The organism is Nitratireductor arenosus (assembly GCF_009742725.1).
GTDB classification, from domain to species: domain Bacteria; phylum Pseudomonadota; class Alphaproteobacteria; order Rhizobiales; family Rhizobiaceae; genus Mangrovimarina; species Mangrovimarina arenosa.
In genome coordinates, this window is the sequence record NZ_WPHG01000003.1 from 620600 (window position 1) to 735942 (window position 115343).

Annotated in this window: 99 protein-coding genes, 2 tRNA genes and 3 pseudogenes (2 of these 104 running past the window's edge); 41 read left to right on the forward strand and 63 right to left on the reverse strand. The window is 65.4% G+C overall.

Translation table 11 applies throughout. The annotated features are described in order from the left end of the window. A protein-coding gene (locus tag GN330_RS14960) for a dipeptidase (RefSeq protein ID WP_156713469.1) crosses the window boundary here: on the reverse strand, nt 1-840 show its 5' portion. The gene continues 336 nt to the left of window position 1, outside the view; only the first 840 of its 1176 coding nucleotides appear in the window; it begins with the start codon at nt 838-840; the stop codon falls past the left edge of the window. Between the two features lie 49 nt (nt 841-889). Beyond that, on the reverse strand, nt 890-1678 hold the full coding sequence (locus GN330_RS14965) for an ion transporter (RefSeq protein WP_343040703.1): 789 nt from the start codon (nt 1676-1678) through the stop codon (nt 890-892). Nucleotides 1679-1877: 199 nt separating this feature from the next. Here GN330_RS14965 and GN330_RS14970 point away from each other — a divergent pair, with 199 nt between their 5' ends. Both GN330_RS14970 and GN330_RS14975 read left to right on the forward strand, forming a co-directional pair. After that, nucleotides 1878-2357 (forward strand): class I SAM-dependent methyltransferase, encoded by a 480-nt coding sequence (locus GN330_RS14970; protein WP_156713471.1) that lies wholly within the window; start codon nt 1878-1880, stop codon nt 2355-2357. 71 nt (nt 2358-2428) lie between these two features. Beyond that, nucleotides 2429-2503: transfer RNA gene (locus GN330_RS14975), tRNA-Gly, on the forward strand. 72 nt (nt 2504-2575) lie between these two features. Here GN330_RS14975 and GN330_RS14980 read toward each other — a convergent pair. From GN330_RS14980 to GN330_RS15010, 7 genes are all read right to left on the reverse strand, one after another. Then, nucleotides 2576-3673, reverse strand: coding sequence for an ABC transporter ATP-binding protein (locus GN330_RS14980; protein WP_156713472.1), 1098 nt, complete (start codon nt 3671-3673; stop codon nt 2576-2578). Between the two features lie 42 nt (nt 3674-3715). Further along, nucleotides 3716-4510, reverse strand: coding sequence for a sugar isomerase domain-containing protein (locus GN330_RS14985; RefSeq protein ID WP_156713473.1), 795 nt, complete (start codon nt 4508-4510; stop codon nt 3716-3718). A gap of 26 nt (nt 4511-4536) precedes the next feature. Next, complete coding sequence (locus GN330_RS14990; RefSeq protein ID WP_156713474.1) at nt 4537-5283, reverse strand: GntR family transcriptional regulator; 747 nt, start codon at nt 5281-5283, stop codon at nt 4537-4539. Next, the gene (locus GN330_RS14995; protein ID WP_156713475.1) at nt 5280-6155 is read right to left on the reverse strand and encodes an ROK family protein; all 876 of its coding nucleotides are present in this window, start codon (nt 6153-6155) and stop codon (nt 5280-5282) included. Before GN330_RS14995 ends, GN330_RS14990 begins: the two co-directional genes overlap by 4 nt. Then, on the reverse strand, nt 6152-7021 hold the full coding sequence (locus GN330_RS15000; protein ID WP_156713476.1) for a carbohydrate ABC transporter permease: 870 nt from the start codon (nt 7019-7021) through the stop codon (nt 6152-6154). Before GN330_RS15000 ends, GN330_RS14995 begins: the two co-directional genes overlap by 4 nt. Then, nucleotides 7018-7875 (reverse strand): carbohydrate ABC transporter permease, encoded by an 858-nt coding sequence (locus tag GN330_RS15005; RefSeq protein ID WP_246188690.1) that lies wholly within the window; start codon nt 7873-7875, stop codon nt 7018-7020. The genes GN330_RS15000 and GN330_RS15005 overlap by 4 nt, the downstream gene beginning before the upstream one ends. Nucleotides 7876-7982: 107 nt before the next feature. Next, the gene (locus GN330_RS15010) at nt 7983-9281 is read right to left on the reverse strand and encodes an ABC transporter substrate-binding protein (protein WP_156713478.1); all 1299 of its coding nucleotides are present in this window, start codon (nt 9279-9281) and stop codon (nt 7983-7985) included. Between the two features lie 321 nt (nt 9282-9602). On the opposite strand from GN330_RS15010, the gene asnB reads away from it, so the two are divergent. After that, nucleotides 9603-11120 carry an asparagine synthase (glutamine-hydrolyzing) gene (gene asnB, locus GN330_RS15015; protein ID WP_156713479.1) on the forward strand — a complete coding sequence of 506 codons (1518 nt, stop codon included), beginning with the start codon at nt 9603-9605 and terminating at the stop codon, nt 11118-11120. Between the two features lie 12 nt (nt 11121-11132). Here the strand turns inward: asnB and GN330_RS15020 are convergent, their stop codons facing one another. Genes GN330_RS15020 through GN330_RS15055 form a run of 8 tightly spaced genes read right to left on the reverse strand, consistent with a single transcriptional unit; the run spans nt 11133 to nt 18044 of the window. Beyond that, on the reverse strand, nt 11133-12158 hold the full coding sequence (locus GN330_RS15020) for an SMP-30/gluconolactonase/LRE family protein (RefSeq protein WP_156713480.1): 1026 nt from the start codon (nt 12156-12158) through the stop codon (nt 11133-11135). A 1-nt stretch (nt 12159) separates the two neighbouring features. Next, the gene (locus GN330_RS15025) at nt 12160-12639 is read right to left on the reverse strand and encodes an OsmC family protein (RefSeq protein WP_197435179.1); all 480 of its coding nucleotides are present in this window, start codon (nt 12637-12639) and stop codon (nt 12160-12162) included. Nucleotides 12640-12650: 11 nt separating this feature from the next. Then, on the reverse strand, nt 12651-13589 hold the full coding sequence (kce, locus tag GN330_RS15030; protein WP_156713482.1) for a 3,5-dioxohexanoate:acetyl-CoA acetone transferase: 939 nt from the start codon (nt 13587-13589) through the stop codon (nt 12651-12653). A gap of 11 nt (nt 13590-13600) precedes the next feature. Next, entirely contained in the window at nt 13601-14377 is a 777-nt protein-coding gene (locus GN330_RS15035) for a cyclase family protein (protein ID WP_156713483.1), read from the reverse strand. 9 nt (nt 14378-14386) lie between these two features. Next, a complete protein-coding gene (locus GN330_RS15040; RefSeq protein ID WP_156713484.1) occupies nt 14387-15700 on the reverse strand; it encodes a TRAP transporter large permease in 1314 nt (437 codons plus the stop codon). Next, nucleotides 15697-16281 carry a TRAP transporter small permease subunit gene (locus GN330_RS15045; protein ID WP_156713485.1) on the reverse strand — a complete coding sequence of 195 codons (585 nt, stop codon included), beginning with the start codon at nt 16279-16281 and terminating at the stop codon, nt 15697-15699. Before GN330_RS15045 ends, GN330_RS15040 begins: the two co-directional genes overlap by 4 nt. 22 nt (nt 16282-16303) lie before the next feature. Continuing rightward, nucleotides 16304-17368, reverse strand: a complete 1065-nt coding sequence (locus tag GN330_RS15050) for a C4-dicarboxylate TRAP transporter substrate-binding protein (protein WP_156713486.1) — start codon at nt 17366-17368, stop codon at nt 16304-16306. Nucleotides 17369-17396: 28 nt separating this feature from the next. After that, the gene (locus GN330_RS15055; RefSeq protein WP_156713487.1) at nt 17397-18044 is read right to left on the reverse strand and encodes a TetR family transcriptional regulator; all 648 of its coding nucleotides are present in this window, start codon (nt 18042-18044) and stop codon (nt 17397-17399) included. 285 nt (nt 18045-18329) lie between these two features. On the opposite strand from GN330_RS15055, the gene GN330_RS15060 reads away from it, so the two are divergent. The 3 genes from GN330_RS15060 (at nt 18330) to GN330_RS15070 (ending at nt 22455) form a co-directional block, all read left to right on the forward strand. Continuing rightward, nucleotides 18330-19298: a TAXI family TRAP transporter solute-binding subunit gene (locus GN330_RS15060; protein WP_156713488.1), complete on the forward strand. Its 969-nt coding sequence runs from the start codon at nt 18330-18332 to the stop codon at nt 19296-19298. Nucleotides 19299-19382: 84 nt separating this feature from the next. Beyond that, nucleotides 19383-22010: a TRAP transporter permease gene (locus GN330_RS15065; protein ID WP_156713489.1), complete on the forward strand. Its 2628-nt coding sequence runs from the start codon at nt 19383-19385 to the stop codon at nt 22008-22010. Between the two features lie 10 nt (nt 22011-22020). Next, a complete protein-coding gene (locus GN330_RS15070; RefSeq protein ID WP_156713490.1) occupies nt 22021-22455 on the forward strand; it encodes a universal stress protein in 435 nt (144 codons plus the stop codon). Nucleotides 22456-22513: 58 nt separating this feature from the next. Here GN330_RS15070 and GN330_RS15075 read toward each other — a convergent pair whose 3' ends face one another. After that, entirely contained in the window at nt 22514-23749 is a 1236-nt protein-coding gene (locus tag GN330_RS15075) for an MFS transporter (RefSeq protein ID WP_156713491.1), read from the reverse strand. Between the two features lie 69 nt (nt 23750-23818). Here GN330_RS15075 and GN330_RS15080 point away from each other — a divergent pair, with 69 nt between their 5' ends. Next, a complete protein-coding gene (locus GN330_RS15080; RefSeq protein WP_156713492.1) occupies nt 23819-24256 on the forward strand; it encodes a helix-turn-helix domain-containing protein in 438 nt (145 codons plus the stop codon). Between the two features lie 73 nt (nt 24257-24329). On the opposite strand, the gene GN330_RS15085 is transcribed toward GN330_RS15080, so the two are convergent. Then, nucleotides 24330-25661 carry an aspartate aminotransferase family protein gene (locus GN330_RS15085; RefSeq protein WP_156713493.1) on the reverse strand — a complete coding sequence of 444 codons (1332 nt, stop codon included), beginning with the start codon at nt 25659-25661 and terminating at the stop codon, nt 24330-24332. Continuing rightward, complete coding sequence (locus GN330_RS15090; RefSeq protein WP_156713494.1) at nt 25658-26548, reverse strand: MurR/RpiR family transcriptional regulator; 891 nt, start codon at nt 26546-26548, stop codon at nt 25658-25660. The genes GN330_RS15085 and GN330_RS15090 overlap by 4 nt, the downstream gene beginning before the upstream one ends. A gap of 80 nt (nt 26549-26628) precedes the next feature. Here GN330_RS15090 and GN330_RS15095 point away from each other — a divergent pair, with 80 nt between their 5' ends. Then, on the forward strand, nt 26629-27486 hold the full coding sequence (locus GN330_RS15095) for a beta-keto acid cleavage family enzyme (protein WP_156713495.1): 858 nt from the start codon (nt 26629-26631) through the stop codon (nt 27484-27486). A 37-nt stretch (nt 27487-27523) separates the two neighbouring features. Here GN330_RS15095 and GN330_RS15100 read toward each other — a convergent pair whose 3' ends face one another. The 6 genes from GN330_RS15100 to GN330_RS15125 all read right to left on the reverse strand — a co-directional run bounded on the left by GN330_RS15100 (nt 27524) and on the right by GN330_RS15125 (nt 35892). After that, nucleotides 27524-29173 (reverse strand): sulfatase-like hydrolase/transferase, encoded by a 1650-nt coding sequence (locus GN330_RS15100; protein ID WP_156713496.1) that lies wholly within the window; start codon nt 29171-29173, stop codon nt 27524-27526. A gap of 141 nt (nt 29174-29314) precedes the next feature. Then, the gene (locus tag GN330_RS15105) at nt 29315-30037 is read right to left on the reverse strand and encodes an ABC transporter ATP-binding protein (RefSeq protein WP_343040707.1); all 723 of its coding nucleotides are present in this window, start codon (nt 30035-30037) and stop codon (nt 29315-29317) included. Beyond that, nucleotides 30034-31758 (reverse strand): branched-chain amino acid ABC transporter ATP-binding protein/permease, encoded by a 1725-nt coding sequence (locus tag GN330_RS15110; protein ID WP_156713784.1) that lies wholly within the window; start codon nt 31756-31758, stop codon nt 30034-30036. The genes GN330_RS15105 and GN330_RS15110 overlap by 4 nt, the downstream gene beginning before the upstream one ends. Nucleotides 31759-31807: 49 nt before the next feature. Continuing rightward, entirely contained in the window at nt 31808-32845 is a 1038-nt protein-coding gene (locus tag GN330_RS15115) for a branched-chain amino acid ABC transporter permease (protein ID WP_156713497.1), read from the reverse strand. 48 nt (nt 32846-32893) lie between these two features. Next, nucleotides 32894-34720: a feruloyl-CoA synthase gene (locus GN330_RS15120; protein WP_246188691.1), complete on the reverse strand. Its 1827-nt coding sequence runs from the start codon at nt 34718-34720 to the stop codon at nt 32894-32896. Nucleotides 34721-34758: 38 nt separating this feature from the next. Then, nucleotides 34759-35892, reverse strand: a complete 1134-nt coding sequence (locus tag GN330_RS15125; protein ID WP_156713499.1) for an ABC transporter substrate-binding protein — start codon at nt 35890-35892, stop codon at nt 34759-34761. A gap of 301 nt (nt 35893-36193) precedes the next feature. Here GN330_RS15125 and GN330_RS15130 point away from each other — a divergent pair, with 301 nt between their 5' ends. From GN330_RS15130 to GN330_RS15140, 4 genes are all read left to right on the forward strand, one after another. Then, a complete protein-coding gene (locus GN330_RS15130; RefSeq protein ID WP_197435180.1) occupies nt 36194-36808 on the forward strand; it encodes a TetR/AcrR family transcriptional regulator in 615 nt (204 codons plus the stop codon). Between the two features lie 66 nt (nt 36809-36874). Then, nucleotides 36875-37003, forward strand: coding sequence for a hypothetical protein (locus GN330_RS24000; protein WP_281349419.1), 129 nt, complete (start codon nt 36875-36877; stop codon nt 37001-37003). A gap of 128 nt (nt 37004-37131) precedes the next feature. Continuing rightward, nucleotides 37132-38568 (forward strand): aldehyde dehydrogenase family protein, encoded by a 1437-nt coding sequence (locus GN330_RS15135; protein WP_156713501.1) that lies wholly within the window; start codon nt 37132-37134, stop codon nt 38566-38568. Nucleotides 38569-38816: 248 nt separating this feature from the next. Beyond that, nucleotides 38817-39770 (forward strand): Gfo/Idh/MocA family protein, encoded by a 954-nt coding sequence (locus tag GN330_RS15140; protein WP_156713502.1) that lies wholly within the window; start codon nt 38817-38819, stop codon nt 39768-39770. Nucleotides 39771-39803: 33 nt separating this feature from the next. Here the strand turns inward: GN330_RS15140 and mnmA are convergent, their stop codons facing one another. After that, the gene (gene mnmA / locus GN330_RS15145) at nt 39804-40985 is read right to left on the reverse strand and encodes a tRNA 2-thiouridine(34) synthase MnmA (RefSeq protein ID WP_156713503.1); all 1182 of its coding nucleotides are present in this window, start codon (nt 40983-40985) and stop codon (nt 39804-39806) included. A 256-nt stretch (nt 40986-41241) separates the two neighbouring features. Between mnmA and sciP the strand changes: the two genes are divergently transcribed. Beyond that, complete coding sequence (gene sciP / locus GN330_RS15150; RefSeq protein ID WP_156713504.1) at nt 41242-41517, forward strand: CtrA inhibitor SciP; 276 nt, start codon at nt 41242-41244, stop codon at nt 41515-41517. 5 nt (nt 41518-41522) lie between these two features. On the opposite strand, the gene GN330_RS15155 is transcribed toward sciP, so the two are convergent. Continuing rightward, nucleotides 41523-41996 carry a paraquat-inducible protein A gene (locus GN330_RS15155; RefSeq protein WP_343040711.1) on the reverse strand — a complete coding sequence of 158 codons (474 nt, stop codon included), beginning with the start codon at nt 41994-41996 and terminating at the stop codon, nt 41523-41525. A gap of 112 nt (nt 41997-42108) precedes the next feature. After that, nucleotides 42109-42486 carry a flagellar export protein FliJ gene (locus GN330_RS15160; protein WP_156713505.1) on the reverse strand — a complete coding sequence of 126 codons (378 nt, stop codon included), beginning with the start codon at nt 42484-42486 and terminating at the stop codon, nt 42109-42111. 432 nt (nt 42487-42918) lie between these two features. Between GN330_RS15160 and ctrA the strand changes: the two genes are divergently transcribed. Next, on the forward strand, nt 42919-43614 hold the full coding sequence (ctrA, locus tag GN330_RS15165) for a response regulator transcription factor CtrA (RefSeq protein ID WP_106572178.1): 696 nt from the start codon (nt 42919-42921) through the stop codon (nt 43612-43614). 282 nt (nt 43615-43896) lie between these two features. Here the strand turns inward: ctrA and GN330_RS15170 are convergent, their stop codons facing one another. Both GN330_RS15170 and chpT read right to left on the reverse strand, forming a co-directional pair. Continuing rightward, nucleotides 43897-44265 (reverse strand): response regulator, encoded by a 369-nt coding sequence (locus GN330_RS15170; RefSeq protein WP_156713506.1) that lies wholly within the window; start codon nt 44263-44265, stop codon nt 43897-43899. A gap of 158 nt (nt 44266-44423) precedes the next feature. Further along, nucleotides 44424-45053 (reverse strand): histidine phosphotransferase ChpT, encoded by a 630-nt coding sequence (gene chpT, locus GN330_RS15175; RefSeq protein WP_156713507.1) that lies wholly within the window; start codon nt 45051-45053, stop codon nt 44424-44426. Nucleotides 45054-45501: 448 nt separating this feature from the next. Here chpT and GN330_RS15180 point away from each other — a divergent pair, with 448 nt between their 5' ends. Beyond that, nucleotides 45502-46014: a DUF1134 domain-containing protein gene (locus GN330_RS15180; RefSeq protein ID WP_156713786.1), complete on the forward strand. Its 513-nt coding sequence runs from the start codon at nt 45502-45504 to the stop codon at nt 46012-46014. A gap of 83 nt (nt 46015-46097) precedes the next feature. Here GN330_RS15180 and GN330_RS24230 read toward each other — a convergent pair. The 9 genes and pseudogenes from GN330_RS24230 to GN330_RS15220 form a co-directional block, all read right to left on the reverse strand. After that, nucleotides 46098-46277 (reverse strand): annotated as a pseudogene (locus GN330_RS24230) (hypothetical protein); the annotation flags it as partial. Between the two features lie 142 nt (nt 46278-46419). After that, complete coding sequence (locus GN330_RS15185; RefSeq protein WP_156713508.1) at nt 46420-46755, reverse strand: hypothetical protein; 336 nt, start codon at nt 46753-46755, stop codon at nt 46420-46422. Nucleotides 46756-46979: 224 nt separating this feature from the next. After that, a pseudogene (locus GN330_RS15190) lies at nt 46980-47459 on the reverse strand (dihydroorotase); the annotation flags it as partial. Continuing rightward, nucleotides 47456-48739 (reverse strand): hydantoinase/carbamoylase family amidase, encoded by a 1284-nt coding sequence (locus GN330_RS15195; RefSeq protein ID WP_156713510.1) that lies wholly within the window; start codon nt 48737-48739, stop codon nt 47456-47458. The gene GN330_RS15195 and the pseudogene GN330_RS15190, both read right to left, overlap by 4 nt. Continuing rightward, nucleotides 48736-49680 carry a dihydroorotate dehydrogenase gene (locus GN330_RS15200; protein ID WP_343040713.1) on the reverse strand — a complete coding sequence of 315 codons (945 nt, stop codon included), beginning with the start codon at nt 49678-49680 and terminating at the stop codon, nt 48736-48738. The genes GN330_RS15195 and GN330_RS15200 overlap by 4 nt, the downstream gene beginning before the upstream one ends. Then, nucleotides 49674-50522, reverse strand: coding sequence for a dihydroorotate dehydrogenase electron transfer subunit (locus GN330_RS15205; protein WP_156713788.1), 849 nt, complete (start codon nt 50520-50522; stop codon nt 49674-49676). The genes GN330_RS15200 and GN330_RS15205 overlap by 7 nt, the downstream gene beginning before the upstream one ends. Continuing rightward, nucleotides 50522-51808, reverse strand: coding sequence for a TRAP transporter large permease (locus GN330_RS15210; protein WP_156713511.1), 1287 nt, complete (start codon nt 51806-51808; stop codon nt 50522-50524). The genes GN330_RS15205 and GN330_RS15210 overlap by 1 nt, the downstream gene beginning before the upstream one ends. Then, complete coding sequence (locus GN330_RS15215) at nt 51805-52308, reverse strand: TRAP transporter small permease (RefSeq protein ID WP_156713512.1); 504 nt, start codon at nt 52306-52308, stop codon at nt 51805-51807. The genes GN330_RS15210 and GN330_RS15215 overlap by 4 nt, the downstream gene beginning before the upstream one ends. Before the next feature lie 86 nt (nt 52309-52394). Continuing rightward, the gene (locus GN330_RS15220) at nt 52395-53405 is read right to left on the reverse strand and encodes a TRAP transporter substrate-binding protein (RefSeq protein ID WP_343040714.1); all 1011 of its coding nucleotides are present in this window, start codon (nt 53403-53405) and stop codon (nt 52395-52397) included. 204 nt (nt 53406-53609) lie between these two features. Here GN330_RS15220 and GN330_RS15225 point away from each other — a divergent pair, with 204 nt between their 5' ends. Both GN330_RS15225 and GN330_RS15230 read left to right on the forward strand, forming a co-directional pair. Then, nucleotides 53610-54518 (forward strand): helix-turn-helix domain-containing protein, encoded by a 909-nt coding sequence (locus GN330_RS15225; protein WP_156713513.1) that lies wholly within the window; start codon nt 53610-53612, stop codon nt 54516-54518. Between the two features lie 251 nt (nt 54519-54769). Next, nucleotides 54770-57451 (forward strand): bifunctional acetate--CoA ligase family protein/GNAT family N-acetyltransferase, encoded by a 2682-nt coding sequence (locus GN330_RS15230; protein ID WP_343040715.1) that lies wholly within the window; start codon nt 54770-54772, stop codon nt 57449-57451. Between the two features lie 196 nt (nt 57452-57647). On the opposite strand, the gene GN330_RS15235 is transcribed toward GN330_RS15230, so the two are convergent. Further along, complete coding sequence (locus tag GN330_RS15235; RefSeq protein WP_156713514.1) at nt 57648-59240, reverse strand: bifunctional aminoglycoside phosphotransferase/ATP-binding protein; 1593 nt, start codon at nt 59238-59240, stop codon at nt 57648-57650. 222 nt (nt 59241-59462) lie between these two features. On the opposite strand from GN330_RS15235, the gene GN330_RS15240 reads away from it, so the two are divergent. After that, nucleotides 59463-60299 carry a universal stress protein gene (locus tag GN330_RS15240; protein ID WP_156713515.1) on the forward strand — a complete coding sequence of 279 codons (837 nt, stop codon included), beginning with the start codon at nt 59463-59465 and terminating at the stop codon, nt 60297-60299. Nucleotides 60300-60329: 30 nt separating this feature from the next. Here the strand turns inward: GN330_RS15240 and metC are convergent, their stop codons facing one another. From metC to GN330_RS15265, 5 genes are read right to left on the reverse strand one after another with little or no spacing between them, the layout of a single operon-like run. Beyond that, a complete protein-coding gene (gene metC, locus GN330_RS15245; RefSeq protein WP_156713516.1) occupies nt 60330-61514 on the reverse strand; it encodes a cystathionine beta-lyase in 1185 nt (394 codons plus the stop codon). Then, nucleotides 61511-63847 (reverse strand): molybdopterin guanine dinucleotide-containing S/N-oxide reductase, encoded by a 2337-nt coding sequence (locus GN330_RS15250; protein ID WP_156713517.1) that lies wholly within the window; start codon nt 63845-63847, stop codon nt 61511-61513. Before GN330_RS15250 ends, metC begins: the two co-directional genes overlap by 4 nt. Continuing rightward, entirely contained in the window at nt 63844-65079 is a 1236-nt protein-coding gene (locus GN330_RS15255; RefSeq protein WP_156713518.1) for a CaiB/BaiF CoA transferase family protein, read from the reverse strand. The genes GN330_RS15250 and GN330_RS15255 overlap by 4 nt, the downstream gene beginning before the upstream one ends. 12 nt (nt 65080-65091) lie before the next feature. Next, nucleotides 65092-65424: a monooxygenase gene (locus GN330_RS15260; protein WP_156713519.1), complete on the reverse strand. Its 333-nt coding sequence runs from the start codon at nt 65422-65424 to the stop codon at nt 65092-65094. Beyond that, the gene (locus GN330_RS15265; RefSeq protein WP_156713520.1) at nt 65421-66254 is read right to left on the reverse strand and encodes a DUF169 domain-containing protein; all 834 of its coding nucleotides are present in this window, start codon (nt 66252-66254) and stop codon (nt 65421-65423) included. The genes GN330_RS15260 and GN330_RS15265 overlap by 4 nt, the downstream gene beginning before the upstream one ends. 266 nt (nt 66255-66520) lie before the next feature. On the opposite strand from GN330_RS15265, the gene GN330_RS15270 reads away from it, so the two are divergent. From GN330_RS15270 to GN330_RS15295, 6 genes are all read left to right on the forward strand, one after another. Continuing rightward, nucleotides 66521-67687: a TAXI family TRAP transporter solute-binding subunit gene (locus GN330_RS15270; protein WP_156713521.1), complete on the forward strand. Its 1167-nt coding sequence runs from the start codon at nt 66521-66523 to the stop codon at nt 67685-67687. Nucleotides 67688-67798: 111 nt separating this feature from the next. Beyond that, a complete protein-coding gene (locus tag GN330_RS15275) occupies nt 67799-68632 on the forward strand; it encodes a helix-turn-helix domain-containing protein (RefSeq protein WP_156713522.1) in 834 nt (277 codons plus the stop codon). A 78-nt stretch (nt 68633-68710) separates the two neighbouring features. Then, nucleotides 68711-70783: a hydantoinase/oxoprolinase family protein gene (locus GN330_RS15280; RefSeq protein ID WP_197435181.1), complete on the forward strand. Its 2073-nt coding sequence runs from the start codon at nt 68711-68713 to the stop codon at nt 70781-70783. Between the two features lie 12 nt (nt 70784-70795). Next, complete coding sequence (locus tag GN330_RS15285) at nt 70796-72517, forward strand: hydantoinase B/oxoprolinase family protein (RefSeq protein WP_156713524.1); 1722 nt, start codon at nt 70796-70798, stop codon at nt 72515-72517. A gap of 38 nt (nt 72518-72555) precedes the next feature. Next, nucleotides 72556-74538, forward strand: a complete 1983-nt coding sequence (locus tag GN330_RS15290) for a TRAP transporter fused permease subunit (protein ID WP_197435182.1) — start codon at nt 72556-72558, stop codon at nt 74536-74538. Continuing rightward, on the forward strand, nt 74535-75896 hold the full coding sequence (locus GN330_RS15295; RefSeq protein WP_156713526.1) for a phenylacetate--CoA ligase family protein: 1362 nt from the start codon (nt 74535-74537) through the stop codon (nt 75894-75896). The genes GN330_RS15290 and GN330_RS15295 overlap by 4 nt, the downstream gene beginning before the upstream one ends. Before the next feature lie 20 nt (nt 75897-75916). On the opposite strand, the gene GN330_RS15300 is transcribed toward GN330_RS15295, so the two are convergent. From GN330_RS15300 to GN330_RS15320, 5 genes are read right to left on the reverse strand one after another with little or no spacing between them, the layout of a single operon-like run. Continuing rightward, on the reverse strand, nt 75917-76696 hold the full coding sequence (locus GN330_RS15300) for an ABC transporter permease (protein WP_156713527.1): 780 nt from the start codon (nt 76694-76696) through the stop codon (nt 75917-75919). Next, nucleotides 76693-77550, reverse strand: a complete 858-nt coding sequence (locus tag GN330_RS15305; RefSeq protein ID WP_156713528.1) for an ABC transporter permease — start codon at nt 77548-77550, stop codon at nt 76693-76695. The genes GN330_RS15300 and GN330_RS15305 overlap by 4 nt, the downstream gene beginning before the upstream one ends. Beyond that, nucleotides 77547-78623: an ABC transporter ATP-binding protein gene (locus GN330_RS15310; RefSeq protein WP_156713529.1), complete on the reverse strand. Its 1077-nt coding sequence runs from the start codon at nt 78621-78623 to the stop codon at nt 77547-77549. The genes GN330_RS15305 and GN330_RS15310 overlap by 4 nt, the downstream gene beginning before the upstream one ends. A gap of 3 nt (nt 78624-78626) precedes the next feature. Further along, a complete protein-coding gene (locus GN330_RS15315; protein WP_156713530.1) occupies nt 78627-79742 on the reverse strand; it encodes an ABC transporter substrate-binding protein in 1116 nt (371 codons plus the stop codon). After that, nucleotides 79732-80355 (reverse strand): TetR/AcrR family transcriptional regulator, encoded by a 624-nt coding sequence (locus GN330_RS15320; protein ID WP_156713531.1) that lies wholly within the window; start codon nt 80353-80355, stop codon nt 79732-79734. The genes GN330_RS15315 and GN330_RS15320 overlap by 11 nt, the downstream gene beginning before the upstream one ends. Nucleotides 80356-80437: 82 nt before the next feature. Here GN330_RS15320 and GN330_RS15325 point away from each other — a divergent pair, with 82 nt between their 5' ends. Together GN330_RS15325 and GN330_RS15330 are read left to right on the forward strand one after the other, a co-directional pair. After that, entirely contained in the window at nt 80438-81298 is an 861-nt protein-coding gene (locus GN330_RS15325; RefSeq protein ID WP_156713532.1) for a cupin domain-containing protein, read from the forward strand. Between the two features lie 11 nt (nt 81299-81309). Further along, nucleotides 81310-82209, forward strand: coding sequence for an ROK family protein (locus tag GN330_RS15330; protein WP_156713533.1), 900 nt, complete (start codon nt 81310-81312; stop codon nt 82207-82209). Between the two features lie 77 nt (nt 82210-82286). Here GN330_RS15330 and GN330_RS15335 read toward each other — a convergent pair whose 3' ends face one another. The 5 genes from GN330_RS15335 to GN330_RS15355 form a co-directional block, all read right to left on the reverse strand. Further along, nucleotides 82287-83258: an ABC transporter permease gene (locus GN330_RS15335; RefSeq protein ID WP_156713534.1), complete on the reverse strand. Its 972-nt coding sequence runs from the start codon at nt 83256-83258 to the stop codon at nt 82287-82289. Then, nucleotides 83255-84826: a sugar ABC transporter ATP-binding protein gene (locus GN330_RS15340; RefSeq protein WP_197435183.1), complete on the reverse strand. Its 1572-nt coding sequence runs from the start codon at nt 84824-84826 to the stop codon at nt 83255-83257. The genes GN330_RS15335 and GN330_RS15340 overlap by 4 nt, the downstream gene beginning before the upstream one ends. Nucleotides 84827-84854: 28 nt before the next feature. Next, nucleotides 84855-86576 (reverse strand): hydantoinase B/oxoprolinase family protein, encoded by a 1722-nt coding sequence (locus GN330_RS15345; protein WP_156713536.1) that lies wholly within the window; start codon nt 86574-86576, stop codon nt 84855-84857. A 19-nt stretch (nt 86577-86595) separates the two neighbouring features. Then, nucleotides 86596-88617 (reverse strand): hydantoinase/oxoprolinase family protein, encoded by a 2022-nt coding sequence (locus tag GN330_RS24010; RefSeq protein ID WP_197435184.1) that lies wholly within the window; start codon nt 88615-88617, stop codon nt 86596-86598. A gap of 67 nt (nt 88618-88684) precedes the next feature. Then, nucleotides 88685-89680 carry a sugar ABC transporter substrate-binding protein gene (locus GN330_RS15355; protein ID WP_197435185.1) on the reverse strand — a complete coding sequence of 332 codons (996 nt, stop codon included), beginning with the start codon at nt 89678-89680 and terminating at the stop codon, nt 88685-88687. 175 nt (nt 89681-89855) lie between these two features. On the opposite strand from GN330_RS15355, the gene GN330_RS24130 reads away from it, so the two are divergent. Genes GN330_RS24130 through GN330_RS15370 form a run of 3 tightly spaced genes read left to right on the forward strand, consistent with a single transcriptional unit; the run spans nt 89856 to nt 92225 of the window. Next, nucleotides 89856-90623, forward strand: coding sequence for an FCD domain-containing protein (locus tag GN330_RS24130; protein ID WP_197435186.1), 768 nt, complete (start codon nt 89856-89858; stop codon nt 90621-90623). Beyond that, nucleotides 90620-91735, forward strand: coding sequence for a M24 family metallopeptidase (locus tag GN330_RS15365; protein WP_156713539.1), 1116 nt, complete (start codon nt 90620-90622; stop codon nt 91733-91735). Before GN330_RS24130 ends, GN330_RS15365 begins: the two co-directional genes overlap by 4 nt. A gap of 1 nt (nt 91736) precedes the next feature. Continuing rightward, a complete protein-coding gene (locus GN330_RS15370; protein ID WP_156713540.1) occupies nt 91737-92225 on the forward strand; it encodes a GAF domain-containing protein in 489 nt (162 codons plus the stop codon). Nucleotides 92226-92454: 229 nt separating this feature from the next. Here the strand turns inward: GN330_RS15370 and GN330_RS15375 are convergent. Beyond that, a tRNA-Gln gene (locus tag GN330_RS15375) sits at nt 92455-92528 on the reverse strand. 279 nt (nt 92529-92807) lie between these two features. Between GN330_RS15375 and GN330_RS15380 the strand changes: the two genes are divergently transcribed. After that, nucleotides 92808-94184 carry a Ppx/GppA phosphatase family protein gene (locus GN330_RS15380; protein ID WP_343040718.1) on the forward strand — a complete coding sequence of 459 codons (1377 nt, stop codon included), beginning with the start codon at nt 92808-92810 and terminating at the stop codon, nt 94182-94184. After that, nucleotides 94181-94885 carry an RlmE family RNA methyltransferase gene (locus GN330_RS15385; RefSeq protein ID WP_343040719.1) on the forward strand — a complete coding sequence of 235 codons (705 nt, stop codon included), beginning with the start codon at nt 94181-94183 and terminating at the stop codon, nt 94883-94885. Before GN330_RS15380 ends, GN330_RS15385 begins: the two co-directional genes overlap by 4 nt. Here GN330_RS15385 and GN330_RS15390 read toward each other — a convergent pair whose 3' ends face one another. The 3 genes from GN330_RS15390 to GN330_RS15400 form a co-directional block, all read right to left on the reverse strand. After that, a complete protein-coding gene (locus GN330_RS15390; protein ID WP_156713542.1) occupies nt 94886-96301 on the reverse strand; it encodes an MFS transporter in 1416 nt (471 codons plus the stop codon). Nucleotides 96302-96431: 130 nt separating this feature from the next. Further along, complete coding sequence (locus GN330_RS15395; RefSeq protein WP_246188693.1) at nt 96432-97508, reverse strand: M48 family metallopeptidase; 1077 nt, start codon at nt 97506-97508, stop codon at nt 96432-96434. Then, the gene (locus GN330_RS15400; protein WP_156713544.1) at nt 97498-98607 is read right to left on the reverse strand and encodes a YjgN family protein; all 1110 of its coding nucleotides are present in this window, start codon (nt 98605-98607) and stop codon (nt 97498-97500) included. Before GN330_RS15400 ends, GN330_RS15395 begins: the two co-directional genes overlap by 11 nt. Nucleotides 98608-98844: 237 nt before the next feature. On the opposite strand from GN330_RS15400, the gene guaB reads away from it, so the two are divergent. Next, nucleotides 98845-100347, forward strand: coding sequence for an IMP dehydrogenase (gene guaB / locus GN330_RS15405; protein ID WP_156713545.1), 1503 nt, complete (start codon nt 98845-98847; stop codon nt 100345-100347). A gap of 16 nt (nt 100348-100363) precedes the next feature. Here guaB and GN330_RS15410 read toward each other — a convergent pair whose 3' ends face one another. After that, on the reverse strand, nt 100364-101278 hold the full coding sequence (locus GN330_RS15410) for an NAD(P)/FAD-dependent oxidoreductase (RefSeq protein ID WP_156713546.1): 915 nt from the start codon (nt 101276-101278) through the stop codon (nt 100364-100366). Beyond that, nucleotides 101271-101723, reverse strand: coding sequence for an Rrf2 family transcriptional regulator (locus tag GN330_RS15415; protein ID WP_156713547.1), 453 nt, complete (start codon nt 101721-101723; stop codon nt 101271-101273). Before GN330_RS15415 ends, GN330_RS15410 begins: the two co-directional genes overlap by 8 nt. 178 nt (nt 101724-101901) lie before the next feature. Here GN330_RS15415 and GN330_RS15420 point away from each other — a divergent pair, with 178 nt between their 5' ends. Beyond that, nucleotides 101902-102321, forward strand: a complete 420-nt coding sequence (locus GN330_RS15420) for an MAPEG family protein (protein ID WP_156713548.1) — start codon at nt 101902-101904, stop codon at nt 102319-102321. A 33-nt stretch (nt 102322-102354) separates the two neighbouring features. Here GN330_RS15420 and GN330_RS15425 read toward each other — a convergent pair. Further along, nucleotides 102355-103239 (reverse strand): annotated as a pseudogene (locus GN330_RS15425) (hydrogen peroxide-inducible genes activator); the annotation flags it as partial. 319 nt (nt 103240-103558) lie between these two features. Between GN330_RS15425 and katG the strand changes: the two are divergent. The 8 genes from katG to GN330_RS15465 form a co-directional block, all read left to right on the forward strand. Next, nucleotides 103559-105754 (forward strand): catalase/peroxidase HPI, encoded by a 2196-nt coding sequence (katG, locus tag GN330_RS15430; protein ID WP_156713549.1) that lies wholly within the window; start codon nt 103559-103561, stop codon nt 105752-105754. Nucleotides 105755-105969: 215 nt separating this feature from the next. Further along, nucleotides 105970-107256 carry an RsmB/NOP family class I SAM-dependent RNA methyltransferase gene (locus tag GN330_RS15435; RefSeq protein WP_156713550.1) on the forward strand — a complete coding sequence of 429 codons (1287 nt, stop codon included), beginning with the start codon at nt 105970-105972 and terminating at the stop codon, nt 107254-107256. Nucleotides 107257-107400: 144 nt separating this feature from the next. Beyond that, nucleotides 107401-107859: a PaaI family thioesterase gene (locus GN330_RS15440; RefSeq protein WP_156713551.1), complete on the forward strand. Its 459-nt coding sequence runs from the start codon at nt 107401-107403 to the stop codon at nt 107857-107859. Nucleotides 107860-107982: 123 nt separating this feature from the next. Beyond that, a complete protein-coding gene (gene guaA, locus GN330_RS15445; RefSeq protein WP_156713552.1) occupies nt 107983-109545 on the forward strand; it encodes a glutamine-hydrolyzing GMP synthase in 1563 nt (520 codons plus the stop codon). A gap of 567 nt (nt 109546-110112) precedes the next feature. Continuing rightward, nucleotides 110113-111492, forward strand: coding sequence for a dihydroorotase (locus GN330_RS15450; protein WP_156713553.1), 1380 nt, complete (start codon nt 110113-110115; stop codon nt 111490-111492). Beyond that, entirely contained in the window at nt 111489-112784 is a 1296-nt protein-coding gene (locus GN330_RS15455; RefSeq protein WP_156713554.1) for a Zn-dependent hydrolase, read from the forward strand. The genes GN330_RS15450 and GN330_RS15455 overlap by 4 nt, the downstream gene beginning before the upstream one ends. Continuing rightward, complete coding sequence (locus tag GN330_RS15460; RefSeq protein ID WP_156713555.1) at nt 112781-113869, forward strand: thiohydantoin desulfurase; 1089 nt, start codon at nt 112781-112783, stop codon at nt 113867-113869. The genes GN330_RS15455 and GN330_RS15460 overlap by 4 nt, the downstream gene beginning before the upstream one ends. Nucleotides 113870-113883: 14 nt before the next feature. After that, on the forward strand, nt 113884-115343 hold the 5' portion of the coding sequence (locus GN330_RS15465) for a thiourocanate hydratase (RefSeq protein WP_156713556.1). Its footprint extends 211 nt past the window's final position; the window shows 1460 of its 1671 coding nt (coding positions 1-1460); the start codon lies at nt 113884-113886; its stop codon lies beyond the right edge, outside the window.

Here is a 115343-nt window from a genome sequence, read left to right on the forward strand (position 1 = left end):
CTTGACCCCGCCATGCGACACCACGACCGGCCGGGTCGCCATGGCCAGCACCTCGTCGATCTGTTTTTGCGAGCCGTGCGCAATGTCGACGATCATGCCCAGTTCTTCCATGCGCGCGATCATCTTCCGGCCGGCCTCGGTCAGGCCGCCCTTGTCGATGCCGTGCGCCGAGCCGGCCATTTCATTGTCGAAGAAATGGGTCGGCGCCATCATCCGGTAACCGGCCGCGAACATGGCGTCGACATTGGCGGGGTCGCCCTCCAGAACCTGCGCGCCCTCGATGCCGAGAATGCCGGCGACGATCTCCGGTTCGGTTTTGCGGCGCTCGAGAAACACCGCCAGATCGGCCTTGGTCTTGACGATGACGAAACGGCCGTTCGAGGCTTGCGCCATCGCGTGCAGCCTCTCAGCCTGGTAGAGCGCGCGCTGCTTGAGGCTGAACCAGGTGCGCAGCGGCCAGCGTTGGCCGATGGCGAGCCAGGTGACGTTGTCGCTGTCGTCGGCGTTGCGCTCGATATTGAGGCCGCTCGGGGTCTTGGAAACCAGGGTGAACATCTGCACGGCGACATTGCCCTCGATCAGGCGGGGAACGTCGACATGGCCGCGTTCGCCGCGTTCGAGCAGGTCGCGGCCCCACAAAAGCGAATCCGCGTGCATGTCGGCGACCACCAGCGTCTCGTGCAGGCGCCGGGCGGCCGCCGTCGCCTCGTAGGGCGGCGCAACCAGCACCTGGTTCATCGAGCGCTCGACCATTGCAGGCGCGACGAAAAAGAAGATGCCGAGCCCGATCGCCGCGACGAGCAACGCGGCGGCGGCCGCGATTTTCAGGATTCGGCGCATCGATCGCCCCCTTCGGCGCTGGCGGTTCGCGACCCGAGGGGCCGGCGCGTCAAGTCTTGCTCGTTTCGGCGCGCTGGCGCAACTCCGCGCGCAGCGCCCGGATCTCGGCCAGGATCAGCTCCTGCTCGTTTTGCAAAGCCTGGCGCTCGGCCGTCGCCTCGGCGTCGTGCTCTTCCTGCATGGCCGAGACGATGATGCCGATGAACAGGTTGAGCACGGTGAAGGTGGTCGACACGATGAAGGGAATGAAGAACAGCCACGCCCAGGGGAAGACCGCCATCACCGGCCGCACGATGCCCATCGACCAGCTTTCCAGCGTCATGATCTGGAACAGCGAATAGGCCGACAGCGCGATGGTGCCGAACCAGTCGGGAAAGGCCGCGCCGAACAGCTTGGTCGCCATGACCGAAAACACGTAATAGACCAGCGACAGCAGCAGCATGATCGAACCCATGCCCGGCAGGGCGGCGATCAGCCCGCCGACGACGCGGCGCAGCGACGGCACCATGCCGATGATCCTCAGCACGCGCAGGATGCGCAGCGCACGCAGCACCGAGAGGCTGCCGGTCGCCGGCATCAGCGCGATCCCGACCACCACCAGGTCGAAAATGCGCCACGGATCGCGGAAAAAATCGGTCCGATAGACGATAAAGCGAGCCAGCAACTCGGCCACGAACACCGCCAGGATCGCCCGATCGAGCACCACAAGCAGCGGGCCAGCGGCGTTCATCGCGCGCTCCGACGTCTCCAGCCCCAGCGTCACCGCGTTGACGACGATCAGGACGGTGATGGCGAGATCGAAGCGGCGGGATTCGATCAGGGATTTGAGCTGGTTCACGGCGTCGGGCTCCGGCTGCGTGGCAAGGGCGGGATTGCGGTCGTGTCGGACCGTTGCCGCCAGATAGGGGCTCGCCGACGCCGTGGCCAGAGCCGCGGCGAATTATCATCGGCTTCACGTAGGCTGCCGGCCCATGCGATGCTGGCTGATGCGGGACCGGGATCGGCCCCGGCATTGCCCTGCGATCGCGAGAAAAAGCATGAGCCGCCTCGAATCCTTCATCCGCCGCATGAGCGCGCAGCGCGATCTGCTCAATGAGGCGGCGCGCCGGATCGCCGAAATCGACGGGCCGGTGGTCGAGCTCGGGCTCGGAAACGGCCGCACCTTCGACCATCTGCGCACCCTGTTCCCGCAACGCCGTATTCTCGTCTTCGACCGCAAGATGTCGGCCTTCGCCGCATCGCGGCCGGCGCCGGAGGATTTCGTCGAGGGCGAAATCCGCGAGCGCGCCACCGCCTTTGCCGGCATCGGCGCAGCACTCGTCCATTGCGACATCGCCACCGGCTATGCCGAGGCCGACGACGCCACCATCGCTTGGCTTGCCGACGTCGTCGCGCCGCTGCTGCGCCCCGGCGGCTTCGCCGTCAGCGGCATGCCGCTCGAGCATGACGAACTGGAAGCGCTCGCCCTGCCGCCCGGCGTGGCCGAGGGGCGTTATTTTTTCTACAGGCGGCGTTGACGGCGGCGGCGGCGTTGGTGTGGCGATTCCGCTTGACGCCCGCCCGCCGCTCGCCGATTAATGACGCGAATGCGGGCGTAGTTCAGAGGTAGAACGCAAGCTTCCCAAGCTTGATGTCGTGGGTTCGATTCCCATCGCCCGCTCCAAATTCACGGATTTCGAACGCGTATTACCACCTCGTCCGCACGCTTGTGTCCGCGAGCGGGGCGCGGCGATGGTTACGGTTTGCGCCTGGCGACCGCCTTGCCGTTGCGGTCGAACAGATGCGTCTTGCCGGCTGCAAGGTCGAGGGCGACCGTCGCGCCGGGCGCAAAGCGCCGCTCGGGCGGCGCCTTGGCCACAAGTGTTGCGCCCGATTGCGTCTCCATCTCTAAGAGCGTCTGATCGCCGAGCCGTTCTACCAGGCGTACCACTGCCCGCACGCCGCCGCCTTCGCCCTCAGCCGGCACGAGATGTTCGGGCCGGATGCCGAGCGTGACCGGCGCGCCCGGCGCAAGAGCCTGCATATCGCGATCCGTCACCAGCAATTCGCCGGTTTCGGGACTGCTTACGCGCAGGCCGCCCGCGTCGGGGCCGACGATCTCGGCGGCAAGGAAATTCATCTTCGGCGAGCCGATGAACCCGGCCACGAACAGGTTTTGCGGCCGTTCGTAGAGTTCGATCGGCGTGCCGATCTGCTGGACGATGCCGGCGTCGAGCACGACGATGCGGTCGGCCAGCGTCATCGCCTCGACTTGGTCGTGGGTGACGTAGATCATCGTTGCGCCAAGATCGGCGTGGAGCTTGGCGATCTCGCGCCGCGTGCTGACGCGCAGCGCGGCGTCGAGATTGGACAGCGGCTCGTCGAACAGGAAGACCTGCGGATCACGCACGATCGCCCGGCCGATCGCCACCCTTTGGCGCTGGCCGCCCGAAAGCTGGTTCGGCCGCCGGTCGAGCAGGTGTTCCATCTGCAGGATGCGCGCGGCTTCGCGCACCCTGGTCTCGATCTCCGCCTTCGGCCGGCGCGCCAGCTTCAGCCCGAAGGCCATGTTCTGGTAGACGGTCTTGTGCGGATAAAGCGCGTAGCTCTGGAACACCATGGCGATACCGCGATCCTTCGGCGCCCGTTCATTGCAGCGCTCGCCACCGATGTAGAGATCGCCGCCGGAGATATCCTCCAGCCCGGCGATCATGCGCAGCAGCGTCGATTTTCCGCAACCGGACGGACCGACGAAGACGATGAACTCGCCGTCGGCCACGTCCAGGTCGACGCCCTTGATCACCCGGACCTGGCCATAGGCCTTTTCGATACTGTCGAGCCTGACCGTCGCCATGGCGTTCCGCGCCCCTATCCAGAAGTCCGTCGCGGGGCCGGCTTACGCCGTACCCTTCATGCGGTCCTTGAAATGACCGAGATGCTTTTGCTGCGCCTCGATCATGCGCTCGCGATACTGGCCGTAGATCAGGTCGGTGTCGGCTAGCGTCACCCCGGCGATCGTCGGCGAGGCGAAGGTCGGCAGTTCGATGCCGCGATCGGCGAGCTTCTGCGCAGTGCGCGCGATCAGTTCGTGCATCAGCATCATCGCAAGTACGGTCGAGGAGCCGGAGACCGGACGCGACCAGCCGTCCACGTTCACGATCGAATCCTCGATCGGTGCGCGCGTGTCGACGATCGCGTCGGCGATGTCGCCAAGCCGCTTGCCCGACGAATGGGTGGCCGGCTTGTCGAGATTGTGGGTCGAGGTGATGGCGGCAACGAACAGGCCGCGTTTCTTGGCGTAGAGCGCCGTTTCGATACCGGAGGCGTTGCGGCCGCTATGGCCGAAAATGACGATCGAATCGCCGGGATTGAGCGGCTGGTGATCGAGGAATTTTTCGGCGTAGTTTTCGGTGCGCTCCAGCCACAGCAATTCGCGCACGCCGCCGGCGCCGAGCACGTTGTGCCACATCAGGCGCGGATCGGTGAGCGGGTTGAATCCGACATAGGAGCCGTAGCGCGGAAACGCTTCCTGGCACGGCAGCACCGAGTGGCCGGAACCGTAGAGATGGACCAGGCCGCCATCGGCGAGCGAACCGGCGAGCTTGGACGACACCGCGTCGAGGGCCTCCTGGTTGGTTTCTGCGGCCTCCTCGGCGAGTTTGATCAGGCGGCTGATGTAAAGCGTGGACATGGGTGTGATATGCCTTTCCCTTGCAGTTAAAGATGAAGACGCGAGCGGATTTCGTAGCGATCGCCGCGCATGATGGAGTGGACGAATTCGAACGGGCCGAGCGCGTCGCAGGTGATGCGCTCGACCACGAAAGCCGGGCTGCCGGGTTCGATGCCAAGCAGGGCGGCGTCCTCGGCGCAGGCCGTACCGACCCGGTAGACCTCCCGCGCCTCGCGCGGCGTGATCGAGAAATCGCGCTTCAGCGTTTCGTAGAGCGATGCGGACGGCTGGTGCAGCGCCAGAAGGCCGGGCACGCGCGCTGCCGGCAGATAGGCCGTCTGCAGGCCGATCGGCGCTTCGTTGCCCAGCCGCAGGCGGCGCAGCTTGACCACCGGCTCGCCTTCGCGGATTTCCAGCGCCGTCGCAGCCTCGGGCGATGCCGCTTCTTCGCACAGATCGAGCAGGCGTGAGCCCACTTTCAGACCGAGCCCGGCCATTTCCTGGGTGAAGCTGGTCAGGCCGCGCACGCCGGCGATCACCCGTGAGGATCGCACGAAGGTGCCGCGGCCGTGCTCGCGCCGCAGCAGGCCGGATTCTTCCATATTGCGCAGCGCGTGGCGCACGGTGATGCGGCTGACCCCGAGCAGGCCGCTCAGCCGCGCTTCGTTCGGCAGTTGCATGCCGTCGGTCCAGGTGCCGTTTGCGATCAGTTCGCGCATCGCGGTTTCGGCCTGGTGCCACAGCGGCTCGGGCCGGCGCCGGTCGGGAAGGGCGGTGTTGCCGAGTTCGCTCATGCCGTCGTCTCCCACAAAGTGCTGCCGGCTGCCGCGGCCGCCGCGCCTGCGAGCGCGGCGGTGTCGCCGAGCAGGCCCGGCCGGATCTCGATCCCGCGCAGATGCGGCGGCAATTGACGTCGCATCGCGACCGCGACACGGCGCTCGATCACGTCAAACCCGGCCGCGACGCCGCCGGCGACGATGACGATCTGCGGGTCGGTCAGCGCGACGGCGCCGGCAAGAGTGACGCCGAGTGCCGCCGCCGGCCGGTCAAGCAGCGCATTGGCGGCGGCGTCGCCGGCGCGCGCGCGGGCGATCAGCGTGCCGCCGTCGGCCATGTCGTTGTCGCGTGCGATTCCGTCGAGCGCGCGGCCGGCCGCCTGGCGTTCGAGCCAGCCGGCGCGGTCGTCGCCCGGATCGTCGGGATCGGCGCAGGCCCAGCCGAACGAGGTCGCGCCGCCATGCGCGCCCCGAAGAATGCGTCCGCCGGCCAGCACCGCCGAGCCGATGCCGGTGCCGATCGCAAGCAGAATCGCGTCTGCCATGCCGCGCGCTGCCCCGGCGCTGGCCTCGCCCAGAAGCGTCATATGGGCGTCGTTGCCGACCGCCACCGGCGTGTCGGGTACGAGCGTGGCTAGGTCCGCGCCCTCGAGCCAGGGCAGGTTGGGGATCCAGGCGCAGCGCGTGCCCGTCACCAGCCCCGGCACCGCGAGGCCGACGCGTGCCGCGTGATGCTGCTGAACCAGTGTGCCGATCAGGGCGACGAAATCCTCCAGGCAGGCGGGCGCGGCCCAGCGGCCGACCGGCTCGAGCGGGGCCGCCCGGCCCGGCCGGGCGATCGCGGCGCGCAGATTGGTGCCGCCGAGATCGATGGCGAGGATCGCACTCATCCCTTCACCCCGGAACTGACGATACTGTCGACGAAGAAGCGTTGCAGCAGGACGAACATGACCAGCGGCGGCAACACCGCCAGCGTGGCGCCGGCCATGACCAGATGCGTGTTCATGGCGCCGCGATTATAGGACAGGAGCCGGCTCAGGCTGATGACGATCGGGTAATCGTCGCTGTTGCCCTGCAGCACGGTCAGCGGCCACAGATAGGTGTTCCAGTGATAGACGAAGGCGAACAGGGTTAGCGCTGCAAGCGCCGGCACCACGCTCGGCGCGACGACGGAAAACACGATCCTGAGTTCCGAAGCGCCGTCGACGCGGGCGGCGTCGATCAAATCGTCCGGCACGCCGGCGATGAACTGGCGCATCAGGAAGATGCCGAAGGCGTTGGCCAGATGCGGCACGATCACGCCCAACAGGCTGGCGTTGAGGCCGATCGCCGTGACCAGCCGGTAGAGCGGGATCAAGGTGACGATCGGCGGCAGGAACATCGTGGCGATCAGCACGGCGAACAGCGCGTCGCGGCCGCGAAACCGGTATTTGGCGAAAGCGTAGCCGGCCATCAGGCTGGTGATCAGGATGCCGGCGGTGGTCACGGTTGCAATCACCGCCGAGTTCCAGAACGAGCGCCCGGCATTGATGACGTCGGCGACCTCGCTATAGGCGTCGAGACTGGGCGTTGCCGGCAGCCACACCGGCGGCACCTGCATGCTTTCAGCTGGGGTCTTGAAGCTCGACAGCACCATCCACACCAGCGGAAAGGCGGCGACCACCGCCACGATCACGATCGCCAGCCGCAGGCCGGCGGCGGCCGCGTCGATGCGCACGCGAGGCCGGCGCGTCGGTGAGGTGGTGCGCTGGTTCATTCCTCGTCCCTCCGGCGGGCGAAGGCAAACAGCACCACGATGACGACGATCAAAGACAACATCAGCATCACCGCCATGGCCGAGCCGAGCCCTCCCTGGGCCCGTTCGATGCCGACCCGGCGGATGTGATAGGTGAGCACGTTGGTGGAGCCGGCCGGCCCGCCCTGGGTGATCAGGGCCACCGGCTCGAACACCTGCACGGCGTTGATGACGGCGATGACGGCGCTGAACAGCAGGGTGCGCTTGAGAAGCGGCAGGGTGATGCCGAAAAACTCCTGCAGCCGGTTGGCGCCGTCGATGCGCGCCGCCTCATAGAGCGCGGTCGGAATCTGGGTCAGCCCGGCGATGACCAGAACGGTGAAATAGCCGACCTGCTGCCAGACATTCAAAAACACGATCGACAAAAGCGCGGTGTCGGGCGAGGACAGCCACGGCTGTGGGCCGAGGCCGACCCAGCCGAGCATCTGGTTGATCGGCCCCTCGCTCGGCGAATAGAGCTTCGACCAAACCAGCGCGACCGCGATCATCGGCACCATATAGGTGGAAAACAGGATGGCGCGCAGGACATTGCCGCCGGCGACGCGACGCTGGTAGACCAAAAGGCCGAGCAGCACCGACAGCGGCAGGATGATGGCGACCGACAGGGCGGTGTAGACCGCCGTGTTGGAAAAGGCGCGCTTGAAGTCGCGGCCGACCGAGATCGGTCCGAAAATATCGTGATAATTGCGCAGGCCGACGAAGCGCGCGGTGGCGAAACCGGTCTGGGTCGACCAGTCGTGGAAGGACAACCACACGGTCAGCGCCATCGGGATAACGATGAACACCCCGATCAGGCCGACAGCCGGGGCCAGCATGAGCCCGATGGGTCCTTTCGCCGTCCTGTTCATATCGTCACATCCGCTCGCGCTGTGTCGCCGGGCACGGAGCTGCGCGCCCCGTGCCCGGTGTTGGCGGTTTCAGGCTACTGGCGCGCGCGCTCCAAGATCGAGGTTGCGTCCGCCTGGGCATTGGCCTGCGCCTCGGCGGCGGTGACCTGACCATATTGCAAGGCTTCGATCACCTGCTGCAACGCTTCGGAGAACTCCTGCCCGCCCGGCACGACCGGAAAGGCTTTTGCGTTCGCCAGCACGTCGACATATCCGGCCAGGAAGTCGCGGCCGAGTTCGTCCTGATAGGCCTCCACGTCGGAGCTGCGCGAGGGCAGGATGCCCATCGACATCAGGATGCCCGACATCGCCGAAGCGCCGTTCTCGCCCGACTCCGGGCCGTTGATCCAGGCGAGGAAATCCCAGGCCGCCTCGCGCCTGGCGTCCTCGGAGCCGGCATTGACCACCGTCAGCCAGGAATAGGAAATCGAGCGCGCGGTGTCGCCGCTCGGCCCGACCGGGATCGGCGCGGTGCCGATATTGGCGAAGGCGTCGCCCATGCCGGCGCGCAACGCGCTTTCCCACCAGTTCGCCATGATGATCATGCCGGTATTGCCGGAGACGAAATTGTCGAGGAACGGCCCGGTCGTGTTGGCGTCGGCGGTGCCCATGGCCGGGTCGGTGTAACCCTCGCCGATCATCGTTTCGTAGAGGGCGAAGGTCTCGCCGGCGGCCGCGCTGTCGAGCGCCGGCTCGCCGTCAAGTACCAGATCGCCGCCATTGGAGACCAGCAGCGAGGCGAACGGATGCACCACGCCCGCCGGCCAGGAATTGATCATACCGAAGCCCTGGCGGGTGATGCGTCCGCCCTCGGTCTTGGTGATCGCCGCGGCCGCGGCCTTCAACTCGTCCCAGGTCGCCGGCGGGCTGGCGATGCCGGCCTCCTCGAACAGGGTTTTGTTGTAGTTGAGGGCGTAGACATTGATCTCGTTCGGGATGCCGTAGACGGCGCCGTCGACGCTCGCCGCCGCGGCAATGCCCGCCGGCCATGCCTTGCCGACCTCGCCGGCGACGGCCTCCGGGGCCTTTTCCACCAGCCCGTCGCGCACCAGTTCCGGCAGCCACAGATCGTAGATGCTGGCGATCGTCGGGCCGCCGGCCCCGCCGCCTTGCGAGCGGATGGTCGTCAACAAATCGCCGAACGGCACGGCCTGGACGGTGATGGTCACGTCGGGGTTGGCGCTTTGGTATTTTTCCGCCGCCGCCTCCAGGAGCGCGACCGTGTCCGGTGACCAATGCGTCAGGTAGGATATCTCGACGGGCTCGGCGAAGGCCGCGCAGGGCAGGGCCACGGCGGCGGCGAGCGTCAGCTTGATGCGTGTCAGATGTCTCATCGTCATGTTCCTCCGGAAGCCTCTTTGACAGAGTGTCTGCATGTCGGCGCAAAATTGGTTATAACAACATAATCTATTTTGCAACGCCGATATCCTCGATATGCCGAAGCAAAGCACCGGACGAACCGTGCTGCGGTGGGAATCGGCGTCGGATTCGTGTCATACGGCACGCGCGCTTCGCGCTAGACATTCCGCGTCGGACACGAGCCGGAATGTGCCGCCAGATTTTCGTTGGCGGCGTCGACCCGACCTGAGCAGCGGTCCCGTTTTGCAACATGAAGTTGCGGGCGTTACCAAAAAGCAAGCGAAGGAAGAACGACCATGTGCGGTTTTGTGTGTTTGTGGAACGTCGGCGACGAGGCGCTTGCCGCCGCGATGATCGAAAAGATCGCCCATCGCGGCCCGGACGCCGTCGCCGTTACCCGTGCGCCGCACGCACCGGTGGTGATGGCGCATTGCCGGCTGTCGATCATCGGACCGCAGGACGGCGCGCAGCCGATCCACCAGGGCGACGACATCCTGGTCGTCAATGGCGAAATCTACAATCACGTCGATCTGCGCGCGGTCCTCGGTGAAAGCGTCTTCGAAACCCAGAGCGATTCGGAGACGATCCTGCACCTGTCGCGCACCGCCAGCCGGCGCTGGGTGTCGCGGCTCGACGGCATGTTCGCCTTCGTGCTCGCCACGCGCGGGCGCATTCTCGCCGGGCGCGATCCACTCGGCATCAAGCCGCTCTACGTTGCGCGGCTTGGCGGCGGCCTGGCGTTCGCCTCCGAGTTGAAGGCGTTCGACGGGCTGGCGGTGTCCGACATCGAGGCGATCCCGCCCGGCTCATTGTTCGACAGCAATGGCGACATGCGCCGCTGGTTCCGCATGCCGCAGGGCGCGGCCGAAGCCGAGACCGGCCTGGACGAACAGGCGACATGGCGCGAATTGCGGCTGGTGCTGGAGGACGCGGTCAAGAAATGGATGGTCGCCGATGTCGAGGTCGGCGCCTTCCTGTCGGGCGGACTCGACAGTTCCATCATCGCCGCGTTGGCGGCCAGGGCCGCGCCCGCGCGGCTGAAGACCTTTTCGGTCGGACTGGAAGGCAGCCCGGATCTCGTTGCGGCGCGGCGGGTCGCGGCCCATATCGGCAGCGCGCATTTCGAGCACGCCTTCACCCCAGACGACGTCGCGCGTGTGCTGCCGCATGTGATCTACCATCTTGAAAGCGCCGATGTGGATTTGGTGCGCAGCGCCGTGCCGACCCATTTCGCCGCCGCACTGGCGCGTCGCCACGTCAAGGCGGTGCTGACCGGCGAGGGCGCGGACGAGCTGTTCGCCGGCTACACCTATCACCACGCCTATGTCGACCGGCCGCGCGCGCTCGCCGACGAGCTGACCCGCTCGCTGGCCACCATGCACAATATCAACCTGCAGCGCGTCGACCGCATCACCATGGCCGAGAGCCTGGAGGCGCGTACGCCGTTTCTGGACCGCGATCTGATCACCTTCGCCCAGTCGATTCCCGCATCGCTGAAAATGCGCCGCACCGACCCGTCCGCGGCCGAAAGCACGGGACCGACCACGGAAAAATGGATTTTGCGCAAGGCCTGCCAGGATCTGCTGCCGCACGATCTGGTCTGGCGCAAGAAGGCGCAGTTCGACGAGGGTTCGGGTACGGTCGACGCGTTGCGCGAGGCTCTGATGATCATGGAAGGGGCGAAAGAGCCGCTCGACCGGGCGGCCGAAGGCGCGGTCTACGAACGCTTGCTGCGCGCGCGCTACCGGGACCCCGAGCGCGTGCTGGCCAATGCCGGCAAATGGGAGTCCGACCGGGTCGCGCTCGCCGTTTGACGACGGACGGGCCTACGGCTGCGTGTCGTTCCAGTGCACCATCGGCAGCCCCGCGACCGGGCTGCGGAAGGATGGAATGGTGGTGCCGCGCAGCGAGCCGATATAGACGGTTTCTAGGTCCGGCCCGCCGAAGGTGACGCTGGCGAACCAGGGCGCGATCGTGCCGCCGCAGGCCAGCATCAGTTCCGGCGTCGCCTTACCTTCTTCGAACGCCTCCATCAGCCGTCGGCTCGGCCCGGGATTGTCGTCGTCGAGGATGATGCGCAGCTCGCCGTCGGGCGTGATCGCGAAGATGCGGTCGCTCATCACATGCGTGCCCCACAGATTGCCGTGAGCGTCGAAGGCGATGCCGTCGATGAACGCGCCGTGATCCTCAGGCCCGTAAGTCTGGCGCTGCGACAGCGTGCCGTCCCCGGCGACGCGGAAGCGGATGATCCTGCGCCCGGTGGTTTCCACGACGTAGAGCCATTCCTCTTTGGCGTCGAGGCGGATCTCGTTGGTGAAGGCGATGTCGCTCGCCACGGTGCGCACGCGATCGCCCTCCACCAGCAGGATCGACCCGTCGCGGATCAGGCTGCTTGCCGCGTCCATCCAGTTCCTAATCTGGGTCGAGACCGTCACCCACAGCCGGTCCCTGGAATCGCGCAGCACGAAATTGACCTTGCCGATCGGCCTGCCGTCGACCTGGTCGAGCAGCACCTTCGTATCTCCGTCGCGGGTCATCAGCTCCAGGCAATCGGTGCCGAAATTGGAGATGTAGATCGAGCCGTCGCGGGCAAAAGCGAGCCCGTTCGGCAAGGTGCCTTCGGTAAAACGTCTGGCGTCGTCGGCCGCCGTTGCGAAAGCCTGGGCATGGCTTTGCGCGATCAGCTCCTGGGAGCCGTCGGGACGGATATGCATGACGCCGGAGCGCGCGTCGGCCGCCCACAGGCTGCCGTCGCGCTCGGCCAAAATGCATTCGGGTCGTTGCAGGTCGTGGCCGACGTGACGGATGTCATTCTTGGAGACGGTGAAGCCGTCGATCGGGTTGGCCGTCATCTCAGACCTCCTTCCAGCCGTCAGCGGTCTTCATGCGGTGGCGGATGGTGTTCTGCCGCCCCAGCGTCTGCTCGATGAAGCAGCCTTTCTTCGCCGCTTCGATCAGGGCGACGACCTTGTCGTCATCGTCCGGGCTGTCGATTGAGACGTCGATCTCGAAGCTGCGCGGCGCGGTTTCATAGACCCGGCCTGCAGCCTGCCAGTCCCACTGCACGCGCGTATCGACCGACAGGTCGTTCAGGGTAACGCCGAGCCGTTTGGCGAAGGCGCGGATCTGGGTCATGATGCAGCCGGTCAGACCGCCGACGAACAGCGCCAGCGGCGGCGGCGCGCTGGCATCGCCGCCATGGAAGGAGCCTTCGTCGGTCGCCATCGTGAATGGCCCTTCCTCGAAAGGCAGCACCATTTTCACGTCGAGCTCGTTGCGCATCTTGCCGGTTGCAGTACCCCGGCAGTCGAATTGCACCGTCGCATTTTGCATTGCCTCGGCCATCAGAACTTCACCCTGTCGCCGCCCTTGAGTTCAAGGATATCCCGGGCTTCCGCCGGCGTGGCGATCGCGTGGCCGAGCTCTTCGAGGATTTTCCTGATCTTGGCGACCTGCTCGGCATTGGATTTCGCCAGCGTGCCCCGGCCGATATGCAGCGAATCCTCCAGTCCGACGCGGACATGCCCGCCCAGCATGGCGGCCTGGGTGATGAACGGCATCTGGTAGCGGCCCGCCGCCAGCACCGACCACACATAGTCGTCGCCGAACAGCCGGTCGGCGGTCTGTTTCATGAAGATGACGTTTTCCATCTCCGCGCCGATGCCGCCCAGAATGCCGAAGATCGACTGCACCAGGAAGGGCGGCTTCACCAGGCCCTGGTCGACGAAATGGGCCAGATTGTAGAGATGGCCGACATCGTAGCATTCGTGCTCGAAGCGCGTGCCGCAGCCCTCGCCGAGATGTTTGAGGATATAGGCGATGTCGCGGAACGTGTTGCGGAAGATGAAGTCGTCGCTGGCTTCCAGGAACGGCTTTTCCCAGTCGAATTTCCAGTCCTGGTATTTGCCGGCGAGCGGATGCAGGGCGAAGTTCATCGAGCCCATGTTGAGCGAGCACAGTTCCGGCTCGGCCTGCAGCGGCGCGGCCAGCCGCTGCTCGATGGTCATGCCGAGCCCGCCGCCGGTGGTGATGTTGACCACCGCGTCGGTAGCTTGCTTGATGCGCGGCAGGAATTGCATGAACACGGCCGGATCCGGCGTCGGCCTGCCGGTCTCGGGATCGCGGGCGTGCAGATGGATGATCGACGCGCCGGCCTCGGCCGCCTCGATCGACTGGCGCGCGATCTCGTCGGGCGTGATCGGCAGCGCGTCCGACATGGTCGGCGTGTGCACGCCGCCGGTAACCGCGCAGGTGATGATGACCTTGTCGTTCTTGCGGGCCATGGGTCTGATCCTCAATCGTTGAAAATGGCGACGGCGCGGGTGAAGCCTGCCGAGGCCGCCTTGATCTTGAAGGGAAAGCAGGCGATCTCGTATCCGGTCGCCGGCAGCTGATCGAGATTGGCAAGCTTTTCCAGGTGGCAGTAGCCGATCTCCATCCCGGCGCGGTGGCCTTCCCAGATGATTTTCGGGTCGTGCGTTTCGGCGAATTTTTTCGCCGTGTGCACGAACGGCGCGTCCCAGCTCCAGCCGTCGGTGCCGGTCACGCGCACGCCGCGCTCCAGGAGGTAAAGCGTCGCCTCGCGGCCCATGCCGCAGCCTTTCGCGACATAGTCGGGCTTGCCGTAATGCGCGCCGGCCGTGGTGTTGACCACGACGATGTCGAGTGGCTTGAGTTCGTGGCCGATGCGCGCGAGTTCCGCCTCGACATCGGCGGCGGTGACGACATAGCCGTCCTCGAAATGGCGGAAATCGAGCTTCACGCCGGGATTGAAGCACCATTCCAGCGGCACCTCGTCGATGGTGATGGCGCGCTCGCCATTGTTCATCGTCGAGGCGTAGTGCCAGGGCGCGTCGAGATGGGTGCCGTTGTGGGTGGAGACGCTCAACTGCTCTACGGCCCAGCCTTCACCGTTGGGCAGTTGGTCCTTGTCGAGCCCGGGAAAGAAACCGGTGATCTGGTCCGCCGTCATCCGGTGATCGAAATAATCGATCTTCGGCAGCGCCATCGGCGGGTCCGACGCGATGTCGGTTTCGAGCGGAACGGAAAGGTCGACGATTCTGCGCGGCATTTTTGCTCCTCAACGGCCTAGGGGCAGGGTTGCGAGAGAGGGGAAGACAAGCACGAGGATGAGCACGACGGTCATCATCAGCGCGAACGGGGCGGCACCGCGGAAAATGTCGCCGAGGCTGATCGTGTCGTCGTCGAGCGTCGACTTGATGACGAAGACGGAGATGCCGAAAGGCGGCGTCAACAGCCCGATCTCGACCGCGATCACGGTGACGATGCCGAACCAGACCAGGTCGACGCCCATCGGCTGCAGCACCGGCAGCATCAGCGGCACCAGGATCAGCATGATCGAGGAGGAATCGAGGATCGTGCCCATCACGATCACCAGCACCACGTAGGCGATGATCACGCCCCAAAAGCCGATATCGGCGGTCGCGACGAATATGCCGAACTCGTTCGGCACGCCCGACAGCGCCAGCATGCGCGAATACATCTGCGCCGCGATGATCAAAAAACAGACCGAGGCGGTGACCAACCCGGTGTCGGTCAGCACGTCCCAGAAATTGGAAAAGGTGAGCACGCGCCGCCACAGGCCGATCACGATCGCGCCGAGGCAGCCGACGGCGCCGGCCTCGATCGGGGTGAAGGCGCCGAGATAGATCCCGCCAAGAACGACGAGGATCAGGATCGCGATCGGCAGTCCCTTGGCCATCATTTCGCGGCTCGACAGGCTGTGAAGATGGTCGCCGGACAGGTCTTCGCCGATGAAGCGCGGCCAGAAATGGGCCATCGCGATCACCCCGCCGGCGAAGATCGCGGCCAGAAGCAGACCGGGAATGACGCCGGCGATGAACAGATCGCCCACCGACTGTTCGGTCAAAAGCCCGTACAGGATGAGAAGCAGGCTCGGCGGGATCAGCATGCCGAGCACCGAGGAGCCGGCGACGACCCCGACGGAAAACTGCTTGGTGTAGCCGTGCCGCACCATTTCCGGCACGGCGATGCGGGTGAAGACCGCGGCCGAGGCGATCGAAATGCCGGTGATGGCGGCGAAGATCGCATTGGCGGCGACGGTGGAGACGCCGAGCCCGCCCTTCAGACGCTGGAAGAGCTGGGCGGCGACGTCATAGGCGTCCCGGCCCATGCCGGTGACGGACACCAGGAAACCCATCAGCACGAAAAGCGGCACCACGCCGAAGAAGTAGGACGAGATCGTCTCGGAAGCCGCGAGCGCGAGGAGCTTGCCGGCCAGAAGCGGCGAGCCCTTGATCAGCCAGACCCCGACATAGGAGCACAGCATCAGCGCGATCGGCACCCACAGCCCGGCATAAACGAGCACGACCATGGCGCCGAGCGTGGCCAGACCGATTTCGAAAGGGCTCATCGGCCGCGCTCCCCGTCCGCGCCGTCGCCTTTTCCGGTCACAAGACCGTAGGCGGCGATCAGGCCGGCAATTGCCATCTGCATGATCAGCGCCGCGCAGCCGATCAGAATGACCAGCTTCACCGGCCAGTCCGGTGCGGTGAAATCGCCGAACGTGCCGACATAGGTGTTGCGTTCCCAGGCTTTTTGAAACAGCGGATAACTCGCCGACAACACGAACCAGATGAGCGCCAGAGCGGCGGCGGCATAGACCAGTTCGATGGCGTGGCGCAGGCGCGGGGCCCGCGCCGCGATCAGGTCCAGAAAGGCGTCCGTGCGGGTGAAGCGGCCCATGCGGAAAGCCTGCGACACTTGCAGGAAGACGATCGCCACGATCGACATCGACACGATTTCCGGCACGCCGGAGATCGGCGCGAGGAAAAGCTCGCGGCCGATCACGTCGGCATTGACCAGCACGACGAGGCCGAGAATCAGCAGCGTGCCGAGCACGTTGAGGCCGTTGGAGATGCCGTCGGCGAGCGCGCGGAGGCGCCGTCCCGTCCCGGAGCCGCGTTGCGGCTCCGGTGTTTGCTGCGCTGTCATGGCTGGTTACCCGAGAGCGAGACTATTCCTGGTCCCAGTTGCGCACCGGCTCGCCACCGGCCGCGCGGATCGCGTCGAGATAGGCTTTCAGGATCTCGGTTCCCGCCTTGCCTTCGCTGTCGACCTGGGCCGCCCATTTCTTGGCAACGTTGTCCATGCCGGCGGCCCATTTCTGGCGGAATTCCGCATCGACGTCGGAAATCGTCGCACCTTGCTCCTGCATCGCCTTGAAGCTCGCCGTCACCGCCTTGTCGAGATCGTCGAGATAGGCGGCCTTATAGGTGTCTGCGGCGTCCTTGAGGGCCTTTTGAACCGCCTCCGGCTGGCCATCATACCAGTCCTTGTTGGCCGCGATCGCACCGGCATACTGGGCGCCGAATCCGATCCGTGTGATGTGCGGCGCGACCTCGTGCAGCTTGCCCGGCAGGGCGGCGGTGGCGAACACGATCACGCCGTCGTACACGCCGGTCTTGATCTCGTTGTAGTAGGTGGTGAGATTGCCCGATACGCCGACCGCGCCGGTGCCTTCCAGCCAGTTCACCGCCGGTCCGGGCGCACCGATCTTCTTGCCCTTGAGATCCTCGATCGAGTTGACCGGGAAGGTCGTCATCAAGATATAGTCGTCGATGGCGATCGGGCCGCCGAGATATTCGAGCCCGTTCTCCTCCCAGGTCGACAGCATCGCCTCGTTGGTCTCGTGCAGCGCGTCGATCGTTTCAACGACAAGGTTAGGGTCGCTCGACACGAAAGGCGTGTAATAGGTCACGTTTTGCAGCGACAGCTTGGCGGGATCGAAAACCGACGAAATGCCGCCGATTTCGGCGAGGCCTTCCTCGACGGCCTCCAATTCGTCGCCGACCTTGGCCAGCGAGCCGCCATATTGCTCGTCCCAGTTGATCGTATGCCCGCTGCCTTCCAGCTGCTTGTTCACGGCCGGGATGAACACCTCGTTGGCCAGTCGGACCCACCGGAACACCGGCGGATGTCCGGCCACGTAGGTCACGTTGATGGTTTCGGCTTTGGCGGCCGTCGCCGCCGCCACGGCCAAGGCCGCGATCATCGTCTTGCGTAGGGTTGGTCCGAACATCATTACCTCCCGGTGTTCGTTGGTGGGTCTAGCTTTTCCGCATCAGGGTCCTGACGCCGCCGCTGGCAAAGGCGACGACGGACCGGATCAATTGTTCGGTGTCGACGCGGTCGTAACGTTCGCGCGACATCGGCCCCGCGCGTCCCTCGATGCCGATCGAGGCGATGCCGGTGCCGAGCGAAAGCAGATAGGCACGGATGGCGTCGCTTTCGCTCATTTCGGGGGCGACCTCCTGAAACGCCTCCACGAAACGGCGCGCGATGCCGTCGAAATTCTCCGCGACGATGCGCTTGGCAAGGTTGTCGACGGAATGGGTCAGCACCGCCAAAAGCTTCACGTAGGCATAGCCGCCGCGCTCGCTGTCGGTGCCGAGTTCGATCAGCGGTCGCAGGAACGCCTCGATCAATTGTTCCACGCTCGGCGTTCCCGCTGCGCGTAGCGCGGCGAGCCGGTCCTGGCGCTGCGTGTTCACGAAGGTCGAGCGCCTGCGCATGATCGCTTCGAGCAGGCCTTCCTTGGAGCCGAAATAATAGGCGATCATGGCCTGGTTGACACCGGCCTCGCGGGCGATCGCCCGCATCGAGGCGCCATTGTAGCCGAACTCGGCGAATGCCCTCTCTCCCGCGAACAGGATCGCGGTGCTGACGTCGTTATCCGCGCGCGTCTGGGTGAGCACGACGACCTTCCTTCTTCGTTGATTAAACGTTTGATGAATTCGTGGATCGAGTCAAGGCCCAATTCGCGGCCGTGCCCAGGGGCGGCCGAACGCGCGAGCCTCGCGAGGCATTGAGGTCGAGAACCCGTGATTGCGCAATTGCGGGCGCCGATGGAGCTGGCGCGCGGGAGCGCTTGGGCGGATATCGACTACAACGTGTGGCGAATATCGGCTCGGCGGTTGACGTTGGTGCCCTGATGGTGGCTGAATACGTCACCACTCAACCCCAGTCAGAGGGAGGAAAACATGAAAAAATTGGTTGTCGGCGCGTTGTCCGGCATGGCGCTCGCAGGGTTGACCGGCCAGGCAATGGCGCAAGATCAGCAGTTCATTTCCATCGGCACGGGCGGCGTGACCGGCGTTTATTATCCGACCGGTGGCGCGATCTGTCGTCTGGTCAACAAGAACCGCAAGGAACACGGCATCCGCTGTTCGGTCGAATCCACCGGCGGTTCCGTCTACAACATCAACACGGTGCGCGCCGGCGAACTTGAGTTCGGCGTCGCGCAGTCGGACTGGCAGTATCACGCCTATCACGGCACCTCGAAATTCGAGGAGCAGGGTGCTTTCGAAAAGGAGCGTGCGGTATTTTCCGTGCATGCCGAGCCGTTCACGCTCGTCGTCCGCAAGGATACCGGCATTGACGGTTTCGAAGCCCTCAAGGGCAAGAAGGTCAATGTCGGCAATCCCGGTTCTGGCCAGCGTGCCACCACCGAGATCGTCATGGAAGCCTTCGGCATGACCATGGGCGATTTCGCGCTCGCGGCCGAACTCAAGGGTTCGGAAATGGCGCAGGCGCTGTGCGACGGCAAGATCGACGCCATGATCTACACCATCGGCCATCCCGCCGCCGCCATTACCGAGGCTGCGACCACGTGCGATGTCGAACTGGTGTCGGTCGACGGCGATCCGATCAAGAAGCTGGTCGATGATAACCCGTATTACCGGATCGCGACTATTCCTGCCGGCACCTACAAGGGAACCGACAAGGATGTGACGACCTTCGGCGTCGGCGCGACCTTCATCAGCTCCGCCGACGTGTCCGACGAGGTTGTCTACACCGTGGTGAAGGCTGTCTTCGACAATTTCGACGACTTCAAGAAGCTTCACCCGGCCTTCTCCAATCTCAAGGAAGAAGAGATGATCAAGGACGGCCTGTCCGCACCGCTGCATCCCGGCGCGGAGAAATATTACAAGGAACGCGGCTGGATGTAAGACCGCACTGCGGCCCGGGCGGAACACCGCCCGGGCCTTTTTGCATCGGCGGAGGGGCCGGTGCCGGGAGGGGAGAACAACGCGATGGCGGATAATCCAGCCACGGACAAGACCGGCGTCGATGTCGACATGATGGTGGCCGAGGTCGAGAGCGGCGCGCGCAACGCGACCGGTCTCGCCGGCAGGATCATTATCGCGATCGCCTTTGTGTGGGCCCTCTTCCAAGTCTACATCGCCTCAAACATTCCCTTCACGCTGACGAGCCTGACCGGCTTCAACGTCGTCTTCAACAATCAGGAAGCGCGCCAGATCCACCTCGCTTTCGCGCTCGTCCTGGCCATGCTCGCCTATCCGCTGTTTAAGTCGAGCGCGCGCGACCGCGTGCCGGTCTACGACTGGGCGCTGGCGATCCTGGGGGCGACGTCGTGCCTCTATCTGCTGTGGTTCAAGGAAGATATCGCCGGCCGTGCCGGCCTGCCGACCACGGCCGATCTGGTGTTCTCCTCGATCGGCATGCTCGCGCTCGGCATCGCCGTCTACCGCGCACTCGGCCTGCCGCTGGTCATCGTGGCGAGCGTGTTCGTCTTCTACGTCTTTTTCGGCCATCTGTCGTGGATGCCCGACGCGATCCAGTGGAAGGGAGCCTCGTTCGGCAAGGCGATGTGGCACTACTGGATGCAGACCGAAGGCGTGTTCGGCGTCGCGCTCGGCGTCTCGGCCTCGATGATCTTCCTGTTCGTGCTGTTCGGCTCATTGCTGGAAAAAGCCGGCGCCGGCAATTTCTTCATCAAGCTCGCCTTCGCCCTGCTCGGCCATCTGCGCGGCGGGCCGGCCAAGGCTGCCGTCGTGGCCTCGGCGCTGTCGGGGCTTTATTCCGGCTCCTCGATCGCCAATGTCGTCACCACCGGCACCTTCACCATCCCGCTGATGAAACGCACCGGCTTCAAGCCGGAAAAGGCCGGCGCGGTCGAGGTCGCCTCCTCCACCAACGGCCAACTTACGCCGCCCGTCATGGGCGCGGCCGCGTTCCTGATCTCCGAGTTCACCGGCGTCGCCTATCCCGAACTGATCAAACACGCCTTCCTGCCGGCGATCATCTCCTATATCGCGCTGGTCTATATCGTTCATCTCGAGGCGCTGAAGCTCGGCCTGAAGGGCCTGGAGCGCCCGCCGGTGATCGGCACGCTCGCCCAGCGCCTGGCCGGCGTGCTGTTCGGCTTCATCGCCATGACGGTCCTCGCCGGCGTCGTCTATTACGGGCTCGGCTGGATCAAGGTCGCCTTTCCGGGCATGACGTTCTGGACCGCTGCGCTGATCTTCCTGGTGGCCTATGTCGTGCTCGTGGAGCGCGCCGCGCGCCATCCCGACCTGGCGCAGGACGATCCTAACGCACCGATGGACGTGCTACCGCGTCCGCGCGACGTCGCCATCACCGGTCTCTATTTCATCCTACCGATCATCATCCTGATCTGGTGCATCCTGGTCGAGCGCCTGTCGCCGACGCTGTCGGCCTATTGGGCGACGGTTTCGATGATCGTCATCGTGCTGACCCAGAAGCCGCTGAAGCGCATGTTCCGCGGCGAGGGCGGTTTCGGTCAGGGCTTTCGCGACGGCTGGGCTGATTTCTTCAACGGCATGATCGCCGGTTCGCGCAACATGATCGGGATCGGTGTGGCCACCGGCGCGGCCGGCGTCATCGTCGGCACAGTGTCCTTGACTGGCGCGCACCAGGTCGTCGGCGAGTTCGTCGAATTCCTGTCGGGCGGCAATCTGATCGCCATGCTGCTTCTGGTAGCGGTGATGAGCCTGATCCTCGGCATGGGCCTGCCGACCACCGCCAACTACATCGTGGTGTCGTCGCTGATGGCGCCGGTCATCGTCTCGGTCGGGGCCTCGACCGGGCTGATCGTGCCGCTGGTCGCGGTCCACCTGTTCGTGTTCTATTTCGGCATTCTGGCCGATGACACGCCGCCGGTGGGGCTCGCCGCCTTCGCGGCCGCTGCGATTTCGGGCGGCGACCCGATCCGCACAGGCATACAGGGCTTTACCTACGACATCCGCACCGCGCTGCTGCCGTTCCTGTTCATCTTCAACACCGAACTGCTTTTGATCGACGTGACGGTTTACAAGGCGGTGTTCATCTTCATCGTCGCGGTGGTGGCGATGATGCTGTTCGCGGCCGCGACCCAGGGCTATTTCCTGACCAGAAGCCGGATCTGGGAGACGGTGGCGTTGATCCTCGTCGCCTTTACCCTGTTCAGGCCGGGTTTCTGGCTCGACTACGTCCAGCCGCCCTATGAGGATCGGTCGGGGGCGGAGGTTGTCGCCATCGCCGCCGCGCAGCCCGACAACGCCAATTTGAGGCTGGTGATCACTGGCCCCGATTTCGACGACCCCGACAAGATCGGCGAACGGACGATTCTTGCCGCGCTCGGACCGGCGGGCGACGGGCTGCAAAGGCTCGAGCAGGCCGGTCTGCCGGTGCGCGAGGAGGACGGTAAAGCGATCCTCGACGAGCCGTTCGCAGGCACGCCCTTCTTCACCGATTTCACCGACACGTTTGATTTTTACGGCGACGTGCCGGTTGAGATCGCCAAGGTGCAACTCGCGGCCGAACGGATGCCCAAGGAGGTGTTTTACATTCCCGCCTTGCTGCTGCTGGTGCTGATCGTGCTGTCGCAGCGTCGCCGGCAGACCGTTCCCGCTTTTTGAGGAGCCGTTGATGTTCGAGCGTATTCTTGTCCCGGTCGATCTGGGCGAACCTGAAATCGGTGCCCGCAGCCTTGCGGTCGCCGAGGAACTGGCCGTCAAACACGATGCCCGGCTCGACGTCCTCACCGTGGTGCCGACCTATTCGATGTCGATCGTCGGCGCCGCCTTCCCGAAGAATTTCGAGGAAGCCACGCTGGAGGCGGCCCGCTCGGCGCTGAAGACGATGCTCGACGCGCGCCCGGCATCCCAGGTGACGATCAAGGGGCATGTCGCCCACGGCACGATCTATGACGAGATCATGAAGGCGGCCGACGCGCTTGGCGCCGACCTGATCGTCATGGCCTCGCACCGCCCGGCGCTGAAGGATTATCTGCTCGGGCCTAACGCCGCGCGTGTCGTGCGCCATGCGCGCCAGTCGGTCTTCGTTCTGCGCGACGCGGCGTAACGAAGCCCTGCCGCGGCGTGTGCGGAGGCGCAACGCGGTCGGATGGCGCCAGCCCTGGTCAGGACGGCTCGGTCCGCGTGCGGCGCCCAAGCGTCATCCACAGCGTGGCGACCATCAGCAGCGTGGCCAGTATGAAGGTCAGTCGCATGCCGCTGGCGATCGCTGAGCGGGACGCACTGGCCAGATCGGCCGTTCCGACGCCGAAGGCGAAGACAGCGCCCATGGCGGATGCGCCGGCTACCAGGCCGATATTGCGCGACAGGCTCGGCAATCCGGAGGCGGTGCCGCGCCGGTTGTTGGGCGTACCGGACAAGACGGCGGTGTTGTTGGCGGCCTGGAAGAGCTGGTAGCCCGGTGTCAGCACGACCATCGCCAGGATATAGCCGGTTACCCCGAACATTTCCGGCAGAACCGACAGCAGGAACGCTCCGCCCGCAAGCATGCTCAGGCCGGCCGCCAGAACCCGCTGCGCTCCCCATGCATCGACCGCGCGTCCGGAGGGAACGCCGCTGAAGACCGAGATCGCCGGGCCGGCCGCCATCACCAGGCCGACTATCGCCTGCTTCAGGCCGAGCCCCAGGCCGAGATAGAACGGACCGACCACGAGTGTCGTCATCATCACCGCGGCCACCAGAGCGTTGACCACAAGACTGGATGCCAGGCCCGGCGTCATCACCGTGCGCACGCCGGTCGGTCGCATACGATCCTTGCCCGCATCCCGCGGCAGTGAAACGAAGGCCAGGATCAAGGTCAGTAGCGCTAGCGGAATCTGGACCAGAAAGATCCCGCGCCAGTCGGTCGCCGAAAGGATCATGCCGCCGAGTGACGGGCCAATCGCGGTTCCCAACGCCGAGACCGTGCCGAGCAGGCCCATGGCCTGGCCGATGCGGGTTTCCTGCGCCGTTTCGCGCATCAACGCCAGGGTCAGGCTCATCAGGAAGGCGGCTCCCACCCCCTGAAGCGCTCGCGCTCCGATCAGCAGCCACAGGTTCGGTGCGATGCCGCAAAGCAGCGACGCCAGCAAGAACAGGCCGAGGCCGAAAAGATGCATGCGCCGCAGCCCGTAGATGTCGCCCAGTCGTCCGGCGAGGATGACCGAGACCGTCAGCGCCGCCAGATAGGCGATGACGACCCATTGGACATGATGAAAGGGCGCCGAAAACGTCTCGACGAATACCGGCAAGGCGATGTTGGCGATGCTGGTGCCGAGTGATCCGAGCAGCATCGACAATGCCAGCGTCGTCGTAACCCCGCGATTTGCACTGTTCGAAACGGGTGCCTTGATGTGCTGCATCGCCTTGTCCTCTTGCCTTGATCGTGATGAAAAGCCATCCTACGAATTCAAGTCGGCTTGAGGTCAAGTATGGAATTTCTCGATATTGGCGACGTCAGCGACAGGACGGGGATGCGTCCGTCGACGTTGCGCTACTACGAAGAAATCGGGCTGATTTCCTCGGTTTTCCGCCATGGGTTGCGGCGCCAGTTTCCCGCCGAGGTGCTGTTGCGGTTGAAGCTGATCGCAATGGGAAAATCGGCCGGCTTCTCGCTCGACGAGATTGCCGGGATCCTGGGCAAGGACGGCGCACCGGAACTGCCGCGCGCGGTCCTGCACCAAAGGGCGGACGACCTCGACCGGCAGATCAGCGAACTGGTGGCGTTGCGCGATACGTTGCGCCATGTCGCCGACTGTCCCGCCCCGACCCACATGCAGTGCCCGACATTCCGGCGGCTGGTGGATGTGGCCGGGCGACGGGCGGGCGGGCGCATCCGGTCGCGGGGGCGCGAGAAGACCGTCGGATGACAGAACCGCGCCACCGGGCGGGCGTGAGGCAGCGCAGCTCTCACCCGCAGAGGGTACCGGCCCGTTCTAAGCTTTAGCCGCGATCGGCGACAGCCTCGTCGATTGCCGTGCCGAGGCGGTCGGCGATTCGGTCCAGATCCTGGTCCTCGACGATGAAGGGCGGGGCGACGAGCACATGGTCGCCGCGCGCGCCGTCGATCGTGCCGCCGGCCGGATAAACAAGCAGCCCGCGCGCCATCGCCGCCTGTTTGATGCGGGCGTGAAGTTTCAGCGCCGGATCGAACGGCGCCTTCGTTGCCCGGTCCTCGACGATCTCCAGGCCGAGGAAAAGGCCGCGCCCGCGCAGGTCGCCGACATGCGGATGCGGGCCCAGACGCTCGGCCAGCAGGCTCCGCAGCCGTTCGCCCATCGTGCGCACGTTTTCCAGCAGGCCGTCGCGTTCGATCACGCGCTGCACGGCAAGCGCAGCCGCGCACGCCACCGGATGGCCGATATAGGTATGGCCGTGCTGGAACAGGCCCGACCCGGTGGCGAAGGCGTCGAAAATCGCCTGCGACAAGAGCACCGCCCCGATCGGCTGATAGCCGCCGCCCAGCCCCTTGGCGATCGTCATCAGGTCGGGCGCCACGCCGTCCTGCGTGCAGGCGTGCAGCGTGCCGGTGCGGCCCATGCCGCACATCACCTCGTCGAGGATCAAGAGCACGCCGTGGCGGTCGCAGATCTCGCGCACCCGTTTCAGGTAACCGGGCACGGCCGGCACCGCACCGGCGGTTGCGCCGACGACCGGCTCGGCGATAAAGGCCATCACCGTCTCCGCGCCGAGTTCCTGTATCTTGTCCTCCAGCCCCTGGGCGACGCGCAGCCCGTACTCTTCCTCGCTTTCGTCGTCGCGCCGGTGGCGATAGGCGTAGCACGGCTCGATATGTTGGGTTTCGGCCAGCAGCGGCTGGAATTGGGCCCGGCGCATTGCGTTGCCGCCGGCCGCCAGCGCGCCGAGCGTGTTGCCGTGATAGCTCTGGTGCCGGGCGATGATGGCGCGCCGCTGAGGCTCGCCCTTTTCGACGAAATATTGCCGCGCCATCTTCAGCGCCGCCTCGACCGCCTCGGAGCCGCCGGAAACGAAATAGACATGGCTGATGCCGGTCGGCGCGTTGGCGACCAGCATGTCGGCGAGCTCTTCGGCCGGCTCGCTGGTGAAGAAGCCGGTATGGGCATAGGCGAGCCGGTCGGCCTGCTCGTGCAGTGCGCCGATGACGTCGGGATGGCCGTGCCCGAGGCAGGAGACGGCGGCGCCGCCCGAGGCGTCGATATAGGCGCGGCCGTCACGGTCGAACAACTCGACCCCGCGTCCGGCCACGGCGACCGGCAGCGTGCCGTGAATCTGGCGATGCAGAATATGGGTCATGGTCCTGTCCGTGTAGCGGGGGCAAGATGATGCACGCCGAAGGCGGCGAGTTGCTGTTCGGCCCGCGCGATCGCCGCCAGCGCCTCGGCGCCGCCGCGACCGGCCACCAGCGCGGCCAGCGTTTCGGCGGCCACGAAGGCCGGCGCCATCGAATGGAAGAAGGACGGGCTTTCCGTCGAGACGAAGATCGCGTGCCGCGCAATCGCGGCGAGAGGCGAGACCGGGCTGTCGGTGATCGCGACAACGGGCACGTTTTCGCCGGCCGCCCAATGGGCGATGTCGAGCGTGGCGCGCGAATAGGGGCTCACGCTGACGGCAAGCAACGCGTCGTCGGCGCCAGCCATGCGTACGGCATCGAGACCGCCGAAACCGTCCGTGCCGAGCAGCACCGCCCGGTCGCCGAGAAAGGACATGATATAGGCGAATTGCGCCGCGATGGCGTGGCTCGACCGCAGGCCGAGGCAATAAACGCGTCGGGCCGAGGCCAGCAGTGCGGCGGCGTTGGCGAGTGCGGCCAGGCTGTCGGGCGCGCAGAGCCGGCCGATCTGTGTCGCGCCGGCGGCGACGATGTCGCGGGCGAGCGCGGTCTCGCCGCTTTCCTTCTGTCTGGCAGCCTGCCGTCCGGCCCTGCCGGCGAAGCCGAGCTCGCCCTGCCGGATTGCGTTGGCGTGCAGGGCGCGGATTGCTTCGTAGCCGTCATAACCGAGCCGTTTGGCGAGCCGGCTCATCGTCCATGGCTGGACGCCGGCGCGGCGCGCCTGTTCGCGCATCGACAGCAGCGCCACGTCGTCGGGATTGTCGACGATATAACGCGCCGCGACGCCGAGCTGCGCGGGCAGGCCGGGGAAGCTGTCGATGATCTTTCGGACAAGCGCGTCGCGATCCATGAGCGGAGCGTAGACCTGGCGGATCGGATATGCAACAAATGTTGCACTAGCTGACATGATGCAATGATTGGTGTTATCGGATGAGCGGCATCTCGCACGGTTTTCACTCCGATCCGCGGCCGGTCGCGATCGCCGTCGCGCCCAATGGCGGCCGGCGCACCAAGGCCGACCATCCGGCTCTGCCGCTGACGCCGGCCGAACTGGCCGACACGGCCATCGCCTGCCGCGAGGCCGGCGCGGCGATGATCCATCTGCACGTACGCGACCGGCAGGGCGCGCATCTGCTCGACGCGGAGGCCTATCGGGACGCGACCGATGCCGTGCGCGGCGCGGTCGGCGATGATCTCGTCGTTCAGATTACCAGCGAAGCGCTCGGGGCCTACGCGCCCGCCCAACAGATGCAGGTGGTGCGCGACACGCGGCCGGAGGCCGTTTCGCTGGCCCTGCGCGAACTGGCCGGCGAACCGGCCGACGAAACCGAGTTCCTGCGTTTTCTGGCCTGGCTCGCCCGCGAACGCATTACGCCGCAAATCATTCTTTATGCGCCCGAGGAGGCGACGCGTCTCGCCGGCCTGATGCGCCGCGGGCTGGTGCCGTTCGAAACCCTGCCGGTCCTGTTCGTCCTCGGCCGTTACGTGCCCGGCCAGCGCTCGACGCCGCGTGATCTGCTGCCTTTTCTGAACGCCGCGACCGAGCGCTTTCCGCACTGGATGCTGTGCGCCTTCGGGCCGCGTGAGACGGCCTGTGTGACCGCCGCCGCGCTGATGGGCGGTCACGCCAGGGTCGGCTTCGAGAACAATCTGCAACTGCCCGATGGCACGGTCGCCGCAGACAATGTCGCAATCGTGCGCGCGACCGCGTGGGCTTTGGAAGCCTGCGGCGTGCCGCCCGCCTCCGCCGGCCAGTTGCGCGATCTCTGGGCCGCCCTCCAGGCCTGAAAACCGTGCCGTGGCGTCGACGCGTTTCGGAACGGGCCTAATCGCGTCCGGGCCGGCCGCGATAAGCCTGTGTGAGTTCCGGGTCGATGTCGGCGTCGTCGTAGATCCCGATCAGAATACCGGTGCGGCCGCCGCCGTGGCGCATTGCCTCGATTTCTGCGTCGGAGCGCGTCGTGCGCTGCGACGGCCGCCGCGCCCAGGCCGCCAGCCGCGCGGCCATCAGCGCGGCAATATCGGCGTGTTCCGGATCGCCGCCGAGATCGCGGAATTCGTCGGGGTCGGTTTCCAGATCGAACAGCATCGGCCGAAACCCTTCGGCATGGACGTATTTCCAGCGCCGGTCCGCGACCATGAACAGACGTGCCCGGTCCGGGGCGACCCCAAGTTCGGCCGCCATCGGCGTCGGCCCGTAATCATATTCCGACACGACGAAGTCGCGCCAATCCTCGGGCGTCTCGCCGCGCACCAGGGGCAGCAGCGAGCGCCCCTCCACGATATGGTCCGGTACCGCCGCACCGGCGGCCTCGATGAAGGTGGCGGCTAGATCGATCGATTCCACCAGTTGGTCGCAGACCGTGCCGCGCGTGGCGTCGGCCTCCGGCGACGGGTCGTAGACGATCAGCGGGACCTTGACCGACTGTTCATGAAACAGATCCTTTTCGCCCAGCCAGTGGTCGCCGAGATAGTCGCCATGGTCCGAGGTGACGACGATCATCGTGTCGGCGAGCTCGCCCCGCTCCTCCAGGAAGGCGAGCAGGCGGCCGAGTTGGTCGTCGCATTGCTTGATCAGGCCCATATAGGCCGGGATCACTTTCTGGCGCACCACCTCGCGCTGGAAAGCGCGGCCGATCTCGTTGTCCATGAAGGCCCGGTAGACCGGATGCGGGTCCTGGCGTTCGCCTTCGCAGCGGATGGCGGGCTGCACATCCGCCGGCCCGTACATCGCGTGATAGGGCGCGGGCACGATATAGGGCCAGTGCGGCTTGATGTAGGACAGGTGGCACAGCCATGGCCGTTCGTGGCGGGAGGCGATGAACTCCTCGGCGCGCCGCGTCATATAGGGGGTCTCGGAATCCTCCTCGGCGATATTGGCCGGCCGGTCGGCGTTTTTCATGAACCAGCCCGAGGCCATGTCGCCGTTTTCGTCGAGCGCGGCATTGGCGAAATCGTGCCAGGGATTGTCGCCCGGATAGCCTTTGGCCTTCAGATAGTCGTTATAGGGCTGCGGCCCGCGATCGTAATAGCCGTCGGGTCCCTTGCCCCACAGCCCGTCGTCGCGCTCCCACAGGTCGAAGCCGCATTCGGCCACCCGCGCGCCGATGATCGTGTCGCGTGCCAGCCCGAGCCGCTCCATGCCGTCGGCGTCGACGCGCATATGCGTCTTGCCGACCAGCACGGCGTCCATGCCCGCCTTGCGCAGATGATCGCCCAGCGTGATTTCGCCGACCTTGAGCGGGAAGCCGTTCCAGCTCGCGCCGTGCGAATGGACGTAGCGGCCGGTGTAGAAGCTCATGCGCGAGGCGCCGCAGATCGGCGACTGCACATAAGCGCGCGAGAAGCGCACGCCCATCGCCGCGAGACGGTCGAAATGCGGCGTCTTCAAGTGCGGGTGTCCCGTGCAGCCCAGATAGTCGAACCGAAGCTGGTCATACATGATGAAGAGGATGTTCTTGCGCCGATCCGCCATCGATGCCCTTCATGGTGGCCGTGGAAACTTGCAACGCTCCGATGCGCGGCGTCGTTGTTGCGCGAGGATAACGCACGCCGCCGGTTCTGTCGTCCCGCTGGAGATGCCGAAATATCCGGTTCGGGTCTCTGCGCCCGCCGCTCAGGACATGCCTTGCGCGGCACCCAGATAGATTTCGGCCACGCGTGGGTCTGCGGCGAGCTCGGCGGCGGGGCCGCGCATCGTCGCCGCGCCGAGTTCCATCACGTAGCCGTGGTCGGCGATCCGCAGCGCTGCCCGGGCGTTTTGTTCGACAAGCAGGATCGACACCCCCTCGTCGCGCAGCTCCGACACCGTCTGCAAGATGTCGCGCACGATCAGCGGCGCCAGGCCCAGGCTCGGTTCGTCGAGCATCAACAGGCGCGGCTTGGCCATCAACGCGCGGCCCATGGCCAGCATCTGCCGCTCGCCGCCCGACAGCGTCCCGGCTTCCTGGCGGTGACGTTCCTCGAGCCGCGGAAAAAGCGCGTACACCCGTTCCAGGCGCGCCGGGATCTCGGCGCGCCCGCGCCGGAACGCGCCGAGCGCGAGATTGTCCGCCACGCTCATCGTGCCGAACAGGTCGCGCTGCTCCGGCACCAGGCTGATACCCATCGCGACCCGCTCCTCGGCTGGGACGCGGACAAGGTCCTGGCCGTCAAAGACGACGCGCCCGCGCGATGGCAACAGCCCCATGATGGCTGCAAGCAGGCTGGTCTTGCCGGCGCCGTTGGCGCCGATGACGGTGGCGATCTCGCCGCTTTGCACGGTCAGCGAGACCGCGCGCACGGCTTCCACGCGGCCGTAATTGACCGACAAATCGCCGACTTCCAGCAGCGCGCTCACGCCGGACTCCCCAGATAGGCCTCGACGACGGCCGGATTGCGCTGAATGTCGGCGGGCGCGCCGGTGGCGATCCGCGCGCCGAAGTTCAACACCACGATATGGTCGGTCAACTGCATGACGAAATCCATGTCGTGCTCGACCAGGAGCACGCTCATGCCCTCGTCGCGCAGCCGGCGGATCAAATCGGCGAGCGCCTGTTTTTCGAGATGCCGCAGCCCTGCCGCCGGTTCGTCGAGCAAAAGCAGTTTCGGGTCGAGGCACAGCGCGCGCGCGATCTCCGCCAACCGCTGCTGGCCGAGCGCCAGCGACCCCGCCGGCTGATGCATGATGTCGGCAAGCCCAACCCGCTCGATTTGGCGCGCGGCTTCGCCAAAAATGTTCTTTTCCTCCTCGCGGTCGAGCCGCAGGATACCGGAGACCATGCCGGCCCGGCCGCGCAGATGCGCGCCGATGGCGACGTTTTCCAGCACGCTCATCATCGGCGCCAGCTTGACGTGCTGGAAGGTGCGCGCGATGCGCCGGGCCGCGATCCGTTCCGGGCCGAGCCCGTCGATGCGCTCGCCTTCGAAATGAATTTCCCCGCCCGAAAGCGGCAACACGCCGGTGACCAGGTTGAAGGTGGTGCTCTTGCCGGCGCCGTTCGGCCCGATCAGACCGACGATCTCGCCGCGCCCGACCTCGAAGGAGACGTTGTCGACAGCGACCAGCCCGCCGAACAGGCGCCGCGCGTCCTGAACGCGCAGCAGGTCGCCATCGCCGGCGTCGAAGCCGCGGCCGGGCAGCGCGCCGGTTGCGTCGACGGTACGCGGCGCCGCCTTGCCGAGCCGCCCGGCGATCACCGGCCACAGCCCCTCGCGCGCGCCTTGCAACATGGCAATCAGCAGGATGCCGAACACGATGCCCTCGTAATTGCCGCCCGCCCCGAAGAATAGCGGCAGCAGATCCTGGAGAAAATTCTTCAACACCACGACGATGCCCGCGCCGAGGATCGCGCCGTAAATGTAGCCGGCACCGCCCAGAACGGCCATCAGCAGATATTCGATGCCGACGGTGAGGCTGAAGACGCCCGGCGTGACGGCGCGCTGGAAATGGGCGTAAAGCCAGCCCGATATGCCGGCGAGCAGCGCGGCATAGACGAACACGGTGAGCTTGGCGCGCCAGACATTGACGCCGACCGACTCCGCCGCCGCCGCGCCGCTGCGCAGCGCGCGGATCGAGCGCCCGACGCGCGAATCCAGAAGGTTGGCGGTCGCCAGGATCGCGGCGAGCACGAAACCCCAGACCACGAAATAGAACGAGCGGCTGTCGAGAAGCGGCATGCCGAATATGGAAAGCGGCGGCACCGAGGAAATGCCGTCATAGGCGCCCAGCGTCTTCAAATTGCCGAACAGATAATAAAAGCAGATGCCCCAGGCGATGGTGCCGAGCGGTAGAAAATGGCCCGACAGCCTGACCGTGACCAGCCCGATGACAAGCGCGGCGGCCACGGTGACGGCCAGCGATACCGGCAGGGTGAGCCAGGGCGACCAGCCATAGGCCGTCGTCAAAAGTGCTGTGGCATAAGCGCCGAAGCCGACAAAGGCGGCCTGGCCGAACGAGGTCATGCCGCCGACGCCGGTCAACATCACCAGCCCGAGCGCGACCAGGCTGGCCAGCCCGACGAAGTCGAGCAGGGTGACCCAGAAATCCGGCACGAACGGCAGAAAGGGGATCGCGGCCATGATGGCGGCGAAGATCAGAAAGCGGGTGAGCTCGCGTCGGTTCACCGGCTTAGTCCTCTTCGTCGCTATGGGTGGAGGTCAGGGAGCGCCATAAAAGCACCGGCAGGATGGAGGCGAAGACGATCACTTCCTTGAAGGCGCTGGCCCAGAACGAGGAAAACGCTTCCAGTAGGCCGACGGCGAGCGCGGCGGCGACGGCGGCCGGATAGGCACCGAGCCCGCCGATGATGGCGGCGACAAATCCCTTGAGCCCGATGATGAAACCGCTGTCGTAATAAAGCGTGGTCAGGGGAGCGACCAGCACCGCCGAGACCACACCGATCGCCGCGGCCATGGCGAACGCGATCCGCCCCGACAGCATTGTGGGGATGCCGACCAGTCGCGCGCCGCGCCGGTTGATCGCCGACGCCTTCAGTGCCTTGCCGATCAGCGTGCGCCCGAAGAACAGCGCCAGCCCCGCAAGCAGCGCCAGCGTCGCCCCGACCACCAGCAGGCTCTGGCCGGTGACGAATAGCGGCCCGATCTGGAACGAGCCCGATACGACCGGCGAGGTGCGGTAACCCTCCGCGCCGAACAGCACCAGACCGAGCGCGGTAAGCGCCAGATGCGCCCCGACGGAGGCGATCAGAAGCACCAGCACCGAGGCGTCGGCGAGTGGCTGAAAGGCGACTCGGTAGAGATAGGGCCCCATCGGCACGATCAGGGCAGCGCACAACACGACGTTGACGGCGAGCCCCAGCTTGAGTGGCACCAAAATCAACACCGCCGCGGCAATGGCGATCGCCGGCGCCAGATTCCACATGGCGAGCCGTGCCGCCTTGACGGGGCTGCGTTCGCGCAGTGCCACGCCGGCGTCCATCACCGCCGCCCCGGTCGCCAGCACGAGCAGCAGCCAGACCGCGCCAGGAACGCCGCCGGTTTCCATCGCCGCCAGCGACAGGCCGGCGAATGTGACGAATTCGCCCTGTGGGATCAGGATCACACGGGTGACCGCGAACACCAGCACCAGCGCTACCGCCAGGAGCGCGTAGATCGCGCCGTTGATGATGCCGTCTTGGATCAGGAAGAGTGCGATGGTGAAGTCCAAATCCAACCCGCCATGTCGATGCCGCCCGTCGGATGGGCGATCACAAGCTTATTCGAGGCCGATGAAATCGGCCGGTTCGTCGCCATGCAGGCGTTCTACCTCATTGGCGCGGCGGGCGAGTACGGCGCGTTGGTTGATATAGCCCTTGTCGGTGATTTCGCCCGCGTCGACGGCTGGCATCGCCTCAAGCAGGCGCGCCCGCGTCGCATGGCGCGAGGAGCCGCCGCCGAGCGTCTTGAGCTTGACCAGGCCGTCGCGCACCCGCGCACGGACCTGCTGGTGATCGAGCACCGCGCCGAGCGGCGCGTCGTCGCCGAGCCCGGCCAGCTTGCGGCAGGCCGCGATGTTGGGAAAGACGAGGAAGCCGACCTCCTCGCGATCGTGGCCGGTGACGACGATGTCCTGCGCGACCGGATCGAGCGCAGCGATGCCCTGCACGCGCAGGTCGCCGACGCTGACCCAGGTGCCCGACATCAGCTTGAAGTCCTCCGCCACCCGCCCGTCGAAGAAAAGCCCGCGCTCGGGCCGGTCGGGGTCGGCTAGCCGCACGGCGTCGCCAATCCTGTAAAATCCCTCTTCGTCGAAGGCCGCCCGCGTGAGTTCGTCGTTCTTCAGATAGCCCGGCGTCACGTTCGGACCGCGCACGCGGATCTCGAGCTTGTCGCCGGCGGGTACGAGCTTGAGCTCGGTTCCGGGAACCGGAATGCCGATATTGCCGCTGCGCTCGGCCTGGAAATGGCAGTCCGTGGCGAGCGGAGCTGTTTCCGTGGAACCCCACGAACTCACCATCGGCACCGGTGCGCCGGTGGTCTCGCGCGCCATCGTCTCCAATGCCGCCCACAGGTTCTGCGGCAGCGCCGCGCCGGCATAGAAGATGACCTTGGTGCGGGTGAAGAAGCGCCGCCGCAGGTCCGCATCCTCGCGCAGCGCGCCGATCAGCATGTCGAAGCCGCGCGGCACGTTGAAACAGATGTCGGGGCCGACGTCCTTAAGGTTGGCGACCGTGTGGTGAAACAGATGCGGGGCCGGCTTGCCGGCGTCGATGTAAAGCGTACCGCCATTGCGCAGCACCAGGTTGAAATTGTGGTTGGCGCCGAAAGTGTGGCTCCATGGCAGCCAGTCGACGATCACCGGCGGTTCGCTGGCCAGAAACGGCCAGGTCAGCGCCTTGGCTTCCTGGCTCGACGTCAGCATGCGATGGGTGTTGATTACCGCTTTGGGCGCGCCGGTCGACCCGGACGTGAACAGGTAGCGTGCGGTCGTGTCGGGGCCGACGGCCGCGAAGGCGGCGCCGACCGCGGCATCGTCGCTTTCGGCCAAAAGCGTGTCAAAATCGGTCGCCGCGCCCGCTTCGGCGCAGCGGCTCGTGACGACGAGACCGTCATGATGGTCCGCGATCGCCGCAAGTGCGGCCGAAAACAGCGTCTCGTCGCTGACATAGACCAGCCCCGGTCGTACCAGGTCGATCATTGCACGCAGTTTTCCGTGATCCTGCGACATTAGCGAATAGGCCGGCGAGACGGTGGCAACCGGAATGCCGGCGTGCATAGCGCCCAGCGCCAGCAGCGCATGGTCGATCGCGTTGTCCGACAGGATGGCGACCGGCCGCTCCGGCGAAAGGCCGCGCTTGAGAAGGAACGCGGCGATCGCGCGTGCCCTATTTAGCGTTTCGCCATACCCGATTGTTCTCCATGCAGCGGAGGAGTCGCCGCGCTCGGCGAGGAAAATCCGCTCCGGTACGTCCCGGGCCCATCGGACCAGCCATGCCCCAACGCAGCGCGCCGGCTTTGGCAGCGCGACGGGGCTCGACAGGATCATCGAGCCGTCGTCGCGCCGGGTCATGTGCACCCGCGGTTCGGCGAACAGGGCAGACATCGGGCCGGAACTCCTCGCCGTGGCGACCATGCCGACGCCTATTCCATATATTTCCAGGCGCCGTTCTCGACCGTCACCAGCACGCGGCTACGCTCGTCATGGCCGTAATGGTCGTTGGCTGAGGTGTTGAAAACGCCGTGGACGCCGACGACCTCCTTCATGTTTTCCAGCGCGTCGCGCAGCGCCACCCGGAAGTCCTCGCTGCCCGGAGCGCCCTTTTCCATGGCGACCGGCATCGTCGCCAGGATGATTTGCCCGGCGTCGTACATATGGCCGCCGAAGGACGACAGCGAGCCTTCGCCATGCGCGGCCTCGTAAGCTTTGGTGTATTCGACGCCGAGCGCTTTGGAGGGATGGGAATCGGGCAATTGCGCGGCGACCACGACCGGGCCGACCGGCAGGATGCTGCCTTCGGCCGACGTGCCGGCGACGCGGATGAAGTCGAGGCTGGCCGACCCGTGGGTATGGTAGATCTGGCCCTGGTAGCCGCGCTCGGCCAGCGCCAGGTTGGGCAGCGCCGCCGGCGTGCCCGAGGCCACCACCAGCACTGCGTCCGGCCGCGCCGCCACCAGCTTCAGTACCTGGCCGGTCACGCTTGTGTCGTTGCGCGCGAAGCGTTCGATCGGCTCCATCGCGATGCCGGTGCCTTCGAGCGCCTTGTTCATGACGTTGAGCCACAATTCGCCGTAGCCGTCGGCATAGCCGATGAAGCCGAGCGTCTTGACCCCGTTCGCAGTCATGTGCTCCACGAGCGCGCCCGCCATCTGGCTCACCGGCTGCGGGGTGCGGAACGCCCAGGCCTCGGATTCGTCAGGCAGGCCGACCGGCGCAAGCGTGAGCACCGGTGTTTTGGTCTCGGCGGCAACGCCTGCGACCGCGATCGTGGTCGGCGTCGTCGACGAGCCGATCAGAAGGTCGGCCTTCTGCTCCTCGATGCATTTGCGCACGTTCTTGACCGCAGCGGTCGGGTCGGTCGCGTCGTCGAAGGAGGTATAGTTGATCGCCTGTCCGGCTACCTCCTTGGGCAGCAGCGGGATGGTGTTGTTTTCCGGGACGCCGAGCGAGGCCGCCGGGCCGGTGGCCGAAACGGTGATGCAGACCGAGATGTCGGCAAGGGCCGGCGTCGCGGCGAAAAGGCCGCAAAGCCCGGCAAGCGCGAATTTCACTTTCATCGAAGACCTCCCTGTTGAATGGAGCGCACCCCGCCTGAATGCGGGGCGCCGCCCTATGGTCTAGGCCGGCGTCGAGGCCGGATCCGGCGTGGCATCCGTGGCATGAAGTCCAACCCGATGCACGCTGCAATGCACAAATCCGAACGTTGGAAATGTTGCATTGCGAAATATTCCTATACGGTAGCGTATGTCATTTTGTCTTTATTTTCCAAACGTTGCCGCAAAGCTGAAAACATGTCAATACGGTTGCGTATGGTCTTTGCGATCATCATCGAAAACGCCAATCGCCGCCGGTGCCTTTATGTCGATTACGTCCGACCGAAACGAGCCCAGCCTTCGAAGCTCTGCCTCGAGCGGCAGCCGGCTGACGGAGCGCGAATGGATCGACGCGGCTTTCCGGCACATCGCCAAGGCGAATTTCGACGACATCCGGGTCGAGGAACTGGCCCGCGAGATCGGCGTCACTAAGGGCAGTTTCTACTGGCATTTCCGCAACCGTCAGCATCTGGTCGAACGGGTACTGGAGCACTGGATGGACCGTGCCACCATTCAGGTGACGCGCTGGGCCCGCTCGGAGGAGGGCACAGGCAAGGAACGGCTGGCGCGACTGTTGTCGCTGCCGGCCAACACGCCGCCCGACAAGCACGGCGCCGATATCGAGCTGGCGGTACGCTCTTGGGCGCGGCGCGAGAAACTCGCGGCCGCGACAGTGAGGAAGGTCGACGAGATGCGCGCCGAGTTTTTCCTTGAGTTGATGGGCGAACTCGGGTTTTCCGGCGGCGAGGCACGCCACCGCGCCGCCATCGCCCAATCCTTCATGCTGGGAGAAGCATTGCTGAAGACGCATCCGGACCGGCAGGAACGCCTCGCCGCCGTCGAAATGTGCGTCGAGTTCCTCGGCGGCTCGGCCCGGTAGCCTGGTCGCACCGACGCGTCGCGGGAGGTCGAACCCGGCGTGGCGTTGCCGTATCGGCAGCGCGTATTGCGAAACCGGCACTTCTGGAACGAACGGCGAAAACCGGAGATCGCGGGCAAGCTTGCCGACGCGCGCGATGCGATCACCGCGCAGCCGCTGATCCCGGCTGTCAAATATCTGGTTGTCGTCCTGTAGACGATCCCGCCTTCGAACGCCCGTTGTCGCCATATCTGCCGTTGACGCGAGGGCAGAAATCCGCGCTAAAGGGCGCGCATTTGACGGCGGGCCGAGCTGGCTCGGAAAAAACAGGACAAGGACAGACCATGGCGGAATTGCATCGCAACCTCATCGACGGCGTTTGGGTCGAGGGCGAAGGGGTGGCCAACGTCAATCCCTCCGACACGAATGATGTCGTTGGCCATTACGCGCGCGCCACGGCCGACGATGCCGCCGGCGCCATCCGGGCCGCCCGGGCGGCGCTGCCGGTCTGGTCGCGTTCGGGCCTGATGGAGCGTCACGCGATCCTGAGAAAGACGGCCGACGAGATTTTCGCCCGCAAGGACGAGCTCGGCCGGCTGCTGGCCCGCGAGGAAGGCAAGACGCTGCCCGAGGGCATCGGCGAGACGGTACGCGCCGGCCAGGTTTTCGAATTCTTCGCCGGCGAAGCGCTCAGGCTTGCCGGCGAGACCGTGCCGTCGGTCAGGCCCGGCGTCGGGGTGGAGATCACCCGTGAGGCGGTCGGCGTCGTCGGTATCATCACGCCGTGGAACTTTCCGATCGCCATTCCGGCATGGAAGATCGCGCCGGCGCTCTGCTACGGCAACGCGATCGTTTTCAAGCCGGCCGAACTGGTGCCCGGTTGCGCCTGGGCGATCGTCGACATTCTCCACCGCGCTGGCCTGCCCAAGGGCGTGCTCAACCTCGTCATGGGCAAGGGCTCGGTCGTCGGCCAGGCCATGCTCGACAGCCGTGACGTCGACGCCATCACCTTCACCGGTTCGGTGGCGACCGGCAAGCGGGTCGCGGCGGCCTGCGCGGAACATATGCGCAAGGTGCAGCTCGAAATGGGTGGCAAAAACCCGCTGGTCGTGCTCGACGACGCCGATCTGGCCACCGCGGTCGACTGCGCCGTCAACGGCGCCTTCTTTTCCACCGGTCAGCGCTGCACCGCCTCCTCGCGGCTCGTGGTGACGGAAGGCATTCACGACCGCTTCGTCGAGGCCGCGACGGAAAAGCTGCGCGCGCTGGTAGTCGACAACGCGCTCAAGGACGGTTCGCAGATCGGTCCGGTGGTCGACGAGAACCAGCTGGCGCAGGATGAAAAATACATCGCCATCGGTCGCGACGAGGGCGCGAAGCTCGCCTTCGGCGGCGAACGTCTCAACCGCGAGACGCCGGGCTTTTATCTGCAGCCGGCGCTGTTCACCGAGGCCAGCAACGCAATGCGCATCTCGCGTGAGGAGATTTTCGGACCGGTGGCGTCGGTCATCCGGGTGAAGGATTACGAGGAAGCGTTGGCCGTCGCCAACGATACGCCCTTCGGGCTTTCCTCGGGTATCTGCACCACCAGCCTGAAACATGCCACCCACTTCAAGCGCAATGCCGAGGCCGGCATGGTGATGGTCAATCTGCCGACGGCCGGTGTCGACTTCCACGTGCCTTTCGGCGGGCGCAAGGGCTCCAGCTACGGGCCGCGCGAGCAGGGCCGCTACGCCGCCGAATTCTACACGACCGTCAAGACCGCCTACACGCTCGCCTGAGCACGGCGTATCGCCGCCCGCGCCGCCGCCTGTGGGCGCGGCGCGTGTGGGGCGCGGCACAAAAAACACGCCGGCCTCGCCCAGGCTACTGGTGACCATGGCGTCTCGGCGCCCGCCCGCCCGAATGAACCGAAACCTGCCGGATGGGCGCTAACGGTCGCTCGCGACGTTTTATCAAAGCCGGCGTAGGGGTTGAGTTCGCGCCGGGCGATAGATATGTCAGGCCAAACCTTTCAGGCTAGCGACATATGGCGCCACGTATTGCAGTTCTTGGATGCGGTTACTGGGGGAGCAACCACATCCGGACTCTCAAGAAGCTCGGCGTCCTTCATGCCGTCTCGGACGCCAACGGCGCGCGTGCCGAAGGGTTCGCGACCGAGCAGGAATGCCTGGCCATCGCGCCGGACGCACTCCACCGGCGCAATGATATCGACGCAGTGGTTCTGGCGCTGCCGCCGCAATACCACGCCGAGTTCGCCGAACGGCTGGTGGAGGCGGGCAAGGACGTGCTTGTTGAAAAGCCGATCGCGCTGACCGTCGCCGATGCCGAGCGCACGGTCGCCGCGGCGCGGGCGCATGACCGCGTCTTCATGGTCGGCCATGTGCTGCGTTTCCATCCCGCCTTCGAAACCCTCAAGGCGCTGATCGACAATGGCGAACTGGGCGAGGTTAGATATATCCACTCGCACCGGCTCGGCCTGGGAAAGTTCCACACCGAAAACGACGCGCTGTGGGATCTCGCTCCGCATGATTTGTCGATGATCTTGGCCATCACCGGTACCGCGCCGCTGGAAGTGCGCGGGGAAGGTGCGGCGATCCTCGACAATCTGAGCGATTTCGCTCATTTGCATATGCTTTTTCCCGGCGGCGTGCGCGGTCATTTGTTCACGTCGCGGCTCAATCCCTATCGGGAAAGGCGGCTGACGGTTGTCGGCACCAAGGCGATGGCGGTGTTCGACGATGTCGAACCCTGGGAACGTAAGCTCGCCGTCTATCGCCACGCGGTCTGGCAGGATTCCGGCCAATGGGCGTTCACGGCCAACGAGCCGGCATATGTCGAGGTACAGCAGGGCATGCCGCTCACCCGCGAGCTGGAACATTTCCTCGATTGTCTCGAAACGCGCTCCGAGCCGCGCACCACTGGCGAGGAAGCGGTCACGGTTTTGAAAATCCTGACCGCCGGAACCGTCATTCACGACTGATCACGACAGGGCGGGCGTCGCCTGCCCGCCGCTTCAGCCCAGTGCCTGCACGGTGCGCAAGCGCGCCAGGGCGGCTTCGGCGTCGTCTGCGCGGCGCGAACGCTCGATGAAACCGCCGCCGAACACCCGCGCCTCGTCGCCGGGGTCGGAATAGAGCACGCAGGCTTGGCCCGGTGCCACGCCGGTTTCGCCGTCGAGAAGCTCCACGCTCGCCGCGCCGTCGCGCCAGCGCAGGATGGCCGGTCCCGGCGGCCGCGTCGAGCGCACCCGGGCAAACACCTCCATCCCCTCGACCGGCAGGGACTGGGGCGTGCCGTCGCCTAGCCAGTTGAAATCGCGTAGCGTCACCTGGCGGGTTTCGAGCGCCTCGCGCGGCCCGACAATGACACGAGCGGCCTTCGCGTCCAGTTCGACGACGTAAAGCGGCTCGGCGGCCGCGATGCCGATGCCGCGGCGTTGTCCGATCGTGTAGTTGACGATGCCGTGGTGGCGGCCAAGCGTGCGTCCGTCGATATGGACGATGTCGCCGGGCGTGGCCGCTTCCGGCTTCAGCCGGGTGATGATGTCGGCATAACGCCCCTGCGGCACGAAGCAGATGTCCTGGCTGTCCTGCTTGCCCGACACGCTGAGCCCCATCTCGTCGGCCATCGCGCGCACCGCGTTCTTGGCCATCCCGCCGAGCGGAAATCGCAGATAGTCGATCTGCTCCTGCGTCGTGGCGAACAAAAAATAGCTCTGATCGCGGTCGGCGTCGGCTGGCCGGTACAGCGCCCTGTGTACGCCTAGGGCGCGCGAGCGGATGTAATGTCCCGTGGCGAGCGCGTCCGCGCCGAGCTCGCGCGCGGTCGCCAGAAGGTCGGCGAACTTGACCGTCTGGTTGCAGGCCACGCAGGGGATCGGCGTTTCGCCGGACAGGTAGCTGTCCGCGAAGGGTGCGATCACGGCCTCGCGAAAACGCTTCTCGTAGTTGAGCACATAGTGCGGGATGTCGAGCGTCGCCGCAACGCGGCGCGCATCCTCGATATCGCGCCCGGCGCAGCACGAGCCGGCCCGGTGCGCGGCCTCGCCATGATCGTAGAGTTGCAGAGTGATGCCGATCACGTCGTAGTCTTCGCGCTTCAAGAGCCCGGCGACGACGGAGGAATCGACGCCGCCCGACATCGCCACGACGACGCGTGTGTCCTGCGGGCGGCCCGGAAGGTCGAGGCTGTTCATGATCGGTATGGCTCGTCGTTCGAAGTCTCGGCGGTAATGCCAACACACATAAGATAGGTCAAGCGGACGGCCACCGCCAGTTGGCGGCAGGTTCGGTCGGACAATCTCGATCGCGTCCGCCGGAGGGGTCGCGATCGCTCAAGTTTTATCCAGTCTCGTTTCGCAACAAGACGGTGTGGAACGTTTAGCGCTTTTTTAAAGCTGTGGGATTAGTCTGGAAAAGATTGGTGTTTGAGTGAGTAGTTCAGAGAGTGCAATGACCGATCTGGTTAGACCTCGCGTTAAGTACGTTATTGGGCCAGACGGCAGCCCGCTCACTATTGCCGACCTGCCGCCTTCGAACACAAGGCGCTGGGTGATCCGCCGCAAGGCGGAGGTGGTGGCGGCGGTTCGCGGTGGCTTGCTCAGCCTCGACGAGGCCTGTCAGCGCTATACGCTGACCGTCGAGGAATTCCTATCCTGGCAAGCCTCGATCGACGAATACGGCCTGGCCGGCTTGCGCACCACTCGCATCCAGCAATATCGCCATTAGATCGGTTACGGCCGGCGGCGCACAAGCGCCGCTGCCGTCGCAGTCAATATTGCCGAGACAGCGAAAAACCATAGGCCGGGCTGCGCGGCGGCCGCGGCCAGGCCGCTGGTCTTGGCGGCGAAAATCACCAGGGCGACGAGCACCACATCCAGCATCGACCAATTGGACAGGGCCGACAGCCAGCGCGGCAGTGCCCGGTGCGCACCGTCGCCGGCATAGGCCGCGACATGCAGCAGCCCGAGTTTCAATGTCGGAAACGCGATCGAAAACAGTCCGACGAGCAGCGCCAGCAAGCGGTCGCCGGTGATCCACAGGCCGACAACCAAGCCGACGAGAGACGGTTCCTCGGTGAACACCAGCAGCCGTTCGACGCGCAGCAATGGCAGGGCGATCCCGAACGCAAAACTCGAGGTTGCGACAAACAGCAGGGCGGGCAGGAGATAATGCATCCCGGCCCTATAATGCAGCGATGTTCGCAAGGGGAGTCGCGTCCTGCGCCGAGACTGGACGCAATCCGACTTTTTCGCGCGATCGGGGAAAAATGTCCGCCCACCGGGCGGATAGAAAAGCGTGGCGGTTTTGGTGTAGGGATCAGCCGACGATGGCGCGGCGGAGTTCGCTCTCGGCCTCGCGCACGCGCGCGTCGCGGGTCTCGAGTTGTTCGGCCTTGGCGAGTTCGGCTTCCGCTTCCGCCAACACCGCCTCGGCATTGGCCTTTTGCTCGATCAGGTCGAGCCGCGAATTGTTGAGATTGTCCCGACGCTGGCGTGCCGCCTTGGCGAAGGTCGGATAGGCGAAATGTGACGTGTCGGTGATGCCGGACTTTTTTTCCTCATGCAGGATCTGGGCGTCCAGTTCGGCTGCCATGCGGTCGAAATCGGCGATCATCGCATCGAGCTGAGCCAATTGCCGGCGGGCCTCACTGACCTTGAATTGCTTCAGCCGGACCAGGTTTCCACGTGACTTCATTACCCACACTCCACAATACGCTACTCACGATCGCGCACACCGAACTCGCAGCGCGATCCCCCGGTCGCGGTTACCGTTACAGATATCCTCAACTTTCTCTGTCGCGGTAACCATTCGTTTACGGGCACCGTTAATCATAGTGGTGAGGGCTTAAGGCCCGGTAAAGAAACCCGGTCCGCCGGAGACGAAACCGGCAAGCTGAGTCCCGCGAATCGGTTGTGCCGGTTTCCTAAACCAGGACATTAACGAGTGTGTTTGAAGATTCATGTGTGGATTCAAGAAGGTGACAAAACGTGCTCGACGTTTGGCCTGCGCTTGCCAGACTGAATCAGATTTTGTTAACCATTTGCTGGCAGCCTCCGATTCACGTAATGGCTGCTCCCGGGACGGTCGAGCCGCGACGGCGGTCGGGCGGCAGAGAAGGGGAATGAAATGCGCGTCCTTTTGATCGAAGACGATGGTGCCACGGCGCAGAGCATCGAGTTGATGCTCAAGTCGGAGAGCTTCAATGTCTACACCACCGATCTCGGTGAAGAAGGTGTCGACCTTGGCAAACTCTACGACTACGACATCATCCTGCTCGACCTCAACCTGCCCGACATGTCCGGCTATGAGGTCTTGCGCACGCTGCGGCTTTCCAAGGTCAAGACGCCGATCCTCATCCTGTCGGGCCTAGCCGGCATCGAGGACAAGGTTCGCGGCCTCGGTTTCGGGGCCGACGACTATATGACCAAGCCGTTTCACAAGGATGAGCTCGTCGCGCGCATCCACGCCATTGTGCGGCGCTCGAAGGGACATGCCCAGTCCGTCATCACCACCGGCGACCTGATCGTCAACCTCGACGCCAAGACGGTGGAGGTCGGCGGCCAGCGTGTTCATCTGACGGGCAAGGAATATCAGATGCTGGAGCTTCTTTCCCTGCGCAAGGGCACGACGCTCACCAAGGAGATGTTCCTCAACCATCTTTACGGCGGTATGGATGAGCCGGAGTTGAAGATCATCGACGTCTTCATCTGCAAGTTACGCAAGAAGCTCGACGCCGCGTCCGGCGGCCAGAATTTCATCGAGACCGTCTGGGGCCGGGGCTACGTGTTGCGTGAGCCCGAGGAAGTTCGCGCCAGCGCCTGACCGACGGGCCTTTACGAACCGATGCGATGCCCGGCTCCGCCGGGCATTTTTCCGTCTGGGGCCGCTCGCGTTGGATGCTATCGTCCGACCTTGGACTTTCGTGGCCTCAGTGGCGTCGCGCCCGGATCGCGGGTGCCGACACCGCGTCGCGGCGCGCTCCTGGTCAGACCGCGAAATCCCGTCGGTCACAAGATTCCATTTAGCGACGAACGGCTCGAAAGCAGGTCTCCCGAAAGTGAGCCGGTTTCGGGATCGAGACCTGCTTTGGCGACCGGAGCCGGCTTATGCGGCTTCCTGCAATTCGCGAAAACGCTCGACGAGCTGGGCGCGGTTGAAGGGCTTGAACATATAGCCGTTCGCTCCGGCGCGTTTGGCACGCATGATGGTGCCGATGTCGAATTCCAGGATCGAGATCAGGATGCGCACGTTCTTGCCCGAGGGCAAAGCCTTGACATCACGAATGAAATCGCTCGAGGCCATGTCGGGCAATACGCAGTCGACGATGATCGTGTCGGGCATTTGCGCGGCGCACATGGCCAGGGCGTCGGTGCCGTTGGAGGCTTCCACGACAACGGTGTCCTGGCTTCCCAAAATTCGGTTGACGACCTTCCTGATAATGCTCGAGTCGTCGATGATCATGCAGCGTTTCATCGTCCCAATCCCTGATCGCGGCCCAAAATGCCGGCAGCCCGGCTACCCCGACTGCATCCTAGACCGGGATCGTAAAGGAATTGGCCTAGCCGAAACCTAAAATTTGAACGGCCGCCGGGATCGGGCGCGGCGGCTATCGCGGCGCGAGCGGCGGCCGGTTAGGTGACCGTCAGCGTCACGTCGTCGGCGGTGGCGTGGATAGCGATCGTCATGCCGGCCTCGCGCGCCAGCAGCAAGGTATAATACGGTTGCACGGCATGGGCGTCGATCGGTTCCTCCGGCTTCGAGCCCGAATGCATTTCGAGAAATTTGGGCGGAACGCGAACCATCGGCCCGGTCGCCTTGATTGTGAAACGGGGGCTCGTTTCGAGATCGGCCAGATCGACAGCCAGGCGTCCGCCGCGCGGGATGGCACCAGCCGCGACCATGACAAGGTTCAACAGCAGCTTGACCTTGTTTTTGGGCAGCAGCGCGCGCGCGCCGTTCCATTCGAGTTCGGGTTTTTCGCTGGCGAAAAGCGCGGCCGCGACCGAGGCCGCGTCGCCGGTGTCGATCTGCATGCCCGCCGATCCCGCCGCGCCGAAGGCGATGCGCGCATATTGCAGCCGAGCCGAGGCGGTGCGGGCGCTCTGGCGGATGAGAGCCATGGCGTCCTCGTCGGCCCCGCCTTCGTCAAGCAGTTCCAAGCCGTTATTGATGGCGCCGACCGGCGAGATGATGTCATGACAGACGCGGCTGCACAAAAGAGCGGCCAGGTCGGGAGCGGAAAGTGTGAACAGTTCGGACATTTACCGTTTCTCCTCGCGCAAACGGAACGCCGCGGCTCAACGCCTCGGCCCCGCCTGAAATAACGCCCTTTTCGGCAACCGGATGCTCGGCGCGAATCACCGGTTCCATACCGGCCAGTTTCGTTACACATGGCCGCGGTCGCTGCAACAAAGGTGGCTCGCGCTCGCGCATGTTCCGGCCTTTGAAGCGCCATCTTCGTTCGGTTAGTTGACGCTTGGAAAACGTTTGGTAACCAGGTTCCGTCAATTATGACGCTCGTCACCCCATGGTGTTTCGACCGTCCAAGCGCCAGCGTGCGGCCGGCACTTCGTCGCCCGGCATTACGTTGGCGGAAACACTCCTCCACGCCGCTCCGCAAGGGAGACCGATTTGATTTTTTTGCAAAAGCCCCGGACGACGGTCCGGCAAATCTTCGCCGCGACGTTTCTCGCCGTCGCCGCGCTGGTGATGGTGCAGTCGCCGGGCGTGGCAGCGGAGGAAGGTTATACGGCCCAGGAAATCGTTGATTCGGGTCATCGTTTCTTCGGTGCGACCTCGGGTGGCCTCGCCACCGTGATCGAGAAGATTTTTTCCGCCTACGGCACGCCCAATGGCTATATCCTCGGCGAGGAAGGCTCGGGCGCCATCGTCGGCGGGCTGACTTACGGCGAAGGAAACCTCTACACCAAGAATGCCGGCGACCATCCGGTGTTCTGGCAAGGACCCTCGATCGGCTGGGATTTCGGCGGCCAGGGCTCGCGCACCATGATGCTGGTCTACGACCTCCAGACCGTCGACGCCCTTTTCCGCCGTTTCATCGGCGTGGCCGGTTCGGCCTATGTCGTGGCGGGCGCGGGCTTCAACGTCCTCAAGCATGGCGATATGTTGCTGATCCCGGTTCGCACCGGCGTCGGCGCCAGGCTTGGCGTCAATATCGGTTATCTCAAACTCACCCAGCGTGCGACCTGGAACCCGTTCTGAGCCCGGCAGGTGCCTGCGACAGGTGGCCTGCTGCCGGTTTTTCGAACACACGGGCAAGCTAGCGTTGGAGTTGCGAGTTATATCTACGACATGGGTGACAACCTCATGCCGAACGGGTTGTCGATGGTCTGCAAGGGCCTCTGCTCCAGGTCGAAATATCCCAGATCGTGGTCCATGACGCTACCGAGCCAAATGTGGTCGTCGGTCTGTTTGATGCCGACGGTCCGTCCGGCGAACACCTGACTGAGGTTGATCCTCTGGCGCTAATAGCCAATGCGGCCGAAGCCGGCACGAGATGGGCCCAAGCGTATACGGCGGCGCTCGGGTCGATATCGACCGCTTTGCGTCGAAAACAACCCCACTCCCGCCCACCGCGGCTGTGTCATATGCGCCTCCCTGCCTGGATCAGCGGTCGGCCTTGGACTTGTGGGGTGCGGCGAGCCTAGCGGCGACGATGTTCAAGGCATCGAGTTTCTCCTCGGCCGAATTGCCGGAATAGGCCCGGTCCAGGGTTCCAATGATGTCGGTGAACTGGATGTATTCCTCGGTCGCCAACTCCACTGACAGAGGCTGGTCGTCATAGGATTCCACGAAACGCTGGGCGGCGTGGAAGATCAGCAGCAGCGCCGCCGCGTTTTCGGGTTCGTCCGCGATGCGCATGCGTGCGGCGCGGCCGCAAGCATCATAGGCCCGTACCCCTCTTCCCGCTTCGTTCAGCCCTTTTGCGAGCGATTCAAACATCGTGCACTCCTTGGAAGTCTAGCGCGGCCGTTCGCAGAGGCCGCTTTGATTGACCGACCATGCCACCGGACGGGCGAAAAACACCAGCATCTCGGTCATCGCTGCCCGCCGGACAGTTAATGGGCAGAGCTCAGGCGCGGGTCGTCCCGTCCCTGGCCTTGCATATCCCGTCACGATGAAACCCGACTTGTTTGGCCCTCGACGCTCCAGCGGATTGGAACAAACGGATCGAACACGGTATCGACGAAGACCGCCTCGCGGTCGAAAATATCCACCTCCGGCTCTGTGACCTCGCAATGAATGCAGAACGGCATCCCGATCTCGGCCATCTTTTCCAGCATCGGAAAGACTTTTTCGATGCCGCGCACGCCGCTTTGGGAATTGGTCGTCGCGTCTGCCGGGTAAAGCTTGACCGCACTGGCCGGCCCGGCGCGAAATCCGACCTCCACATCGAGAAGGTCGGTACCTTCGGTCAGATAAAGCGTCATCAGCGGCACAAAGGAGGCGTCCTCCGGCAAGGCCGCCAGAATCCGGTCCCGATATGCGCCGGCTTGCCGGGAGGTGACGATCGGGGGCACGAGGTTGGGCATAATGGTCGCTTGCCCGAAATGCGCCAAGCTTAATAGCAAGACGCTTGCCAGAATGTCGTCGTCGCGTAGGGACAGGTCCCAGTCGTCGGATCTGCGCAGTGTCAACCTGATCATCGCCGATCCTCGAGGAATCCATAGAGGATATCGGTCGCGGCGACGAAGTCGGACAGGTCCATTGCCTCGCGCGGATTGTGCGAGCCGTTGCGGTTGCGCACGAAGACCATGGCGGAGGGCACACCGGCACTCGCGAAGACTGCCGCGTCGTGTCCACCGCCGCTCGCCATGACAAACGGTTTCTGACCGGCACGTTGCATTGCGGCCTGGAGTTGGGCGACAAGCGCGGCGTCGCATTGCGCGGGGCGGGAACAAAGCTCCTCGTCCATTTCGAAACGGACCTTGCGCTCGCGCTCGACCTGGCGCATCTCCCGGTCCAGAAGTGCACGCATCTCATCCAGCGTCGCGGCGCTCTGGCTGCGAATGTCGAGGCTGAACGTGACCGTGTCGGGAATGCGCGACATGGCGTGCTTTTCCGGATCGGTGCCAACGATGCCGCTGGTGAGAACCAGGTCGTCGCCCTTTCCCAGGATGGTCGACCAGCTTTCGTCGAGCCGGCTCAGAAGATCGGCCATGGCCAGCACCGGATCGCGGCGAAAGGCGCGCGGCACGGCGCCCGAATGCCCGGCCTCGCCGACACACCGGATGGCGCGGTGACGGATATTGCCGCGAATCCCGGAAACCACAGCGGCCGGAATCTGCTTGCCGATCAGCAACGGTCCCTGCTCGATGTGAAGCTCGAGATAGGTCTCGATTTTCGACAAATCGATCAACGGCCGGCCGGCGCGGACATCCTCCATCGCGATCCCGGCGTCGCTCATATGGTCGTCGAGCGTGCGACCGTCGCGCTTGTGCCGAGCCTCAAGCTCGGCGGGCGCGAGGCGGCCGGTAAGCGCCTTGGAACCGATATAGCAAGGGCCGAACCAGGCGCTTTCCTCGCCGCGCAGCGCAAGCACGTGGACTGGGCGCAACGTCCCGGCTCCCCGGCGCCTGGCTCTCGTCAGGCAGATGAGGCCGGCGACAATACCGGCGAGCCCGTCGAAATTGCCGCCGAACGGTACGCTGTCGACGTGGGAGCCGACGATTATGAAGCGATCGGCGGCGCGGTGCTCGGGCAGGCGGAAATTGGCATTGCGGCCGGCATCGTACCAGACGTCGAGACCCTGCTTGCGCGCGAACGCCTCGAGGAATTGCAATGTCTGGGTCTCGATGTCGGAAAAAGCCGGCCGGCTGACGCCTTCGATGTCGGCCGTGCGCGCCGCGATTTCCTCGAACAGATGGCGCGCAATCCCGATGTCGTCGCTGTCGTCCTTGGCAACGATCCGCTCGACGGCGCTCATGGCGCCGCTTCCATGAAAACGACGGCGGCCTTTTGCTCGCCGTCGGCCACGGTGCCGATCAGGTCGCGGACCGACGCGATCCGCTCCACCTCGAGACGGCGCTCGAGATCGGCGATGATCGTCACCATGGCGGTGGGATTGATGAATGTCGCCGTGCCCACCTGGACGGCCGTCGCGCCGGCAATGAGGAATTCGAGCACATCGTCGCTTGTCGCGATACCGCCGCAGCCGATGACGGGGATCCGGGTCGCCTTGGCGCATTGATAGGCCATGCGAAGCGCGATCGGTTTCAGGGACGGGCCTGACAGACCACCCATCAGATTGCCGAGCTTGGGACGGCGGGTGCGCACGTCGATCGCCATTGCAAGCAGCGTATTGGCCACCACCAGGGCGTCGGCGCCGCCTTCCTCGGCCGCGCGCGCCACTTCGGAGGTTTCGCCGGTATTGGGGGTAAGTTTCGCCCACAGCGGCAGATGGGTTGCCTTCCTCAATTCGCGCATCACCGCGTAGGTCGAGGAGGGTCGGATCGCGAACGCCTTGCCGTCCTCTTCGATGTTCGGGCACGACACATTGACCTCGATCGCGTCGACGCCCTCGACAGTGACCTCACGGCACAGCGTGGCGAATTCTTCGGTGGTGTTGCCGGAAATGCTCGCGACCAGCGGCGTGTCGTAGGCTCGGTAGAACGGTACCGTCTTCTTCAGAAAATCCGCCACGCCCTTGCTTGGAATCCCGATCGAGTTGAGCATCGAGCCGTCGACCTCGCACACGCGCGGGGTCGGATTGCCGTCGCGGCGGCCGCGCGTGATCGTCTTGGTGACATGGGCGCCAAGGCATTCGATGTCGAAGAGTTCGGCGAGATCCTCCGAAAACGTCCCGGAAGCCGGCATGACCGGGTTCTTGAGGCGCATGCCGGCAATGTCGACGGAGAGATCTACCACGGCATCGCCTCCTGCAGATCGAAAACGGGCCCCTCCCGGCAGACACGAAGCTGCACCAGTGCGCCGGCCTTACGGAACGGCCGCACGCAACAATGGCACATGCCTAGGCCGCAGGCCATTTGCTGCTCCAGCGCGGTTTCTCCAGGAATGTGGTAGCGTTGCCCGAGCGCCTGCAACAGGGTGAGCATGCGGTTGGACCCGCACGTGTAAAACGCATCCACGCCGCGTCCGGCGACAAGTCTCTTGATGATTTTTTCCACATTCCCCATCTCCGACGTGCCGTCGGCGTCGGTGACGGTTATGATCTCGGCGCCCATCTCGGCGAAATAGTCGAGCGACATCAAAACGTCGTGGCTGCGCGCGCTGCAGATCGCGGTGAGGTGTCGGCCGCGGTTCCTGGCCTCCAGCGCCAGCGGCGCCAGTGTGGCAAGCCCGACGCCGCGCGCGACCAGAACCAGATTTCGCCAGTCGTCCTCGATACGGAAGCCCACCCCGAGCGGTCCGAGAACGTTGAGGCTGTCGCCGGTGCAAAGCTTTGACAGCGCGCGCGTTCCCGCACCGGTGACTTTGTACAAAAAATGGAGCTCGCCCTGTTTGGGAAAGAAGCCGTAAATGCTCATCGGCCGGCGCAGATAGGGTTTGTCTTCACCCGAAGCGGGACACAACAGATGGAAGAACTGGCCTGCACGGCAGCGTTCCAGAAGGTGCGAAGGCGCGGCAAGCGCGAGACGCACATATTCGCCGTTCACCGGTTCGTTGAAGACGACGGAAAGGTCCCGCTCGAACACGGATGGCGGTCTGGCCTTGGCGCGGACCGTGGAAAGGGACGTCAAGGTGCCCATCATCCGAACACCAAGGTGGGCAGGAAGGTCGATATCGGCGGGATATAGGTAATCGCCATCAGTGCGATCAGATTGGCGATCACGAAAGGCCAGATCCCGGCGATGATTGTCATGACCGGCTTGCCGAGCGTCGAGGACGCCACGAACAGGTCGAGACCGAAGGGAGGCGTTATCATCCCGACCGAAATATTGAGCGTGACGATCATGCCGAAATGTATCGGGTCGATGCCCATCGCTGTCGCCACCGGAAAAAGCGGCGGTACGAGGATGAGCAACGCCGAGTTCGGATCGATGAACATGCCTGCGATCAGAAAGGCGACATTGACGACCAGGAGGAACATCACCGGGCCGGCATCGGCGGCCGACAGAAAGGCCAGAATCTGATTGGGCACCTGCGCCAGAGTTATGAAATAGGACAACAGTCCACCCAGCGCGAGAAGCACGAAGATCGTCGCCGTCGAAATCGCCGCCCGTTCGGTAACGGCAATCAGGCGCCGCAATGTGAGGGTGCGAAACACCAGGGCTTCGACAAAGACCGCATAAACGACGCTGGCGGCGGCAGCCTCCGTGGGAGTAAGATAGCCGGTGTAGATCCCGCCCAGGATGATGAACGGCATGCCCAGCGCCCAACCGGCGTGACGTATGGCGGCGAACTTTTCGCGCCAGTTCTTGCGTGGACCGGTTTCGACGCCGCTGCGTCGCGCCTCGACCGCGACCAGCACGGCGAAGACCAGGCCGAGCACAATGCCGGCGGCGATCCCGGCGACAAACAGGCGCGCGACCGAGGCCCCGGTCATCCAGCCATAGATGATGAAGGTGATGGAAGGCGGGATCAGCAGAGCGGTCTCTGCGCTCGAGGCGATCAGGCCGAGCGAGAACTTCTCGCTGAAACCGGCGCCGCGCATTTGCGGAAAAACCATCCGTCCCATCGCCGCCACCGTGGCCGGCGCGGAGCCTGAAACCGAGCCGAACGCCATCGAGCCGCCGATCACGGAGTAGCCGATGCCGCCCTTGCGGTGTCCCACCAGCGACATGACCAGTCCGGTCAGTCGGCGCGCGATCTGACCGTCGCCCATCAGTTCGGCGGCCAGAATGAAAAACGGTATTGCCAGGAGCGTGGAATGATTGATGCCGCCTACAACCTTCTGCACGATCACCGGATCGGGCAGTGAGCCGTAGAAGAATTGTTTGATCATCAGTGTCGGCACGCCGAGCACGAGAAACATCTCGAAGCCGCTGACGAGCAACAGCACGGCGACCGCGACGATTATCGCCAACAAAATCATGCTTCGTCTGCCGCCTGTGTGTCGAAGCGATCGATTCCGCCCAAAAGGCTTAGGAGGAAGCGCAGGGCCAGAAGACTGAATCCGATCATCGGCGCGACGTAGATCCAGCCCATCGGCAGCCCAAGGGTCGGGCTTCGCTGGTCAGTGGCGAACACGAAACCGCTCATTTTGTAGCCCAGCCAAACGAGATAGACGCAAAATACCAGTCCGGTCGCATCGATGATGCGCCGCACGGGCAGGTGCAAGGCCCGGCCTATCCCGTCCCGCCACGTATCCACTGCGACATGACGGCCATATTCGAGCGCCAGGCCGAGAGCCAGGAAGACGAGATAGATGTTCATCAGTCGAACGGCTTCCTCGATCCAGGCCAGGTCGGACGCCAGCATGCTGCCCGAGGCGCGCACGACGACATTGACGAAATAAAGTCCGACCATCGCCAGAAAGATCGTCACCAACAATATCCGCTCTACGCCGCGTAGAATCGAAAGCGCTTTTTGCATGCCGTGCTCCCGGGTTTCGAACCGACCGGCGGCCGGTCGGGCGGGCAGCGGCGATGCTTCGCCTTGCCCGCCCCATACCGCGATCCCTATTCGGCGACCGCCGCGTACTCTTTCTCGTAAAGCTCGATCAGCTTCTCGCCGTCGTCGCCGGCACGATCGAGATAGGCCTGCCGGGTCACGGGATACATGGTCTCGCGAAACAGCGCCTTTTCCTCCGCCGACATCTCGCGCACGTCGACACCGGCCGCCTTGATCTCTTCCAGCGAGGCCGCGACGGCGGCGCTCTTGTGCGCGATCAACTCCGGAATGATTTCGGCGAAGGTGTCCGTGATGATCGTCCGATATTCGGCGGGCAGGCCGTCCCAGAACGCCGGATTGAACAGGATCACGTCTTCCATCGCCCCGTGATTCGACACGAGCAGATATTTCTGGACCTCGTAGAATTTCATCGCCCGGATCGTGTCGAGCGGGTTTTCCTGCGCATCGACGACGCCGGTCTGCAAGGCGGTGTAGAGTTCGCCGAACGGCAGCGCGATCGCCGAAGCGCCCAGCGATTTGTACTGCTCGATGAGGATATTGGAATCCATCACCCGGAATTTCTGGCCGGCAAAATCGGCCATGCCGGCGAGCGGTTTGTTGGACGTCATGTTCTTCCTGCCGTTCGGCCACAGCATCAGGCATTTGACACCGCGGTTGTCGAAGGATTCGCACAACGCCTTTCCGAACGGACCCGCGCGCAGCGTCTGTGCGTCCTCGTCGCTTTCGGGCAGCAGATAGGGGATATCGAGAACCGAAATGGCGGGATTGAAGCCGCCGAGAAACGCTGCCGGAGCGACGGTCGCCTCGAGTGTGCCAAGCTGGACGCCTTCGGTCATCTCGCGCTGCTGACCGAGCTGACCCTGGGGGAATATCTGGAATTCGACCGCGCCATTGGTCCGTTCGGAAACCATGGCGGCGACTTTTTCCAGATGGATGTGGCGTGATTGCTGGGTCGATTCCAGATGACCGATCTTGGCCACAAAATCCGCCGCCCAGGCGCTGTTGGCACCAAGGGCGAGTGTGGCCGACAAGGCCAGGCTATGGAGTATTTGTTTCACGGTTCCACCTCTGTTCGTTGTTGCTAGCGCGGCGGACGGAAGCGTACGAAGTGGTGCAGAGGCTGTCAAACATATTCTCAAAAATGAGACGAACGACCATTTTGTCTATTAATTGGTTGTCATTTGCCGATCTGAGCCAAATGATTGACAATTGACATTTTCTGAACCGATAAAGGTTCATCGGAAGCAGCCGCGAGATATGACATGAAGGCGCCGCACAGCGACTCTATGCGGTTCAGCGATATCGGTGCCCGCTTGCGCGCTCACCGCCTTGGCAAGGGGTTCACGCCCGACACGCTGGCCGGCAAGCTCGGTATTTCGCGCGCTGCTCTCTACAGGGCCGAAAAAGGCGAAATCCGCAAGATAGAAATGCTGACCAGCATAGCCAATGAGCTTGGCGTGTCGCTGACCAGTCTGATGGGCGTCGGCGTCGAGTATGTCAGCACGGCCATCGGCTTCTTCGAACGCATGCGCCAACTCGAGGAGGAATGCCAGCAGATCATCGGGCTTTTTAGCCCGGTTTCATACTTGCTGACCTCGGATTCGTATGATGGCGTGCTGCGGGAGGTACTGCGCGAATCGATCCCGGACGGAACTGAAAATGCCGGTGCTTCCGCCAATGCCGTCGATGGCCTGATTGAGATATTGCGGGCGCGCAAAAAGGCTTTTCAGCTTCGGCGGCCGTTGATCGTCAGCCTGATCGCATCCGCGGATCTTGAACGATTTCTGCTCCATGGCCTTATCGGCCGGCACGACCTGGCGCCCGAGACGATCCATCGGCGCAGGCTGATGGCGCGCCGTGAAACCGAGTACATTTTGTCGTTGTTGCGCGATCAGCCCATCGGCATCCAGATAGGTATCGTGCGCGAGCCGGTTCCCGCGACCAGTTTCCAGATATTCCGGCAGGTCGATCGCTCGATCCTGGCCATCAGCCCTTTCCGGCTGGGCGAGCAGCCCAATATCAGGGTTGGCGTGGCGCTCATCACATCCGCTCCCGAGGCGATGACCCTGCACGAAGGTATTGCTGAACGGCTCTGGGCCGAAGCGCTAAAGGGAGGCGAAGCGGTCTCCTATCTGGAAACGATGATCAAGAAATACGCGGTCCCGGATTGAATGATCCTCGGACGGGAGCGACGTCTTGGACGCCGGACGATGCCCTCGTTTCCAAGCGCTCGACCATCGCGCGACAGGCAAGAATAGTTGCATCATACATCCGTGTTGGGCCGTGCCTGATATGACGGCCAACACGGATGCGTTGATCGCGAACGGAATAGACTCCGAATTGACTGGAAGGGGACCTAGGGTAGCGGACCCGGACGTCGTAGAGTCCGGCCGCACCAACCCACGATCAAGGAGGCATCGCAGTGACGATCCGCAATCTCGAGCACGCCGTTCATCCCAAATCGCTCGCGGTCGTCGGCGCCTCGGTCCGCGAGGGTTCGGTCGGCCGCGTGGTGATGCAAAACATCGTCGATGCCGGCTTCGAGGGCGAGATCTGGCCGGTCAATCCGAAATATGACGAGGTCGCGGGCCGTCGCTGTTATGCCGGCGTCTCCGACCTGCCCGGCATTCCCGACCTCGGTGTCATCGCGACACCGCCGGCAACCGTGCCAAGCATCATCGGCCAACTGGGCGACAAAGGCACGCGGGCCGCGGTGGTCATCACGGCCGGGCTGACGCGTGAGAACGGCTTGCGCCAGGCCATGCTTGAAGCCGCCCGCCCGCATCTCTTCCGCATCATCGGGCCGAATACGCTCGGGCTGATGATCCCGCCGGTCAAACTCAATGCCGGCTTTGCGCATATGGCGGCCAAGCCCGGCAACATAGCGCTGTTGTCGCAATCGGGCGCTATCGCCACCTCTTTGATCGACTGGGCGGCGCAGAACAATCTCGGCTTTTCCCACATCGTCTCGCTGGGCGACATGGCCGACGTCGATGTCGGCGACTGGCTGGACATGCTGGCCGGCGATGCGCGCACGCGCGCGATCGTGATGTATCTCGAGACTATTCCAGATCCGCGCAAATTCATGTCGGCGGCGCGCGCGGCGGCGCGCGTCAAACCCGTGATCGCCATCAAGTCGGGCCGCCACGAGGCGGCAGCCAAGGCGGCGGCCACCCACACGGGCGCGCTGTCGGGCGCCGACCGCGTCGCGGAGGCCGCGCTGCAGCGGGCGGGCATCCTGCGCGTGAAAAGCCTGGCCGAGTTGTTCGACGCCGCCGAGACCACCGCCCGCTTCGCGCCGCTCGAGCGCGCACGGGTCGCCATCGTCACCAATGGCGGCGGCGCCGGGGTGCTGGCCGTCGATCAGCTAGTCGATTGCCGGGGCGAACTGGCCGCTCTGGAGGCCGCGACCGTCGACCGGTTGAATGCTGTCTTGCCGGCCACCTGGTCGCACGCCAATCCGGTCGACATTATCGGGGATGCTGCGGCCGAGCGTTATAGCGCGGCGGTTGCTGCCGTGGCCGCCGATCCGGGTGTCGATGCGGTGATGGTGCTCAATTGTCCGACCGGCCTGGCCTCGCCGATCGAGGCTGCTCGCGCGGTCGCCGGCCTGACGGCCGAGGGCAAGATCGACGGCAAGCCGGTGCTGACCTGCTGGCTCGGCGATCACACCGCGCGCGACGGCCGCCGCATCCTGCAGGAGGCGGGACTCGCGAGCTTTGAGACACCGGCCGCCGCCGCCACCGCGGTCTCCTATCTGAGCGACTGGTCGCGCGCCCAGCGCGCCCTGATGCGCGTGCCGTCGAGCGGTGGCGAGAATGTCGCAAAGGACGGCGACACCATCCGCGCCGTGTTCGCCGCGGTAGCCGGCGAGGGCCGGCGCATGCTGACCGAACCGGAAGCCAAAACCGTCATCGCCGCTTACGGCATTAGCGTGCCGGAGACGGTCGTGGCCGGATCGCCGGCCGAGGCCGGCGAGGCGGCGGCAAGGCTTTTGCAAAGCTCCGAAAAAGTCGTCGTGAAGCTGTTGTCGAAGGCGATCTCACACAAATCGGATGTCGGCGGTGTCGTGCTCAATTTGAGTACGGCCGAGGCTGCCGGCGAGGCGGCCGCCGAGATCGAGAGCCGCGTTCGCGCGCGCGAGCCGGAGGCCGACATCCAAGGCTACGCCGTGCAGCCGATGGTGGTGCGCAAACACGCCCAGGAACTGATTCTGGGCATGAGCCACGATCCGATCTTCGGACCGGTCGTCCTGTTCGGCGCCGGCGGCATCGCCGTCGAGGTGATGGACGACACGGCGATCGCGCTGCCGCCGCTCGACGCCGTGCTTGCCGGCGATCTGATCGATCGCACCCGCATCGGCCGTCTGCTGGCGGGCTATCGCGACCGCAAGCCGGCCGACCGCGGAGCGATCACGACGGCACTTAAGGGCCTGTCGCAACTGATCGTCGATTTTCCGTGCATCGTTTCGATCGACATCAACCCGCTTTTGGCGGACGCCGACGGCACGATTGCCCTCGATGCCCGTGTCGAGATTGATCCCGAGCGTGTGGGCGCTCCCGGCCCCAATCCGGCGCTGGCGATTAGGCCCTATCCCGACGGCTGGGAAAAGCTGATTGATGCCGGTTCGGCGCGCTACGACATTCGCCCGATCCGACCGGCCGACATCGCGCTTTACTCGGACTTTCTGGCCCGTATCGCGCCAGACGACATCCGTTTCCGGTTTCTCGCCCAGCGCAAGAACTTTCCCCACCAGATGCTGGTCCGGCTGACCCAACTCGACTACGAGCGCGAAATGGCGTTCGTTGCGCTCGACACCGCCACCGGCGAACTTGCCGGCGTCGGACGGCTGTCGACCGATCCTGACAAGCAGAAGGCGGAATATGCGCTCCTGGTGCGCACCGACCTGCAGGGACGTGGGCTCGGCTGGGCGCTCCTGGCACAACTCGTCGACTATGCCCGCTCCGAGGGGATTGGCCGCGTCGAGGGCTTCGTGCTCGCCGACAACGAAAAGATGCTGGCGCTGTGCCGCGAATTCGGCTTCTCGGTCGCACGCAGCGAAACCGAACCGAGCCTGTACGTGGCGGCGCTGGACCTGAATTAAGGCGCTTCCGTACGGCCACGAATCTCGCGGGGTGACCGCCTTTTCGCGGTCTTCGGGCCGCCGCCTATTCCTGGATGCTTGTTGTTTAGGTGACGATGTCCTTCACCTGGCGTTGGTCAGCCCCGATTGTCTCGCCCGGATCGCGCGTGTTTGCCGATCGAGCCGAGTTCGAGGCTTTTGGCGGCGCAACCCCTGATCATCCCCGGGTTCCGGTCCGCACGGTGTCATGGTCTGGCCGGCTCTCTGCGCCGGGCATGGCGAGGATGTCGGCGACGATCCGTTCAGGTGGTCTCGTGGCGTCGACCTTCGTCCACTCTATGTCGTCGCGCTGGCGCCGCAATTGTCCGGCCAGCACCGCGACCGTCGCGTCGGACGGGCCGTCGGTGGTTCTTTCGCTGACGCGGTGCCGCAGCAGGGTGGCGCCGACATCCAGCCAAACGCCGGCAAAAGGCGTCGCGGTATCGCGCGCGCACTGCCTGATCCGCGCGCGGTCGTCGGATCGGTCGAACACCGCATCGGCGACGACCGCGCCGCCTTCCGCAAGCAAACTCCGGCTACGGCGAGCCATGTCCGCATAGACCCTGGCGGAGATTTCGGGGCTATAGGCTTCGCCGGGCAGTCGCGTTTCGGGGGCGACGTTATGCATCGCCTTGCGCAGCCGGTCGCTTTCCAGGATGCGCGCTCCCGGTGGCGCGCCCACGTAAGCTGCAAGCGCTTCCGCAACCGTGGTCTTGCCCGAGCCGCTGAGCCCGCCGATCGCGATCAGCCGAGCGGGAGGCTCGTCGAGCAGGGCCCCGGCAAGGTCGAAATAGGATTGCGCCTCGTCGGCGAGCGCCCGATTTTCCCGGCCACCCTCCTCGAATTGGGTTGCCGTCACATGTGCGCGCACCGCCGCGCGCACGGCCATGAAGAACGGCAACAGCACGAACCCGTCCTCTTCGTCCTGGGCGTCGAAATAGCGGTTCATCACCAGATTGGCGAGGCCGCGGTGGCCGCGATGCCAAAGATCCATCAAGAGAAAGGCGAGATCGTAAAGCACGTCGACGGTCGCGATCTGATCGTTGAACTCGATGCAGTCAAACAAGCAGGGCACGCCGTCGAGAACGCAGATATTGCGCAGGTGCAGATCGCCATGGCAGCGGCGGACCTTGCCGGCAGTCTCGCGCGCGTCGAGCAGGGCGGCGCGACGAGCGAGCGTCGCGCGGAAGCGTGCGCCGAGCGCGGCGACCGCGCCTGGCAAAAACAGCTGGCTGGTGGCGAAGCCGGCCTCGTTAATATCGAGTACGCCGGCGATGTTGTCGGCACCGCCGCCGGCATGCACGACCGGCGCGCTCTCGTGGAAACGCAGGATGGCGCGCGCCACCTCCGTCATCAGCCGCGGCGTCAGATCGCCGGCCTCTGCCCGCCGGTCGAGCAGGCAGGACTGGTCGAACCGTTTCATCTCCACCACCGCGTCGACGAGCGCGCCTTTACCATCGAATTCGAGCCCGCCATCCGGCGTCGCGGTGACGCGTCGAGCCCCGAGATAGAGGTCGGGTGCGGTGCGCGAATTCAGCGTTACCTCCTTGCGGCAGGCGGACAGTCTCGCCTGCGGCGTTGAGAAATCGACATAGGGCAGCAGCACCGCCCGCTTCATCTTGTAGGCGCGTTCGCCGACAAGAAAGATGCGTGAAATATGTGTTTCGATCACTTCGACGGGGGTGCGCGCACCATAACTTTCCGGCCTCGTCAGGAACCTGGTCGCGGCATATTGGCCCCCGCCGTCATCGGTCGCGCTGTGCGGCTTCATGTCGGCCGGTCCTGTGGTGTGAGGTGTGACACGGTGGTCTGCTCCGGTTCGCCGGCTCGACCATGCAGCGTGTGCGGCGGTGGCGCCTTGATACGGATCAAGACCGCGACAGCGGCCGGGCGCCACCGGCTTCTTGATTTAGCGCAACGACGACGCGTGCGCCGAGACCTATCGATCCACTGTGCATGTCGGGGTTTCGATACGGCGAACGGAGAACGGATCATGACCATCAAAACGATACTTGCTGTCACCGGGCTTGAGGCGAATGACGACGACCTGCATCTTGCCGCTGAATTGTGCGGGGAAATTGACGGCCATCTGTCGGTGCTCGTGCTCACCATCGCGGCCCCGGCACCGGCGGGAGAATACGCCGCCATGGCTTCCGATATCTGGGCCAAGGAGCGCCAGGAGGATATCGAGCGCCTTCGCGCGCGCACCGAGGCCGTGTCGAAACTGGTCGCCGCGCTTCCGGTTCCCGGCGATGTCGCCAGCGACTATGTCGAGCAGGCCTGGGCCGACGACGCCATCGGCCGCCGCGCCCGCTATGCCGATCTCGTCCTGGCCGGGCCGGGACTGCAAGACAATCCCATTTTGTGGGACAAGATGCTGGAAGGCGTGCTGTTTTCATCCGGCACGCCGCTGCTTCTGGTGCCGCAAGGTGTGACGCCGAGCCTGCGGCCCGAGCGCGTCACCGTCGCCTGGGACGCGCGTCCGGAGGCCTCGCGCGCCGTGCGCGCGGCGCTCGATCTCATCGTCGGTGCAAAAGAGGTGTCGCTGGCGCTGGTCGACCCTGTCGCGGGGAACGCGGTCTACGGCGAGGAGCCCGGCGCCGATCTTGCCGCCTATCTCTCGCGTCATGGCGCCAAGGTCAGCGTCGACCGGTTGCCGAGCCAGGGCCATTCGGTCGCCGACGTGCTGTGCCGGCACACAATCGACAAGGCTGCCGACCTGATGGTGATGGGCGCCTACGGACATTCGCGGCTGCGTGAACGCCTGTTCGGCGGGGTGACAAAATCCATGCTCGAGCAACCGCCCGTGCCTGTGCTGATGGCGCGCTGAGACCGGCCCGCCGCGGTGGTTTGGGCCGGCTCAGCCGGCTTCCAGCGCGGCGTCCAGATCCGCGATCAGGTCGGCGGGATCCTCCAGGCCGACATGCAGGCGGATCAGCGCGCCGCGGGCCTGCCAGCGTGTCGCGGTCCGGTATGCCGCTGGATCGGCGACGATCGCCAGGCTTTCGTAACCGCCCCAGGACGATCCGATTCCGAACAGCCGCAGCCGGTCGACGATCGCCGCAGCGCGGTCGGCGCGCTTGGTGGCGAGTTCGAACGCCATCAAACCGCATGCCCCCGCAAAGTCGCGCCGCCACAGCGCGTGGTCCGGGCTTTCCGGCAAGGCCGGATAAAGCACGGATGCGACGTCGTCGCGCGCGGCGAGCCAGGCTGCGACGGCGAGCGTGCTTTCTTGATGCTGGCGCAGGCGCACTGCCATCGTGCGCAGTCCGCGCTGCGCCAGATAGGCCTCGTCGGCGCCGACGCAAATGCCGGTCTGGCGCGCACCGTCGCGCAGCCGCGGCCAGGCGTCCTCGGTGGCGATCGCGATCCCCAGCATCGCGTCGGAATGGCCGGCGATATATTTGGTGCCGGCGTGGATCGACACGTCGACCCCGTGCGCGAGCGGCTGGAAGAAAAGCGGCGTCGCCCAGGTGTTGTCGATCATAACCGTCGCACCGGCCGCCTTGGCCGCCCGGCCGATCGCCGGCACGTCGGCAATCTCGAAGGTGAGCGAACCCGGAGATTCCAGGAACACGAGCTTGACGTCCGGCGTCACATACCGGGCGATGTCCGCGCCGAGCCGCGGGTCGACATAGACAGTCTTCACCCCCATGCGGCGCAGATAGGTGTCGCAGAACGTCCGTGTCGGCCCATAGGCGTTGTCCGTCATCAAGATTGTGTCGCCGGCTGCGACGAAGGCGGTGATCGCGCCGGCGATCGCGCTCAGGCCCGAGGGGTAGAGCTGGGCGCGATGGCCGCCTTCAAGTTCGCAAAGCGCATCCTCGAGCGCACGGGTGGTCGGCGTACCGGTACGGCCGTAAACCATGCGCTTGCCGTCGGCCGTGCGCTCCGCGAAGGCGGCCTTGCGATCCGCCATGCTGGCCTGAATGACGGTCGAGACCCGATAGAGCGGCGGGTTGACCGCACCGTTCCACGCTTCGGGATCGCGCCCGGCATGGACCACGCGTGTCATCGGCCGGTCGCGGCTGTCACCGCCGCTCATCGCTTTGCTCCCGGGGCGATCGCCGGCGGATCGTAGGCCGTCACCGGCGGTGCGTCGGCCGCCCGCTCGACTTCGACGAGGGCGGTTTGGGCGATCGGTCCCTGGCCGAGCCTGGAGGTGCCCTTGTCGATAGTGAGCACGTTCGGATTGCCGTGCTTGTCGGTGCTGCCGTCGCGTGCGGGATCGCTCGGATCGTACCAGGATCCGGTCGCGAGTTGCACGACGCCGGGGCGGATCGTGTCGGTGATCCTGACGCCGGCGAGCACGGAACCGCGCGCGTTGAAGACGCGCACGATGTCGCCGTCGGCAAGTGCGCGGGCGGCCGCGTCCACTGGATTGATCAACAATGGCTCGCGTCCGCCGACCTTGCCGGAACGGCTGAGCGCGGTGTCGTCCAATTGCCCATGCAGCCGGTTGCGTGGCTGGTTGGAGATCATGTGGAGCGGATGCGCGCCGGTTTGCGACGAGCCCAGCCATTCGGCCGGTTCGAGCCAGGTCGCGTGCCCGGGGCAGTCGTCATAGCCGAAGCCGGCGATTGTGTCGGAATAGATCTCAATGCGGCCCGACGGTGTATTGAGCCTGGCCCCGTCGGGATCGGCACGGAAATCGGAAAACAGGTCGAAATCCGCCGCCGGCGGCTCGATTTCGGCAAATTCCCGCTCCCAGAAGCTGTCGAAGTCGGGAAGTTGGACTTGGCGGCGCGACGCCTGTTCGCGGGCGGTTTCGTAGAGGTGACGGATCCAGTCCATCTCCGACCGGCCCTCGGTGAAGGCGCGCAACGTGCCTAGACGCTCGGCGAGGCCGCGGAAGATGTCATGGTCGTTGCGCGCATCGTTGAGGGGCTCGATCGCCTGCTTCATCGCGATGATGAAGCGGTCGCGGCCGCATGCCCCGACATCGTTGCGCTCCAGCGTCGTCGTGGCCGGCAGGACGATGTCGGCGAAGCGGGCCGTGGCTGTCCACCAACTCTCGTTGACGATGAAGGTCTCCGGCCGCCGTAGCGCGGTCCGCATCCGATTGATGTCCTGGTGGTGGTGGAACGGGTTGCCGCCGGCCCAGTAGACCAGCCGGATATCCGGATAGCGGCAATGCCGGCCGTTGAAGTCGTAGGCTTCTCCGGGGTGCAAGAACATATCGCAGATGCGTGCCACCGGTATCGCGGTCTTGACCGGGTTGACGCCAGCGGTGAGGTTGGGCGAGGCGATCTCCGTGCGTGGCGTTCCCATGCCCGAGATCGAGCCGTGTCCGAACGCCACTCCGCCGCCTGGCAGGCCGATCTGGCCAAGCATGGCGGCGAGCGTGATCGCCATCCAGAATGGCTGTTCGCCGTGGTCGGCGCGCTGCAGCGACCAGGTCATGGTGATCATCGTGCGTGTTGCGGCCATGCGACGCGCCAGGGTGCGGATCGTCGCCGGAGCGATGCCGCAGATCGCGGCGGCCCATTCGGCGCTCTTTTCGATCCCGTCCGTCCGCCCGGCGAGATAGGCCTCGAAACGGTCATATCCCACGCAGTAACGATCGAGGAAGGCGCGGTCGTGCAGGCCTTCCGTAAGCAGCGTGTGGGCGATGCCGAGCATCAGCGCGGTGTCGGTGTTCGGCCTGGGGGCGATCCATTCCGCGTCGATCCCGTCATCGATATCGGCCTGCAATGGGCTGATATTGACGAACTCGACGCCTGCCGCGCGTGCTGCCCGGATCGCCGACGGCGCGGCGTGTTCGGCCGGGCCGCCCGCGGCCACTTGCAAGTTCTTATCCGGTAAGCCGCCGAAGGCGACGACCAGCCCGCCATTGCGGGCGATGCTGCCCCAGCTGGTGACCGGACCGCTGCACGCCTGCGTCGAGCCGAGCAGATGCGGCAAAAGGGTCAGTCCCGCGGCGATGGAGTAGTTCTGTATCTGGCCGACGAAGCCACCGATCGTATTCAAGAACCGGTTCAACTGTGTCTTGGCGTGGTGAAAGCGGCCGGCGCTGCTCCAGCCATAGGACCCGCCGAAAATCGCCTCGTTGCCATGGGTGGATCGGACCCGCTCCAATTCGCTGGCGACGAGATCGAGCGCCTCGTCCCAGCTGACCGCGACGAATTCGTCGCGTCCCCGCGCCTCGCGTGAGGCCGCGCCGCGTTCGAGGAAACCGCGGCGCACCGCCGGTGTGGTGATCCTGCTCCCGGCGTGGACGGCGTCCGGTATGGCGCCAGTCAGCGCTGAGGGCTGCGGGTCGTGTCGGAAAGGCCTGACGCCAATCAGCCTGCCGTCGCGAACGCCGGCGTCGAACGCCCCCCAATGGGAGCTGTGGGAAACCCAGCGAATAGCGGGGTCGTCGAGGAATTCGGTCATGTGTCCTCCAACTTGGGCGCGTCGGCCATGCCTTCGTCCGACGACGGAGCGGCCAGGCAGACGCCGGCTTTCGTCAACGCCTCGGTCTCTTCGGTCGAGAAGCCGCAATCGGCGAGGGTTTCGCGCGTGTGTTCTCCAAGCCGTGGCGCCAGGCGACGCACGCTGCCGGGCGTGCGCGCGAACCGGACTGGAATGTCGACCTGGCGCAATGCGCCCTCGCTGGGATGCCGGTCGTGCCGCAGCAGGCCGGTTGCTTCGACCTGCTCGTCGGTCATGAGCTCCTCGAGCGAATTGACCCGCATGGCGGGAATGTCACCCTTTCGGCACAAAGACAGCCATTCCTCCGTGCCGCGCTTCGCGAGAATTTCCGCAAGGGTGGCGTAGAGCCAGTCGACATGAGTCGAGCGCGCTGTGGCCGAGCCGACGCGCGGATCGTCGGCGAGGTCGGGCCTGCCGGCGGCTGCGAAGAAGCGCGTCCATTGTCGATCTGTATAAGGGATGACACTGATATGGCCGTCGCGCGTCTCATAGGGCTTGCGGTGCGGCGACAGAACGCGCGCGTAGCCAGCCGGTCCTTCAGGCGGTTCGAAGGTCAACCCCTGAAGATGTTCGACCGCCATGAACTGGACCATGGTGTCGAACATTGGCACGACGACCTCCTGGCCGCGGCCGGAGCGCTCGCGTTCGAACAGCGCCATGGCGATTGCCGAAGCGGCGTGCAAGCCGGCGGTCTTGTCGACGAGAATGGTGCTGACAAAGCGAGGCGGCCCGTCGCCTCCCTGCATGCGGGCGACGCCGCTTGCCGCCTGGATGACATCGTCGAGGGCGGGCAGATCCGCATAGGGGCCGGACGAGAAGCCGCGCACCGCACAGTGGATCAGGCGCGGGTTGATCGCCGCCAGCGAGGCGTAGTCCAGGCCAAGCCGCGCCGCCGCTTCGGGGCGAATCGAATGCAGCACCACGTCCGCCTTTGCGACCAGCCGTGTCACCACCTCGCGCGCCGCTTCGCGCTTGAGGTCGATCGCCAGGCTCTTCTTGTTGCGATTGAGGTTGAGGAAGATCGCGCCCATTCCCGGATTGCGGAACGGGCGGGCGTGGCGCATCACATCGCCTTCTGGGGGCTCGATCTTGATCACGTCGGCGCCCATGTCGCCGAGCATCAGCGCGGCGAACGGGCCGAGCACGACCGAGCTGAAATCCAGCACCCGGATGCCGGCCAGGGGACCGCTCATCGCCGTCGCCCCCTATTGACCGTCGCGGACGATGGTCTCGCCCGCGATATTGTCCACCGTGACCGCGCATTCATAATAGGTCACGACCGGCTCGGCGCCGAACAGTTCGGTCATGCGCGCCTTCCAGTCACCGTCGTACCAGGCTTCCGCCTCGCTCCGACTGCGCCAGGTATAGACACCGCCACCACCGGCAGGCCCGTTGAGATAGTCCTTGCGCACCAATCCCTTGGGCGCGAGCGCTCGATAGGTAGGCGCGGTGTTCAGGGCGGATGCGATGGCAGCCTGTCGGCTTCGCTTGGGAAGCGGGATTTGCACGATCGCGATCGTCAGCGGCGCGGCGCTCATTTGGGCTTGTCGCCGTAGCTGAAATCCATGCCCGGCCCGGGATCGGCATTGGGGCCGTAAGGAATGATCGGGTAGCGCAGCCCGGCCCGCGACAGACCCTCCATGCCCTCAATGGCGCGCGCGAGTTCCTGCGGCCGCAGCGCCATCAGAAGCTCGTCATCGGCGACGCCGCCGTAGCGGCGTTCAGCGAAGCAGGGGATCGACAGGCTGGTCTTGCCGGTCGCCAGCGCCGTGCCCCAGGAATCGGCACATGCGCTTTCGCCGGTGACCGAGAAATCAAAGCGCTCGTAGCGCCGCCACTGTAGGCCGTTGATGAAGATGATCATCTGGCCGGGCGTGCCGTAAAACAGAACGATATCGGGGTCGTCGAGGCGGGCCGAACGGAGCGGTGAAACCGCGACCCCGGCATACCGGCCGTGCGGCACGCGCGGCATCTGCTCCTGGTGCTGGCGCGCCGCGTCTTGGTTCTCGAACCAAATGCCGTTCATCCTCTCACCCGACAGATACGATTCGGAGGGCTTGTTGAGGCCGAGAATGCCGCCGCAATTGGAGTGCGGGCGTACATTGTCATGCGTGAAGCCGAGCGTGATGCCTGAATAGCGGCATCGGGTCACGAGTTGGCAGGATGTGAAGGCGGTGCCGGCCTGCGGCAGCCGAAGTCCGGGGACCGCCCGCATCGCGTCCACCGTCTCGAAAAGCTTCATGGAGATCGGTAGCGTGCGCAGGCGCAGCAGGTCCTGCAACCGTGCCCCCAGAGCCTTCAGCGCCTCTGCGTCGAGAGCGTCCGGCGTACTCGTTGAAGGGTGTTCGGCGGTGCTTGCTTCGGCCATAAGAGCGGTCCTCCCGGCGTGCTGGACAAGGTTGGGCCCGGCGAAGCCTGCGTGAGCCTCGCTGCCTCAGAATGTCCATTCGGTACGAGAAACAGCGGCGGAATGGATACAAGACTGCCACGGAGTGTCCACACGGTGAATACTTTGGTGCCAAACGACTTGTGGTCCGCGCTGGTCCTATCGACGCTTGCGGGCATCCCGGTGGGAACGGTTGATCGGTCATCGGTCGCCGACAGAAGCGACAAAATGATTGGTAGGAGGCAATTATGTTTCGAACACGGATACTCGCGGCGGTAGGACTGGCGGCCATGTGCCTGGCGCCTGTCGCGCCCGCGCAGGCCGAGGAGGTCAAGTTGCCCGGCAATATGGTCTGGGTCTCTTATGATGTCGGAGCCACGGCCTACAATTCGGCAGTCTCGATAGCGGCGACGTTGAAAAACAAGACCGGCACCGAGGTGCGGATCCTTCCGGCCAAGAGCGATGTGGCCCGGCTGACGCCGCTCAAGGACGGACGCGCCCAGTTTGCCACGCTCGGCACGGATTCGATCTTCTCGCAGGAAGGCGTGTACGAGTTCGGGGCGCCCAATCTGGGCCCGATCCCGGTGCGTTACGTGGCGCTCAGCATCTCGCAGGGCTCGACCGGGCTGATCGTCGCGGCGGACGCCGACGTTAAGAGCGCGGCCGATCTCAAGGGCAAGCGCATGGCGATCGTCAAGGGATCGCCCGTGTCGCGGCGACTAAACCTTTCCTATCTCGCCTTTGGCGGATTGGACTTCGACGATGTCGAGGTGGTCGAGGTGGCCAGTCTGAAGGCCGGCATCGACGCTGTCATCGACGGTCGCGCCGACACCGCCATTTCCAACACCAACAATTCCGACGGCGTGCGCGTTTCCTCGTCGAACCGTGGCTTGACCTGGCTGGTGACGCCGCATGACGACAAGGAAGCCTGGGAGCGCATGTGGAAGGTTTCGCCCTGGCTTATCAAGCATGTCGCCACGATCGGTCCGGACGTACCGGAAGCCGGTCTGGAGATGGCGACCCTTGCCTATCCGATCTTCTCCGCCGTGGACCAGACCGACGAGGAACTCGTCTACAACTTCACCAAGGCGTTGTTCACCTATTACGACGACTACAAGGACGGCTATCCGTCGAACGCCGGCTTCAAGCTGGACAGCCAGCGCTTCAGCAACGTCTTTGTGCCGGTTCATCCCGGCGCGGTCCGCTATTACAAGGAGATCGGTTTCTGGACGCCCGAGTTCGAGGCGCGCCAGCAGCGGAATCTCGAGCGTCAGACTCTTCTGGCCAAGGCCTGGGCCGACGCCAAGGAAAAGGCGGGTAGCGGCAGCGACGAGGATTTCGTCAAGGCGTGGCAGAAGATTCGAGCCGACGCGCTGGCGGAGGCCGGCCAGGACACCGTGTTCGAGGACTGGTAGGATCCGCCGGGCATAGTCTGTTCGAGCACGGGGCGGAACGGGCTGTTCCGCCCCGTGCTCGCTTTGTGCTAACGGTGGACGAGGCGCGAAACCGGGGAGGGAAGTCGACCGTTGCAGGAGAACGATACCGGCGGTGGAAACGAGGTCCGGCGTGGCTCGTCCGGCTACGAGCCCGTCAGGGCCGTGCTGCGCGCGTTCCGGGTGCTGGAGGAAGTCAACCGTCTCGGTCAAGCGCGTCTGCCCGAGATCGTCCGCGCTGTCGGCCTGCCGCGCGCGACCGTCATCCGTATGCTCGATACGCTCGAGGTCGCCGACCTTGTTCACCGCGATCCCGACCAGGCCGTTTACCAGGCGACCCCGAAGGTGCATCTGCTGTCGTCGGGGTTCAATTTCAATCTCTGGCTGGAATCGGCGACGACCCCGATCCTTCTCAAATTGCTGCGCCGGATCGGCTGGCCGTCCGATATCCTGATGCTGCATGGTCGCGAGATGGTGGTCAGCCATTCCAATCGCGGCCATTCCGTCATCGACATCAATCCGCGCTTCATCGGCATGCGTTCGCCGGTTCTGGGATCGGCTTCCGGCCGGGCCTATCTGGCCTGGTGCCCCGAGGACGAGCGGGAGCGCCTGATCCGTATCGTGTGCAATCTGCAGGACCAGCGGCGCATTCGTGCCGAGATCAAGCATACCCGCGCAGCCGGCTATGGATCGCGCGATGTCGCGCTGCCGCCGAATGTCGGCGCGTTGGCGGTTCCCGTCATGATCGGCGACCGTGTCGCGTGCTGTATCGACACCGTGTTCCTGCCGCAGGTCACCACCGCGGCCGAGGTGGCCAGAAAATGTCTCGGCCCCCTCAGGGAGGCGGCGACGGAAATCGCCGCCGAAATGAGCATGACGACACAAAGCAAGAAGGGCCAGGGGTTCTTCGCACTGTCCACTACGTGAATAAAAAGCCACTGTGTGGTGGCTGCTCCCATGCGTGCGCGACTAGAAAGCGGGCACGAACAGCATGGAGCGGCGTTTATGATCCGGTTGGCCACCGATATCGGCGGTACGTTTACCGACCTCGCGCTCGAACGCGATGGGGAACTTCTGACGGGCAAGCTCCTGACCACCTTGGATCGCCCGGAGCAAGCCGTCTTGGAAGGCTCGCGCGATTTGCTGGCCCGTGCTGGCGTCGCGCCCGATGACGTTGACCTCGTCATCCACGGCACGACGCTCGCCACCAACGCGATTATCGAGCGAAAAGGCGCCAGGACCGCCTTCGTTAGCACGGCCGGCTTTACCGACATGATCGATATCGGCCACGAAAACCGGTTTGAGCAATACGATCTGATGATCACCCGGCCTCGGCCGCTGGTGCCGCGATCGCTGCGTTTCGGCCTGCGCGAACGTATCGACGTCGAGGGTCAGGTGATCACCGCGCTCGCCGACGAGACCCTCGAGGAACTCGCGGATTTTCTTGCCAGCACGCGGCCGGAAAGCCTCGCGGTCTGCCTGCTGCACAGCTATGCCAACGCGGCCCATGAACGGCTCGTGGGCCGGTTTGTGCAAGAACGTTTCCCGGAGATCAGCGTGTCGCTGTCATGCGATATCTCTCCGCTCGCTGGTGAATATGAACGTGCGACGACGACGTGCGCCAACGCCTATGTGAGGCCGGTTGTCGTCGATTATTTCGTGCGAATGGAGCAGCGCCTGCGCGAAATGGGTATTCATGCGCCGGTACTGATCGTGATGTCGGAGGGCGGGCTGACATCGATCGAGACGGCCTGCGAGGCACCGGTCAGGCTGGTTGAAAGTGGTCCTGCCGGCGGCGCGTCGCTGGCCGTGTCGGTCGCGCACGCGTTCGGCATCGACAAGCTTCTGTCCTTCGACATGGGCGGCACGACCGCGAAAGTGTGCATCGTCGACGATTTCGTGCCCCAATACGATGCCTGGTTCGAGGTCGACCGGACCTATCGTTTCCAGAAAGGCAGCGGCCTGCCGCTCCGCATTCCCGTCGTCGATCTCGTGGAGATCGGGGCCGGCGGCGGCTCCATCGGTCATGTCGACGCAATGGGTCAGATCGAGGTCGGTCCGCACAGTGCCGGAAGCGATCCGGGGCCGGCCGCCTACGGGTTTGGCGGCGACCGGCCGACCGTCACCGACGCCAACCTGGTGTTGGGCAAGCTCGATCCGCATCGTTTCGCCGGCGGTCGCATCGTCCTCGACCAGGCGCGTGCCGAAGCGGCGCTTAGCGCCGTCTTCGCACAACCTCTTGGCCTGGAACCCGCCCAGGCGGCCTCCGCGCTCGCCGAGGTCGTGGACGAGAACATGGCCAATGCCGCTCGCATGCACGCCATCGAGCAGGGCAAGGACATCTCGGAATATACCATGGTCGCCTTCGGTGGCGGTGGACCGCTGCATGCCGCACGCATCGCCCAGAAGATCGGCATCGCCCATGTCATCGTGCCGCCCAATGCCGGGGTCGGCTCTGCCGTCGGTTTTCTCGCCGCGCCGGTTGCCTACACGATCCGGCGCACCAGCTACCTCATGCTCAACGCGGTCGAGCCCCAAAAAGTTGCCACCGAGCTCGACGGGATCGTGGCCGCCGCGTCCGCCCATACCGCCCGCTTCGCCGCCGCCGCCGAGCCGGAAATCGAGTGGAAGGCGCTGATGCGGTACGCGGGGCAGGGGCACCATATCGAGGTGCCCTTCGAGTACCCCTTCCCCAAGGGCGATTTCAGGGCATGGATGACCGGCCTGTTTGAGACTGAATATCTCAGGCAGTTCGGCCGCGTGCTGCCGCACCTGCCGATCGAGATCGTCGGTTGGGTGCACCGCAACGCGCTGTCGCTGAGCGACCCGGCCACCATGTGGAACGGGCAGCGGGCATCGTTGGCCAAGCCGGTCGAAACGAGTCCGGCACGGGCCTACGATCTGGAGAAGGCCGACTACGTTGCGGCCGAACGCTTCGAGCGCGAAACCCTGGATGCAGGCTGGCGGGGCTCCGGCCCGGCCTATCTGACCGAAGAGCAGACGACGACGGTGGTCCCCGCCGGGTTCGCCTGTGAGACGGATGAGCGCGGCTTCATCCATTTGACGTTGTCGACGTAAAGGATGAGCGCCATGTCCTTCCGAACCGGTGATCTCACCCGGCAGATTATGTGGCGGCGCCTGACCTCGGTGGTCGAGGAGCAGGCGCAGACGCTTATTCGGACCTCGTTCAGCCCGACTACCCGCGAGGCTGGTGACCTGTCGGCGGGCGTGTTTACGCCCGACGGGCGCATGATCGCGCAGGCGGTGACGGGCACGCCCGGCCACATCAATTCCATGGCCCGGTCGGTCTCCCACTTTATCGACGCCATCCCTCTGGCCGACTGGTGCGAGGGCGACGTCGCACTGACCAACGATCCCTGGCAGGGTACGGGCCATCTCAACGACCTGGTCGTGGTCACCCCGGTCTTCCGAGGCGGTCGGGTGATCGCCTTTTTCGCCGCCACCAGCCATCTGGTGGATATTGGCGGGATGGGACCGGGTTTCGACGCCAAGGACGTCTTTCACGAAGGCATCAGGATACCGATCACCAAAGTGGTCGACGCCGGACGCGTCGACGACAAGGTGCTGGGCATTCTGCGCGCCAATGTGCGCATGCCCGAGCAGGTGACCGGCGACCTGATGTCGCTGGTGGCCGGCAACCATACCGGCGGTCTGCGCCTGCTCGCCATGTGCGACGAGTTCGGTCTCGATGGTGTCGAAGCGCTGTCTGAGTTCATTTTCGATCGCTCCATGCGTGGCATGCGCGAGGAGATCGAGCGTATCCCGGGCGGCGTCTACCACGCCGCGCTCACCCTCGACGGCATCGACCGGCCCGTCGCGATGACCGCGACGATGACGGTTGCCGACGGCCGCATCGATGTCGAGTTCGGCGGCGATCTGCGGCCGTCGCTGCGAGGCAACAACGTTCCGTTCTGTTATACCGAGGCCTATGCCAGCTATGGCGTGCGCTGCGTGGTGGGGCGCGCCGTCCCCAACAACTGGTCCTCGCTTTCCGCCGTCACGATCCGCGCGCCCGAAGGGTCGATCCTGAACGCCACGGATCCGGCTCCGGTCGCCTCGCGACATCTCATCGGCCAGATGCTGCCCGACCTGGTGTTTCGCTGCCTGGCCCAGGCGGTGCCTGGCAGGGTGCCTGCCGAAGGCGCAGGCACGCTTTGGAACATCCGGCTGCTGCGGTCGGCTCACGGTCGCGGCAAGGCGGGGTTCAACGCGCTGTTCTTCCATTCCGGCGGCACCGGCGCGCGTCCCGGCCTGGATGGCCTGAACGCGACGGCGTTTCCGAGCGGGGTGCGCGCCATCCCCATCGAAATATCGGAAAAAAGCGCGCCGGTTCTCTATCGGCGCCGCGAATTGCGGCGTGATTCCGGCGGCGCCGGCTTGACTCGCGGCGGGCTCGGCCAGGTCATCGAGGTAGCGAGCCGCGACGGCGACCCATTCTGGATGGCCGCGTCCTACGAGCGTACCCGCAACGCGCCGCGCGGCCTTGACGGCGGACGGGACGGCGAGCCGGGCAGGGTGCGGCTTCGCTCCGGACTTCCCTTCAGCCCTATGGGACGGCAGGAAGTGCCGGGCGGCGACGTTATCATCGTCGAGCCCCCAGGTGGCGCCGGCCGGGGCGACCCGTTCGCCCGCGACCCGGCCCGGGTTCGCGACGATGTCGAAAACGGTTTCGTGAGCCGCGAGGCGGCCGCCAGTGAATATGGGGTCATGCTGACGGAGAATCTCGAGGTCGACGAGCCGGCAACGGCCGCTTTGAGATTGGGGCCGGACAGGCGGGCAGCATCCAACTGAGGGAGGTCGGGAGGATGGAACGGCAGGAGGAGAACACCGTGGCACGGGAGAGACCGAGCCTCGGCGGGATCGAACGCATCTTGACCTTCGTGGTCGCCGTCGCGGTGACCGCGATCAGCGTCAATCACACATTCGGGCTGGATTTTCTGGTCGGCTACGTGCTGATTGAATCGACCGCGGTGATGCTGATCATCGGCCTGCTGATCTCGACGGCCTTTTTGGTGATGCCGATGCGGCTGTTCGACAACCGGACCGTATCGCGGGCGGTCGATGCCTGCCTCGCGCTCGTCAGCCTGGCGGTCACCGTCTATCTGTTCGTCAAGGCGGACATCATATTCGAGCAGGGTTGGGAATTCGCCGCGCCGAACGATGCGAAATGGATCGCGCTCGTGATGTGGGCGCTGTGCATGGAATGCGGCCGGCGCGCCGGCGGTACCCCGGTTTTCGTCGTCTGCCTGCTGCTTTCGGCCTTCCCCCTGGTCGCCGCGCACCTGCCGAGCCCCTTCAACGGCATTTCCCAGCCGCTGCTCGATCTTGCCGCCTATCACGTCTATGGCGGGGAAAGCGTGTTCGGTCTGCCGAGCCGGACGGTCGCTACCTCGCTGCTCGGCTTCATCATCTTCGGCGTCGCGCTGCAGCATACCGGCGCCGGCGCCTTCTTTATCGACATCGCCTTCGCCTTGTGCGGCAAATATCGCGGCGGCCCGGCCAAGGTCGCAGTCGTCTCCAGCGGATTGTTCGGCTCCCTGTCAGGCAGCGCGGTCGCCAATGTGATGTCGACCGGCACCCTGACGATCCCGGCCATGAAGCGCAGCGGCCTGTCGGCGCGCATGGCCGGCGCGGTAGAGGCGTGCGCCTCCACGGGCGGCGTGTTGGCGCCGCCGGTCATGGGCGCCACCGCCTTCGTCATGGCGAGCTTTCTCAACGTCTCCTACGCCACGATCGCGATCGCGGCCACGATCCCGGCCTTTCTGTATTTCTTCGGTATGTTTGTCCAGATCGACGCCTATGCGGCCCGCACGCGCCTGCGCGGGCTCGATCCGTCCCTGATGCCGGAGTTCCGCAAGGTTTTGCGGGAGGGCTGGTATTATGCGGCCGTGATCGTGGCGCTGGTGCTGCTCATCCTTCTGACCAGCCTGGAGGAAAAGGCGCCTTATTACGCCACGGCTCTGCTTCTGGTGATCAACCAGTTCAATCCCCGCCACCGCCTCGACCTTCGCGGCGTGGCCAATCTGGTGACCGGCATCGGCATCGCACTGGCCGAACTCGCCGCCATCGTTGCCTCGATCGGTTTTGTCATCGGCGCCCTGTTCGTCAGTGGCGTCATCGGCTCGCTGACCAACGATCTGCTGGCGCTCGCCGGCGGCAATGTCTACGCACTGCTGCTCATGGGCGCGGCGACCTGTTTCATCCTCGGCATGGGCATGCCGATCACCGCCAGCTACATCTTTCTCGCCATTCTGCTTGTTCCGGCGCTGACCAGGCTGGGCATCGACCCGCTCGCCGCCCATATGTTCCTGCTTTATTACGGCGCCGTGTCCTATATCACACCTCCGGTCGCGATCGCCGCGCTGACGGCGGCGACGATTTCCAATTCCGGTCCGATCCAGACCGGCTTCGAGGCCATGCGCATCGGCGCGATTATCTATATCATTCCCTTTGTCTTCGTTTTCCATCCGGCCTTGCTGATGGATGCGCCCGCGTTCGAAATCCTCCTTGCTTTCGCCACCGCCGTGGTCGGGGTCACCTTCGTGTCCTGCGCGCTCCAGGGCTATCTGCCGGGCGCCGGCGTGGCCTCTGGGATCGCCGAGTGGCCGGCCCGCGCGCTGGCGCTGGCTGCGGGCCTTCTGCTGGTCCTGCCGAGCGAGACGGTCTCCGCCGGATACGGCGTCTGGTCCTCGCTGCTGGTCGCAGCCGCTGCCTATGGGCTCGGCGTGATCTTGCTGCGCCTTGAAGGGCGCGGCAGGCAACCGGCGACCGCACCGACCGCGCCCAAACCCAGTCCCCGGAAAGCCTCATGATCACGACGAATTACTTTGATCCCGCCAACAACACCCGTTCCGGCGACGAGATCCGCGCCATGCAGGACGGGCTGATCGTACGCCAACTCGCCTATTGCCACGAGCGCTCGCCCTTCTTCCGCGAACGTTTTGCCGCGCATGGCATCGACCCGCGCGACATTCGCGGCCTCGAAGATCTGCGCGCCATGCCGGTTCTGATGGGCAAGGACGACGAGCGCCGCAGTGCCGAGGAAAGCCGTGAAAAGCTCGGACACCCTTTCGGCATGCATTTGTGTGCGCCGCTCGAGGATCTCCATTTGACCGCGACGACCTCCGGCACGACTGGCGTGCCCACCTTTTCATATACGTTTTCGCGCGACGACATCGACAGGCTGAGCGGGGCGATCGCGACCCGCTTCCGCAATATCGGCGTGCGGCCGGGCGAACGTGTGCTGTTTTGTTTCGCACTCGGCATCTACGCGACGACGATCTCGCTGTTCGGACTGCGCAAGGCGCGGGCGCTACCGATCGACATCGACGCCCGCGCGGGTACCGAGGTCATGCTGCGCATGGCCGCCTTGACGCGGCCGCAATGGCTGTCCTGCACGCCCTCGCTGGCCGAATATCTCGCAGCGCGCGCGCCGGAGATCATCGGCATGGAGGTCGGCGAGCTTGGATTGCGGGGGCTGATCCTGACCGGCGAAAGCTGGGCGACGATCCCCGGCATGAAGGCGCGCATCGAGGCGGTTTATGGCGCCCGCGCCTACGATGTGTGGACGCCGGCCGGCCATGCCTCGGGCCATTCCTGCGACAGCGAGGCCTATCACGGCATGCACGGCATCGCCCCCGAACTGTGCACCAGCTACCAGGATTTGATCGATCCGGTGACCCGCGCGCCGATCGATCCCGTGCACGGGGCGATCGGTGAGATGGTCCACACCTCGCTTCAGCGCGAAGCGTGCCCGACGATCAAATACGCCTATGGCGATATCGTTCAGCTTCTGCTCGACGAATGTCCGTCCTGCGGCTTTCGCGGGCCGCGTATCAAGCTTGTCGGCCGCTCCGACGACATGCTGATCGTCAAGGGGGTAAACGTCTATCCGGCCGCGATCAAATCCGTCGTCGCCGAGTTCGCGCCCGCCGTTACGGGCGACATGCGAATCGTGCTCAACGCGCCGCCGCCGACCATATTGCCACCGCTCGTGTTGCGGGTCGAACATGCTCCCGAAACAGGCGCCGGCGATCTCGATGATCTCGCTCGCCGTATCGCGGCGGCGCTTCACCGGACCTTGAAGATCAATCCACGGATCGAATTTGTGCCGCCCGGCACGTTCGAAAAGGCGACACGCAAGACGCCGCTGTTCGAACGCCGCTATTGAGGCTCGCCGGGCGGGCCGGCTCAGCCGCGATAGCGCGTCATGCGCAACGCGATCGCGGTCGAGCCGATCGTGATAACGAGCAGCAGGGTGGCGATCGCGTTGATGGAGGGGTCGAGCGAGGTACGCATCTTGCCCCAGACGAAGGTCGACAGCGTGTTGCCGGACCCGATTGTGAAAATCGTGATGATGAATTCGTCGAGCGAGATGGCGAAGGCGAGAAGCGCCGCGCCGACGAGCGCGGCCCTGATTTGTGGCAGCGTGACATGCCGGAAGGCCTGCCACGGGCTCGCGCCGAGGTCGCGCGCCGCCTCCAGCGCGACCCGGTCGAAGCTCGCCATGCGGGCACTGACGACCAGAGCGACCAGCGGCTGGGTCAAAAGCAGGTGCCCGCCGATGACGGCGCCGAGCCCGAGCGGCACCGACAGCCAGCGCACGTAAAGCACGACAAGTCCGATCGCCACGACGAGCGGCGGGATCATGATCGGTACCGAAAGCGCGGTCAGCAGCGGCACGCTTGCCGCCGCGCTCTTGCGGGTCAGCGCCAGTGCCGTCATCGTGCCGGTGACCGTGGCCAGCAACGCGGTTGGCACCGCCACCGCGAGACTGTTCTGGAACGCGGCCCAGAACTCGGCCGACGAAAACAGCGCCCGGTACCAGTCGAGGCTGAAGCCGGTCAGCGGTAGGCTGACCAGCGCGCCGGAATTGAACGAAAACACCACGACGATCGCCAGCGGACCGAGCATGAACAGCACCAGCATCGTGATGACGATGAACCAGAGGATGGCGCCAAACGGTCTCAAGACGGTCTTCTCCTGACGAACAGGGCACCCACCAGCCCCAGAACCAGCAGGCTCGCCGCCATCAGCACGAACGACATCGCCGCGCCGGCGGGCCAGTTGAAACGGGTCGAGAATTCCCGGGCGATGAACTGGCCGATCATCGAGCCCGATCCGCCGCCCAGAAAGCGTGGCGTGATATAGTCGCCGGCGGCGTAGAGAAACGAGATCGCGAAGGCGGCGAACAGCCCGGTTCTGCATTGCGGGACGATGACGCGCATCAAAGTCTGGTGCCCGCTTGCCCCGAGATCGTGCGCGGCCTCGATCTGGATGTCGTTCACGTTGCGCAACTGCCCGTAGATCGGCAGGATGGCGAAGGGCAAAAGGAAATGCACCAGCGCCACGATGACGGCGCCGCGATTGTAGAGCAGCGTGTCGAGCGGCTCGGCGCTCAGCCCGGACGCGATCAGGATGGCATTCAGGAAGCCGTCCGTGCTCAGGATCGCCTTCCAGGCGTAGATCTTGACCAGATAGCCGCCGAAAAGCGTGACGATCGCCACGAGGATGAGGGCGTCGCCCCAGCGGCCGGCGCGAAAGCGTGCGGCATAGGCGAACAGGAAACCGAGACCGACGCAGACCAGCGCGGTCAGGCCCCCGTTTATCATCGTCGAGACGAGCACGTCGCCATACGTGTCGAAGACGCGGACGTAGGCGGCCAGGGACATGTCGGGTGTCAGCGCGAAATTGCGCACCCGCCAGAAACTGACGACGAACAGCAGCAGCATCGGCACGACGAACAGCACCGCCAGGACCGTGTAGGCGGGGGCGGCGAGCAGGGCCGCGCGCAGGCGCTGCGATGGTCTGCGCGCGCCGCTCATGGAGCCACTTCGACCATGGCGGCCTCGGGCCAGCTTGCCGTGGCCCTGTTGCCGGCAGCGAACGCATCGACCATCGTTCTGGGGATGCCGGCAATCTCGATCCTGTATCCGCCGTCCAGTTCGAGGATGCAGTGGGCGAATGGACCGAGATCGACGATCTCCTTGATCTTGCCCTCGACGCCGAGCCGGCCGTCTTCCGGTCCGCCGTCGCCGGCGGCGTGGAGGCGCGCCGCCTCTGGTCTGAGCATCAGCTGCAGCGAGCCGTCCGGGCCCGGCAGGTCGAGACAGATGCCGATATCGAGGTCGATCCGTCCATTGCTGCGCATGCCCGTGAAAAAATTCGCATCGCCGACGAAGTCGGCGACAAACAGGCTACGTGGACGGGCATAGACGTCTCCGGGCGGTCCTGCCTGCTCGATCCGGCCCTCGTTCATGACGATAAGCCGGTCGCCGAGCGCGAAGGCCTCGGCCTGGTCGTGGGTGACGAAAATGAAGGTGCCGCCGGCATCCTGATGAATGGCGCGCAACTCCTCCTGCATCGCCTGGCGCAATTTGAGGTCGAGGGCCGAGAGTGGTTCGTCGAGCAGCAGGATCTTGGGGCGCATTACCAGCGCGCGCGCCAGCGCCACGCGCTGCTGCTGGCCGCCGGAGAGGCGATCGACGGGACGGTTTTCGAAACCGTCAAGCCTGACCAGTTTCAAGGCATCGCTGACCCGGTCGTCGATCTCCGAGCGCGGCCGTCGGGCAAGCGAGAGGCCGAAGGCGACATTTTCGCGCACGCTCATATGCGCAAACAGGCCGTGGCTCTGGAACACGGTGTTGGTGGGGCGCTTCTGCGGCGGCAGGTAGGTGACGTCCTCGCCATCGATCTCAATGCTACCGGATGTCGGCAGTGTCAGTCCGCCTATCATCCGCAAAAGGGTCGACTTGCCGCAGCCGGACGGGCCGAGGATCGAAGTGAACGATCCGCGCGGGATCGCCAGCTCGATATCCTTGACCACGTCCGTCTGGCCATAGCGTCTACCCACTCCCGCCAGCCGCAGGATCGGGTCATCGGTTGCCGTGGCGTTCATTAATCAGGCTCGCAGGAAGCGCTGGTATTCTTCCTGGATCTGATCGTAGCTGGCGTGTTCGCCGTCATCCTGCAGTGGCCAGAACGGGTTGAAGCGGGCGCTCTGAAACAGGCTTTCGAAATCGCCGTACTGGTAGACTTCGCGGTTGACCTCGTCGACCAGCGGCACGGCGTCGCTGCTGACGACGGCCTGGGTCAGGTCGGACGCCATCACCGTCTGTCCGGCCGCCGAGATCGCCTGCGCCAGTGCCTTGTAGGCGGCGTCGCGATTGGGGGCCCCGCTCGGAATGGCAAGCGTATCCATGAACACCATCACGCCTTCCTGCGGGCGTACGAAAGCCAGCTCCTTATCCTTCTCGGCGGCGAAGGCCACCTGCGCGTCCCAGCCGATCGCGGAAATGACGACCTCGCCGCGCGCGTAGAGGTCGGTCGCCTCGCCGTAGTTGGGCGACAGGGTGCGGGCGTGCTCGCGCTTGATCTTGATCAGAAAGTCGATCGTCTGCTTGAGCTCAGCCGGCGTCAGGCGGGTCGGCGTCTTGGTGCCGGTGACGATCGGCGCCCAGGTCGAGATCAGGCCGGTAATGTCGTCGGTGATCGAGACCTTGCCCTTGTATTCGTCCTTCAGGCAGTCCTTCCACGAGGCCGGCTTGGCGATCGCCGCGGGGTCGTAGACCATCGACAAGGTGCCCCATGTAAAGGGCACGGCGTAGAGCTTGCCGTCCTTACGGATGGTGTCGACGTCGAGGAATTCGGGAAAGATCTTTTCGATGCCCGGCACGCGCGCTTCGTCGATGGGTTCGACCAGTCCGGCATTGGCCAGGATCGGGATGTGCCCGAAATAGATCGAGATCAGGTCGAGCTGGCCGGCGCCGCCGGCCTGCAGCTTGGTGATGATCTCCTCGTTCGAGCTGATATAGGTCGTCGACAGATCGATGTCGTTCTTCTTCAGAAAGTCGCCGGCCTTGAGGGGGGCATCGTAGCCTTGCCATCCGATCCACGACAATTGCGTGGCGCCCATGGCCGAACGCGGAAGCGTCAGCATTGCCGCGGCTGCCGTGCCGGTGGCGATGAAGCTGCGGCGGTCGAGGCCGTGGCGTGGTTTGGCGTGATTACGGTGCATTCTTTTCTCCCTGTTGTTGTTCCTGGGGTGTGTTGCTGGCGGCAGGCGTCTCCTTGCCGTAGGTCCATGACTTCAGGCGGGCGAGAACCGCCGCCTTGAGCATGGGGTCGTAGTTCATCAGGCCGAGGCTTTCGGAGAACCACAGGCCGTCGATCGCCATGCGCACGATCGTGGCGAGCACGGGATCGGGTGAGTCGGCGATGATGGCGTCCTGGTGGCGGCGGCCCTGGGCCTGGACGGCGGCGAGCCGTTCGGGCGTGTTGGCGAGCGCGGCTGTGATGGCGCCGTTCACCCGGTCGAAATATTCGCCGGTGAAGGCATCACCCTCGTGAGTGGCCGCGATATAGGCGCGCACGGCCCGCCCGCTTGCATCGGGATCGGATCCCATCGCTTGCGACAGGGCCGCGTCGAAGCGCGACACGAGCCGTTCGATCATCGCGGTGATGAGGTCTTCCTTCGAGGCGAAATGATAAAGCACCGTGCCCTTGGCGACGCCGGCATCCTTCGAAACGCGGTCGTAGGTGAGGCCGACGAGGCCGTCCCTGGCGACGATTGTCTCGGCGGTGTCCAGCAATTTCTGGACCGTTGGATGAGAGGTCTTGCGCTTGCTCATAGTTCTTTGTACTGTCCGGACGGTACAAAAACAAGGGGCGATCCGCTCGCGCCTTGAAACACCCTTCAGCGGAGAGTTCTCAATGGGCTACAAATCGTCGCCGCGGCCTGTTTTCGACAGGCCGACCCACATCCCCTATGCCGAGGTCACGCGTCACGTGTGGGGCGATGCCGGAGCGGGGCTGGTCGACGACCTGATCTACGCCTCCACCGACAAGATCCACCAGCTGGTCTTCGGTCTGGCCGGCGGCACGGGGTTCAAGCACTCGGAGGATTACCGCACTGTGTTTGGCGCCGACGAGGTGCTTTACGTGCTATCGGGCACGTTCGGCGCGGCCAATCCGGAAACGGGCGAGGTCCGCATCGTCCAGGAAGGCGAGGCGATCTTCTTCCGCAAGGACACCTGGCATCACGGCTTCAGCCTGTCCGACAAGCCGGTGCGCGTGCTCGAGTATTTCTCGCCGCCGCCGTCGACCGGCGCGTCGGGCGTCTATGCCCGCACCCGTCCCTATCTCGAACAGTCGACCTATCGCCAGGAGCGTTTCATCGGCCGCTGGCCGATGGCCGCCGACGAAGAAAAGCAGACCGCGACCATCAAGACGTTGCGCGACGTGGACCTGCTTTGGGAACTCGATCCCGAGGATCAGGGTGTCATCACCGGCCTCTACGCGGCGACGGAGCATCTGGAAAGCGGCAAGACGACCGTGCTGCCGGGGCGCAAATCCTCCATGATCACCCGCAAGGGCGACGAATGCCTCTATGTGCTGTCGGGATGCTTGCATGTCCTGTGTCCGGACAGGGAAGGCCAGGTCTGGTTCGAGCTTAATCCCGGCGACGGCTTCTTCTTCCCCGACGGCGCGCGCCACCAATACGCCAATCTGCGCGGCGAGCCGGCGAGCTTCGTCTTCGGCGTTGGCCCCGGACTGGGCGACAAGGGCGCGTGAGCTGACAGCGCATGAACGTGATCGGCATCGACGTCGGCGGCAGCAAGACCGTCATCGGCCTGGTCGACACAGTCGGCGGGCGGGTCGAGCGCACCGTGCGGCTCGAAACCCCGGCGCGCGAGCGCGCCGGGGACGATTTTCTCGGCCGGGTTGCCGAAGAAGCGCGCGCGCTGGCAGCTGATGAGGCTCTTCCTGTCGGGGTCGGCATCTGCGAGGCCGTCGACAGGGCCGGCGAGATCGTCAGTGCGCACCGCGTGCCGTGGACATCGGCCGAAGTCCGCGCGGCGTTTTCGTTCGCCCCGGCTTTGGTACTCGATTCCGATGTCCGCGCCGCGGCCGTGGCCGAGGCGTGTTTCGGCGTCGGGCGCGGACTGGGCGACTGGCTCTACGCCAATGCCGGCACCGGCATTGCCAGCGTCGTGATGCGCGCCGCCGTGCCGTATCTGGGATGTCGCGGCCGGGCGATGGGGCTTGGCATGAGCCACCTGGTCGAGGAGGATCCGCGCCGCGAGCCGGTCAGCATCGAAGACATCGCCGGCGGCGCGGGCATGTTGATGCGTGCCCGCGCGGCGGGGCTGGCCGTGCCGTCCGTGGCCATGCTGATCGCCCGGGCGGAAGCCGGCGACGCGAGCGCGCGTGTCATCGTCGCGGGCGCCGGCGCGCTGCTGGGCCGCGCGCTCGGCTTCCTGGCCAACGTGCTCGACCCCGAAGTGGTCGTTCTGGGCGGTGGGATGCCGTCGGCGAGCCCGACCTATCTTGCCGCGTGCAGGCGCGCGCTCGATGAGAGCCTGTGGCGCCCGGCGCCGCTGTGCCCGGAACTGAGGGTGGCCGGGCTCGGCCCCGAATCGGGCCTGGTCGGCGCGGCGCTGCTGGCCGCGCCGCAAGAAGCAACAGCGTTCCGAAGCGGCTGAACAGTCAACGCCGGCGCAAGCCCGTGCCGGGGCAAAGATGTCGGCCGTGTCGCCCGGACCCGGCATGCCTTCCCTTGTTAGTTGCGTCGGCCGCTGGCGCTGATCGCGACCGCGGCGACGATGATCAGCCCGGTCGTCAGGTCCTTGTAGAACGGGTCGGCGTTGAGGATGTTGAAGCCGTTATTGACGAGCGCGAGCATGAACACGCCGGCGACCGAGCGCCACACCGCGCCCTGGCCGCCATAGATGCTGGTGCCGCCGATGATGACGGCGGCGATCGCTTCCAGTTCCATGCCGGTGCCGGCCGTCGCCTGGCCGAGCGAAATCCGCGACACCGCGATCGCGGCGGCAAGGCCGGCTGCGAAGCCGTTGATGGAAAACGCGATGATCTTGATGCGCCGGGTGCGGATGCCCGACAGGATCGAGGCTTCCTCATTGCCGCCGACCGCGAACATTTTTCGGCCGAGCGTGGTCCTGTTGAGCACCACCGTCAAGATGACGGCGAATGCGATCAGCACGAGCACCGCGACATAGACCGGGCCGATCCGCTCGCGCCCGAGCCAGGTGAAGGCGTCCAGACGCACGGGAATGAGCGTGCCGCCGGTGATCAGGATCGCGATGCCGCGATAGACAAGGCCGGTGGCGAGCGTGGCCAGGAAGGAATGGATCTTCAGCGCGGTGATGGTCAGGCCGTTGACGAAGCCGAGCGCCATGCCGACCAGCGGCGCGGCGATGAGCCCGGCCACCGGGTGCACCTGCAGCGCCAGGGCGGCCGCGACCACGCCGCCGACGGCGAAGATCGCTCCCACGGAGAGGTCGAACCCGCCGCAGATGATGACCAGCGTCATCGCCGAGGCCATGATCGCCAGCGGCGCGTTCTGGTTCAAGATGTTGATCAGGTTCTGCAGCGTCAGGAACGAATCGCTGAGGATCGTCAGAAGAACGATCAGGGCCGCGATCATCACCGCCACGGCATAGGTTTGCAGGAACCGCAGCACCGGCAGCAGGGGGGCGGCGGATGCCCCGGGGGTCGTGTTGGTGGCACTCATGCGCTTTTCTTTGCCTCCTGCTGGTCCTGTTCGTGGAACAGGCGCCATATGACCTTGTCGACGGTGGTCTCGCGCGGCACGAACTGGCCCGTCACGCGTCCGCCCGACACGGTGTAGGCGCGGTGGGCTAGGCCCATCACTTCCTCGATCTCCGAGGAAATCAGAAGAATGCCGGCGCCGCGGCGCGCCGTCTCGCCGATGAATTCGTGAATGCGCCGGCGCGCGCCGATGTCGACGCCGCGGCTGGGCTCGTCGAGAATGATGATTTGCGGATCGCCAAGGATCCATTTGCCCATCACCACCTTCTGCTGGTTGCCGCCGGAATAGTTGACCACCTGACCGTCGACCTGGTTCGGATGCACGCCGAAATAGTCGACGAGCCGGGCGACCGCGTCGCGTTCGTCACGTTCGCCGATCAGGCCGAGCTTGGCGAATGCGCCGAGATGCGGCAGCGTCATGTTGGCCCGCACCGGCTGGGTGAGCACGAGGCCCTGTTTGCGCCGGTCTTCCGGCACCATCGCAAGACCGCGTGCGATCGCGGCGTGCGGCGAACGCTCATCGAACGGCTCGCCGTCGATTTCGACCGTGCCCGAAAGGGCCGGGTCGGCGCCGAAGATCGCACGCACGATTTCGGTGCGTCCGCTGCCGACCAGCCCGACCAGCCCGACAATTTCGCCCGGATAAAGCGCGAGATCGGCGGACCGCACGCCGGTTTCGGTCGACAGGCCGTGCACCGAAAGCAGCGGCGTGCCGCTGCGCCGCGGTTCGGGCGGCAATTCGGGATAGGCGACCTCCTTGGCCGACCGGCCGATCATCGCCGTAATCAGCGATGCCTTGGTTTCGTCCTTCGCCGGGCCGGTGCGGATAATTGCGCCGTCGCGCATCACGGTGACGGTGTCGCAGACGGCAAGCACGTGATCGAGGAAATGCGAGACGTAGATGATGGTGTGGCCGCGGTCGCGCAGTCGCGTCATGACGCCGTGCAGGCGCTCGGCCTCGTCATGGGTCAGCGAGGAGGTCGGCTCATCCATCACGATCACGCGCGCCTCGCGCGCCAGCGCGCGCATGATCTCGACCTTCTGCTGGTCGGCGATGCTGAGCGTGCCGGCCCGCGCCAACGGGTCGAGATCGAAGCCGGCGAATGCGGCGATCTCGGCCAACCGCGCTGCCTCGTCGCCGGCCAGAAAGCCGGCGCGGCTGGTCTCGATGCCCAAAAACACGTTCTGGGCGACGGTGAGGTCGGGCACCAGTTGCAGTTCCTGGTGCATCATGGCGACACCGCGCGCCAGCGCCTGCGGCGGGTCCCAATGCCCGACCGTATCGCCGAAGACGGTGAGCGCCCCGCCCGAGCGGGTATAGTAGCCGCCCACGATCTTGCCGACCGTGGACTTGCCGGCGCCGTTCTCGCCGATCAGGCCATGAATTTCGCCGGCTTTAAAGTCGATATCGATGTCGCGCAGGACGCTGACGCCGGAGAACGATTTGACGACGCCCCGTAGGCTGATGCACGGCGTGGCGTTGTCACCGCCTCCGCCCGGTTCGTGCCAGTGCGTCACCGTTTCGTCCATCGACCGCAACGTCCTTTCGCGATGTCGATCAGCCCGGGGCCGCTTCCTGCCGGCGCGGTTCGGTGTTGGCGGCATCGATGGCGCCGGCCTCGGTCACCGTCACACCATAAAGCGAATGCGCCGCCTCGCGCGAGATCGTGCCGGCGAGAACGTCGGCGAGCACCTCGTTTTCGGGCCGTGCCCTGGGATCGCCATAGCCGCCGCCGCCGCCGGTGCGGGTGACGACCAGCGTGCCTTTTGGAAAACGCTTGGCGCGCATCTTGAGCGGTTTTTCGACGGAGCCGTCCGGCAGCACGATATCGTTGTCCGGCCCGGCGCCGTCGCTGCCGCCCTTGATGCCCCAGGCCGGCGTCTTGGACCGTTCGAACCACAGCGCGCCGAAACAATCGTCGAGCAGCCGATAGCTGCGCACGACGCCACAGCCGCCGCGCCAGCGTCCCGCCCCGCCGGAATCGCGTCGCAGAGAAAACTCCTCGACCCGCACCGGGAACTTGGTCTCATAGACCTCGGCCGGCAGGTTGCGGAAGCCGCCATTGACGAGGTTGATCAGGGCGCTCTCGCCGTCTTGGCCGACCGTGCCGCCCCAGCCGCCGGCCGTCGGCTCGACGGAAATCCACTGGCCGCGCTCGGGATCCATGTCGAAAAAGGCCGCCACCATGGAATCGCCGTAGTGGGCGGCGGTCGCCTTGTGCGGCATCGCCTCGCCCAGGCAGGAAATCATCAGGTCGGCGAGCAGGCCGAGCCCGGTGAAATACCATTCGCAGGCCGCGGGCTCCTTGGCGTTGAACATGCACTTTTCGGGAATGCGCACCTCCATGGTCGAAAACGACCCGCCGGTGATCGCACGGTCCGGGTTGATCATGGTCTTGTAGGCGAGCCGCAGCAGGGAGCCGGTCTGCACCGCGCCGCAATTGATCGAGCCCTCGACCGGTCCCGACGAGCCGTCCAGATCGATGATCATGCGTTCGCCTTCGATCGTCAGGCTGAGCGCGACTTTCACCGGCTCGGTGCCGACGCCGTCATCGTCGAGGTAGCCCTCGCGGGAATAGGTCCCGTCCTTCAGCTTGGCGATCGCCTCACGGTCGAGCAGCCGCGCCTGCTCGAAGATGTTGGCGCAGGCGGCGCGATAGGTGTCCGCTCCGATCCGGTCGAGGATCTGGCCGAGACGGCGCTCGCCGGTGCGGATCGCCGTGATCTGGGCGTTGAGGTCGCCGATCGTCATGTCCTTGAGCCGAGTGTTGCGGGTCAAAAGATCGTACCATTCGGGAATCCGCTTGAAACGGCTGACGATGCGCGTCGGGCCGAGCCGCAGGCCCTCGTGGAAGATCGAGGTCGAGCCCATGGTCGAGCCGGGATCGATCGCGCCGATGTCCTGCCAGTGGGCGCGCGCGGCGCCGAAGCCGACGAGCTCGTCCTTGTAGAACAGCGGCCCGATGGCGGTGACATCGTGCAGATGCGTGCCCTGCAGGTAGGAATCGTTCAGGATGAAGATGTCGCCGGGATGGATGTCGTCGCCGTAACGGTCGAGCACCAGTTTCACACAGGCGTCGATCGCGCCGACGAACAGCGGTACGCCGGTCGACTGGCCGAGCATGTTGCCCTCTTCGTCGAGCAGTGCCACGGCGCTGTCGCGGCCTTCGTAGATGATCGCCGAGAATGCCGAACGCCACAGGGCGGCGTTCATGTCCTGGGCGCAGGAGATGACGAAATTGCGGACCACTTCCGTGGTGATCGGGTCGGCGTGAGCCATGGTCTGGTTCCTCCGCGGCCTAGCGATGTGTCAGGAGAAGCTGGCCGCCGGCGATCACCTCGGCCCGCCAGTCGGGCGGCAGCAGTGTCGTGGCGGTCGCCTCCTCGATGATGGCCGGTCCTTCGACGGTTTCGCCGGCTGCGATCTCGGAGCGGTTGACGATGGCCGTTTCGTGCTCGGTGCCGTCGAAATAGACCTTGCGCCCGCGCGCGGCGGTTGGCTGGGTCGCCCTTGGATCGGGAATGGCAGGCCGCTCCAGCGTTCCGAGCGCGGCGACGCGCAGATTGGCGACCTCGACCACCGCGTCGGGGCTGGAGTGGCCGTATTGGCGTTCATAGGCCGCGTCGAAGCTGCCGCGCACGGCGTTCAGGTCTACGGGGCCGGCCGGAACCGGGATCGTCAGCACATATTCCTGGCCGTGATAGCGAAAGTCGGCAAAGCGTTCGAAGGAGATCTCGGCGTCCGTGAAGCCCTCCTTGCGCAGGTAGTCGCGTCCGTTTTCTTCCAGGCTGTCGAATTTCTCGGCCAGGTCTTCGGGCGCGATCTCGTGCCAGTAACCGTAATAGGTCATCTTGAAGTCGTGCCGCACGTCGGTCTGCAGCATGCCCCAGGCCGAAAACGCCCCCGGCATCACCGGTATGATGACCTCCTTGATGTCGAGCTGCTGGGCCAGCGCCGCCGCCTGGGCCGGGCCGGCGCCGCCATAGGCGACCAGGGCGAAATCGCGCGGGTCGATGCCGCGTCGGATGGTGATGGTACGGATCGCATCGGCCATCTTGGCGTTGATGATGTCGATCATGCCCTGCGCCATCGCCTCGGTCGACATGTCGAACCTGTCGGCCAGCTTTTTCACCGCCATCCGCGCCTTGTCGCGGTCGAGCGTCATCGAGCCGCCGGCGAAGTTCGACGAATCGAGCCGGCCGAGCACGAGGTTGGCGTCGCTGACGGTCGGCTCCGTGCCGCCGCGCCCGTAGCAGGCCGGCCCCGGCACCGACCCGGCAGATTGCGGCCCAACGCGCACGGCGCCGGCCTCCTGCCAGGCTATCGAGCCGCCGCCCGCGCCGATGACGTGGATGTCGACCACCGACATCTGGATCGGCAGGCCTTCGAGTTCCGCCTCGTTGGAGGCGGAAGGCTGGCCGTCGATGATCAGGCTGGCGTCGAAGGAGGTGCCGCCCATGTCGACGCAGATCAGGTTCGGCCGGCCGGTGGTCTCCGCCAGCGTGCGTCCGCCGATCGTGCCGCCGACCGGTCCCGACAGCAGCGTCTGCAACGGCATCTCGGTCGCCGCGCCCGCCGTCATGGCGCCGCCGTTCGACTTCATCACGTGCAGTTGGCGCCCTTCGGGCAACCGCGCCGACAGCCGGCCCACCAACGTGTCGAGATAGCGCCGCACCACAGGCGCGGCATAGGCGTCCATCACCGTCGTCGACGTGCGCGCGAATTCTCGCCATTCCGGCGAGACCCGGTGCGACAGCGTGATCGCGATGTCGGGCAGGTGCTTGCGCAGATAGGCCTCTACGGCCAGTTCGTGCGCGGGGTTCTTGAACGAAAACAGCAGGCAGACCGCGATCGCCTCGTAGTCCTTGTCCCGCACTGCGGCGATGAAGTCGTCCAACTCGTTTTCCGCGAGTGGCGTTTCCACCTCGCCCTTGGCGTTGATACGTTCGTTGACGGTGTAGGTGTCGGGGATTTCCACCAGCGGGCGTGGTTTGCGCCAGTGGATGGAGAAGATCTCGCCGCGGTCGTTGCCCTGGATCGTGTAGACGTCGCGATAATTCTGCGTCGTCAACAGCGCCACGCGCGCGCCGCGTCGCGTCAGAACTGCGTTGAGGCCGACCGTCGTGCCGTGCACGAAGAAGGCGACATCGGCGCCCTCGGGCAAGTGGCGATCGACGCCTTCGATCACGGCGAGCGCAGGGTTGTCCGGCGTCGAGAGCACCTTGTGCGCCTCGCAATCGCCGGTGTCGGCATCCTGAAACACGATGTCGGTGAATGTGCCGCCGATATCGGCCGACACGCGATAGGACCTGCCCGTCACGTCAACTCTCCCAGATGGTCATTGCAGGTATGGCCGGCCGCGATGCAATGCGGCCGGCCGGAAGCGCCTATTGCGCCCACTCGCCCTTGAAGTCGGGATGTTCCTTAAGCACCGCGGCGTCAATCAGGGCCGGCACCGGTCCGACCTCGTCCATGTTGATCACGGTAGGCGCGTCCTTGCCCTCGAGCACCTTGACGACGGTGTCGAGTGCGTATTCGCCCATCGATACCGGGAAGTGGGCCAGGGTCACGTCCCAGCGGCCTTCGCGGATCGCCTCGATGGCGACCGAGGCGGCGCCGCCGCCGGACAGATAGAGGTCGGCGACGGATTTACCCGCTGCCTCAAGCGCGATCTCGACGCCGATCAGATGCTGGTCGGCGTTGGACAACACCACGTCAATATCGTTGTTGGCCTGCAGGATGTCCTGCATCACCGTCAGCGATTTGTCGGGATCGTAATTGCCTTCGCCGGTGGCCACGACCTTGATGTTGGCGTGCTTGTCCAGCACCGCGCGATAGGCCTCGTAGCGCAGATTGTCGAACGGATAGATGCGCTGGCCGATCATGATGACGACCTTGCAGGGATCGCGCTCGGCGCAGAATTCTACAACGTCCTCGGCCTGGGCGCGGGCGCCGTCGGCGGGCGGGCTGGCCACGGTCGCGGTGACGCCCGGCACCTGCGGCTCCAGCTTGGACAGATCCGGTCCGATCGGAAACAGTGCCGTGGCCAGCGGCTTGCCTGCCGCGCCGACCTGCTCGACCGCGCCGGCGATGCCCACCGTGTCGTTCGGCACGACGATGAAGGCATCGAACTGGCCGCCGGCCAGCACATCCTCGATCTGGCTGTACTGGCGCGCGGCGTCGAACTGGCCGTCATAGATGGCGGTTTCGATATTGCCGAGTTCCTTGGCCTTCTTCTCCACACCCTCATAGACGGCCTGATTGAAGCCGTTCTGGGCCGACGAAGCGAAGAAGGCGACCTTCCAGTCCTTTGCGGCCGCGGTACCCGAAAGGGCGAAGGTCAAGACCGCAGCCGATGCGGCCAGTCTTTGCAGCGAATTCATGATTGCGTCTCCTCCCACAAATGCAAACGAACCCTCTAGACGTCGAAGCGTAGTCATAATACAAACTTTATGCAACTGGAATTTTGAAACCGGAATTTTCGCTTTGCCGGTTCGCGCGCACTGGTTATTGAGCGGCCGATCAACGGCGGACCCATGCGGTTGCAGGGAGTAGGACGTGGCACCGAGCACGACGAAGAAGGCCAGGACGAAGTCTGGTGCGAGCGACGGCCAGGAGGGCGCACCGGCCAAACGCGGGCGCGGTTCGACGGCGGTGTACGAGGAATTGCGCGAGGACATCCTGTCGCTGCGCATGGCGCCGGGGACGGCTCTCGACGAGGTCGCGCTAGCGGCGCGCTTCGGTCTGTCGCGTACGCCGGTGCGCGAGGCGCTGTTGATGCTGTCGCGCGAGGATCTGGTCACGTTTCTGCCGGGACGCAGCGCCATCGTCACGCCGCACACGATGAGCAATGCGCACGAATACATGGACACGCTGATGTTGTTGTCGCGCGCCATCAACCGGCTTGCGGCCGAAGTGCGCACGCCAGATGCCCTCGCCGTCGTCAGGCGGTGCCAGGCACGCTATTCCACGGCGGTCGAGGGCGGCGATATCCACGCAATCGCGGCGGCCGACCTTGCCTTTCATCTCGCCATTTCCGAGGCCAGCGCCAACGGCTTTCTCGGCAATTTCTATCGGCTGGCGCTCGACTATGGCCGGCGCATGCATCTGTTGCACTACTACCCGATCTTCAATGCCGAGGAGGCCGAGCGCAGCCTTGCCGAGCACGCCGCCATGGCCGCTGCGATCGAGGCCGGCGACGCCATGCGCTCGGAGGAGGCGGCCAGCGCCCACGTGATGTCGGAACTGCGTGTGGTGCAACGCTCGCTGGAACCCAAGGTCGGCGTGAACTTTTCGCTCGGCAACGGATTGAGGAGCCCGAAATGATCGACCCAGAACTCAGGCAGGCCCGTCGGGAACGTCTGCTTTCGGCGATGGAGGCTACCGACGCCGAAGCGGTCGCGATCGTGCCGGGCGCGAATTTCTATTATCTGACCGGCGCCAATTTTCATCTGATGGAACGGCCGACGGTGCTGTTCGTGACCCGCTCCGGCACGATGCACGCCGTGGTTCCGGAACTGGAAAAGGCGCGCTGGGCGGCGTTGGCGCCGGAGGTGAAAACCGCCTACTGGCAGGATTCGGACGGGTATGCCGACGCCTTCGCCGCGGTCGCGGCCAGGCTCAACGCCTCGCGCATCGGGGTCGAGGGCCAGCGCATGCGCGTCTTCGAGGCGAACGCGATCCGCCACGCTTTTCGCGACACCCCGGTCATCGACGCGCATGCGGCGATCTCGCGCATGCGCCTGCACAAGGACGAGGCCGAGATCGCGGCGATCGACCGCGCCATCGCCATCAGCGAGGCAGCCCTGGCTGACACGCTGGCTGTGACCGTGGCCGGGATGAGCGAGCGCGCCGTGCGCGGGGTGTTGATGGCGGCGATGCTCGAGCACGGCGCCGACGGTGCCGCCTTCGATCCGATCGTGCTGACCGGCGCCGCCGCCGCCGATCCGCATGGCGAGCCGAGCGCGGAGCGCGTGCTGGCCAGGGGCGATGCGCTGTTGATCGATTTCGGCGCCGCCTGGGGCGGCTACAACGCCGACATCACTCGCACCGTTTTCATCGAGACGGTCAGTGACGAGCATCGCGCGATCTACGCGGCGGTGGCGGCCGCAAACGCGCATGGCCGCGCCGTTTCCAGGCCCGGACTGTCGCTGCACGAGCTTGACCAGGGCGTAACCGATGTGATGGTCGAGGCGGGGTTTGCCGATCTCGTCGTCCACAAGACCGGTCACGGCCTCGGCCAGGACGTGCACGAGGCGCCGCAGGTGATGATCGGCAACCATCAGGCGATGGAGCCGGGTATGGTGTTCACCATCGAACCCGGCCTCTACCGGCCGGGTGAGATCGGCGTGCGCATCGAGGACGACGTGCTGGTGACGCCACAGGGCTGCCGCTCTCTGACCGGCTTTTCCCGCGACCTGACCCTGATCGGCGGGTGAGATGATGACGACCGCCGCCGCCGGCCTGCCCGAAGCCGTCGCTCGCGGACCGGAGGCGCTGTTTGCGCTTTTGGCCGAGCGCGTGGCGCAGACGGTCGGATACGACCTTCTGACCGTGCTCGCGCCGACCCCCGGCGGGCGCGTGCTGACCCGGCTTTTTTCCTCCAAGCCGCACCAATACCCGCTCGGCGACGCCGACCGCGTCGAAGATACGGCCTGGTTCCGCCAACTTTTCGGCCGGGGCGAGCCGATTATCGCCAATGACGGTCCGGAAATCGAACGCTGGCTGCCCGGTTTCGACGTCTTTTTCGCCGAACAGGGTTATGGCGCGCTCGCCAATGTGCCGGTGATCGTGGCGGGCAGGCCCGTCGGGTTGGTCAACATGATGGGGCAGGCGGGGCATTTTTCGCCGGAACGGCTGGCTGCGCTGCGACGGCAACTGCCGCTGGCCGCGCTGGCCATACTGGCCGCCACTTGGACGACCCGCTGAGACGCGCCGGCCCGAAGACGATCTGCGGAAGAGAACAGTTATATGGGGATAGGCGGTGAGGAGCAGCAGCGCCGCTTTCGTAAGAAGCGAATGACTAATGCGGCAAGTTCTTCGCGCTCTGGGCAGGAGCTAAGATTGGAGGATGTAGTCCGGATAGCGATTGTCCGGCTGCTGAGCGCTAATGAATCCTGCTAGTGATAAGGTGAATAAAATCAATAGCTTAGGAGGATGGCTGGGGAACCTGGATTCGAACCAGGACCGACGGAGTCAGAGTCCGCTGTTCTACCGTTAAACTATTCCCCAACGGCAATACCGGTTTTCCCGCCTGGATGGCGACCGTGGCGGATCAGCACGCGACTGAACCGGATGCGCGCGCTTCTAGCATATCCGCCGCGCCGATCAAGCCTTTCCTGACGCGGCACGACTTTTGCAAAACGCGGCTTTCACCAGCCGCCCGGCGAGACGGGTCGATGCGCAAAGCCCTTGGTGATCGCGCTCGCCGCTGCTACATTGTTGGCAACTGAACGATTGCGGCGCCAGCGGCAACCATCGCGATTTGCGCGGCGCCCGAAGGACGGATGTGTGAAGGACCTCGAGGACGGCGACAAGACGCCGGACGCGGAGGCTCTCGGCCGTTTCCCCGGCAAACGTCGCCGCGGCAAACGCAAGGCGGCGCGAGCCAGGGCGCAAAACCGCGCTGATGGCGGCGATGCCGACGGAGCCGGAAAGCCGGGCGCCAATCCGCAGGACGCACAAAAACGCCGGCGTAAGAAGCGTCGCAGCGGACGCAGGTTTTATGTGCGCGACGCCGGCAATGCGGCCGCGCCGCATGCGGCCGGCGCGACGGGGGATGCGCCCGCGCGGCCGGCCGTCAACGGTCAGACGCAGACTTTGGACCCCGGCGCCGGGCAGGGGCGGGCGCATCGACACCACCAGGCGCCGTTCGTTCAGCCGCCGGCCTATGCCGCGCTCGATCTCGGCACCAATAATTGCCGGCTTCTGGTCGCCGTTCCCAACCGTCCCGGCCGGTTTCGCGTCGTCGACGCGTTTTCGCGCATCGTGCGGCTCGGCGAGGGGCTGACGGCGAGCGGGCGCCTGGCCGACGACGCCATGGCGCGGGCTCTCGAAGCGCTGAAAGTGTGCGCCGGCAAGCTCGAGGCGCGTAAGATCGCGCGCGCACGCCTGATCGCCACCGAAGCCTGCCGCGCCGCCGAAAACGGCGCAGAATTCATCGACAGGGTGCGCGAGGAGACGGGGCTGGCGTTGGAAGTCATCGACCGCGAGACGGAAGCGCGGCTGGCCGTGTCGGGCTGCGGTTCGCTGGTCGAGCGCGAAACACGCGGCGTCGTTCTGTTCGACATTGGCGGCGGCTCCTCAGAAATCGCGCTGATCGACATTTCCCGCCGGCGCAGCCGCCGGCTCGCCAACCATATCGTGTCCTGGACGTCGTTGCCGGTCGGCGTCGTCTCGCTCTCCGAACGCTTCGGCGGCCGCCATGTCACGCCCGAAATATTCGCCGCCATGGTCGACGACGTCGCCGGGATGATCGACGCCTTCGACGGCCGCGACCGCCTGAGAGAAGTCGCCGGCGGCGAGGGGTTCCACCTGCTCGGCACATCCGGCACGGTAACGACGCTCGCCGGTATTTTTCTGGAGCTGCCGCGCTACGATCGCCGCCGCGTCGACGGCTTGTGGATGAACGATGCCGACATCGACCGCATGGTCGCGACCCTGGTTGGCTGGGAGTTCGACGAGCGGGTGAAAAACCCCTGCATCGGCGCGGACCGCGCCGATCTCGTGCTTGCCGGCTGCGCGATCCTGGAGGCGATCCGGCGCACCTGGCCGGCGACCCGGCTGCGGGTTGCCGATCGCGGCCTGCGCGAGGGCATCTTGACCGAACTGATGGCGGAAGACCGGGTCTGGGACCGCGACCGCCGCGCACGGAGCCGCGTCTCGTGAAGAAACCAGATCCGAAACCGGGCGCGCGGGCGCTCAAGGCCCGGGTGAAAAAGAAGCGCGGCCTCAAGGCTTCGTCGCGGCGCTGGCTGGAGCGGCACCTGAACGATCCTTACGTGCACCGCGCCAAGGCCGACGGATACCGCTCGCGCGCCGCCTTCAAGCTGATCGAGATCGACGACCGGCAAAAGCTGCTCAAGCCGGGCGCGCGCGTCATCGACCTCGGCGCGGCGCCGGGCGGCTGGTCGCAGGTGGCGGTGCAGCGCATCGGCTCCGATCCGACTGCGCCTACCGTTGTGGCGATCGACTATCTCGACATGGACGCGATCGTCGGTGTGTCGTTCTTGAAGATGGATTTCCTTGACGACGACGCGCCCGAGCGGCTGCTCGAAGCGCTTGGCGGGGCTCCCGATGTGGTGTTGTCGGACATGGCCGCGCCAACCACCGGCCATAAGCGCACCGACCATATCCGCACCATGCATCTGTGCGAGGTGGCGGCCGATTTCGCCATCCAGGTGCTGCGGCCGGGCGGGCATTTTCTGGCCAAGACCTTCCAGGGCGGGACCGAAAACGATCTGCTGACCCGGCTCAAGCAGAACTTCGCCAGTGTGCATCACGTCAAGCCGCCGGCCTCGCGCGACGAGTCGGTCGAACTCTATCTGCTCGCCAAGGGTTTCAAGGGACGTCAAGACGAACGGCTCTGATCAGCGCGGCGGCAGCACCTGCGAGCGGGCGTTGTCGCCGCCCAGCCTGTGGCCGGAGACCGCGTTTCCGGCCGTCGGATGCAGTCTCCAGAACGGCAATGCCGCCAGGGCGGCGACTCCCGCGACGATGAAAAAGGCGATCTGGAACGCGCCGGCCTGAAGCGGCTGGCCGGAGATCATCGTCACGGCCTCCAGGATGACGCCGGCCAGCGCGACGCCGAGCGCGATGCTGACCTGCTGCGTCACCGCCGCGATCGCGGTTGCCTGTCCGGCTCTTGCGTCGTCGAGATCGGCGAAGACGAGCGCGTTGACGGAGGTGAAGAACAGCGAGCGCAGGAAGCCGGCGGCGATCAGCACCGCCATGATCACCCAGACAGGGGTGCCGGTGCTGAACAGGCCGGCCGCGGCGATCATCAGCGCCCCGCCGAGGGCGGCGATGACGAGCACGGTGCGGAAGCCGCCGCGTCTGAGCGTGCGCCGGGCAAAGAATTTCATGCCGATGGCGCCGATGGCGGCGGTGAAGGTCAGCATGCCCGATTCGAACGGTGTCATGCCGAAACCGAGCTGGAACATCAGCGGCAACAGGAACGGCGTCGCTCCCGAGCCGAACCGGAAGAGCGAGCCGCCGGTGATCGCGGCGCGGAATGTGGCGTTGCCGAACAGGCTGAGATCGAGGATCGGGCGCGGCGCGCGGCGCGCATGCGCGAGATAGAGCCCGGTCGCAGCAAGCCCGACGCCCAGCGTGACCATGCCGACGACAGGCGGCAGGGCCGGCAGGCTGACCACCGAAAGGCCGAAGACGATGCCCGCCGCCGCCAGTCCGGACAGAACGAAGCCGCGCATGTCGATCGGCGCCGTGCCTTCGCCCTCGGCTTCCGGCAGCAGAAAGGCGGCGGCCACGATGCCGGCGAGCCCGATCGGCACGTTGATCAAAAAAATCCAGTGCCAGCTCACGAAAGTGGTGATGAAACCGCCGACCGGCGGGCCGAGCAGCGGCCCGATCAGCGCCGGCGCGGTCAGCCAGGCCATGGCGGAGACGAGGTTGCCACGGGGTGTTGCCCTGACCAGCAGCAGGCGCGCCACCGGCGTCATCATCGCGCCGCCCATGCCCTGCAGGAACCGCGCCAGCACGAAGCCTGACAGCGATCCGGCAAAGGCGCAGGCGATCGAGCCGGCGACGAACACGCCGATCGCGGTGCAGAAGACGCGCCGTGCGCCGAACCGGTCTGCCATCCAGGCGCTGATGGGAATGAAGATCGCGACCGAAACCAGATAGGCGGTCAGCGCCAGCTTGAGCGCGATCGGATCCGTTCCGATATCGGCCGCGATCGCCGGCAGCGAGGTCGCGATCACGGTGGAGTCCATCTGTTCCATGAACAGGGCGACCGCGAGCACCAGCGGAATGGTCCGGTTCAAACTGCTGTCCTGTCTGCGATTCTTCTTCGTCGCCCGGGCGGTAGCACGTCCGGGCATGGCTGTCCTGTGCCAAAGCCGAAAATGGCCGGAGCCTGGACAGGGCCGTGGACCGGGGCGGTGGAACCTAGGCCTAGTCTGACGGGGCCGCGGCTCCGTTTTGCGCAATCTCGGCCGCGTAGCGCCGGGTTTCCTCGATCCGTTCGCCGGTCGCCGGATGAGTGGTCAGGATCGCGCCGTCGCCGACATCGCCGAAACGCGCGCGCATCAGCTCGAAGAACCGCGCGATCGCGGCCGGGTCGCGCCCGGCGCGCGCCATGATCTCGACGCTGTAGCGGTCGGCGTCGCGCTCCTGGTGGCGTGAATAGGACAGCGCCAGCAGTGCCGTCCCCTGCACCAACAGGTCCTGCACGCCGGAGCCGACATCGCCGCCAATCACCATGATGAGCCCGACGACACCGGCGGCGTGGTAAAGCTGGCGCAGGCTGTGATCGTGCTCGACATGACCGATCTCGTGCCCGAGCACGCCGAAAATGAGGTCATCGTCCGAACCGGCCAGTTCGATGAGTTCGTCGGTGATCACGAGCGTGCCGTCGGGCAGCGCGAAGGCGTTCGGGCCGATCGATCCGCCGTCGCGAAATTGCAGCTTGAACCGCGCGGCGCCGCGCGGGGCGAACGCGGCGAGTTCAAGAAAGCCGGTCGCGATCCCGGCGCGCCGTTGCTCGCTCAGCGTGCTCTGCGAAAAGACGGTCTCGTCGAGCGAGGCGAGCACGCCCTTGCTCATCAGCTCAGGCACGATTTCGGGTGTCGCCAACACCGCCGCCTCGACGAGAAGCGGAACGGCGAAGCGGTAGACGCCGACGGCCAGAAGCGCGACCGCAGCCACCAGCACGATCAGGCGCGGCCGAAAACGCTCGATCTCGACCAGCCAGCGCGAGCCGTGACCGATGGTGTCTGCGAGCAACCGGTCGACGCCGTCATTGTCGCGGCTGACGAACACGCTGTCGTCTGGGAAGCCGATACGCCGCGGCACCGACCCGACGCGCCGCGAGACGACGAGGCTCGATCGCGTGCCGCGCGCCAGGATCGCGCCGGTCTGCGTATCGCGCACGGCGGCGTCGTCTTCGTCGATGAGAAAAAGCTCGGCGGCGATGTCGCGCCCCGAGCGCGCGGCGTGCCATGTGCCGGTGACGGCGGGTTCAAAAGCCAAAGTCGAGCCCCTCCACGTCCATATATTCCGCGCCGACCGCGGCCCCTTCATCGGTAATCGTGTCGATATAGCTGTCGAGCGCGCCGACCGTGTCGACGGCGGTGCAGATGGCGAGATAGCGCGCCATGCGCACCGCGGCCCAGGGGCGCAGCAGGCCGAGCGTGAACACCGTGGCGATGAGATTGGTGATCGAAATCCAGACATAACGCCAGCGCCCGAGCGTGGACGCGAGCGCGTGGCGTCCGTCGATGACGGTTTCGCTGACGGCGGCGTTGCGCGAGCCGGCGTGGTAGAGCAGGCCGACGACCACGTAGAGCACGATCAGCGGCAGGAAGCCGACATAGATCAGCGCCAGCACCCCGGCGGTCAGCGTGCCGACGCCGCCGCCGCCGCCGACGATATCGGCGAGCTCGGAGCCGTAGAGATAGCCGAGCGCGACCGAGCCGGCGAGGAACAAGGCGATGCCGCCGCCAAACAGGATCGCCGGCAGCCACCATTGCCCGAACAGTTTCTCCAGACGCGGGTCGCAGTCGATCGGCCGGCCGCCATAGGTGAGATTGCCGAGCGTGTAGCTCCAGATCCAGCGCGAGGCGACGGGCGCAAGCACGCCCAGCGTACCCCAGGTCAGCACGCCGCCCGCCACATAGGCGAGCAGGGCGCCCCAATACCCGCCCTCGAAGTCGAAACGGACATTGCGGTAGCTCGTTACCCGGGCGCGGAAGCGCAGTCCGCGCATGACGAGATAGGGCAGGGCGAGAAAGAAGCCGATCACTAGGACGATGCTGAAGCCGGGCGCGAAATAGAGCGCCAGATTGTAAGTGGCGATCAGCGCCAGCGCGATGATGCGGCCGATCAGGATCTGGCGGGGCCTGGCGTGATATTCGAAACTGGCATCGCCGAGCCATGTGCTGCCGTGAAAAAAGCGCATGCGGCGCACCTTTGCCCAGGCCGAATAGATGCCGAGCGTCAGGATGGTCAAAAGCACGTTGATCAGCCAGATGCCGAAATATTCGCGCGCGGTCCCGGTGAAGACGAACGGTTCGCGCCGCATTGTCTGGTCGACGTCCCCGTCTTCACGTGTCGGTGTCGTCTCGTTCATGGACCGGTCGTTCCCGCCAATGCTCCGGTTGACCTGGCTCAAATCTTGGCCCCCTGCGGCCGGCACGGCAAGCGGAACCTTTTCGTGCCAAGCCTCAGATCATCGTCAGCAGTGCGATGAGCGCTTCTTTTCAATGTCATGCAGACGTGATACCAGCCAGCGCCAATCCTGAACGGGAAATCAGCGAGTCGGTGTGGCCACGGGGGCCGCGCCGGTTTCAGCATTCAAGGAATGGCCATGGCGAAAATCATCGAAAGCGTGACCGGTCTGGAAGCGCTGACCTTCGACGACGTACTTCTGCAGCCGGGCCATTCGGACGTGCTGCCGGGGCAGACCGAGGTCAGCACCCGCATTGCCGGCGACATCGATCTCAATATTCCCATCCTGTCGGCGGCCATGGACACCGTCACCGAATCGCGGCTCGCCATCGCGATGGCGCAGGCCGGCGGCATCGGCGTCATCCACCGCAATTTTTCTCCCGCCGAACAGGCCGAGGAGGTCCGCCAGGTCAAGAAGTTCGAATCCGGCATGGTGGTCAATCCGGTCACCATCGGCCCCGACGCCACGCTCGCCGACGCGCAGGCGTTGATGCGCTCGCATGGCATTTCCGGCATTCCGGTGGTCGAAAACGGCGGTGCCGGCGGCCACACGACCGGACGGCTGGTCGGTATCCTCACCAACCGCGACGTGCGTTTCGCCTCGGATCCGGGCCAGAAGGTTTCGGAGCTGATGACCCACGAGAACCTGGTGACGGTCAAGGACGGCGTCGATCAGAAGGAGGCCCAGCGTCTCTTGCATCAGCGCCGTATCGAAAAGCTGCTCGTGGTCGACGAGCATGGCCGCTGCATCGGCTTGATCACGGTCAAGGATATCGAAAAGACGCAGCTCAACCCGAACGCCTCCAAGGACGCCCAGGGCAGGCTGCGGGCCGCGGCCGCGACCAGCGTTGGCGACGACGGGTTCGAGCGCGCCGAGCGCCTAATCGACGCCGGCGTCGACCTTCTGGTCATCGACACCGCGCACGGCCATTCGCAGCGCGTACTCGATGCGGTTGCACGAGCCAAGAAACTGTCGAACGCCGTGCGCATCGTCGCCGGCAATGTGGCGACCGCCGACGGGACCAAGGCACTGATCGACGCCGGCGCGGATGCGGTCAAGATCGGCATCGGGCCGGGCTCGATCTGCACCACCCGGATCGTGGCCGGCGTCGGCGTACCACAGCTTTCCGCCATCATGGCGGCCGCCGAGGAGGCCGACAGGCAGGGCGTCGCGGTGATCGCCGATGGCGGCATCAAATATTCGGGCGATCTCGCCAAGGCGCTGGCCGCCGGCGCGCGCGCGGCCATGGTCGGCTCGCTGCTGGCGGGCACCGAGGAAAGCCCCGGCGAGGTCTATCTGCACCAGGGCCGCTCGTTCAAGGCCTATCGCGGCATGGGCTCGGTGGGCGCCATGGCGCGCGGCTCGGCCGACCGCTATTTCCAGGCCGAAGTCCGCGACACGCTCAAGCTGGTGCCGGAGGGGATCGAGGGCCAGGTGCCCTATAAGGGACCGGTCGGCGGCGTTCTGCACCAGCTCGTCGGCGGGTTGAAGGCGGCGATGGGTTATGTCGGCGCGCGCGACCTCGAGGAGTTTCGCCGCCGCGCGACCTTCGTGCGCATTTCCGGCGCGGGCCTGCGCGAAAGCCATACCCACGACGTCACCATCACCCGCGAAAGCCCCAACTATCCGGGTATGAGCTAGGGGTTGCCCGCCGGGCTCATGCCGCCCGGGGTTGGGCGGCGCTCTCGAAGATGAGCGAGCGGTGAGTGGCGGTGCCGGCGAAGGCGCCATCTCCCACCGCAAGCGCCACCGAGGCGACCGGTCGGACGACATCGCCGCAGGCGAAAACACCGGGCACCGAGGTCTGCCTGAGGTCGTCGGTCGCGATTATCGGGCCGAGGGGCGCATCCTTGAATGCGCAGCCCAATTGTTCCGGGATGGCGCTGGCGATGCGTGTGCGCGGCGTGACGAACAGCCCGTCGAAGGCGAGTTGCCGCCCGTCGCGAAGGATCGCGACCGGCGCACCGGCCTCGCCGCCGATCTCGGTGACGGCGACCGGTTCGATAGTGACGCCGCGCCGCTCTAGTTCCTCCAATTCGTGCGCATCGGGCGCTACTGTGCCGTTGGCGAGCAGCGTGGTGGTGCCCCATTCCGGCAGCATCATCGCCTGATGCAGCGCCATCGGGCTCGTCGCGAGAACCCCGATGCGGCCGCGATCGAGCTCGTAGCCGTGGCAATAGGGGCAGGCCATCGCGCCGATGCCCCAATGCGCAGCCAAACCCGGAATCTCGGGCAGGATATCCGCGACGCCGCAGGCGATCACGACCCGGCGGCCAGCGAGTTGCCTGCCGTCGTCAAGCGCGATTTCGAAGCCGTCGATTTTTCCTGATGCCGTCACGGCGCGACCATCGAGCCAGCTAACGGTCGGATAGGCGAGCAATTGCGCCCGCGCTTCGTCTGCGATCTCGTCGGGCGCATGGCCGTCGCGGCCGAGAAAGCCGTGCGAGGCATGCGCGAAGCGGTTGCGGCGTTCGCCGGCGTCGACGATCGCGACGCTGCGGCGCGCGCGTGCGAGGGGGATTGCGGCGGACATGCCGGCATAGCTGCCGCCAACGATGATGACGTCAAACATGAAAGTCTCCTTTTCCCGGATATTGGTCGAATCGGCCACGGAAATCCGCGAGGATGTCGGCGAGCGTAACAGCCGAGAGGCGCTCCAAGATGCGCTGCTCGGCGTCCCGCATCGTGTCTTCCAGCGCGGCGTTGACCGTCTGTTCGATGAGGCAGTTGGGTTGGCTGTTGCGGTTGCCGAAGGCGAAGAAATCCGGCGCGCCAAGCGCGCGATGAATGTCGGCGAGCGTGATCGCCTCCAGATCGCGGGCCAAGTGCCAGCCGCCGCCATGCCCCTTCTCGGAGATGACGATCCCGGCCTGGCGCAACCCCGCCATGGTGCGACGCACCGCAGCCGCGTTGCCACGCATGAAGCGCGCCAGATCTGCCGAACGGAGCGGCTCGTCGGTGTCCGCCATGTGCAGCAACAGGTGAAGCATTGCGGAGAGTCGTGTATCGCGTTTCATGTATCATTAAATGTTACATGATAAGGCTCATGTCAAGCCGGGAAGGTGCCGGCGGTCCCGACTTGACCTCGCGGCCACGCGGTTTGGCTGCATTCATCCCGTGCCTGGCTGTCGCGCCCCGGACCCGCACGTGCTATCGGCTTGGCACGATACCAGCGATGATAGGGGAGCGCCGCGCATGAACCAGACCGCCATCATCTGGCCGATGATCGTCCATGTCGTGCTGGTCTACTGCATCTATGCGCTGATCGCCCGACGCCGCTACGCTGCGGTGAAGGCAGGGTCGGCCAAACCGTCCCAGTTCCGCGAGAACGTGGTCGAGCCGCCTGAAAGCCAGTTCGTGCGCAACAATCTCGCCAATCAGTTCGAACTGCCGATGCTGTTCCATTCCGGCTGCCTGGCGCTCTTTGTCACCGGTGGCGCGGGACTGGTCGCGGTGGCTTTGGCTTGGCTGTTCGTCGCCTCACGTGTTGTCCACGCCGTCATCCATGTCACCACCAACCGCATCCGCTACCGCCAGCCGGTCTTCACCCTTGGCTTTCTCGCGCTCGGCGTGATGTGGCTGTGGCTGGCGCTGCACCTTCTGGGCCTTGTCTGACCTCGCCTGATCGGGTTCTGGCGCGGTGTCGATAATGCCGCGTATCAGCGTGGCCAGGGTCCGGCATTCATCGGCCCTGGCGCTGTTCTTGCGCCGCGCAAGGCATACTGTGCGCGCCGGCATGGGCGCCGCGAACGGCACGACTTTGAGGCCGCGTGTCTGGCCGGCCGCGGCGATTGCCATTTCGGGTATCAATGTCACGCCTAGGCCATGGGCGACCATTTGCAGCAGGGTCGTCAGGCTGGTTGCGCCATAACTCGCCATCGCCACCGGCTTGACGCTGCCGCACACCGCAAGAGCCTGTTCGCGCAGGCAATGGCCTTCTTCCAGCAGCATCAGCTTTTCCAGGGCCGGGCTTTCCGGCGGTACCGGAGGCGCGATGAAATCCGAGTCGTTGGCCGGCGCGGCGAGAAAAAAACGATCCTCGAACAGCGGCTCGGCCACCAGGCCCGGTGCCTCGACCGGCAGCGCGGCGATGAAGGCGTCGAGGCCGCCGACCGACGTCTCGGCGACCAGCGTCGCCGTCACCGCCTCGCGCAATTCGAGCCGCAGATCTGGAAACCGCCGCCGGAGCGTAGGCAGCACGCGCGGCAATAGATAGGGCGCGACCGTTGGGATCAGGCCAAGCCGGAAACGGCCTTCCATCGGCCGGCGGCCGCTCTGCGTCGCAACCTCGATGTCGCGAACCTCCGACAAGACGGCGGCAAAGCGTGGCGATAGCGAGCGCGCATCTTCCGTCAGCCGCACGCCGGCGCGGCCGCGCTCGAACAACCGGCAGCCGAGCTTTTCCTCCATTTCGGCGATTTGCGCCGAAAGTGCGGGCTGCGTGATGCCGACAAGCGCCGCGGCACGCCCAAAATGCAAGCTTTCTGCCAGAGCCTCGAAATATTCCATCTGGCGCAGGGTCAATCTTATCATAATCTGAAATTATCGAAATGAGTAGAAAACGCAATTTGTATCTATGAAAAATACGGCTTAGTTTGGAACTGTTCAACGGAAGCTGCTGGGTCCGGTGCGGTTTCGACGACGCCGCAAATGTCGGCATGGGAGGCCAAATTGATGATCGACCGTCCGGCTATCGGCATTATGGCGGGTGCGCCTGCGCCCGACCCGAGGAATTCGCCCGCCCGCGGCAGGGCCGGGGCCGCGCGCGTCGCTTGAGGGTGCGGCAGCGCTTCGACGTTGCGCGCGCAATGCCAGGGCTGTGAAAAAGTTCAAGAACGGATCGGAGAACATGATGGACGCCAAGACTGACGAGAATGCGGGCAAATGCCCGGTCCTGCACACCTCCGTCGGTGTCAGATCGAACCGCGACTGGTGGCCCAACCAGTTGAACCTGAAAATCCTTCACCAGAACTCGGCCCTGTCCGACCCGATGGGCCCGGCGTTCGACTATGCCGAGGCGTTCAAGAAGCTCGACCTGGCGGCCGTGAAGAAGGACCTTCACGCGCTGATGACCGACAGCCAGGATTGGTGGCCGGCCGATTACGGTCATTACGGGCCGCTCTTCATCCGCATGGCCTGGCACAGCGCCGGCACCTACCGCACCGGCGACGGCCGCGGCGGCTCCTCGTCCGGTTCGCAGCGCTTTGCCCCGCTCAACAGTTGGCCGGACAATGTGAATCTCGACAAGGCCCGCAGGCTGCTGTGGCCGATCAAGCAGAAATACGGCAACAGGATTTCCTGGGCGGACCTGCTTGTCCTCACCGGCAACGTCGCGCTGGAATCGATGGGCTTCAAGACGTTCGGGTTCGCCGGCGGCCGCGAGGATATCTGGGAGCCGGAGGAAGACATCTATTGGGGCGCGGAGGACGTCTGGCTCGACGACAAGCGCTATTCGGGCGAACGCGATCTCGAAAACCCGCTCGCCGCCGTGCAGATGGGTCTGATCTACGTCAACCCGGAAGGTCCGAACGGCCAACCCGACCCGGTTGCCTCGGGCCGCGATATCCGTGAGACTTTTGCGCGCATGGCCATGAACGACGAGGAGACCGTCGCGCTGACCGCCGGCGGCCACACGTTCGGCAAGTGCCACGGTGCCGGCGATGCGGCGCTGGTCGGGCCCGAGCCGGAGGCGGCCGGTCTGGCCGAAATGGGGCTCGGCTGGAAGAGCAGCTTCGGCTCCGGTGTGTGGGGGGATGCGATCGGCAGCGGCCTGGAAGGCGCCTGGACCCCCGACCCGATCAAGTGGGACAACGGCTATTTCGACATGCTGTTCGGTTATGAATGGGAGCTGACCAAGAGCCCCGCCGGCGCCTGGCAGTGGAAACCGAAGGACGTGGCCGACAAGGATCTCGCCCCAGCCGCCCACGATCCCTCCAAGCGCGTGCCGACCATGATGACCACGGCCGACATGGCTATGCGCATGGACCCGATCTACGAGCCGATTTCACGGCGCTTCCACCAGAACCCGGACGAATTCGCCGACGCTTTCGCCCGGGCCTGGTTCAAGCTGACGCATCGCGACATGGGTCCCAAATCGCGCTATCTTGGCCCCGAGGTCCCCAGCGAGGACTTGTTGTGGCAGGACCCGATCCCGCCGGTCGAGCATCAACTGATCGACGCCGCCGACGTTGCTGCGCTGAAGGACAAGATCCTCGCCTCCGGCCTTTCGATCTCCGAACTCGTCTCGACCGCCTGGGCTTCGGCCTCGACCTATCGCGGTTCCGACAAGCGCGGCGGCGCCAACGGCGCCCGCATCCGCCTGGCACCGCAGAAGGACTGGGAGGTCAACCAGCCGACGCAGCTTGCCAAGGTGCTCGAGGCGCTCGCTGGCATTCAGAGCGACTTCAATGCCGCACAGAGCGGCAACAAGAAGGTCTCGCTCGCCGACCTGATCGTGCTGGGCGGCAACGCGGCGGTCGAAAAAGCAGCGAAAGCCGCGGGCCACGACGTGGAGGTTGCCTTTTCGCCGGGGCGTACGGACGCCACGCAGGCAGAGACCGACGTGGAGTCCTTCGACGTACTGGAACCCGTTGCCGATGGTTTCCGCAACTATCTCAAGACGCGGTTCACTGTGCCGGCCGAGGAATTGCTGCTCGACCGGGCCCAACTGCTGATGCTGACCGCGCCTGAGATGACGGTTCTCGTCGGCGGCCTGCGCGTGCTGGGCGCCAATCACGGCCAGTCGAGCCATGGCGTCTTCACCGCGCGCGCCGAAACGCTGACCAACGATTTCTTCGCCAACCTGCTCGATATGGGCACGGTATGGAAGGCGGTTTCCGAGGACGAGGACACGTTCGAGGGCCGCGACCGCAAGACGGGCGAACTGAAATGGACCGCGACCCGCGTCGATCTGGTCTTTGGGGCGAATTCCCAGTTGCGTGCCCTCGCCGAGGTTTATGGCCAGAACGATGCACAAGGCAAGTTCGTGACCGACTTCGTGGCGGCCTGGAACAAGGTGATGAACGCCGATCGTTTCGAGCTCGCTTGATCCGGCAGATCGCCGACGCCGCCGTCTCCCGACGGGGTCGGCTGCGCGAACGAGAACGAACCATAAGGGCGCGGCCACGGCCGCGCCCTTTGCATGTCCGATGAGACGGTTTTTCGGTCTGCGTATTGGCAAGCTTGAGCGAAACCTCTTCACCAGGCGGGCAAGATGGTCTAGGTCGCTCGGTGATCGGGTATGCCGAAATCGGGGACACCGGAATGCGTCTAGGGGGACGGCTCGCCGCCGCCATCGAAATCATCGAGGACATCCACACGCGCCATCGGCCTGCCGCCGACGCGTTGAAGGATTGGGGCCTGTCGCATCGCTTCGCCGGCGCCGGCGACCGCGGCGCGATCGGCAATATCGTCTACGACGCGCTGCGCCGGCGCCGTTCGGCGGCATGGCTGTTCCAATCGGAGGCCTCGCGCGCCCTGGCCCTGGGCGCGCTGCTGCTTGAATGGGGTCTGGATCTGGCCGACATTGATGCCGCACTGGCCAAGGATGGTTTTTCCCCCCCCGCCCTGTCCGACGAGGAACGGCGGGCGGTGGCGGAAAACACGCTCGAGCAGGCTCCCGATCCCGTGCGGGCCGACTGCCCCGACTGGTGCGTGCCCCTGATCGAGGACGCGTTCGGTGCCGACTGGGTCGAGGAGACGGCCGCGCTTGCGTCCCGTCCGCCGCTCGACCTGCGCGTCAACCCGCTGCGCGCAAGCCGCGAGCGCGTGCTGCAAGAGATCGAGCGCAGCGGCGCGGGGCCGACACGGATCGCCCCGAACGGCATCCGCATCCCGCCGATTCTCGGCAGCGGTCGCCACCCCAACGTCCAGGCCGAGCCCGGCTTCCGCAAGGGCTGGTTCGAGGTCCAGGACGAAGGCTCGCAACTGACCGCCGAACTGGCCGGCGCCACCACGGCCATGCAAGTGCTCGATTATTGCGCGGGCGCGGGCGGCAAGACGCTGTCGCTTTCGGCGGCGATGGAAAATGGCGGTCAGCTTTTCGCTTACGACGCCGAAAGGGCGCGGCTAGCCCCGATCTTCGAGCGCCTGCGCCGCGCCGAATGCCGCAACGTGCAGGCGACCGCGCGCGCGGGCGATCTCGAACCGCTCGCCGGGCGCATGGACCTCGTGGTCGTCGACGCGCCCTGCAGCGGCTCGGGCACCTGGCGGCGCCGTCCTGATGCGAAGTGGCGCCTGACGGGACGTCAGGTCGAGGTACGCCTGTCCGAGCAGGCCGCCATCCTGCAGCGTGCCAGCCGGTTCGTTAAGCCTGGCGGTCGTCTCGCCTACATCACCTGCTCGGTCTTTCCCGAGGAGAATCAGGGTCAGGTGCGCAATTTTCTGGAAATGAACGCGGATTTCGCCGCCGTCAATGCCGCGGCCCTCTGGCGCGACCGCTTCGCCGAGCACGTTGCGCGCAGCCGCGCGACCGATCCGGGCCTGCTTTTGTCGCCGCGGCTGACCGGCACGGACGGGTTTTTCTTCGCCATGGTGCAAAAGGCGGTCTGACGGATCGGCTGGCCGCTACCCTGGATTTTTTGCGTCGCAGCATTTCATCTTTGCAATGCAGCAACGGCTTTGCGACAATAACCAGCCGGCAAACAGTTGAACGGGCGCGACGCGCCCCCGCCGGGGCGCCCGAAGGAGCAGCACATGGCAGCGATGATCGTGCCGGAGGATGGGTTCGAGGAACGGGTGCGCTCCAGTTTCGCGCGCCAGAGGGCGATGACGACGATCGGCGCCGAACTCACCCGGGTGACGCCGGGCATGGTGGAGATCGAGATGGCCTATAGCGAGGCGCTCACCCAGCAGCACGGTTTCCTGCATGCCGGGGTGATCTCGGCGGCTCTCGATTCGGCCTGCGGCTACGCGGCCTATTCGCTGATGCCGGCCGACGCTGCAGTGCTGACTATCGAGTTCAAGGTCAATCTGCTCGCGCCGGGAAAGGGCGAGCGTTTCCTGTTTCGCGGCTCTGTCACCAAGCCCGGCCGCACCATTATCGTGGCCGACGGGCAGGCCTATGCGTTCGGCGACGGTGGCGAGGCCAAGCTGGTCGCCACCATGACCGGCACCATGATGACGGTGCAGGGCAGAGAGGATCTCGCCGGCTGACGCCGTGCGCCGCCGCGCCGACCGAGACGGCCGACCGGAACCACGCACCGATTTCTGTGAGCGCAGGACAGCCATGCCGTGTCGGCCATTGCGTGGTTGGGCGATTCGGCATAGTTCCCTGTCATGACAGAGACCGCCCATCCCGACACCGTCCTCATCATCGATTTCGGCAGCCAGGTCACCCAGTTGATCGCCCGGCGCGTGCGCGAGGCCGGTGTCTATTCTGAGATCGTCCCGTTTCAGTCCGCTGCCGAAGCCTTCGCGCGCATCGCGCCCAAGGCGGTGATCCTGTCGGGCAGCCCGCACTCCACCGTCGATATCGGCTCGCCGCGCGCGCCGGACGCGATTTTCGAGGCCGGCATTCCTGTTTTGGGCATCTGTTATGGCCAGCAGACGATGTGCGCGCAGCTTGGCGGCACCGTCGAGGCCGGTCACCACCGCGAGTTTGGGCGCGCCTTTCTGGACGTCAGGCAGGATTGCGCGTTGTTCAAGGGCGTCTGGGCTTCCGGAACCCGCCATCAGGTCTGGATGAGCCACGGCGACCGGGTCACCGACATTCCGCCGGGTTTTAAGGTCGTCGGCACTTCCAGCGGTGCGCCGTTCGCCGCGATCGCCGACGAGGCGCGCCGCTTCTTTGCCGTCCAGTTCCATCCCGAAGTCGTCCACACGCCGGACGGCGCCAAGCTGCTGGCCAATTTCGTGATCGACATTGCCGGCCTGAAGGGCGACTGGACCATGGCTGCCTATCGCGAGCAGGCGATTGCTTCGATCCGCGCCCAGATCGGCGACGGCAAGGTGATTTGCGCGCTGTCGGGCGGGGTGGACTCCTCGGTCGCCGCACTTCTGATACACGAGGCCGTCGGTGACCAGCTTACCTGCATCCTGGTCGACCATGGCCTGATGCGCAAGAACGAGGCGACAGAGGTGGTTGCCATGTTCCGGGAGCATTACAATCTGCCGCTGGTGCTGGTTAACGCGGCCGACCGCTTCGTCGACGCGCTCGAGGGCGAGGCAGATCCCGAAAACAAACGCAAGACGATCGGCCGGCTGTTCATCGAAGTCTTCGAGGAGGAAGCCAACAAGCTCGGCGGCGCCGACTTCCTTGCCCAGGGTACGCTTTATCCCGACGTGATCGAAAGCGTGTCCTTCACCGGCGGTCCGTCCGTCACCATCAAGTCGCATCACAATGTCGGCGGTCTGCCGGAGCGTATGAACATGCAGCTCGTCGAGCCGCTGCGCGAATTGTTCAAGGACGAGGTGCGCGTGCTCGGCAGGGAGCTCGGCCTGCCCGACCATTTCATCGGGCGGCATCCGTTTCCGGGCCCGGGTCTTGCGATTCGCTGTCCGGGCGGTATCACCCGCGACAAGCTCGACATTCTGCGCGAGGCCGACGCGATCTATCTCGACGAGATCCGCAAGGCCGGTCTCTACGACGCCATCTGGCAGGCCTTTGTCGTGCTTTTGCCGGTGCAGACGGTCGGCGTGATGGGCGATGGCCGCACCTATGAATTCGTCTGCGCGCTGCGCGCCGTCACCTCGGTCGACGGCATGACGGCGGATTTCTACCATTACGACATGGAATTTCTCGGCCGTGCCGCCACCCGCATCATCAACGAGGTCCGCGGCATCAACCGCGTGGTCTACGACGTGACCTCGAAGCCGCCCGGCACAATCGAGTGGGAATGATTTAGACCCATCCGAACGCCGCCGATTTTACGCTGCGGCACGATGTAAGTCACTGAAATAGTTAAAAAACTAGGCCGCTTATCGCCATCTATCGCGAGGCAAGCTTGGTGATAGACGGTATGGCCGACAGCATGGCGACTCTTATAGCATCGGCAGATGCATATTCCGTCACCGCTTAGAGAGTTTGTGACGGTATTTTATTGACCTTTTTTCATTGACAATAGTGAAGAAATATCCGTCCAGAGAGGCCGTCTTGGCCTGACGGTATATTTGGCGGCTCTCTCATGTTTTTTGAGCGAATGCGCAGGGTCAAAATGCTGACTCACGCGGGCATCGAAGCCGGGAAACCAAAGGACAAATCACAAAAGGTCGCTGACTGTGACGGTATGGACGTCATGGTTAGGGGCACGCTGGCCCCCTAATAACTCGTTCGACTTGCGATGAGCGGGTCCGGCTTCCCGGCGCCGAGCATCCGACGAAGTTCGCAATCCCATATCGCGCGCTTCGGCGAAAACGATTGTCGCGATGGGCAAAGTTTTTTGATCCTTCCTCGGCTTAGGAGGATCCATGAGCGACTACGATCTGATTATCACCGGACAAGTGGTGGACGCGGTCCGCGTCCGCGAAAACGGCTATGTGGCAATCCGTGGCGGGCTGGTGGAGCGCATCGGCGAGTGCCCGCCGCCGGCCGCGCGCGCGCGCCAGGATTTCGGCGACGCCTTCGTGCTGCCGGGCGCCATCGACGCGCAGGTTCATTCACGTTCGCAGCGCGGCCAGGAGGATTTCGTCTGGTCGACGCGCGCGGCGGCGGCCGGCGGCGTGACGACCATCGTCGACATGCCTTATGACGACGGCGTTTTGATCTGCACCGGCGAGCGGCTTGCGACCAAGGCGCGCGAGGCCGGCGAGCAGGCGCGCGTCGACTTCGCGCTCTACGGCACGGTGCATCCCGATGACGGCCCGCGCCACATCGCCGAGATGGTCGCCGCCGGCGCGGCCGCCTTCAAATTCTCCACCTTCGGCACGCATCCGCAGCGTTTCCCGCGCATTGCGCCGCATATGCTGCAGGCCTGCTTCGCCGAAATCGCCCGGCATGGGCTCGCCGCCGGCGCACACAACGAAAGCGACGAGTTGGTTCGCGCCGCCGAGGCCGAGGTCGCCCGCTCCGGCATCACCGACTATCGCGCCCACGGCCTGGCGCGACCGGCTCTGGCCGAGGCGCTGGCCACCGCCGAGGTCTACGAGATCGGCGCGGCGACCGGCTGTTCGGCCCATATCGTGCATTGCTCGATCGGGCGCGGCTACGAATTGTGCCAGGACCATCGTGCGCGCGGTCACGACGCCACCATCGAAGCCTGCATCCACTATCTCGTGCTCGATGAGGAAAACGACGTCGCCCGGCTTGCCGGCAAAGCCAAGATCAACCCGCCGATCCGTCCGCGGGCCGAGGTCGAGGCGTTGTGGCGTCACCTGGCGGCGGGCCACGTTACCGTGGTGTCGACCGATCACGTGAGCTGGTCGAAGGATCGCAAGGCCGATCCGGTCATGCTCAACAACGCCTCGGGCGTGCCGGGGTTGGAAGTGCTCTACGCGCTGCTTCTCGACGGGCTTCTGAAGCGGGGGTTGAGCCCGGTTTGGGCGGCGCGGCTGTTGGCGGCCAATCCGGCGCGGCTGTTCCGTATCGGCCACCGCAAGGGCGCGCTGGAACCGGGCCGCGACGCCGACATCGTCGTCATGGCGCGCGATCCGCGTCGTTACGACGCCGGCGCCAGCGGCAACAATTTTGTCGGCTGGAGCCCCTATCAGGACATGGCGCTCGACTACAGGCCGGTCGCTACCTTCCAGCGCGGCGAAATGGTCTTCGACGGCACGCGCGTTCTGGCCGAGCCCGGTGCGGGCCGGTTCGTCACCCCGGCGCGTGCGCTTGCGGAGAATGGCGGACAATGACGGCGCGATGCACGAACCTGCCGGTCGATGGCGGCCGGCTGTGGGCCGACCTGATGGCGCTGGGCACGATCACCGAACCGGACAAGCCCTATACGCGCCGTTCCTTCTCGCCGCTGTTTCTGGAAGGGCGCGACTGGCTGGCCAAGCGCTTCGCCGCCGCAGGCCTGTCGGTACGCATCGATACTGGCGGCAACCTGATCGGCCGCATGGAAGGCGCACGCGCCGATGCCGGCACGATCATGATCGGCTCGCATTCCGATACGGTGCCGTCCGGCGGGCGGTTCGACGGCGTGGCCGGCGTGGTCGTGGCGCTTGAGATCGCCCGCTCGCTGCGCGAGGCCGGCCGGCGGCTTAATTGCGCGATCGAGGTCGTCGACTTCCTGGCCGAGGAGCCGAGCGAATTCGGCCTGTCCTGCGTCGGCAGCCGTGCTTTGACCGGCCGGCTGACGGACGACCAGCTCGCCTATCGCGATCCGGCCGGCGAGCGGCTCGATCAGGCGATCGCCCGCGTCGGCGGCGATCCGGCCCGACTCGCCGCCGCGCGGCGCGACGACATTGTCGGCTTTTTCGAGTTGCATATCGAGCAGGGCATCGTGCTGGAGCAGCAGGGCATCGACCTTGGCATCGTCACCGCGATCGCCGGTATCGCCCGCGTCGAGATCGTGTTCGACGGCCGTGCCGACCATGCCGGCACCACGCCGATGGACCTGCGCCGCGATGCCGGGCTGGCAGCGGCGATCACATCGGCCTTTGTCGCCTCGACGGCACGCGAGGCCGCCGCCGGTGGCAACGGCCACTTCGTCGCCACCACGGGCGTGTTCGAGCAGTTTCCGAACGCGGCCAATGTCGTTCCCGGCAAGGCGCGCCTCGTCGTCGATATCCGGGCCGAGGACCATGCCGTCACCGAGCGCTTCCTCGCAGCACTCGACGCGCGCAGCGGCGAGATCGCGCGTGAGTGCGGCGTCGAGCGCGCCCGCTTTGCGCTGTTGTCTGACACCGATCCGGCCCCCTGCGACACCGCGCTGCAGGCGCTCTTGTCGCAAAGTGCCGACGCACTCGGCTATTTGTCCCTGCCGATGGCGTCGGGCGCCGGCCACGACGCGGCCTTCATGTCGCATATCGCGCCGAGCGCCATGGTGTTCGTCCCGTGCCGCGACGGGCGCAGCCACGCGCCCGAGGAATGGGGCGAACCGGATGCGATCGCCGCTGGCGCGGCGGTCATCCACGACGCGGTGCTGCGTCTGGACGAACGACACAACAAGACCGAATCCGAAGGGAGCCACGCCAGATGACACGAATTCTACGGGCCCACGATATCGAGGCTGCCGTCAAGGGCGGCGCGGTCTACGCCGCCGGCGGTGGCGGCTGGGCCGATCACGGACGCATGCTGGGAACGGCCGCCGTCAATGCCGGCGAGCCGGAACTGGTGTCGATGGACGACGTTCCCGACGACGCCTGGATCGCCACCGCCGCCGCGATCGGCGCACCGGCTGGCACGACGGAATGGCAGATGCTGGGTGTCGATTACGTCAAGGCCGTCCGGCTGGTGGAGGAAGAGCTCGGCGCGCCGATCTATGGGCTCATCATCGGCCAGAACGGCAAGTCGAGCACGCTCAACGCCTGGCTGCCCTCGGCGATCCTCGGCACCAAGGTGATCGACGCCGTCGGCGATATCCGCGCCCATCCGACCGGCGACATGGGCTCGATCGGCCTGGCCAATTCGCCCGAGCCGATGATCCAGTCGGCGGTGGGCGGCAACAGGTCCAAGAACGCCTATATCGAACTCGTCGTGCGCGGCGCGACCGCCAAGGTGTCGCCGATCCTGCGCACCGCCTCCGACATGTCGGGCGGTTTCATTGCCTCGTGCCGCAATCCGGTGCCGGCCGCCTATGTTCGCGAGCACGCCGCGCTTGGCGGCATTTCTATGGCGCTGGCGCTGGGCGAGGCGATCATCGCGGCCGAGCCGCGTGGCGGCACTGCGGTGATCGACGCCATCTGCAAGCAGACCAAGGGCGAGATCATCGGCCAGGGCAAGGTCGTTGCCAAGGACGTCGTCTACACCAACGAGGCCTTCGATGTCGGCACGATCCAGGTCGGCAGCGGCAAGGGCGCCTGCGTGCTGCACGTCATGAACGAATACATGGCCGTCGACGATGGCGAGGCAAAGCGCATCGCCGGTTATCCCGACGTCATCACCACGCTGAATACAAACGGCGTGCCGATGAGCGTCGGCGAGGTTGTCGAGGGCATGGAGCTTCTGGTGCTGCGCGTGCCCAAGACCGTGATCCCGCTGTCCTCCAGCGTCACCGATCCGGCGGTCTATCCGTCCGTCGAGGCGACGCTTGGCATCAATCTGACAGACTACGCGCTGGGCTAGGTAGGGAAACCGTCATGCATCGAGATTTTACCGTGACGAGCGGCACGACGCTGCGTTGCAAGGGCTGGCGCCAGGAAGGGCTTCTGCGCCTTCTGGAAAACGTGCTTGCCGTCGGCGAGGACCCCGACAATCTGATCGTCTACGCCGCACTCGGCCGTGCTGCGCGCGACTGGCCCTCGCATGACAGGATCGTCGAGACGTTGAAAACGATCGAGGACGGCGAGACGCTGATCGTCCAATCGGGCAAGCCGATCGGCGTGGTTCGCACCCACCCCAAGGCCCCCGTCGTGCTGATGGCCAATTGCAATATGGTCGGCCAGTGGGCGAAGGCGGAGAATTTTTATCGCTGGCAGGACGACAACCTGATCTGCTGGGGCGGGCTGACGGCCGGAGACTGGCAATATATCGGCTCGCAGGGCGTCATTCAGGGCACTTACGAGATCTTCATGCGCATCGCCGAGCAGAATTTCGGCGACAATCTGGCAGGGCGTTTCGTGCTGACGGCCGGGCTCGGCGGCATGGGCGGCGCCCAGCCGCTCGCCGGCGTGATGGCCAGGGCCGCGATCCTGTGCGTGGAAATCGATCCCAAGCGCATCGAAAAACGCATCGAGGTCGGCTATCTCGACAAGCAGGCCGAAACGCTCGACGAGGCGCTGGCGCTGATCGAAGAAGCCCGTGCCAACAAGGAACCCCTCTCGGTCGGCTTGTGCGCCAACGCCGCCGACATCTTCGAGCAGATCCGCCAGCGCGGCATCGTGCCCGACATCGTCACCGACCAGACCTCCGCCCACGACCTGATCTACGGCTATGTGCCGGCGGACTACGACCTGGAGACAGTGCGCCGCATGCGCCGCGAAGCGCCGGACGAACTGATGGCCGCCTCGACCCGCTCGATCGTGCGCCATGTCGGTGCGATGCTGGCCTTCCAGAAGGCCGGCGCGGTGGTGTTCGACAACGGCAATCTGATCCGGACCCAAGCCAAGGAAGGCAGCGTGGACAACGCGTTCGACATCCCGATCTTCACAGAGGCCTTCCTGCGGCCGCTGTTTGCCCGAGCCATCGGACCATTCCGCTGGATCGCCCTGTCGAACGATCCCGACGACATTCGCAAGATCGACGACTGGCTGCTGGACGAGTTCAAGGACGATGCCGGCGTCACCCGCTGGATCGAACTGGCGCGCAAGCACGTGCCGGTCGAGGGCATGCCGGCGCGCATCGCCTGGCTCGGCCACGGCGACCGCACCAAGCTCGGCCTTGCCGTCAACCGCATGGTGCGCGACGGCGTGTTGGCGGGGCCGGTGGCGTTCACCCGCGACCACCTCGACGCCGGCGCCATGGCGCATCCCAACATCATGACCGAGAACATGCGCGACGGCTCCGACGCGATCGCGGATTGGCCGCTGCTCAACGCGCTGGTCAACTGCGCCTCGCAGGCCGATCTGGTCGCGATCCATTCCGGCGGTGGCGGCTATTC

Coding starts and splice junctions, on each gene's coding strand:
- GN330_RS15065 (WP_156713489.1), top strand. CDS start 19,383: ATGGCGGATAATCCAGCCACGGACAAGACCGGCGTCGATGTCGACATG.
- GN330_RS15415 (WP_156713547.1), bottom strand. CDS start 101,723: ATGAAACGCGATACACGACTCTCCGCAATGCTTCACCTGTTGCTGCAC.
- GN330_RS15160 (WP_156713505.1), bottom strand. CDS start 42,486: ATGAAGTCACGTGGAAACCTGGTCCGGCTGAAGCAATTCAAGGTCAGT.
- GN330_RS15170 (WP_156713506.1), bottom strand. CDS start 44,265: ATGAAACGCTGCATGATCATCGACGACTCGAGCATTATCAGGAAGGTC.
- GN330_RS15050 (WP_156713486.1), bottom strand. CDS start 17,368: ATGTTCGGACCAACCCTACGCAAGACGATGATCGCGGCCTTGGCCGTG.
- GN330_RS15135 (WP_156713501.1), top strand. CDS start 37,132: ATGGCGGAATTGCATCGCAACCTCATCGACGGCGTTTGGGTCGAGGGC.
- GN330_RS15035 (WP_156713483.1), bottom strand. CDS start 14,377: ATGCCGCGCAGAATCGTCGACCTTTCCGTTCCGCTCGAAACCGACATC.
- GN330_RS15250 (WP_156713517.1), bottom strand. CDS start 63,847: ATGACCGAATTCCTCGACGACCCCGCTATTCGCTGGGTTTCCCACAGC.
- GN330_RS15410 (WP_156713546.1), bottom strand. CDS start 101,278: ATGTTTGACGTCATCATCGTTGGCGGCAGCTATGCCGGCATGTCCGCC.
- GN330_RS15130 (WP_197435180.1), top strand. CDS start 36,194: ATGTCGATTACGTCCGACCGAAACGAGCCCAGCCTTCGAAGCTCTGCC.
- GN330_RS15285 (WP_156713524.1), top strand. CDS start 70,796: ATGTCCTTCCGAACCGGTGATCTCACCCGGCAGATTATGTGGCGGCGC.
- GN330_RS15295 (WP_156713526.1), top strand. CDS start 74,535: ATGATCACGACGAATTACTTTGATCCCGCCAACAACACCCGTTCCGGC.
- GN330_RS15345 (WP_156713536.1), bottom strand. CDS start 86,576: ATGGCTCACGCCGACCCGATCACCACGGAAGTGGTCCGCAATTTCGTC.
- GN330_RS15060 (WP_156713488.1), top strand. CDS start 18,330: ATGAAAAAATTGGTTGTCGGCGCGTTGTCCGGCATGGCGCTCGCAGGG.
- GN330_RS15280 (WP_197435181.1), top strand. CDS start 68,711: ATGATCCGGTTGGCCACCGATATCGGCGGTACGTTTACCGACCTCGCG.
- GN330_RS15210 (WP_156713511.1), bottom strand. CDS start 51,808: ATGATTTTGTTGGCGATAATCGTCGCGGTCGCCGTGCTGTTGCTCGTC.
- ctrA (WP_106572178.1), top strand. CDS start 42,919: ATGCGCGTCCTTTTGATCGAAGACGATGGTGCCACGGCGCAGAGCATC.
- GN330_RS15460 (WP_156713555.1), top strand. CDS start 112,781: ATGACACGAATTCTACGGGCCCACGATATCGAGGCTGCCGTCAAGGGC.
- GN330_RS14995 (WP_156713475.1), bottom strand. CDS start 6,155: ATGAGTGCGATCCTCGCCATCGATCTCGGCGGCACCAATCTGCGCGCC.
- GN330_RS15450 (WP_156713553.1), top strand. CDS start 110,113: ATGAGCGACTACGATCTGATTATCACCGGACAAGTGGTGGACGCGGTC.
- GN330_RS15180 (WP_156713786.1), top strand. CDS start 45,502: ATGGTGCAGTCGCCGGGCGTGGCAGCGGAGGAAGGTTATACGGCCCAG.
- GN330_RS15075 (WP_156713491.1), bottom strand. CDS start 23,749: ATGCAGCACATCAAGGCACCCGTTTCGAACAGTGCAAATCGCGGGGTT.
- guaA (WP_156713552.1), top strand. CDS start 107,983: ATGACAGAGACCGCCCATCCCGACACCGTCCTCATCATCGATTTCGGC.
- katG (WP_156713549.1), top strand. CDS start 103,559: ATGGACGCCAAGACTGACGAGAATGCGGGCAAATGCCCGGTCCTGCAC.
- GN330_RS15440 (WP_156713551.1), top strand. CDS start 107,401: ATGGCAGCGATGATCGTGCCGGAGGATGGGTTCGAGGAACGGGTGCGC.
- GN330_RS15125 (WP_156713499.1), bottom strand. CDS start 35,892: ATGAAAGTGAAATTCGCGCTTGCCGGGCTTTGCGGCCTTTTCGCCGCG.
- GN330_RS15315 (WP_156713530.1), bottom strand. CDS start 79,742: ATGCACCGTAATCACGCCAAACCACGCCACGGCCTCGACCGCCGCAGC.
- guaB (WP_156713545.1), top strand. CDS start 98,845: ATGGCGAAAATCATCGAAAGCGTGACCGGTCTGGAAGCGCTGACCTTC.
- asnB (WP_156713479.1), top strand. CDS start 9,603: ATGTGCGGTTTTGTGTGTTTGTGGAACGTCGGCGACGAGGCGCTTGCC.
- GN330_RS15120 (WP_246188691.1), bottom strand. CDS start 34,720: ATGTCTGCCCTGTTCGCCGAACCGCGGGTGCACATGACCCGGCGCGAC.
- GN330_RS15260 (WP_156713519.1), bottom strand. CDS start 65,424: ATGAGCGCCGCGCCGCTGACGATCGCGATCGTGCAAATCCCGCTTCCC.
- mnmA (WP_156713503.1), bottom strand. CDS start 40,985: ATGAACAGCCTCGACCTTCCGGGCCGCCCGCAGGACACACGCGTCGTC.
- GN330_RS14980 (WP_156713472.1), bottom strand. CDS start 3,673: ATGGCGACGGTCAGGCTCGACAGTATCGAAAAGGCCTATGGCCAGGTC.
- GN330_RS15420 (WP_156713548.1), top strand. CDS start 101,902: ATGAACCAGACCGCCATCATCTGGCCGATGATCGTCCATGTCGTGCTG.
- GN330_RS15370 (WP_156713540.1), top strand. CDS start 91,737: ATGATGACGACCGCCGCCGCCGGCCTGCCCGAAGCCGTCGCTCGCGGA.
- GN330_RS15000 (WP_156713476.1), bottom strand. CDS start 7,021: ATGAACCAGCGCACCACCTCACCGACGCGCCGGCCTCGCGTGCGCATC.
- GN330_RS15095 (WP_156713495.1), top strand. CDS start 26,629: ATGAGCGGCATCTCGCACGGTTTTCACTCCGATCCGCGGCCGGTCGCG.
- GN330_RS14970 (WP_156713471.1), top strand. CDS start 1,878: ATGAGCCGCCTCGAATCCTTCATCCGCCGCATGAGCGCGCAGCGCGAT.
- GN330_RS15110 (WP_156713784.1), bottom strand. CDS start 31,758: ATGGCCGCGATCCCCTTTCTGCCGTTCGTGCCGGATTTCTGGGTCACC.
- GN330_RS15045 (WP_156713485.1), bottom strand. CDS start 16,281: ATGACAGCGCAGCAAACACCGGAGCCGCAACGCGGCTCCGGGACGGGA.
- GN330_RS15320 (WP_156713531.1), bottom strand. CDS start 80,355: ATGAGCAAGCGCAAGACCTCTCATCCAACGGTCCAGAAATTGCTGGAC.
- GN330_RS15455 (WP_156713554.1), top strand. CDS start 111,489: ATGACGGCGCGATGCACGAACCTGCCGGTCGATGGCGGCCGGCTGTGG.
- GN330_RS15305 (WP_156713528.1), bottom strand. CDS start 77,550: ATGAGCGGCGCGCGCAGACCATCGCAGCGCCTGCGCGCGGCCCTGCTC.
- GN330_RS15080 (WP_156713492.1), top strand. CDS start 23,819: ATGGAATTTCTCGATATTGGCGACGTCAGCGACAGGACGGGGATGCGT.
- metC (WP_156713516.1), bottom strand. CDS start 61,514: ATGAGCGGCGGTGACAGCCGCGACCGGCCGATGACACGCGTGGTCCAT.
- GN330_RS15195 (WP_156713510.1), bottom strand. CDS start 48,739: ATGAGCGCCGTCGAGCGGATCGTTGCCAAGGACGACAGCGACGACATC.
- GN330_RS15435 (WP_156713550.1), top strand. CDS start 105,970: ATGCGTCTAGGGGGACGGCTCGCCGCCGCCATCGAAATCATCGAGGAC.
- GN330_RS15215 (WP_156713512.1), bottom strand. CDS start 52,308: ATGCAAAAAGCGCTTTCGATTCTACGCGGCGTAGAGCGGATATTGTTG.
- GN330_RS15365 (WP_156713539.1), top strand. CDS start 90,620: ATGATCGACCCAGAACTCAGGCAGGCCCGTCGGGAACGTCTGCTTTCG.
- GN330_RS15040 (WP_156713484.1), bottom strand. CDS start 15,700: ATGAGCCCTTTCGAAATCGGTCTGGCCACGCTCGGCGCCATGGTCGTG.
- GN330_RS14990 (WP_156713474.1), bottom strand. CDS start 5,283: ATGAGCGAACTCGGCAACACCGCCCTTCCCGACCGGCGCCGGCCCGAG.
- GN330_RS15270 (WP_156713521.1), top strand. CDS start 66,521: ATGTTTCGAACACGGATACTCGCGGCGGTAGGACTGGCGGCCATGTGC.
- GN330_RS14985 (WP_156713473.1), bottom strand. CDS start 4,510: ATGTCCACGCTTTACATCAGCCGCCTGATCAAACTCGCCGAGGAGGCC.
- GN330_RS15010 (WP_156713478.1), bottom strand. CDS start 9,281: ATGAGACATCTGACACGCATCAAGCTGACGCTCGCCGCCGCCGTGGCC.
- GN330_RS15255 (WP_156713518.1), bottom strand. CDS start 65,079: ATGAGCGGTCCCCTGGCCGGCATCCGGGTGCTGGATTTCAGCTCGGTC.
- kce (WP_156713482.1), bottom strand. CDS start 13,589: ATGGCCCGCAAGAACGACAAGGTCATCATCACCTGCGCGGTTACCGGC.
- GN330_RS15225 (WP_156713513.1), top strand. CDS start 53,610: ATGAAGGCGCCGCACAGCGACTCTATGCGGTTCAGCGATATCGGTGCC.
- GN330_RS15085 (WP_156713493.1), bottom strand. CDS start 25,661: ATGACCCATATTCTGCATCGCCAGATTCACGGCACGCTGCCGGTCGCC.
- GN330_RS15310 (WP_156713529.1), bottom strand. CDS start 78,623: ATGAACGCCACGGCAACCGATGACCCGATCCTGCGGCTGGCGGGAGTG.
- GN330_RS15005 (WP_246188690.1), bottom strand. CDS start 7,875: ATGCTGGCCCCGGCTGTCGGCCTGATCGGGGTGTTCATCGTTATCCCG.
- GN330_RS15330 (WP_156713533.1), top strand. CDS start 81,310: ATGAACGTGATCGGCATCGACGTCGGCGGCAGCAAGACCGTCATCGGC.
- GN330_RS15240 (WP_156713515.1), top strand. CDS start 59,463: ATGACCATCAAAACGATACTTGCTGTCACCGGGCTTGAGGCGAATGAC.
- GN330_RS15020 (WP_156713480.1), bottom strand. CDS start 12,158: ATGACGGCCAACCCGATCGACGGCTTCACCGTCTCCAAGAATGACATC.
- GN330_RS15340 (WP_197435183.1), bottom strand. CDS start 84,826: ATGGACGAAACGGTGACGCACTGGCACGAACCGGGCGGAGGCGGTGAC.
- GN330_RS15400 (WP_156713544.1), bottom strand. CDS start 98,607: ATGAACGAGACGACACCGACACGTGAAGACGGGGACGTCGACCAGACA.
- GN330_RS15025 (WP_197435179.1), bottom strand. CDS start 12,639: ATGCAAAATGCGACGGTGCAATTCGACTGCCGGGGTACTGCAACCGGC.
- GN330_RS15100 (WP_156713496.1), bottom strand. CDS start 29,173: ATGGCGGATCGGCGCAAGAACATCCTCTTCATCATGTATGACCAGCTT.
- GN330_RS15265 (WP_156713520.1), bottom strand. CDS start 66,254: ATGGCCGAAGCAAGCACCGCCGAACACCCTTCAACGAGTACGCCGGAC.
- GN330_RS15205 (WP_156713788.1), bottom strand. CDS start 50,522: ATGGGCACCTTGACGTCCCTTTCCACGGTCCGCGCCAAGGCCAGACCG.
- GN330_RS15335 (WP_156713534.1), bottom strand. CDS start 83,258: ATGAGTGCCACCAACACGACCCCCGGGGCATCCGCCGCCCCCCTGCTG.
- GN330_RS15070 (WP_156713490.1), top strand. CDS start 22,021: ATGTTCGAGCGTATTCTTGTCCCGGTCGATCTGGGCGAACCTGAAATC.
- GN330_RS15090 (WP_156713494.1), bottom strand. CDS start 26,548: ATGGATCGCGACGCGCTTGTCCGAAAGATCATCGACAGCTTCCCCGGC.
- sciP (WP_156713504.1), top strand. CDS start 41,242: ATGACCGATCTGGTTAGACCTCGCGTTAAGTACGTTATTGGGCCAGAC.
- GN330_RS15325 (WP_156713532.1), top strand. CDS start 80,438: ATGGGCTACAAATCGTCGCCGCGGCCTGTTTTCGACAGGCCGACCCAC.
- GN330_RS15355 (WP_197435185.1), bottom strand. CDS start 89,680: ATGAATTCGCTGCAAAGACTGGCCGCATCGGCTGCGGTCTTGACCTTC.
- GN330_RS15185 (WP_156713508.1), bottom strand. CDS start 46,755: ATGTTTGAATCGCTCGCAAAAGGGCTGAACGAAGCGGGAAGAGGGGTA.
- GN330_RS15140 (WP_156713502.1), top strand. CDS start 38,817: ATGGCGCCACGTATTGCAGTTCTTGGATGCGGTTACTGGGGGAGCAAC.
- chpT (WP_156713507.1), bottom strand. CDS start 45,053: ATGTCCGAACTGTTCACACTTTCCGCTCCCGACCTGGCCGCTCTTTTG.
- GN330_RS15235 (WP_156713514.1), bottom strand. CDS start 59,240: ATGAAGCCGCACAGCGCGACCGATGACGGCGGGGGCCAATATGCCGCG.